The following is a 115,343-nucleotide window of genomic DNA, read 5'->3' as shown; positions in this document are numbered from 1 at the left end:
TGGGAAATCTGCCGGGTCTGACCATCGGCCTGCTTCACGTTCACCGCCAGCGTCTGCTTTTTCATCGGCAAGGACTTGCCATCCAGCAGGTAACGGGTCGGATCCTTGGGATCGAGTTGCAGACGATACAGCGTGAAATGCTTGGACGAATCCACGGTGTGGGTCCATGCCAGGTGCTGGTTGAAACCAATATTGATCATGGGCAGGCCGGGCAACGCGGCGCCCATGACGTCCAGTTTGCCGGGAATAGTCAGGTGCATCTGATAGAAACGCATCCCACCGACCCAAGGAAAGTGCGGATTGGCCAGCAGCATCCCGCGTCCGTTGAACGAGCGCTCGCTGCCGACCGCCACGGCGTTACTGCCGCGATCCAGAGCGAAACGTTGCATGCGTGAAGCCGCCAGCTGGAACGACACGGGTTCGCCTGCCATATGGGCAACGGCTTTCGGCGGGGTAGCGCCGGCCAATGCTTCGGCAAACTGCCCCACGCCGCCTTCGACCAGCAGACGTCGGGTCAGCTTGACCACATCCTGCGCAGTGATCGCGCGCACCCATTCGCCCTGGCATTGCTGCGGCAAACCCTGGACCTGGCGCTCTGTCAGCGAACGGTTGTAACCGGCCACATAACCGTCGATGAGCTCACGAACTTCAGGCGTTTGCGCCTGCCAGAAAGCGCCGACTGCCTGCGGGGTATTCAGCCAGTTGAAAAACAGATCGCTGGCCAGGTTCCCGCGCTCTTCGACGGTAAACTGGTCGGGGCCGAAATACCGGGAGCGCTCGCCATTGACGGTGACAATCTCATTGGCCAGCAAGCACAGATTGTCTTGAGCGTAGGCATAGCCAATGCCATAGCCGAGGCCGCGCTCGTTGTCGGCACGAACATGCGGCACGCCGAAACTGGTTCGACGAATCTCGGCTGTCGCCGGCTCTGGCTGGCTGCGCGCGTTTGCCGCAAGACTCAGCCCCAGAAACACACCCGCAAGGCTCAACCTGGTTAACTGCCTGGAAATAATCACGCTCGCTCCTGATCGAAAAGACGTATGACACGCAATGCGCCTCCCCTTAAAACGAAGCAAAACAGCAAAAATTTAAGCCTTTGAGGGTGCCCCCACGCCCGGCTCACGGGCCGCTGACGTACTGGCGACAAATTTTCTACATACGGGTCTTCATTATTTGCCTGGCTCGTTCGTCTTATTGATTGAGAGCACCCATCACATTTTTCCTGATCAGGCTCTGAAAAGGAGTTTTTGCATGTACAACCCGCAACTGCCAACGGACGGTAGCCATGCGCCAAAGGCCAGCACCCTGGGCTCCGGCGTTTTCAATCAACCAGCCGAACGCCACGGCAACGAACGGATCAGGTTTCTGCTCAAGAGCTTTGGCCTGCGAACCAGTCTGATTCGCCTGAAAGTGATCGACGCCTTGCTGACGGCCGCCCAAAGCGACCGCAGCCTGGGTGTGCGTGGCGTGCACAGTCACTTGCTGGACCTGGACATTCCCCTGTCCTTTCTCAGTGTCCGTGAAGTGTTGAAACGCTTGTGCGGTGAAGGCGTGATCACCCTCAATCCGGACAAAAGCTACAGCCTGCATCCACAGGCTGCCGCCGTCCTGTTCAGCGAGTAGTCCGGCCATGGGGCGTCGCTCAAGGCTTGACCTTGCGACGCATCACGCCATTGATCACCACCACGAGCACCGCCACGCCAATGGCGATGTACTGGAACAGCTGCTCTGTGATGATCCCTGCATTTTGCAGCCAGGAAAGGCCGAACATGATCCCCAGTACCACCAGGGAAATCAGTATCGAGTATTTCAAACGTTGCGACTGGGTCATTGCGGGTTCCTGAATCAAAAAATGTATCCGACTTGTATTCGATTGCATACCAAGCCACTACCGATCTGCGGGAATGAGGGGCTGCAAGCGAGGTCGTATGTTACAGCCGATGACGAAATTTGACTTCATTGCGGCGATAACCATGAGGATTTTGAAATGTTTCGGCGAATCACACTGCTGATTCCCTTGCTTGCTCTCCTGCCCCTGAGTGGCTGCATCGTTTTCCCCCCACGGCGGCTGACATGGCGATCGTCATTATGACCCTGGCGCACCGAGTTATGATCAGCCTCGATAACATTGGCTGGCCGGTTATATAACCGACTTATTCGCCAACACCAAAAACTTATCCATCAAACCTCCGTATAAATGTCTGCTTTATAGCGGGCTTTTTTCGTGCAGGGGATTTATTACGACCCCCCAGTCTCTTTTCCCTGAAAACCCCAGTCAGACACACAACGAAAAATACTGAAGCTTTTGGCCTCAAATAAGCACATGAAAATCCTCATGGGCCATGGTTATTCTTGTTCTGCCGTCTTATCAGACTTCCGGCATAAACAGGAACATCATGCACAAACCCTTAATAGATATAAGTTCGTCCAGACTTCTTGGCTTTTGCCTTGCAATCACTATTTTTGAACTTCTGACTTACATGGCCAGCGATATGATCATGCCGGCCATGTTGACCGTAACCCATCAATTGAATGCCAGTGCGAGTCATGTTCCCTACGCCTTCAATCTTTATTTGGCAGGGGGCATTCTTTTGCAATGGCTTATCGGTCCGCTGTCCGATCATTTCGGTCGTCGCAGAATGCTGCTCATCGGTTGTGCGGTATTCACTCTAGCCTGTGCTGCGGCGTTTTACGTGCAGAGCATCTTTGTCTTCAATGGTTTGCGCCTGATTCAGGGCATGGGATTGGGATTTGTCATCGCGGTCAGTTATCCAGCCCTGCAAGAAGTCTTCTGTGAAGCCGACGCAGTAAAGATCATGGCATTGCTGGGCAACGTGGCACTGCTCTCCCCGCTGCTGGGCCCCTTGCTCGGCAGCCTGATGCTGGAATGGCTCTCCTGGCGGGAGCTGTTTTTACTGTTAGGGGTCGGCGGTGCGATGGTCTGGTTGGGGCTTTATTGGTACATGCCGGAAACGGTGGGCACCTTGCGTCAGGACGGTCAACGACTGGCTGCCATACCCTTTGAATGGGGCGGCACGGTGCGCCGCTACGCCGCGTTACTCACCAACACGCAATTCCTGCGCGCCACCGTCGCCTTGGGACTGATGAGCCTGCCGTTGATTGCCTGGATCGGGCTGGCACCTCTCTTGCTGATCCAGAACCAGGGACTTTCCACCCTGCAGTACGGCCTGTGGCAGATCCCGGTATTTGCGGCAGTCATTCTCGGCAATCTGATACTCAACCGATTGATTGCCAACATTGAACTGCCCCAACTGATTCGATACGGGCTCTGGCCGTTTTGCGGTGGGCTCATCGCATTGGCCGCCATCACTTTCATCGGTGCCTCGACGCTCCTGTTGGTCAGTTGCCTGTCGCTTTACGCCATCGGTCTTGGCATGAGCAACGCCGCGCTGTACCGGCTCGCGCTGTTTTCCAGCGATGACAGTAAAGGGCTGGTCTCAGCCGCGATCGGCATGATCTCCATCGCTATCATGGGTGGTGGTGGCTCGATTATCGCGGCCCTGGGTGCCGGTGACAGCCTTGAGGCCTTCGCTCTGATGGCCTGTCTCATGGGGCTATTGTGCCTGGCGCCCTTGAGACTGTTTCTGCGTCGTTCTCACCTCCCGCTTGCGATCTGACACCAACCAGTAGGTCTTTTGATGATCCATCTACCCCATACCGATGCGCTTTGTGCGTTAACGCAACCCTATTGCCTGGATTCCGTGCCGGACGGTCTGTTCGACCGGGCCATGAGCGAAATCAGCCTGTTTCATTGTCATCACACACCCGGATACGAACGCTGGTTGAATGCTAATGATCTTGACGCCAACGCCCTGGAGACGCTGGATGACTGGTCAAGGTTGCCGCCGATTTTCGCCAATTACTTCAAACGTCAACTGGTGTTCGGTCCTACAGGCGAAGGCGCGCTGGAGCTGACATCATCCGGCACCAGCGGCCAGAAGAGTCGCATGCGTTACGACCAACGCAGCATGGCCGCGGCACAAGGCATGGTGAGCCACATTTTCCGGCATTACGGCTGGGACACACCGGCCAGCCCCTGCAACTATCTGCTCCTGAGCTATGAGCCCGAGGCAGCCATCACCCTGGGCACTGCCTATACCGATCAGTTTCTTTGCAGCTACGCCCCCGTCAACCGTGTCGCTTACGGCTTGCGCCTCACCGGCAAAGGTCATGAGTTCGATCTTTTTGGTGTGATTCGAGCCTTGCAAGAATTTGCCGAGGAAGGATTGCCCGTACGCATACTCGGTTTCCCGGCGTTCCTTTCCCATGCCCTTCAATGCATGGAAGACACCGGCGTGGCTGATTTGCAATTGCCCGCCCAATCATTGGTGTTTCTGGGGGGAGGCTGGAAAACCCAGGCGGCACAGGAGATTCCCCTGCATCAGTTGTATGCCCGAATCAATCGGCAATTGGGGATCGACCTGCCCCGCTGTCGGGACGGCTATGGCGCCGTAGAGCATGCAGTGCCTTATATCCAGTGTGCCCACCATCATTTTCATGTACCGATCTATTCGAAGGTTTTCGTGCGTAACCCATCCGATTTCACTGTCCAGCCATACGGCAAGCGCGGCTTGCTCGAATTCGTCTCGCCGTACATTTCGTCGAGCCCTGCCCATACCGTGGTCATGGGCGATCTGGCAACATTACATCCTGGCGCCAGTTGCGGATGCGGTCTGCCAACCGATTGGTTCGAGCTCCATGGCCGTGCCGGCACCTCCGCCAGTCGCAGTTGTGCCATGGCCGCTTCCGAACTGATCGGAGGCGCTTGATATGTACCTGATCAATGGCCAGTTGCGTGATGACGTCACCCCGGAAAGTGCCCTCGAACTCCTTAAGAAACCATTGCCCCGGCTGCTTTCTTCCCCGATCGATAGTGAGACCGTTATCGAGTCTGCTGTGCGCTTTGCCACGAAGTTGCAATCTCGTAGCCAGGATCTGTCCCTTGACGATGGGCAATATCAGGGGCTGATCGATTTCTGCCAGCGCAGCAACCTGAGCACAAAACTTGAGCGAGAGCTGGGCCTGCAACCGCGTTCGCTGCGACGTATCGACTATCGACAGCCATGTTTCGAAAGCTGGCATCCATTAGGCTTGGTGGTGCATATCACCCCAGGCAATGCGCCGTTACTGGCGTTCTGCGCAATACTCGAAAGCCTGCTGGCCGGCAATATCAACTGGTTGCGCCCCAGTGCCAGCGATCAGGGGTTGACCGCACAGTTGCTGGCCGCCCTTGTGCAATGCGACAGCAGCGGCAGGCTGGCCGAATTCGTAGCAGTTCTGCCGGTTGACACCTCACGGATAGCTCAACTGTGCGCCACGGCAGACGGAGTATCGGCCTGGGGTGGTGTCGCAGCGCTCAAGGCGATTCGTCAGCAGATTCCTGCGGGATGCCGCTGGATCGATTGGGGGCACAAGATCAGCTTCGCCTATCTGTCACCTGAAGCGGCAGAGCCCGCCGCGCTCGATGCCTTGGCAGATGAAGTCTGTCGACTGGACCAACAAGCGTGTTCCAGCCCTCAATGGGTGTTGGTGGACAGCAACGATCCGGCGGTCCTGCACGACCTCGGAGAGCGTCTGGCCGAAGCCTTCAAACGTCGCGCCCAACAGTGGCCGGCGCTAATGCCGACGGATCAGGAAGCTTCGGAAATCACCACACGCACTGCCATGGCGCAGCTTGATCAGTGCTTTACCCATCAGACCGGCCAGGTGTGGACCGGCTCCGGGTGGCGTGTCATCTGGGAGCATCATCAGACGCTCGCGCCATCGCCACTGTTTCGTACAGTGCTGCTCAAGCCAGTCCCACAGCACTTGCTTACCGAATCACTGTTGCCTTGGCGAAACGTCCTGCAAAGCTGCGCACTGATAGCCTCCCCGGCAGAGACTCCCGAGCTTGTTCGTACACTGGTCAACGCCGGCGTCACGCGCATTGCTCCTTGCCAGACGATTCATGATGGCTACGCCGGCGAGCCTCACGATGGTGTTTATGCGCTGTCGCGTCTGAGTCGCCGCCTCTCCGTGAGCCTGGCCGCTGATGTCTCGATTGGCCGCTCAACGCTCGACCCGGTGCCGCCTGCCCCTGACACAGCCCGTGGCCCGATCATGGACAAAGACACCTTCATGACCCAGCCGATCAGCCCCACGGCACAGCTGTATTTTCGCTCCGGCGGTAGCAGCGGCACTCCGGCCCTGGCAGGTTTCAGCTACCGAGACTTCCAACGACAAATGCGCGCCGCGGCTGATGGCATGTTCGCTGTCGGGCTCGATCCGTCACAGGACCGGGTGATGAACCTGTTCTATGGCGGGAACCTGTACGGTGGTTTTTTCAGCTTTTCAAGCATTCTTGAACAGATGGGCGTTGCACATTTGCCTATGGGAGCTCCCCAGGACGACGACTTCAGCGAAATCGCCCGACTGATCGTGGAGCAACGAGTCACCGTGCTGATTGGCATGCCCAGTACGCTGCATCGCCTGTTTTTCAAGGAGCAGGCCCGACTTCGCGACTATGCCGGTATTGGCAAAGTGCTCCTTGGCGGCGAGCATCCGGGCGAAGCCAGTCGACGCCTGATGGAAAGTTGCGCAGTGTCGACCATTCGTTCTGCTCTCTACGGATCCGTCGATGCAGGCCCACTGGGTCATGCCTGCCGGGCGACCGCAGACGGCGTGTTCCACTTGATGTGCGAAACCCAGTATCTGGAGATCGTTCAGTTCGAACAGGATGTGCCGGTGCAAGCCAATGAGATCGGCCGTCTGCTATTTACCTCCCGCGCCCGGCAAGGCCAGCGCGTTCACCGATATGACATCGGCGACACCGGCCGCTGGCTCCCCGGAGCCTGCCCTTGTGGACTGGAAACGCCGCGATTCGAACTGCTGCAGCGGCACGGCAAGCTGGTGCGGATTGGCACGGAGTTCATCTCGCCTTCGGCGCTGGAACACAGCGTAGGAGTCCCCATTCAAGTTGTGCTGGACTACACCGCCAGTGGCGTAGAACGAATGCAGGTTCGAACGGATGCCGATACCGCCTGGGTACGAGAAAAATTGCTGACCCATGAAGCATTGGCAAATGCCACAGCCGCGGCCCTGTTAATTGTCGAAGTTACCGCCTGCGCTGAACATGAATTCATACGAAACAAACACAGCGGAAAAGTCCCACTGATTGTCGATCGAAGAATATAAAAACAGAACGTTTCAACGACCGTGTTTTTCAAACCAAAACGCCTGATTAGAAAAGAGAATCCAGTGAAATCAATTCATTCGCTCGAACAACTCGTGTCTTTTGTACGACAACACTCAAACTACTACAGCGCGCATCTGAAACATTTACCCACCACAGGTATAACTTTAAAAGATTTACCGTTAACCAATGTGACCAACTATTGGACCGGCAGCAATGACTTGAATCATTGGTCGGTCTTGACGGGAAACGTTGATGATGCGTTGGTGTTTAAAACCGGAGGTTCGACCAGCCAGGGGAAACTTGCGGTTTACTCCTACGAGGAATGGCAAACACTGGTCAGTACCTTCGGAAACAGTCTCTCTTCTCAATTGAACAATGGCGACCGCGTCGCCAATCTGTTCTTTTCAGGGGATCTCTACGCCAGTTTTCTGTTTGTCCACGATTCCCTGGCCCATGTCGGACGATCCATCTGTGAGTTTCCGTTCACCGGAGACATCGAACCGGACGTACTGGCGGATGCGATCGCACGACATCGAATCAATGTTCTGGCCGGGGTGCCCGCACAGTTGCTTCGATTCGCGGCCTACCTGACGCAGCATCGGCGTGTGCTGTGCGGGGTCGAGACGCTGCTGTATGGCGGCGAAAGCCTGTTTGCCCCGCAGTTGGCAATCCTCGGTGAAGTATTCCCCAACGCCCGTATTGCCTCTATCGGCTACGCCAGCGTAGACGCCGGGCTCATAGGGGCCAGCACTCGCGACTGTGCATTGGGCGAGCATCGGGTATTCGAACAGCAAACCTTGCTGCAAATCATCGATGAACACACCGGTGAAGTGATTGAAGAATGCGATCGTATCGGAATGCTAGTGCAGACCAATCTGACACGCCGGCTCATGCCGCTGCTGCGTTACCCGGTGGGCGACCGTGCATGTTGGCGTGAACCGACCGCCACCCCGAGGCGTAAATTCGCCCTCAAGGGGCGTAGCGCCCACAGTCAGCGGGTACGAGTCGGCGTGCTGTCGCTGTTTACCGAAGAAATACACGAGATCATTCAGCGCGTATCGCACAGCGAGCAATGGCAATTGCTGATCGAGCAGACCGGCTCCAAGGATCTGTTGAGCGTGAAGTGGGTGCCCGAACCTCAGTCACAAGCCGTCGAGCCGGTACTCCGCGCATTGCGTGAAGCTTTGCTTGCCCACTACCCTGCCATCGACGACCTGAGCCACGAGGGTCTGCTGGAGTTTCGAGTACTCTGCTGCGCAGCCACAGACCTGCAGCTTCACCCTCGCTCAGGCAAACAATTGCGAGTGCGGGATTTGCGAGTGTATGACGTCTGCTCGCAGGAGCCCGCGCAATGACCCGGTTGATATTTCGCCCCTACCGTCCTTCCGACGCAGATGCCGTGAGCCGATTGTTTCGAGAGGTCTACGGCGATCTTTACGCTCAGCCGGATGTTTACCTGCCGAACATGATCAGTCAGCACAACGCCGAAGGCCGCTGGCAATCGATACTGGCCGTGGATGGCGCGCGGGTGCTCGGGCATGCGGCGCTGTGCCGCGACTTGCCTTCGAATACCGCGGAACTGGCGCTCACCGTGGTACATCCCATCGCCCAAGGGCAGAATCTCGCGACCCATCTGTGCCTGGAGCTACTGAGGCAGTCGCGTTTTCTGGGGCTCAAGAACCTCTCGATCAAGCAAGTGACCCATCATCCCTACACTCAACGCATGGCAGGCAAAATCGGCTTCCACAGTACCGGACTGCTTCCCGATTATGTCCCTTCGCCATTCGCTGAACCACTTCCGGAAACCATCGTGATGGGCTGTCACCTGATCGACGGACACACGCGCCCGCTCCCCGACATCCCTTGGCCCGCAAGCTGCCGGACGTTTATGCAGCATCTGTGTTCGGTGTTTGGAACCCGGCAAGACAAGGCATCACGGCCCGCGATGCCCTTGCAAATAAAGCAACATCAGCATCGGTTCGACATTGTCATTCAGCGTTTGAACAGACGTTTGCTTGAGCAGATCAGCCAATTACCCCAGCACTGGCTGATCTCGGCACGGCTGGAACTGTCCCGGCACTTTGCCCGGGACATGCACAGTTTTTCGGCTCTGGGCTTCGCCTTCACCGGCTTGATGCCCACGCCAGATGATAATGGCTGGTTCGCCCTGTTTCATCGAGGCGTCCAGTCTCGATCCCTCAACCTGCACTGCGCGCACATGCAACGATTGCATGACGACTTACAGCAAAACGCAAATGCCACGAGAACCCACCGGTACGTCGACGCCCGTATCGGTTCCCGCTCAGCCGCTTGAGTGTTTTCTATAAAAGTCACCGCTCGGCTGCGCGCAAAGTTCCACCAACCAATCGACAAACACCCTCACCCGTCGAGACAACTGGCGGTGCGGTGGATAGAGCGCCGTCAACGGAAACGCCGGTGGCGGCACTGCCTTTAGCACTTCACACAAACGGCCTTCGTCCAGTTGTCGGGCGACGTGATAATACGGGGTCTGGACCAGACCATAGCCCGCTTCGCAAGCAGCGAGATAGCCATCGGCGCTGTTGACCGAAACCTGTTTGGGCAGATCGATCGGCTGCACCTGGCCCTCCACCACAAACTCCAGCCCGTAACGCTTGCTGGTGCTGCTGGAGAAATACTCCACCATCTGGTGGCCGTCGAGATCGGCCAGACACTGAGGCGTTCCGTGACGTTGCAAATATTGCGGGCTCGCGCAGGTGACCTGGTCCATCATGACCAGTGGCCTTGCCACCAGTGAATCGTCCAGGGCCGAGCCACCCCGCAACACGCAATCGACACCTTCGCGGATCAGATCCACAGGCCGGTCATTCAACCCGATTTCCAGTTCGATCAAGGGATACCGGGCAGTGAATTGCGGCAATGCCGGAATCACAATCAAACGTCCCACTCCCGCCGGCATATCCACTCGCAGCAGACCTTTGGGGTTTTGGCGAGCAGCGGAAAACACCGCTTCGGTTTCCTCCAGATCCGCCAGCAGCCGCACGCAACGCGGGTAATAGGCGGCGCCATCGAGCGTCAGGCTGATCTGCCGGGTGGTGCGTTGCAGCAGTTGCACGCCCAGATGAGCCTCAAGTTGCTTGATCAGAATGGTCACCGAAGCCCGGGGCAATTGCAGGCTGTCCGCCGCTTTGGCGAAGCCGCCTAGTTCGACGATTCGGGTGAATACGCGCATGGCGTTGAAACGGTCCATTGCTTTGGCTTACCGACTGATTATTTAGAAATTACAAATAGTGATAGCAGTTTTAGCCGGTTTATCTTGTTTCTGTCGAGGTCAACAATGGGATTCAATTCACAGGGAGCTGATTTCATGCAAACACGTCAACTGGGCAAAAACGGTCCGCAGGTGAGCGCGATCGGTCTGGGCTGCATGGGCATGACCGATTTCTACACCACCGGCGTAAACACCCGCGAAGCCACGGCCACTTTGCACCGCGCGCTGGAACTGGGAATCAACCTGCTCGACACGGCAGACATGTACGGCCCACATACCAATGAAGATCTGATCGGCAAGGCCATTATCGGCAAGCGTGAGCAGGTGTTTCTGGCCAGCAAGTTCGGCATTGTCCGTGACCCATCCAACCCCGGTGCACGGGGCGTCAACGGTCGACCGGAATACATTCGCGACGCTATCGACGGCACCCTCAAACGCCTTGGCGTGGAAACCCTGGATTTGTATTACCAGCACCGCATTGATCCGCAGGTGGCCATCGAGGAAACCGTCGGCGCCATGGCAGAACTGGTGAAGGCCGGCAAGGTGCGTTACCTGGGATTGAGTGAAGCATCGGTCGCCACGCTGGAGCGAGCGAACAAGGTTCATCCTATCAGCGCACTGCAAAGTGAATACTCGCTATGGAGCCGCGACCAAGAGGAGAACGGCTGCCTGGCAGCTTGCCAGCGTCTGGGTGTTGCTTTTGTGCCTTACAGTCCGTTGGGCCGGGGCTTTTTGACCGGTGCTCTGAGAAGTCCGGATGATTTTTCGGCCGATGACTACCGTCGCTTCAGTCCACGTTTTCAAGGGGAAAACTTCGCAAAAAACCTGTTGCTGGTGCAGCAAGTGCAGGCCCTGGCCGCTGACAAGGGTGTGACGGCGGGCCAACTGGCGTTGGCATGGGTATTGGCCCAAGGGGATTACCTGATCCCGATTCCAGGCACCAAACAGCGTAAATACCTGGAAGAAAATGTGGCCGCGCTGGACGTGAAACTGAGCCGCGAAGAGTTGCAGGCCCTGGAAGCGATATTCCCGGCCAATGCCACGGCCGGCCTGCGTTATCCGGAAGAAGTCATGAAGTTGCTTGACCGATAACAGGTGCCCGGCCCGTTCGATGGTTCGAGCGGGCCAGCGCTGCCAAACATCACGCCTTGGCGTTAACGCCCTTGTCATCAGGAACCGTCGTACCGTTGCCCTGTGGCGAGGGGGCTTGCCCCCGTTCGGCTGCGCAGCAGTCGCAAAAAACCGACCATGCAATCTGATTGAAAGATACGGACCGCAGATTTGGGGCTGCTACGCAGCCCAACGGGGGCAAGCCCCCTCGCCACAGAGGTTTACCCAACGCTGTATCACTTCGAAACAATCCGCTGTCTCTTTGTTGGGTAAACGGGTCAAAATGCATCTTTTTGGCCACAACCCGAGACGAGATCCCCATGCGAACCCACCTGCGTCTGGCCGCCCTGAGCGCCCTTTTCATCTCTTCCCTGGCCCAGGCTGCCGAGCTGATTCCCATCGAAGTTCATCGCGATGCCAACTGCGGTTGCTGCAAAAAATGGGTCAGCCACCTGGAAGCCAACGGTTTTAAGGTCGCAGACCATGTTGAAGCCGACATGAGCCAATTCAAGCAACAACACGGTGTGCCACCTCGGCTCGCGTCGTGTCACACCGGCCTTATCAACGGCAAATTCGTCGAAGGCCACGTGCCGGCCGATCAAGTACTGGCCTTGAGCAAGCGTGACGATTTGTTGGGGGTTGCAGCCCCTGGCATGCCGATGGGCTCGCCCGGCATGGAAACGGACGGCATGAGCGATGCCTATCAAGTGATCGGTTTGAAAAAGGACGGCACTGACGTGGTAGTGGCGGACTACCCCGCCCATTGATGTTCGGTGCCTACATCGGGCTGTTTCTCGCGGCGTTCGGTGCCGCGACGCTGCTGCCACTGCAATCCGAAGCAGTGCTGGTGGGGTTGTTGCTCAGCAATCAGGATTGGCTCTGGTCGTTGTTGGCAGTCGCAACGCTGGGCAATGTGCTGGGCTCGCTGCTGAACTGGTGGCTGGGGCGCGGCATCGAGCGGTTTCGCGAGCGGCGCTGGTTTCCGGTCAGCCCTCGCCATCTCGAGCAAGCCCAAAAGCACTACCAGCGTTACGGTCATTGGTCGTTGTTGCTCAGTTGGGTACCCATCATCGGCGATCCATTGACGCTGGTGGCTGGCGTCATGCGCGAACCGCTGGGGCGTTTCCTGGTGATCGTGACACTCGCCAAGGGCGCCCGATATGGTGTGTTGGCCATGGCTACGCTGGGATGGATGGGTTGAATGATCAGGGCCATGGCGGCGCTCCCACATGGATTTCGCTCGGCACTACAGCCATGACCTAATGTTTAATGTCACCCTAATCATGCCAGTCCAGCATCGGCGGATTTCCTGTGGAGCTTACCCATGTCGCCCATCCTCTCCCGCTGGTTACCCGGCCTGCTGCTGACAGCGGCTCTGCCCGTTCTCGCTCACGCCCAGAACCAGAATCAGAACCAGGCCGAAACGCCGGAATACGGCCCGCAACTTCAGGGTTTCGAGTACCCCTACACGGTCAAGTACTTCGACTTTGAGTCCCAGGGCAAATCCCTGCAGATGGGTTACATGGACGTTGCCGCCCAAGGCAAGGTCAATGGACGCAGCGTGGTGCTGATGCACGGCAAAAACTTCTGCGGCGCGACCTGGGACAGCTCGATCAAGGCGCTGAGCGAGGCCGGTTACCGGGTCATCGCGCCGGACCAGATCGGCTTTTGCACCTCCAGCAAACCGGACCACTATCAATACACTTTTCAGCAACTGGCAGCCAACACCCAGCAACTGCTCAAAACCCTGGGCATCCAGAAGGCCACCCTGCTCGGCCACTCCACCGGCGGCATGCTAGCCACCCGCTATGCGTTGCAATACCCCGATCAAGTCGAACAGTTGGCCCTGGTCAATCCAATCGGCCTGGAAGACTGGAAAGCCCTTGGCGTGCCCTATCTCACGGTTGATCAATGGTATGAGCGCGAGCTGAAAGTCACGGCGCAAGGTATCCACGACTACCAACGCAACACCTATTACGATGGCCGCTGGAAGCCGGAGTTTGATCGTTGGGTGAACATGTACGCGGGCCTGGCCAAAGGGCCAGGCAAAACAGCGGTGGCTTGGAACTCGGCGCTGATTTACGACATGATTTTCACCCAACCGGTGTACTACGAGTTCAAGGACCTGAAAGTGCCGACCCTGCTGCTGATTGGCACCTCCGACACCACGGCCATCAACAAGAACATCGCACCGCCCGAGGTCAAGGCGAAAATCGGTCATTACGACGTACTCGGCAAGCAAGTGGCGAAATTGATTCCCCGGTCGACACTGATCGAGTTCCCCGGTATGGGCCACGCGCCGCAGATGGAGGAACCGGCGAAATTCCATCAGGCGTTGCTCGGCTGGCTGAACCAAACCAATCCCGTTCGTTAATGAGGCAAGCTGATGGCGGTGCAGATTGCGGTGATCGATGACTGGCAGGACGTGGCTCGCGACGTGGTGGACTGGTCGGTGCTGGACAGTATCGGCCAAGTGAGTTTTATCCATGACTACCCGGCCGACAACGAAACCCTGGCCGAACGCCTCGGTGCATTCGAGGTGATCTGCGTGATGCGCGAGCGCACCCGGTTCGACGAAGACCTGCTGCGCCGCTTGCCCGCACTCAAACTGCTAGTCACCGGCGGCATGCGCAACGCTGCCCTGGACCTGAAAGCCGCCGCCGCGCTGGGCATTCAGGTGTGCGGCACCGACAGCTACAAACACGCCGCCCCCGAACTGACCTGGTCGCTGATCATGGCCGCGACCCGCAACCTGGTAGCGGAAGCCAATGCCTTGCGCGCAGGTCAGTGGCAACAAGGGCTGGGCGGCGACCTGCAGGGCAAGACCTTGGCGATTCTCGGGCTGGGCAGCATTGGTCAACGGGTGGCCCGGTTCGGGCAGGTGTTCGGCATGCGGGTGATTGCCTGGAGCGAAAACCTGACCGCCGAACGGGCTGCCGAGGTCGACGTCACCTATGTCAGCAAGCAGGAACTGTTCGAGCAGGCCGATGTGCTGTCGGTCCATCTGGTGCTCAGCGAGCGCAGCCGAGGGCTGGTTGACGCTCAGGCACTGGACTGGATGAAACCCACGGCATGGTTGGTCAACACTGCCCGCGGGCCGATTGTCGATGAATCCGCATTGATCAAGGCCCTTCAGAAAAAACGCCTGGCGGGCGCGGCGCTGGATGTGTTCGAGCACGAACCGTTGCCCCGCCATCATCCTTTCAGAACGCTGGACAATGTGCTGGCCACGCCGCATGTAGGGTATGTCAGCCGGCAGAACTACCAACTGTTCTTTTCGCAAATGATCGAGGACATTCAAGCATGGGCGGCGGGAGCGCCGATCCGGCTGCTGGGCTGAAACCGGGTTATCGTTCATCGCGAGCAGGCTCGCTCCCACATTGGATCTCGGGTGTACACAGAATGTGTGACGAAGCAGATCCAAATGTGGGAGCGAGCCTGCTCGCGATGAGGCCCTCAAACCCACCACATCCCCTAAATCTCACGCACCACAACGGTGCAAACACCTACCCCTCCGTGCCCATCGCCGGAACTTCCCGGTCCCGATTTGACCCGCACCAGAAAATAAACCTGCCCTTCGTCGGTGCGTCTCCCCGCAAAGCTCTATGCCTGTACCCTCTTTTGACCGATTGTCGAACAATTTCACCCTATAGCCGCCCCCGCTCTAAGTTCTGGCCTAGACTGATTTTCGCGGAGTAAAACCGGCTGGTCATTCGGTGAAAATAATCGAAACTTTTGGTGCTGGCCTCGTGTCAGGTTAAAGGTAGGGCCACAGCGACTGGTGCATTCCTTGCAACAGCCACTTCACCCATTCTGCTTCAGCGCATGGGCAGCACTTGCTCACCGATGCGTAGCGCGTTTGCGCCCGGCCACAGGATTTGGCCACGAACACCGTTTGTGCCAGGCCTAGAATTAGATCAACAACACGGGAGATTCATATGATCAGTGCGGCTTTAGATATCCAGGGAGAACGTGCTCATCAGCAGGTCGGGGAAACGAGCACCGTCGGTATCCTCAATGCCAAATCGGTCAACATGCCGACCCCCAAGACACTGGCACCGGTAGTCAGTCAGAATCCCAACAAGAAAAGAGTCCTGTTCGTCACCTCGGAGATTGCCGACCTGGTAAAGACCGGAGGTCTTGGCGACGTTTCCGCCGCACTGCCCCGGGCCATGGCGCATCTGCACGATGTCCGTGTGCTGATCCCCGGTTATCCGCAAGTGATGAATAGCGAAAACCCGATTCATATCATCGGTGAACTGGGCGGGCACGCGGCGTTGCCGCCCTGCAAGATCGGGCGCATGGACATGCCCGATGGCCTGGTCATTTACGTGTTGATCTGCCCTGAATTGTACGAGCGCGAAGGTTCACCTTACGGCGCCAACAACGGCCGCGACTGGCCGGACAACCACATTCGTTTCGCCCGCCTGGGCCTCGCGGCAGCCGATATCGCCGCCAACCTCGCCCAGATTCACTGGTGCCCGGACCTGGTGCACGCCCACGACTGGCCCGCAGGCCTGGCGCCGGCCTATATGCACTGGCGTGGCCAACGCACCCCGACCCTTTTCACCATTCACAACCTGGCGTACCAAGGGGTCACCAGCCTCGGCTCGTGCCCGGAACTTGGTATCCCCATGCATGCCTTGCAACAGGAAGGCATGGAGTTTTACGGCAAGATGTCGTTCCTCAAGGCCGGCATGGCCTACTCGAGCCACATCACCACCGTCAGCGCGACTTATGCCCAGGAAATCACCACGCCGGCCTTCGGCTGCGGTCTCGACGGTTTTCTCGCCGCCAAGACCCAGCAAGGCTTGCTCAGCGGGATTCCCAACGGCATCGATGAAAGCTGGGATGCAGCGACCGATCCGCACCTGTTCCACCCGTTCGGCATCGGCGACTGGGACGGCAAAGCAGTCAACGCGGCGCATGTTCGCCGGCTGTTCGACCTCGAAGACTCCGAAGGACCGCTGTTCGCTGTGGTTTCGCGGCTGGTCTACCAGAAAGGCCTGGACCTGACCGAAGCGGTGGCTGAATACATTGTCGACAACGGCGGGCAAATCGCGATCATCGGCCGTGGCGAACCGGAAGAAGAACAAGCCATGCGTGAACTGGCGTTGCGCTTCCCCGGGCAAGTCGGCGTGCACATCGGCTTCAATGAAACCGACGCCCGCCGGATGTTTGCCGGCAGCGATTTCCTGCTGATGCCTTCGCGTTATGAACCCTGCGGCCTGAGCCAGATGTACGCCCAGCGCTTCGGTTCATTGCCGGTGGCCCGCAATACCGGTGGCCTGGCCGACACCATTGAAAACGGCGTGACCGGTTTCCTCTTCGACGAATCCACGGTGGAAAGTTATCGCGAAGCCCTGAGCCGCGCGTTCAAGGTGTTCGCCTTCCCCGGCCTGCTCAACGCGATGCGGTGCCGAGCCATGGCGGCGCCGTTCAACTGGTGCAAGGCAGTCGAACCCTACGCCGAACTCTACGAAAAACTGGTGGCTAAAGCGCTGGGAAAATCGGGCAAACAGTAAGAGGCTTTCAACGATGCCGTTACGGACCCTTGAGACCTGGCCCCACGGCGCAATCATGCTGGACGCAGAACACACGCGTTTTGCCTTGTGGGCGCCAGATGCGTTTTTCGTCAGTCTCGAACTGGAAGATGGACAATCCCTGCCACTGCTGCCTCAGGCCGATGGCTGGTTTGTGATCAACACCCGTTGCCCCGCGGGCACCCGCTACCGCTACAACATCGATGGCGAGCTTACGGTGCCGGACCCGGCCTCCCGCGCCCAGGCGGGCGATATCGACAGCCACAGCGTGGTGGTCGATCCCCTCGCCTATCGGTGGCAACACAGCGCCTGGCAAGGTCGACCGTGGAATGAGGCGGTGATCTACGAATTGCACGTTGGTGCACTCGGCGGCTTCAGCGAGGTTGAGCAGCATCTGGCGCACCTGGTCGAGCTGGGTATCACCGCCATCGAACTGATGCCACTGGCGCAGTTTCCCGGCGAACGTAACTGGGGCTATGACGGGGTTTTGCTTTACGCGCCTCAAGCCTCCTACGGTTCGCCCGAACAACTCAAACACCTGATCGACACGGCCCACGGCCATGGCCTGGCGGTGATTCTCGACGTGGTCTACAACCACTTCGGCCCCGACGGTAATTACCTGCATCGCTACGCCAAGGGCTTTTTCCGCGAAGACAAACACACCCCATGGGGCGCGGCGATCGACTTCCGGCGGCGCGAGGTGCGCGACTTCTTTATCGACAACGCGCTGATGTGGCTGCTGGAGTACCGCTTCGACGGCCTGCGTCTGGACGCGGTGCATGCCATCGAAGACCCGGACTTTCTTCAGGAGCTGGCGCAGCGGGTGCGGCGGCAAACCGATCCGGCGCGACACGTGTGGCTCATGGCGGAAAACGAACACAACCAGGCCAGCCTGCTGGAGCAAGGTTTCGATGCGCAGTGGAACGATGACGGCCATAACGCCCTGCACGTTCTGCTCACCGGTGAAACCGATGCCTATTACGCCGATTATGCCGAGCAGCCCACCGAACAGCTCGCCCGTTGCCTGAGCCAGGGCTTCGTGTTTCAGGGCCACATCACCCGCCACGGTACGGCGCGCGGTGAGCCGAGCGGTCACTTGCCGCCCACGGCCTTCGTGCTGTTCCTGCAGAACCACGACCAGATCGGCAATCGCGCCTTTGGCGAGCGCCTGCATCAGTTGGCACATCCTGATGCCCTTTATGCCGCCACCGCGTTGCTGCTGTTGTCGCCGATGATCCCGCTGATGTTCATGGGCGACGAATTCGCCGCCGAGCAACCGTTCCTGTTTTTCACCAGCCACCACGGTGAACTGGCGGAGTTGGTGCGCGAAGGACGACGCAATGAATTCGCGGCGTTCAGCGCCTTTGCCGATCCGCACAAACGCGAGCAGATTCCCGACCCGAACGCGACGCAGACCTTCGAAGCTTCACGGCCGAAACTGAGCGCCAGCCGCCAATCGCCGGTTTATGAGCTGTATCGCCAACTGCTGAAGATCCGCCATCAACACATCATCCCGCACCTGCCCGGCGCCCAGGCGCTGGGTGCGCAGGTACTGGCCGCGGGCGCGGTGACGGCGCGCTGGCGGTTGGGCGATGGCAGTCAGTTGCGCATTGACCTGAACCTCAGCGATGCACCCGTGGTCCACTCCCCACAGGCCGACGCGACATTGCTGTTCGAACACCCGCCACAATCGGCCGGTCTGTTGAATCAGGGCACACTTGCCCCGTATTGCGCGCTAGTCAGCCTCACGGCCGCAGCCCCTTTGCTACCCCCGGATGGAGAGCGCCCATGAGCAATGCGCAACTGGAAATACTGGCCAGCCGAGCAGGCCTGGCCGTCGACTGGATCGATGCCAATGGCCGTCCACAGAAAGTGACCCCGGCGGTGTTGCGCTCGGTGCTCAGCGGGCTTGGCCATCCCGCCAATACTGCCCAGGAGATCGACGCCAGCCTGCTGCAATTGCAGGAAGTGCAACAAACCCGGCACCTGCCACCGCTGTTGACGTGCGATGTGGGCGTCGGCCTGGACCTGGCCCACTACTTCGAACCGCAAACCCCATGTGAAATCCATCTCGAAGACGGCTCACGGATCAACTTGAAGCTCGATGACAAGGCTGTGTTGCCCGGGCTGGTGCCGGTGGGTTATCAGCACGTCAGCATCGATGATCAATCCTTCACCCTGGCGGTGGCCCCCCAGCGCTGCTACAGCGTCGGCGACGCGGTGGACAGTCAGAACCCGCGTGCCTGGGGCCTGAGCGTGCAGCTGTACTCGCTGCGCCGTCCCGGCGATGGCGGTTTCGGCGATACCCAGGCCCTCGAAGATCTGGCCCGGGTGGCCGGGGAACGAGGCGCCGAGGCGTTGGCGATCAGCCCGCTGCATGCGATGTTCAGCGGCGACACCCAGCGTTACAGCCCTTACTCGCCATCCAGCCGTTTGTTTCTCAATAGCCTGTACGCGGCGCCCGGTGCGATTCTCGGTGAGCGTGCCCTGCGCACCGCGATCGACGCCACCGGCCTTGCCGCTGAGCTCAAGCACCTTGAAGCACTGCCGCTGATCGACTGGCCCACCGCCGCCGAAGCCAAGCATCGCTTGCTTGAAGCCTTGTACGAAGGATTCACCCATGGCGAGCACCCCTTGCACCCGGATTTCAGCAGCTTCCGCCATGCCGGTGGCGAAGCGCTGGAAAATCATTGCCGCTTTGAAGCGATCCAGGAAGTCCGTGCGCGGGACGGTGAAAGCCTCGATTGGCGCGAGTGGCCCGAACAATGGCGTGACCCGCGCAGCACCGCTCTGGCGCATTTTGCCGAAGAAAACTCGACCCGCATCGGCTACTACGCGTTCTGCCAATGGCTGATTGCGCGCAGCCTGGAACGCGCCCAAGCCGCCGCCCGCGGTGCCGGCATGGGCATTGGCCTGATCGCGGATCTGGCCGTTGGCGCCGACGGCGGCGGCAGCCAGGCCTGGAGTCGTCAGGACGAATTGCTTACCTCGCTGACCGTGGGTGCGCCACCGGACATCCTCAATCGTTCCGGCCAGGGCTGGGGCATTTCCGCGTTCTCCCCCGAAGGTCTGGTGCGCAACGGCTTTCGCGCGTTCATCGAAATGCTGAGGGCCAACTTCGCCCATGCCGGCGGCCTGCGTATCGATCACGTCATGGGGCTGCAACGACTGTGGGTGATCCCCAACGACGCACACCCCAGCGACGGTGCCTACCTCTATTACCCGGTGGACGACCTGCTGCGCTTGCTGACCCTCGAATCCCATCGACATCAGGCCATCGTCCTCGGCGAAGACCTCGGCACCGTGCCCGAGGGTCTGCGCGAGAAACTCATCGCGCGCTCGATTCTCGGCATGCGCGTGCTGCTGTTCGAACAGGACAATACTCACTTCAAGCCGATTCTCGACTGGCCGGACAACGCCCTGGCAACCACCAGCACCCATGACCTGCCGACGCTCAATGGCTGGTGGCATGGCCGCGATATCGACTGGAGCGCGCGCTTGAATCTGGTCGACGCCCCGGGTGAAATCGAATGGCGCCAACACCGTGAGCGCGAGCGCGAAGGTTTGCGTCGGGTGCTGAGCGAGGACCCGCAGAATTTTCGCGAGGAGTCCCACGAAACCGATCAGGTGCTCGACGCCGCGATCCGCTTCCTCGGCCATACCCGCGCGCCGCTGGTATTGCTGCCAATGGAAGATGCCTTGGGGATCGAACAGCAGGCCAACCTGCCCGGCACCACCGACACCCACCCCAACTGGTCCCGCAGGCTGCCCGGCGACAGCGAAGCCCTGCTCGATGATCCGGACGCCGCCCGGCGCCTGGAACTGCTCGCCTGTGCGCGACTTCAGGCGGCCGAGCGTGACCAATGAATCAACCGTTCAACCAACCGCTGCGGGCGACTCTGCGGCTGCAATTTCATAAAGGTTTCACTCTGGACCAGGCGGTGCCGCTGGTGCCGTACTTCGCCAGCCTGGGCATCAGCCACGTCTATGCCTCGCCGCTGCTCGCCGCCCGCGCGGGGTCCATGCATGGCTACGACGTGGTGGACCCGACCACGGTCAACCCTGAGCTGGGTGGCGAAGCTGCGTTGCGCCGTTTAGTCGCTGCATTGCGCGAACAGGACATGGGACTGATCCTCGACATTGTCTCCAATCACATGGCCGTCGGCGGTGGCGATAACCCTTGGTGGCTCGACTTGCTCGAATGGGGGCGACTGAGCCCTTACGGCGAGTTCTTCGACATTCAATGGCACTCGCCCGACCCGTTGATGGAGGGCCAATTGCTGCTGCCTTTTTTGGGCAGCGATTACGGCATCGCCTTGCAGGACGGCACCCTTCCCTTGCGTTTCGATGCCCGGCGCGGCGCTTTTTATGTCGAGCACTACGAACATCACTTCCCGATTTGCCCCACCAACTATGGCGAATTGCTCAAGGCCGATGATCAATTGAATGCCGGGCAAGTCGAGCAGCTCAAATCCCTGGCAGACCGCTTCAGTACCTTGAGTTACCAGACCGACGCGTACAGCCTGGCAATTGCGCTGAAAACCGAGCTGCATGAACTCGCCAGCGATCCGGCGATTCTTCACGCCATCCTGCGCACGCTCGGCACCTACGACTCGCTCACCCCCGAGGGTTTCCAGCGCCTGCATAACTTGCTCGAACGCCAGAGTTATCGCCTGGCCAGTTGGCGCACCGCGGCGGACGACATCAACTGGCGGCGCTTTTTCGACATCAATGAACTGGGCGGCCTGCGCGTCGAACGTCCGGCGGTGTTCGAGGCGACTCATGCAAAAATCTTCGAGCTGGTGGCCGAAGGTCTTGTCGACGGGCTGCGCATCGATCACATCGATGGCCTCGCCGACCCGCGTGGTTACTGCCGAAAACTGCGGCGCAGAGTCGATCGCCTGGCACCGGATCGGCACCTGCCGATCTACGTCGAAAAGATCCTTGGCGAGGGCGAAACCCTGCGCCGCGACTGGTGCGTCGATGGCAGCACCGGTTACGAATTCATGAATCAGTTGTCGTTGCTGCAACACGACCCCGAAGGCGCCCAGACCTTGGGTGAACTCTGGAGCCGGCACAGCGAACGGCCCGCCGATTTCGGTCAGGAAGCGCAACTGGCGCGCCAGCAGATTCTCAACGGCTCCCTCGCCGGGGATTTTGAAAGTGTCGCCCACGCCCTGTTGCAAGTGGCCCGGGACGATCTGATGACCCGGGATCTGACCCTCGGCGCAATCCGTCGGGCCTTGCAGGAACTGATCGTGCACTTCCCGGTGTATCGCACTTACATCAGCCCGCTGGGCCGAAACTGCGCCCAGGACGAGGTGTTTTTCCAGCAGGCCATGGACGGTGCAAGGCAAACCCTTGGCGAGGCCGACTGGCCCGTACTCGATTGCCTGTCCGGCTGGCTCGGCGGTCAACCCTGGCGCAAACACCCGGTGGGCCGCCCACGCAAACTGCTCAAGCATGCCTGCGTGCGCTTCCAGCAACTGACCTCACCGGCGGCGGCCAAGGCAGTGGAAGACACCGCGCTTTATCGCTCGGCGGTGCTGCTGTCGCGCAACGATGTTGGCTACAACACCGAGCAGTTCAGTGCTCCGGTGGCTGACTTCCATGCTGCCTGCGTCAATCGCCTCGCCGAATTCCCCGACAACCTGCTGGCCACCGCCACCCACGACCACAAACGCGGCGAAGACACCCGCGCGCGTCTGGCGGTGTTGAGCGAGCGTAGCGTCTGGTATGCCGAACAGGTCGAACACTGGCGAACACTGGCCGACGAATTGCGCACTGAACCTGGCTCGCCCTCGGCGGGCGATGAGCTGATTCTTTATCAAGCGATCCTCGGCAGTTGGCCGCTGGAGCTGCGCAGCGATGATCAGGTGGCGCTCGAGAACTACGCCCAGCGCCTCTGGCAGTGGCAACAGAAAGCCCTGCGCGAAGCCAAGTTGCAAAGCAGCTGGAGCGCGCCAAACGAGGGGTATGAACAGGCCACTCATGGGTTTCTCGAACGCCTGCTGCTCAGCCCCGAAGGCCAGCCACTGCGCACGGCCATCGGTGCGGCGGCGCAGAGCATCGCCGCTCCGGGTGCATTGAATGGCTTGGCGCAAACCTTGCTGCGAATGACCGTGCCGGGGGTACCGGACCTCTATCAGGGCAACGAGTTCTGGGACTTCACGCTGGTCGATCCGGACAACCGCCGGCCGGTGGATTACGTTAGTCGTCAGCAGACCATGCACCTACGGTTGGACCTGCCCGATCTGTTGGTGAACTGGCGTGACGGGGGCATCAAGCAAACCCTGATCGCCCGGACGTTACATCAACGTGCCGAGCATGCCGGGCTGTTTCAAAAAGGGACGTATCAAGCCCTGGAAGTCCTCGGCAGCCAGGCTCACCGGGTACTGGCGTTTGCTCGTGAATGGCGGGGAAAACGGGCTATCGTGATAGTACCGATACGCTGTGCCGAACTGCTGGAAAACAGTGCCGTACCACAGATTGACGCGCCGCTCTGGGGCGATACACGCGTCACATTGCCGTTCGCTGTCCCTGAAGAAAATCTGAAGGGACTTTTTGCAAGCGTCACAGTCACAAAACACAGGGAGCTGATGGTCAGCGCCGCGCTGGGGGATTTCCCGGTCAATCTCTTTATCCAAATTACCCAAGCTTGAGTTCAGTTCAGGAGCATTGCGATGAGTACCGACGATAAACGCATCCGCGAATTTGCCTATCAAATCTGGGAATCCGAAGGAAAACCCGAGGGCCAGGAAGAGCGCCATTGGGAGATGGCCCGCAAACTGGCCGACGCTGAAGCCCAAGCCAAAGCGCTGGCGCCCGGCAAGTCATCGAAAACGACTGGCAGCAAAAGCCTCGGCGCCAAGTCCTCGACCGGCAAGCCCGACGGCAAGCTCAATGCCAAAGGCGTCGAACCCAAAACCAAGGCCAAAGCCAAACCCTCTGCTTCGACAGTGACCCCGCTTGGCGAAAAAAGCGTCGAGAAAAAGCCACGCGCTGCGCGCAAACCGCCAACGACCTGACGCGTTTATCGCCTTGCCTCGCTTGATTTGTGGCGTGTCTCTCGCCACCGAGGGCGCGCTCGCCCTCGAAAAAAACCAGAGCCACGGTTCATCGCAGTCGAGTACCGTCACCCCATGCAGGAGCAACTATGAGCAGTCCAAAGAAAACCGCGCCCGAACCTCGTGCCGAGGCTTCGCGAATCCGTGAAGGCTTGCCCTTCCCGCTAGGCGCGACCTGGGATGGCCTGGGGGTCAATTTCGCGCTGTTTTCGGCTAACGCGACCAAGGTCGAACTGTGCATCTTCGACGATTCCGGCGAGGTGGAACTGGAGCGTATCGAGTTACCGGAATACACCGACGAGATCTACCACGGCTACTTGCCTGACGCCCACCCGGGGTTGATCTACGGCTATCGCGTGTACGGTCCTTACGACCCGGCCAATGGTCATCGTTTCAACCCCAACAAGCTGCTGATCGATCCCTACGCCAAGCAATTGGTCGGTCGATTGAAATGGTCCGAAGCGTTGTTCGGCTACACCATCGGCCACCCTGACGCCGACCTCAGTTTCGATGAGCGGGACAGCGCGCCCTTCGTGCCCAAATGCAAAGTGATCGACCCGGCTCACACCTGGGGTCATGACCATCGCGTCAGCGTGCCGTGGGACAAAACGATCATTTATGAAACACACGTACGCGGTTTCAGCATGCGTCACCCCTCCGTCCCCGAGAACCTGCGTGGCACCTTCGCCGGGTTGATGGTCGATGACGTGCTCGAACACATCCGCAAGCTCGGCGTGTCGACCGTGGAATTGCTGCCGATTCATGCCTTCGTCAATGACCAGCATCTGCTGCACAAAGGCATGACCAACTACTGGGGTTACAACAGCATCGCATTCTTTGCCCCGGACCCGCGCTACCTGGCCAGCGGCAAGATCGCCGAGTTCAAGGAGATGGTCGCGCACCTGCACGAGGCCAATCTGGAAGTGATCCTCGACGTGGTCTACAACCACACCGCCGAGGGCAACGAACAAGGCCCGACCCTGTCGATGCGCGGCATCGACAACGCCTCTTACTACCGCTTGATGCCTGACGACAAGCGCTACTACATCAACGATTCGGGGACCGGCAACACTCTGGACCTGAGTCACCCGTGCGTGCTGCAAATGGTCACCGACTCCCTGCGTTACTGGGCCACGGAAATGCATGTGGACGGTTTCCGTTTCGACCTGGCGACCATCCTCGGCCGTTACCACGACGGTTTCGACGAGCGTCACAGCTTTCTCGTGGCCTGCCGCCAGGACCCGGTGCTGCGCCAGGTGAAGATGATTGCAGAAGCCTGGGATTGCGGCCCCGGGGGCTATCAAGTCGGGAACTTTCCGCCGGGTTGGGTTGAGTGGAATGACAAATTCCGCGACACCGTGCGCGCGTTCTGGAAAGGCGACGACGGCCAACTGGCGGACTTCGCCAGTCGCATGACCGCCTCCGGCGAGATGTTCAATCAGCGTGGCCGGCGACCGTATGCCTCGGTGAACTTCGTCACCGCCCACGACGGTTTCACCCTGAACGACCTGGTGTCGTACAACGACAAACACAACGAAGCCAACGACGAGAACAATCAGGACGGCACCAACAACAACCTGTCCTGGAACCACGGTGTCGAAGGCCCCACCGACGATCCCGAGATCAATGAGCTGCGCCAGCGGCAAATGCGCAACTTCTTCGCCACGTTGCTACTGTCCCAGGGCACGCCAATGCTGGTGGCTGGCGACGAATTCGCCCGCACCCAGGAAGGCAACAACAATGCTTACTGTCAGGACAGCGAGATCGGTTGGGTCAATTGGGACCTGAGCGAAGACGGCAAGTCCCTGCTCAAGTTCGTCAAACGCCTGATCAAATTGCGCCTGGCCTATCCGATTCTGCGTCGCGGGCGCTTCCTGGTGGGCAACTACAACGAAGACATCGGCGTCAAGGACGTGACCTGGCTGGCCCCGGACGGCAGCGAAATGTCCATCGAACAATGGGAAGAAGGCCACGGTCGTTGCCTGGGTATGTTGCTCGATGGCCGCGCCCAGGAAACCGGCATTCGCCGCAAGGGCGGCGACGCGACCCTGCTGCTGGTGGTTAACGCCCACCATGACATCGTCAACTTCCTGCTCCCGGAAGTGCCTGACGGCGGTTTCTGGACCTGCATGATCGATACCAATCAACCCTCGATTCGTGGCCAGGAACGCTTCGAGTTCGGTCACGAATATTCAGTCACCGGCCGCTCGCTGCTGCTGTTCGAATTGCAGCGCGAAGAAGAAGAGTGAACAGGGCTCTCGGGGGCAAGCCGTAATGAAATCCGTAGGGACGGTTTCGCTGTCTATTTGCGAAACCTGACACAGCCTGGGTTAAAAAAACCGCATCAGACCAAAGACTGAGGCGACGAATAGCGATCCATGAGCAATACTCTGCCCGCAGCAATCCAGGGTTCGGAGCGCTGCATATTGCTATCTACCCGCTCTCACGGGTCTGCCAGGCTTGCGCCCTCGCAAGCATTGCGCACGACTGAGGGCCAGACAGAACAAGGACGTAGCGCCTATGAAAACGGTTTCCATCAGCGAAAGTGGTCTGCCCGTGCAGATCTGGAACAGCGCCCAGCAACTGGACAACATCCCTGTCATCAATACCGAAACCCTGGTCCCGGCCGGCGCTCGCGCAGTGGTGATCGCGCCGCATCCTGGCGATGAAGTGGTGACCTGCGGCGGCCTCCTGCAACAGCTGTGCGCCCTTGGCCATCCTCTGCAATTGATCTCGATCACCGACGGTAGCTACAGTCATTTTGGTTCGCGACAGTGGTCACAGAAACGCCTGAGCGTATTCCGCCCCCAGGAAAGCGTCGAAGCCTTGCGCCGGCTCGGAGTGCCGATGCACAGCCTGAAGTGGATTCGTGCCGGCTTCACCGACAGCGGGCTGGCCGAACGGGAGTCTGAACTGACCCAATTCATCGTTCGCTACTTGCGCCCCGGCGATGTGGTGTTCACCACTTGGCGCGAAGACGGCAACCTCGACCACAACGCCGTCGGCCGCGCCAGCGCCAGGGCCGCAGCGCTGGTCGGTGCGACGCTCAACGAAATACCGGTTTGGGCCTGGCACTGGCCGACACGTGAGCATGGGCTGATCCCCTGGGATCGCGCGCGCAAGGTACGCCTCGACACCTGGACCGTCGCGCGTAAAAGCCATGCCACCTACGCCTACGCCAGCCAACTCGACGGTGAGCCGATGATCGGCGCCTCCCCGTCAGTGCCCCGGGTGCTTCTGGAGCGCATGCGTTTGCCGTATGAAATTGTGTTTGTCTAAGTCATTCGAGGAATGTTTTGGCGAGAGCGCCTTTGTGGCGAGGGAGCTTGCTCCCGCTGGGGCACGAAGCGGCCCCAAAAGCTTTGCGACTGCTTCGCAGCCGAACGGGAGCAAGCTCCCTCGCCACAAAAGCCTCGCCACAGTCGCCCGCTCCCACATTGGATTAGTGTCGCTCAAACTGAACTGCTCGCCCATGCACCAGTCGCATGCATACATCAGCCTGATTCAGAGGAGTGAACGTGACCAGCGATGCCGAACGACAGGCCGTCGAATCTATGCCACCGAACACGCCTGCGGCGGTTCATCGACTCAGAGTGCTGACGGTCAACACCCATAAAGGCTTCACTGCCCTCAACCGGCGTTTTATCCTCCCGGAGTTGCGTGAAGCGGTACGCAGCACGTCGGCAGACCTGGTGTTTCTGCAGGAAGTGGTCGGTGAGCACGACCGGCATTCTTCCCGCTACAACGACTGGCCACAGACCTCGCAATACGAGTTCCTGGCCGACAGCATGTGGAGCGATTTCGCTTACGGTCGCAACGCGGTCTACCCCGACGGCCACCACGGCAATGCCCTGCTGTCGAAATACCCGATCCGCGAATTTCGCAACCTCGACGTCTCGATCACCGGCCCCGAGCGGCGCGGGTTGTTGCATTGCGTACTGGATGTGCCAGGGCATGCCGAAGTGCATGCCATTTGCGTGCACCTGAGCCTGTTGGAAAGCCATCGACAACTGCAGCTGCAGTTGCTCTGCCTGTTGCTCGAATCGTTGCCCGATGACGCCCCGGTGATTATTGCCGGCGACTTCAACGACTGGCAGTTGCAAGGCAATGCCGCCCTCGCCCGGCGCGACTACCTGCATGAAGCCTTCGAACGCCATCATGGCCGACCGGCGAAAACTTACCCGGCACGTTTTCCCCTCCTGCGCCTGGACCGGATCTACCTGCGTAATGCCAGCAGTCATGAACCGCGAATACTTGGCCACAAACCCTGGACGCATCTGTCGGACCATTTGCCGCTGGCGGTGGAAGTGCGCCTGTAACACCGTCAAATGACAGTCGCCAAGGATGCCACCGCTGACAGAAAAAATGACAGCAATGGCGCGCCGACGCCGTTTGTTTATCCTGCACTGGATCATCCACCAAACAACCGATAGCCCCCTACCCAACGCGTCTGGCCCGCGCCTTTCTGGATGATTTTTCGCACAAACAACAACTTATATACGCGCCAAAAATCAGTCACTTACAACGCCTAAAATAGCCATACCGCTTATCGGCCACTTTCTTGACGCAGCGTCAGCAGTCTTCTTAGCTAGTGCTTACTACCCCCGGAAATCCATCAGGGGCAAGCCACCAGACTCCTGTAAAAAAAGGTGGGTCTGACCCTGCCCCAATCCATTCGGTCGCCCCTCATTCGGGGTAGGAGAGACGCCAAAGCGAGATACGCATGCCATTGCAAGGTAGACCTCCATGAAAACTTCATTCACCCCACAAGAGATCAAAATCACTTTTTGCACCGTCACGAGTTCACTCCTGCTGTGCTCATCCATGGAGGTGCAGGCCTCGTCTGCCGAGGATGAACCAACGCTTTGGTATAACCAGGCACTGCCGACCCTTACCTTGCCCACCGGCTCCGCCACGTATCCCGGCCGTTCACGCGTCAATCCAGACTTACAAAGCTCACGCCTGACGGTCGAAGACGCCGCGCCTTCGGCTTGGGACCACGTCTATGGAAAGACCTCGCGGCAGGCCCAAACCGACTATCTGGCCCAAGGCTCTTCCATCCCTGGCGCCAGCGAATTCAAAAGCCCGGCGCTGCTGACCGTCCAAAGCAACAGCGGCCATACCCAGCGGGTCGGACTGATCGGCGGCACCACCCAATTCCAGGGCAATGACAACGGTCTGCTGACCAGTCGCGCCCTCGCCGACCCCGGCCATGACACGCTTAACCTTCAAGGCCAGAGTCTCGGCGCCTACTGGAGCCTGACCGGCCCACAAGGCTGGCACGTAGACTTGAGCGCCAGCGGCGGCCGGGTCAACGGCTACAGCCGCAATGACCAAGGCGCGCGACAAGCCGCCGAAGGCAGCGCGGTGACGCTGTCGGTGGAAGGTGGTTTCCCGATTGGCCTGGGTAATAACTGGGTGATCGAACCCCAGGCGCAGTTGATCAACCAACGCATTACGCTGGATACGCCCTATGCCGGCTCCGGCAACGGCTCCTCCAGCGACATGTCATCCTGGAGCGGTCGGGTCGGTGCACGCTTGAAAGGCAGTTACGATATCAACGGCCTGCCCGTCGAACCCTATGTGCGAACCAACGTGTGGCACACGGTATACACCGGTAATACCGTGAGCCTGGATCAGGTCGACAAAATCAGCAGCAGCCGCAAATCCTCGACGGTGGATGTGGGTTTGGGGCTGGTCGCCAGAGTGACGCCTTTGGTCAGCCTGTACGTCAGCGCCGATTACAGCAGCGATGTGGATGACAATGATCTGAACGGGTTGATTGGTAGTTTGGGGGTGCGGATGCGGTGGTGAGTGGGACCGCAGGCAGGTGTTGTCAGTTCTGACGCCATCGCGAGCAGGCTCGCTCCCACATTGGTTTTATGTACGACGACAATCCAATGTGGGAGCGAGCCTGCTCGCGATAGGAGCGACGCGATTTTGGATCAACCCTCCGGGCGCAGAATCAACACCGCCAACGGTGGCAGGTTCAATTCCACGGAGAGCGCCTGTCCATGGCTCGGTTCTTCGTCGGTGAACACTCCGCCGCCGTTACCGTAATTGGAACCGGCGTAGGTGTCGGCATCGCTGTTGATCAACTCGACCCAACGCCCGGCAAACGGCACGCCGACACGGTAGGACTGTCGCGGCACCGGGGTAAAGTTCGCCACCACCAGCACTGGACGTCCGTCCTTGCTCCAGCGCAACCAGGCATAGACGCTGTTGACCGCATCGTCGCCGATCAACCACTGGAAGCCTTGCGGGGCATCGTCCTGATCGTGCAGCGCCGGTTCTTCGCGATACAACCGATTCAGGTCACCGACCAGTTTGCGCACCCCTTGGTGTTCCGGGTATTGCAGCAAATACCAGTCCAGTTGCTGATCGTGATTCCACTCGCGCCACTGGCCGAATTCGCAGCCCATGAACAACAATTTCTTGCCGGGATGCGTCCACATGAAACTCAGATAAGCCCGCAAATTGGCAAACTTCTGCCAGCGATCCCCCGGCATCTTGTCAATCAGCGAATGCTTGCCATGCACCACTTCATCGTGAGAAATCGGCAGGATGAAGCGTTCGGACCAGGCATACACCAGGCCGAAACTCAGCTCATTGTGATGATGGGCGCGGTACACCGGATCCTGCTGAATGTAATGCAGCGAGTCGTGCATCCAGCCCATGTTCCACTTATAGGCAAAACCCAGCCCACCCTGTTGCGTGCTCTGGCTGACACCCGGCCACGCCGTGGATTCTTCGGCAATCACCAGTGCCCCCGGTGCTTCCAGGGCCACCACATCGTTGAGATGGCGGACGAAATCAATGGCCTCCAGATTCTCCCGACCGCCGTGACGGTTGGGCACCCACTCGCCGGCCTTGCGCGAGTAATCGCGATACAGCATCGACGCCACTGCGTCCACGCGCAGGCCATCGACGTGGAAATGCTTGAGCCAGTGCAGCGCCGAGGCCAGCATGTAGCCGTGCACCTCGGTGCGACCCAGATTGTAGATCAGCGTGTCCCAGTCCTGGTGAAAACCTTCCTGCGGGTTGCCGTACTCGTACAACGCCGTGCCGTCGAACTGCGCCAGGCCGTGGGTATCGGTGGGGAAATGCGCCGGCACCCAATCGAGGATCACGCCAATCTCGGCCTGGTGACAGGCATTGACGAACGCTGCGAAGTCATCCGGCGTGCCGTAACGGGCGCTCGGGGCGAATTGCGACAGCAGTTGATAACCCCAGGAACCACCGAACGGATGCTCCATGATCGGCATCAGTTCGATGTGGGTGAAACCCAGCTCCTTTACATAAGGAATCAGCCGCTCGGCCAACTCGGGCCAGGTGTACTGACGGGCGACCTCGCCCAGGTCATCCAGCTCGCATTGCCAGGAACCGGCATGCAATTCGTAGATCGACAGCGGTGCGCTGGTTCGCTGCCGCTCGCCCCGCGACTGCATCCAGTCGTGGTCCTGCCAGTCGATTTTCAGCGGCGAGGCGACTTTCGATGCGGTGTCCGGTGGCAAAGCGGTGGCAAGGGCCATCGGGTCGGCTTTGAGCGGCAGAATGCCGTGGGCGCCGAGAATTTCGTATTTGTAGGCTTCCCCCGCTTGCAGGCGCGGAATGAACAACTCCCAGACACCGGTGGGATGGCGCAGACGCATCGGATGACGACGACCGTCCCAGACGTTGAAATCACCAACCACCGAGACCCTTTTGGCATTCGGCGCCCATACGGCGAAGCGCACACCCTCCACGCCATCGACCGTCTTCAGTTGCGCGCCGAGGCAACTGCTCAAGTCCCGGTGATTGCCCTCGGCGAACAGGTACAAATCCATCTCGCCGAGTAACGGGCCAAAGCTGTAAGGATCCTCGGCGAGTTGCTCGCCACCCGCCCAACGGGTTCGCAACAGATAGGGTCGGGCCCGCTCGAAGTGCCCGACGAACAGCCCCGGGGTTTGGGTGGTCTCAAGGCTGCCGAGCTCTTCCCCGGATTCCTTGTCCACCACCTGCACGCTCAAGGCGTCCGGTAGATAGGCGCGAATGAATTGCCCGCCAGCGCCATCGCCGTGCGGGCCGAGAATTGCGAAGGGATCCCGATGCTCAGCGCGTACCAACGCATCGATATCCCGTGCCCTGGGCAGCAGCGCCTGTTCCACGTGCCCCTGTTCCTTGTTCGAGATACTCATGACTACTCTCCACCAAGATCGGAAAAGGGTTTGAGCCCACTCAATAACCCGTACAGACCGTGCAACGGCACGGGCAGCCAGGTGGGGCGATTTTCAGCCTCATAGGCCACTTCATAAGCCGCCTTCTCCAGACCGAACAACGCCAGCGCGGCGTCCTCGCCTTCAGGATCTTGCCATGCATGAGCAAGACTAGCTGCCGCCAGCCGATAAGCGTCGACAAATGCTTGCCGCGCCTCTTTCAGATAACGATCGGCGACCCGTTGCCGCGCGGCCTGGGCGTCGGCGGTGTTATCGACGTTGTGCACGTTGATCGTCATGGCCGCGGCGTAATCGAAGGAGCGCAACACGCCGCTGACATCTTTATAAGGGCTGTGTTTGCCTCGGCGCTCATGCAGCGGCCGGGCCGGTTCTCCCTCGAAATCGATCAGGTAGGCATCGCCCTTGATCACCAGCACCTGCCCCAGGTGCAAGTCGCCATGGACGCGAATACGTAACCCGCCAGCAGCCTTTTTACCCAGTTCCTGGACATGGCTGAGGATGGCTTTTTTGTTGTCCAGCAAACGATTGACCAATGCCTGATCCGCGGTGTTCAGTTCAGTTTGATGCTGTTTGAGTAGCTTCAGGGCATGTTCCAGTTGCGCCGCCACGTCCTTGGCCGAGGCCAGGGCATCTTTCTGGGTGGTGATCTGTGGGGCGAAGTCCGGGTTAGCGCTCGGGGCCGCCAACACCTGATGCATTTCCCCCAGGCGCTGGCCGAGCATGCCGGCAAAATCCTTCAGCTCGCCGAGGGCGTTGTAGTGCTGCTCCTGCTCCGACACGGCATCAGCGAGTTCGTCGCGAAGTGCCCGTTCGAGGTTGTTCTGGGTCCACTCCCACGCGTCGCCCTGATTGCTCAAGTAGCCTTGGGCGATCATCAACAGCGTGTCCTCGCCCGCCGCATCGCGACGAATCACCGCGCCCAGCAGCGGCGAAATATTCTGGAAACCGGCATGGGTCAGGTACGCACTCATTTCCAGTTCCGGGTGCACGCCTGACGCGACCTTGCGGATCAATTTCAGCACCAGGCTGCTGCCAATCACCACCGAACTGTTGGATTGCTCGGCGGACAGGTACCGCACCTCCGACTCGGCCGTCAGGCCAAGCCTGGTCAGTTCGTCGGTCGGCTCGAAACGGATCTCGCCACCGTCTGACGGCAACACCATGCCGGCCTGCATGCTCTGCAACACGGCATGAACAAAGCTGTCGAGGCTGAAGGCATCGGTGATCAAGCCGACCTGACGACCGCGCCGGACCCGGGCCAGTGCCAATTGCTGCGGCAACGCCGCGCCGACCTGTTCCTCGGAGATAAAACCGAATGGCAACTGGTAACGGCTGGTCTGACCGCCGCTGGTGACGTCGATCTCACCCAGCAGCACGGGATGCTGCGGGTCGCCAAAACGCACGCCGTAAGCGAGGTTGACGTTGTCGATGACGCCGTCCTTACCGGCGTACCAGCGGCGGTTTTGCAACCAGCTTGGCAGGATGCCCTGTTCCAGGGTGTGGCGGGACGGCGCTTCGAGCAGCTCTTCCATGCGTTTCTTCAGCACCAGGGTGGTGAAGTCCGGCAGGCTTTGCGCCGGCTCCACGTGCCAGCTCGGCATTTGGTTTTCCGCCGCCAGCCCGAACCAATAAAAACCGTAAGGCGCCAGTGTCAGCAGGAAATTCAACTGGCCGATGGGCGGGAATGCATTGCCGCCGAGCATCTCCACCGGAACCATGCCGACATAAGCCGACAGATCCAGCTCTGCCGCCTGCGCGCTGCGGGACACGTTGGCCACGCACAAAATAATCTCGTGCTTGCCGTCCGGGCCGGTGAATTCGCGGGTGTAAGCCAGAATCCGTCGATTACTCGGTGAGAGCATCTTCAACGTCCCACGACCGAAGGCCTTGGACTGCTTGCGCACCGCGAGCAGGCGCCGGTTCCAGTTCAACAATGAATGAGGGTCACCGGCCTGGGTTTCGACGTTGACCGACAGGTAGCCATAGAGCGGGTCCATGATCGGCGGCAGCACCAGGCTGGCCGGGTCGGCGCGGGAGAAACCGCCATTACGGTCGATCGACCATTGCATCGGCGTGCGCACACCGTCGCGGTCGCCGAGGTAGATGTTATCGCCCATGCCGATTTCATCGCCGTAATACAGGGTCGGCGTGCCGGGCATCGACAGCAGCAAACTGTTGAGCAATTCCACGCGGCGACGATCACGTTCCATCAACGGCGCCAGACGCCGGCGAATCCCCAGATTGATTCGCGCCCGGCGGTCGGCGGCGTAGTAATTCCACAGGTAATCGCGCTCCCGATCGGTGACCATTTCCAGGGTCAGCTCATCGTGGTTGCGCAGGAAAATCGCCCACTGGCAGTTGGCGGGAATTTCCGGAGTCTGGCGCAAAATATCGGTGATCGGGAAACGATCTTCCTGGGCCAGCGCCATGTACATGCGCGGCATCAGCGGGAAGTGAAAGGCCATGTGGCATTCGTCGCCGTTCTGGCCGTCGGCAGAGGTGTTGCCAAAGTACAACTGAGTATCTTCCGGCCACTGATTGGCCTCGGCCAGCAGCATGCGATCAGGGTAATTGGCGTCGATCTCGGCACGGATCTGCTTGAGGACGTCGTGGGTCTCGGGCAGGTTTTCGTTGTTGGTGCCGTCGCGCTCGATCAGGTACGGGATCGCATCCAGCCGCAGACCGTCGATGCCCATGTCGAGCCAGTAACGCATCACCGACAGCACCGCTTTCATGACTTGCGGGTTGTCGAAGTTCAGGTCCGGCTGGTGGGAATAGAAACGGTGCCAGAAGTACTGACCGGCTACCGGGTCCCAGGTCCAGTTGGACTTTTCGGTGTCGAGAAAGATGATGCGGGTGCCATCGTATTTCTGATCGTTATCGGACCAGACATAGAAGTCGCGGGCCGCCGAACCGGGCTTGGCCTTGCGCGCGCGCTGGAACCACGCGTGCTGGTCCGAGGTGTGGTTGATGACCAGTTCGGTAATCACCCGCAGGCCGCGTTTATGGGCCTCGGCAATGAAGCGCTTGGCATCGGCCATGGTGCCGTAGTCAGGATGCACGCCACGGTATTCAGCGATGTCATAGCCATCGTCACGTCGTGGCGAGGGGTAGAACGGCAACAGCCAGATGGTGTTGACGCCCAGATCGGCAATGTAATCGAGTTTGGCGATAAGGCCGGGAAAGTCGCCGATCCCGTCGTTGTTGGAGTCGAAAAAAGACTTAACGTGAACCTGGTAGATCACCGCATCCTTGTACCAGAGCGGGTCCTTGATAAAGGTGGCTGACCTGGGTTTCTTCGCCATTTGTAACTCCTGTTCAATTCAATAAAGCCACTAAGGCGCACCACCTATACGGTATCTACACATCTCTCAAACCTGGCGACCTCTGTAGGAGCTGCCGAAGGCTGCGATCTTTTGATCTTGTGCCATTTGCGCTGCACCCAAAAATCAAAAGATCGCAGCCTTCGGCAGCTCCTACGGGGTCATTTCTCCGCCAGCAAAAGAGTGTCCTCACAGGGATGCGCGGCGCAGTCAAGAAGCGCTGATCCTCCAAATCCCGAACGGCAGATGCCACGGTTCGATCCGCATGAACTGGTACTTGCCGTGCCAGGTCCAGCGGTGGCCGTTCATCAAGTCTTCGCCCTGAGTGACGGCATCATCGGGCAGGCCCATTTCCCACAGCGGCAATTCGAAGTTTGCCTCCTGGGCGTGATGCGGATCGAGGCTGACCGCCACCAGAATGAAATTGCTGCCGTCGACGCTGCGTTTGCCGAAGTACAAAATATTGTCGTTCCACGCGTTGTAGACCTTCAGGCCCAAGTGCGTGTGCAGCGCCGGGTTCTGCCGGCGGATGCGGTTAAGCTGGGCGATTTCGGCAATTATGTTGCCCGGCGCATTGAAGTCTCGTGGGCGGATTTCGTACTTCTCGGAATTGAGGTATTCCTCCCGGCCCGGTACCGGTGCCGCTTCACATAGCTCAAACCCCGAATACATGCCCCACAGCCCGGAACCCATGGTCGCCAGCGCGGCACGGATGAGAAAACCGGCGCGCCCGGATTCATGCAGGAACGCCGGGTTGATGTCCGGCGTGTTGACGAAAAAATTCGGCCGGTAGCATTCACGCCACGGCGACTCATTGAGTTCGGTGAGATAGGTCGCCAGCTCGGTCTTGGTGTTGCGCCAGGTGAAATAGGTGTAGCTCTGGGAGTAACCGACCTTGCCCAAACGCGCCATCATCGCCGGGGTGGTAAAGGCTTCGGCCAGGAAGATCACCTCGGGGTACAGCGCCCGCACATCGGCGATCATCCATTGCCAGAACGGCAACGGCTTGGTGTGAGGGTTATCGACGCGAAACAGCTTCACGCCCTCCTCGACCCAACCCACCACAATGTCACGCAGCTCGATCCACAGGCCGGGAATCGCGTCCACGGCATAGAAATCGACGTTGACGATGTCCTGGTATTTCTTCGGCGGGTTCTCGGCGTATTTGATCGTGCCGTCCGGCCGCCAGTTGAACCAGCCCGGATGCTGTTTGAGCCACGGGTGGTCCTGGGAACACTGAATCGCGAAATCGAGGGCGACTTCCAGCCCGTGCTCGGCGGCGGCCGCGACGAGCCGGCGAAAATCTTCGCGAGTACCCAGTTCCGAGTGAATCGCCTCATGCCCACCCTCTTCGCTGCCAATAGCGTAAGGGCTACCCGGGTCGTCCGGGCCGGCGATCAACGAATTGTTCGGGCCTTTGCGGTAGCTGCGGCCGATCGGGTGGATCGGCGTGAAATACAGCACGTCGAAGCCCATGTCCTGGATCATCGCCAGCCGCGAATGCACGTCGTTGAAAGTGCCATGACGGGCCGGATCGTCGGTGATCGAACGCGGAAACAATTCATACCAGCTGGCGAACTGTGCCAGATCTCGCTCCACGTCTACCGGGTATTCAGGGCTCAGGCTCAGGAAGGGACGATGGTCAGCCTGGGCCATCAAGTCCGCGCTGCGCTGGTGCAGAAACAAAGCGACCTGCTCGGTTTCGAGCAGACCGGACAGTTCATGGTGCAACGCCGCCAGTTGTTCACTGAGCGGGCCTTCAGAGCGTTCGGCTGCCTGTTGGACGTGGGTGCGCCCTTCCTGCAACTCCAGGCTGACCGAGACGCCGGCGTCGTGCTTTTTTTTCAGCTCATAACAAAAGCTGGCGAACTGATCGATCCAGGCTTCGAGGCAGAACACATAACGCCCCTGCTTGTTGACACGAAACTGGCCCTGCCAGCCGTTATTGCCCAGCTCGGCCATCACCTCGCTCTGCCAGTCTTCGTCGCCGTCGGCACGCCAGCGGATGCGCACGGCCAGTTTGTCGTGACCGTCGGCAAACACTTTGCTGGTCACCACCACGTCCTGATCAATCACGGCTTTAACGGCGAATTGCCCGCCATCGAGGGTCGGCATGGTGTTTTCGATCACGATCCGCGGTAGCAGTAACGCCTGCGACAGCGGTATATGCGGGTTGTAGCTCAACTCTGTGGGTTTCTCAGCGGTCATCGAGCATCTCTCCTTAACGCCCCAAGGACGCTCTTGTGCCTGGTCGTCGTTCACACGAAGCGGTCTGCCCCGACATGAACTCACTTAAGTTCCGAACAGCAGGCGTCGGTAAAAGTTCAGAGGGATTTGCCAAGTCTTTCGGGGAATCAAATTCCCTGTGTACGGGTCAACCAACTTAAGCACGACTCACGCCATCTGCCACTGGAGACTGTATCGATGAGTATTCCAATCCCGGCCGAGACACCCGATCCGAACATTGATGAGCCGACGGTACCGCCGATACAGCCAACACCGCCGACCGAACCCGCCCCCGTCCCTGAACAGGAACCGCCGGGCACCAACCCGCCACCGCGCGAAGAGCCGCCATCGACTGTGCAGCCACCGGAAATCGTACATCCGTAAGCGCATGAAGGCTCAATGTAGGAGCTGCCGAAGGCTGCGATCTTTTGATCTTGTTCTTCAGCAATCTCCAAATCGGTATAAAGATAAAGATCAAAAGATCGCAGCCTGCGGCAGCTCCTACGGGGTTCGATCCTTTTCAATCTGGCGCACCACGACCGGCATCACACCGAGAATCACCAACGCCAGCAACGTACTGAGCACCGCCGTCGCCTCGCGGCCCATTCCGGCCGAAACACCAATGGCCGCCGTCATCCACAAACCGGCGGCGGTGGTCAGGCCTTTGACATGGCCCTCATCGCCATCAGTGTTTTTCAGGATAGTCCCGGCGCCCAGAAACCCGATGCCGGCGATTACGCCCTGCACCACCCGGCTCATGGCGTCGGCCTGGGATCCTGACATCTGCGGCACCAGCACAAACAATGCCGCGCCGAGCGCCACCAGCATGTGGGTGCGAACCCCGGCAGCCTTGCCCTTCTGTTCACGTTCGAAACCGAGAATGCCACCCAGCAAGGCCGCCATCAGCAAACGCACGGTAATGCGCGTCAGTTGTGAAGCATCGCCAATGTCGGCGAACTCCGCTTGCAGCGTCACCCAAACCTCGTGCCACCAAGCGTCCATGGCGCAGTCCTTGTGATGATTTAATGACTCGATAGAGGGTGGACCGTACCCACCATTAATCGGTTGCACAGAACGATGACCGGCGGATGCGTCCTAACACTTCAGAATCCGCCGAAAAAGGACGCCTCCATGACCGTGCGCATCGAAAACCAGACCTGCTTCTTCATCACCCAAAACGGCGAAGAAATCCGTCTTTGCCCCGACGTGACCATCATCACCGACGGGGAAAAATCCATGTCGGCGGTCGACCTCAACGGCCAGCGCATCTACATCACCGAAGCAGAAGCCGATGCATTGACCGTAGCAGGCGCAGTGGACAGTCGCCGACATTTGAAGGCCACGGACAGTGATTCGGTGATTTGACTGACCCGCATCAACTCACACCACAAGCAACTGGCATAGGCGTTTGTGGCCAACCATGGCGGGTGCATCAAGTTGTCGCAGGCGGGTGCGGACAACCCATCTGATCCGCTTTTTATTGCTTTAGCTGAGTCTGTTATGCAAACAGATCGCTGGTCATAGTGCTCAGGCCTGATGGAGGCTGATGAGCGAAAGACCATGAGCGATAGAATCCCCGTCCGAACCGTTGAAAATGCCTCATTCTTAAAAAGCAATGAACCTTTGCGTCCAACGATAAAGGCCAAATCCAGCGACAACCTGATCCACACCCGCAGCTTCACGGGTGTATTCCGCACCCTGCGCATGAGTGGCGCGGGGGTTCTGTTTCTGCTGTTCTTCGGCACCGTGTGGTTGAACTGGGGTGGCCGCCAGGCAGTGCTCTGGGACCTTTCCGAAAGCAAATTTCACATCTTCGGCGCGACCTTCTGGCCACAGGATTTCATTCTGCTTTCGGCGCTGCTGATCATCGCTGCGTTCGGCCTGTTTGCGATCACCGTGTTCGCCGGCAGGGTCTGGTGCGGTTACACCTGCCCGCAGAGTTCCTGGACCTGGATCTTCATGTGGTGCGAGAAAATCACCGAAGGCGAGCGCAACCAGCGAATCAAGCTGCAAGCCGCCCCCTGGGGCCTGAACAAACTGATCCGCCGCTCGGCCAAACACACCCTGTGGCTGGCGATCAGCCTGCTCACCGGCCTGACCTTTGTCGGCTACTTCACGCCGATCCGTCCGCTGGCCGAAGAATTGCTGACCTTGCAAATCGGCGGTGTCAGCCTGTTTTGGGTGCTGTTCTTTACCGGGGCTACTTACATCAATGCCGGTTGGTTGCGCGAAGCAGTGTGCATGCACATGTGTCCGTATGCGCGGTTTCAGAGCGTGATGTTCGACAAGGACACCCTGACCATTTCCTACGACGTGGCCCGCGGCGAAAACCGTGGCCCGCGCAAACGTGACGTCAAACCCACCGAGGTCGGACTGGGTGATTGCATCGATTGCCAATTGTGCGTGCAGGTCTGCCCGACCGGCATCGACATTCGCGACGGCTTGCAGATGGAATGCATCGGTTGCGCCGCGTGCATCGACGCCTGTGATTCGATCATGGACAAAATGGGCTACGCCCGTGGGCTGATCAGCTACACCTCGGAGCATGAACTGCAGGGCGGCAAAACCCACCTTCTGAGGCCGCGACTGATCGGTTATACCGCCGTGCTACTGGTAATGATCGGCGCCCTCGCCCTGGCGCTGGTGGAACGGCCGATGGTGTCGCTGGACGTGAGCAAGGACCGTGGCCTGTTCCGCGAGAACAGTGAAGGCCAGATCGAAAACATCTACAGCTTGAAGGTCATCAACAAGACCCAGCAACGTCAGGATTATCGATTGACGCTGGTCGATGGCGATGGCTTCCAGCTGCAAGGCAAGACCGAACTGAGCCTGGCACCGGGCGAGATTGTGGATGTGCCGGTGTCGGTGGCCATGACCACGGAGCGGCCGAGCAGCAGCTCGCAGACGATCAGTTTCAAGATTGTCGACAGTGATGAGCCGGACATCTACAGCGTGGCCAAGAGCCGGTTTGTTGCGCCGATGAACCGTTGAGCCATTAAGATGCAAAGCCAAAGATCGCAGCCTTCGGCAGCTCCTACAGGTGTACGCCGATCCATTGTAGGAGCTGCCGAAGGCTGCGATCTTGGCGACTTGACTGCCACCCATTTTTTAATGAATGACACCTATCCAGGCACCCGATGAAACGCTACGAAAAATTCGCCGACGATATCGCTGAACTGATCCGCTCCGGCGTCCTCGGTCCCGGCCAGCGGGTGCCGTCGGTGCGCTACGCCAGCCAGACTTACGGGGTCAGCCCGTCCACGGTGTTCCAGGCCTATTACCTGCTTGAGCGCCGTGGCCTGATCCGCGCCCGGCCGCGCTCCGGTTACTTCGTCAATACCCATGCACCGAGCCCGTTTTCGGAGCCGGTGATCAGCAGCCAGGTCAACGAGTCCACCGAAGTCGACGTCAGCGAACTGGTGTTCTCGGTGCTGGACTCAATCAAAGACCCGAACACCGTGCCCTTCGGCTCGGCCTTCCCCAGCCCCACGCTGTTCCCGCTGCAGCGGTTGTCCCGCTCACTGGCCAGTGCCGCCCGGGAGATGGACCCGCGCATGGTGGTCACCGACATGTCGCCGGGCAACCCGCAACTGCGTCGACAAATCGCCCTGCGCTACATGGTCGGCGGGCTGATGCTGCCCATGGAAGAGTTGCTGATCACCAACGGCGCTCTCGAAGCCCTGAACCTGTGCCTGCAAGCGGTCACCGAACCCGGCGATCTGGTGGCCATCGAAGCCCCGGCGTTCTACGCCAGCCTGCAAGTGCTGGAACGGCTGAAGCTCAAAGCAGTGGAAATTCCCGTGCACCCGCGCGATGGCATTGACCTTGGTGTGCTGGCCCAGACGCTGGAACGGCATCCGATCAAAGCCTGTTGGTGCATGACCAGTTTCCAAAACCCCATGGGCGCGACCATGCCCGAGGCGAAGAAGCAGGAACTCGTGGAGTTGTTGCGCAGCCATCAGGTGCCGCTGATCGAGGACGACGTCTACGCCGAGCTCTACTATGGGCAACAGGCGCCAAAACCGGCCAAGGCTTTCGACACTGAAGGGTTGGTGATGCACTGCGGTTCGTTCGCCAAGAGCCTGGCCCCCGGTTATCGCATCGGCTGGGTCGCGGCCGGGCGTTATGCGCAGAAGATCGAGCGCCTGAAACTGATGACCTCACTCTGCGCCTCGATGCCGGCCCAAGCCGCCATCGCCGATTACCTGCAACACGGCGGCTACGACCGGCACCTGCGCAAACTGCGCTACGCCCTGGAAGAACAGCAAAGCGCCATGCTCGCCGCCATCGCCCGCTACTTCCCGGCCCAGACGCGCGTTAGTCAGCCGGCGGGAGGGTACTTTTTGTGGCTGGAACTGCCGCCGCAGATGGATTCGTTGAAGTTGTTTCAGATGGCGCTGGCGCAAGGGATCAGCATCGCCCCCGGGCCGATCTTTTCACCGACCCAGCGGTTCAGGAATTGTATTCGGTTGAATTACGGCAGCCCGTGGACTGAGGATTCGGAGAAGGCGATGGAGACGTTGGGGCGGATTGTCAGATCCTTCTAAAATCAAAAGATCGCAGCCTTCGGCAGCTCCTACAGGGAATTAGCGTACACCTGTAGGAGCTGCCGAAGGCTGCGATCTTTTGGTCTTGCTCCTGATCCTTACCGCCCACCACCCAGGTCGACGAAAGTCCCTGTCGCATAAGAAGCCTTATCCGACAACAACCACACAATCGCCTCCGCCACTTCATCCGGCCGCCCACCCCGGGCCATCGGGATTGCCGACTCCAGCTTGCTGACCCGGTCCGGATCGCCGCTCAATGCATGGAAATCGGTGTAGATGTAACCCGGCCGCACGGCGTTGACGCGAATACCCTCGCCCGCCACTTCCTTGGACAGACCGATGGTGAAGGTGTCCAGCGCGCCTTTGGACGCAGCGTAGTCGACATATTCGCTGGGGGCGCCCAAGCGGGCAGCGACCGACGACACGTTGACGATGCTGCCGCCCTGCCCGCCATGTTTGGGTGACATGCGCAGGATCGCGTGTTTGGCGCAGAGGATCGGCGCCAGGACGTTGGTCTTGAGGATTTTCAGAATACGGAATTCGGACATTTCGTCGATCCGCGACTTTTGCCCGACAGTGCCGGCGTTGTTCACCAGCGCTGTGACCCGACCGAGTTCGGTATCTACGCGGTGGAACAGGCCGATCACCTCGTCTTCGATGCTGACATCGGCGCGTACCGCAATGGCTTGGGCGCCGAGTGCGCGGACTTGTTCCAGCACACTGTGCGCCGCCTGTTCGTCGGACTGATAGTTGACACAGATCCGATAGCCCTGCTCTGCAGCCAACAGGGCCGTGGCGGCGCCAATTCCGCGGCTGCCGCCGGTGATTACGATGACTTTGTCCATGCTGGCATTCCCCCGTTTCAAGCGTATGCAGTCGGGGCCAAGAATAACCGCCATCGGCGGGTTTTGCATGAACCTGCGTCAATGGCTGCACTGATGGCAATCTGAAGTGAACCTATTCCTGTGGCTGAAGATGCTTCTGTGGCGAGGGAGCTTGCTCCCGCTGGGGCGCGCAGCGGCCCCCTCATTTTTTCAGACCTGCCAGGCCGACTGGTTTTGCGACTGCTGCGCAGCCGAGCGGGAGCAAGCTCCCTCGCCACAGGTCTGCCCCCAATAAGCTGCCCGGTTTCAGCCAGCCGCCAATTGCTCCCCTCGGTGAATATCGGCCATGAAGCGATCGGCCGGCAGCGGATGCCCCAGCAGGTAACCCTGCAACGAGTCGCAGCCCAACTGGGTCAGGAAGTCTTGCTGGACACCGGTTTCAACCCCTTCGGCGACAATCCGCAAGCCCAGGGCCTGGCCGAGGGCGACGATGGCCGAGACGATGGCCGCGTCGTCGCTGTCGTGTTCCAGATCGCGGACGAAACCCCGGTCGATCTTCAGTTCATTGGCCGGCAGGCGCTTGAGGTACATCAAGCTCGAATAGCCGGTACCAAAGTCATCGATAGACAGGTCGACGCCCATCTCCGAGAGTTCCTGCAGCACCGTCATGCTCGCGTCGGCATCGCTCATGGCGGTGGTTTCGGTGATTTCCAGGGTCAGGCTGTTGGCCGGAAGATGATGAGTGGCCAGGGCCTTGGCGACGCTCTGGACCAACCCGGCGTGGCAGAACTGCAAGGCCGAGAGGTTCACCGCGATGCGCCAGTCGGTGTAACCGAGCACGTACCACTCGCGCATCTGACGGCAGGCTTCATTGAGCACCCACTCGCCGATCGGAATGATCAGCCCGGTCTTCTCCGCAAGATCGATGAAGCTGTCCGGCTGAAGCATGCCCTGGGTCGGGTGTTCCCAGCGCAGCAACGCCTCGGCACCCACCGGTCGGCCATGGCCGGCGTCGAACTTGGGCTGGTAATAGAGGCTGAATTGCTGCTGATCCAGGGCGTTGCGCAAGTCCTGAAGCAATTGCAGCTGTTTGCGCGCGTTGCTGTTCATCGAGGCGTCGAAGAAGCTGTGGCCGTTTTTCCCGGCGCCCTTGGCGTGGTACATCGCCGCGTCGGCGTTCATCAGCAACTCCTCGGCGGTCTGACCGTTGCCCGGATAGAGCGCGATGCCGACGCTGGCGGAAATCTGCAAGTCATGTTCCGCGACCCGGAACGAGCGCGCGATCAGCCCCACCTGTCGCGCCGCCAGGTTCAGCGCGTCATTGGGCTCGGCGAGTTGCACCAGCAACACAAACTCATCGCCGCCGATCCGCGCCAGGGTGTCCTGGCTACGCAAATCTTCACGCAAGCGCAGGCCGACCTCACGCAGCAACTGGTCGCCCATGTGGTGCCCAAAAGCATCGTTGACCGGTTTGAAACCATCCAGATCAATGAACATCAACGCAAAACAGCCACCCTGCTCCTGCACCCTCGACATCGCCTGATCGATACGGTCGGCCAGCAACACTCGGTTCGGCAGCCCGGTCAGGGTGTCGTGCAGCGCCAATTGGGTGAGTTCGCGATTGGCCTCGGTCAGCGAGTGAGCCAGATCCGCAGTGCGAGCCTCCAGGCGTGCATCGAGGATCGAGGTCAGCAAGGCAATGCTCAATACGGCAAGGGTGGTGATCAGAACAAGATTGTCCAGGCCCTCGCCGTTCAGGCCATCGGCCGCCGCGCCACAGAAACTGCCGTCGGCAAAGCGTGCCGCGGCCATGCCGGTGTAGTGCATGCCGACGATGGCGATGCCCATGATCACTGCAGCACCGCCGCGGATCAGGCGAACATAGGGCGCCTGCCGACGCAGGCGGAAAGCGATCCACAACGCCGCGCCCGACGCGACGACGGCGATCAGCAATGAGGCGCTAAACAGTGCAGGGTCGTAATCGATGCCCGGCTGCATGCGCATGGCGGCCATGCCGGTGTAATGCATCGCACTGATGCCAGCGCCCATCACCAGCGCGCCGAACGCCAGTTGCCAGGCCGGCAGTTGTGGCTGGCTGACCAGCCACAAGGCAAAACCGCAGGACAGGACCGCGATCAATAGCGACAGCGCCGTAAGGGTTGCGTCGTAGCCCAGGTCGATCGGCAATGTGAATGCGAGCATGCCGATGAAATGCATCGACCACACGCCAACCCCCATTGCAAAAGCGCCGCCCGCCGTCCACAGATGCACCGCCCGACCCTTGGCCGTGGCGATGCGACCGCTGAGGTCGAGCGCGGTATAAGAGGCAAGTATCGCCACACAAAGCGATATGAAAACCAGCGTAAGGGAATAACTACCAATGAGCATGGGACTTCTCGCGACCGCCCCCGCCGTGCTGCGTTCATTCTCGGGGAGCAAAGTCGGCGATTGTACTGATTCCGCGGACGAACGCACTCACAAAGTCATCAAAAGGCCATCAAGGTGATGAAACGTTTATGTGGTCGTTGCTCACGACTCGATGGCCAACAAATCATTGTGGCGAGGGAGCTTGCTCCCGCTCGGCTGCGTAGCAGTCGCAAACCGGAGATGCGTTTTGTCTGAACGTACGCGTCAGCACTTTTGGGACGGCTTCGCCGTCCAGCGGGAGCAAGCTCCCTCGCCACAACAGCCCTCACCACAAAAGCGCTCGCCACTGCTTCCCTCATCACAGAAAGCCCCCTCACCACAGGGGCTGTGCTATTGCTTGTCGCTCACCTGAAGCTGTCCGTCCCACCCGCCACCCAGTGCGGCGATCAATTGCACGCTGGCGATCAAGCGGCTCTGCAGCAAGCTCAGCACGTTGCGCTCGTTGCTCAACGCCGTGGCCTGAACCACCACCACATCCAGATAGGCAATCAGCCCGGCCCGGTACTGATTCCGGGTCAAACGCAAGGACTCGCGCGCCGCCTCCAGGGCTTCCTGACGCACCTTGGCTTCGTCTTCCAGCACCTTGAGCTGCACCAGATAGTTTTCCACTTCACGGAAGCCGTCGAGCACGGTCTGGCGGTATTTAGCGACGGTTTCGTCATAGGCCGCTTCGCTGCGATCGACTTCCGCCGAGCGCTGCCCACCGTCGAACAGGGTCATGGCCAGTTGCGGGCCGACTGACCAGAAGCGGTTCGGCACGCTGATCCAGTTGTTAGAGGTGCTGCTGCTATAACCGCCGTTCAGGCTCAGGGTCAGGTCTGGGTAGTAGGCGGCTTTGGCCACGCCGATATTGGCGTTGGCGGCCATCACCGAGCGCTCGGCGGAGGCGATGTCCGGGCGGCGTTCCAGCAACTGCGAAGGCAGGCTCAGCGGCACCTGCGGCAATGCCGGGATATCTTTGGTTTCAGCCAGCCTGAACTCGGCCGGCGGCAGGCCAATCAGTACAGCGATGGCGTTCTCGAACTGCGCGCGCTGCCAGATCAGGTCGACCATCTCTGCCTGAGTGCTTTTGAGCTGTGTGGTGGCCTGGGCCACTGCGTCCTTGCCGGAGACACCGGCGCGGTACTGGTTTTCGGTCATGGTCAGCGAGCGCTGATAAGCCTCGACCGTCGCTTCCAGCAGGCGTTTCTGTTCGTCGATCACCCGCAGTTGCAGGTAGTTCTGCACCAGCTCCGATTGCTGGCTCAGGCGCATCGCCGCCAGATCGGCAAAACTCGCCTCGGCGTTGGCCGTATCGGCCTCCAGGCCTCGGCGCAATTTGCCCCAGACGTCCGCTTCCCAACTGACCCCGGCCTGCGCGGTGTAAGTGTCGCGAATACCGCTGGAGGAACTGCTCAGGCTCGAGCTGCTGCTACCGGTGCCCTGGCTGGAACGGGTTTTCCCCACGGTCAGGTCCACCGTCGGGAAAAACGCCCCCCGGGCGCTGCGCACCAAGGCCTGGGCCTGGCGGTACTGGGCTTCGGACTGGGCGACGGTCTGGTTGGCGCTGTTGAGTTTTTCGATCAGGCCGTTGAGCTGCTGATCGCCATACAGCTCCCACCAGGCACCACGGGCCAGAGAATCGCTGGGATTGGCCTGACGCCAGCCAGCCGCTTCCTTGTACTGTGCTGGCGCGGCGGCTTGCGGGCGCTGGTAATCCGGGCCGATGGCGCAGGCACTGAGCATCGCCACGCACAGCGACAGGCCCAGCAAACGCGAGCGCTGCGCCGTGAACAGCGCCGAGATCAGCGGTGCAGCCAGGTTGATAAGCGAACGGTCAGTCATAGCGGAGTTTCCAGAGCAGCATCGGTACGCACTCCGCGCCAGCGATTGAACCGATGGCGCAGATTGTCGAGATAGAGGTAAACCACCGGGGTGGTGTAAAGCGTCAGCACCTGGCTGAAGACCAGCCCGCCGATGATGGTCAGGCCCAGCGGCTGACGCATTTCCGCCCCTTCGGCACGGCTCAGCAACAGCGGCAAGGCGCCGAGGATTGCCGCCAGAGTGGTCATCAGAATCGGTCGCAGCCGTTGCAGGCAAGCGCTGCGGATCGATTCCAGCGGCTCCAGGCCCTGGTGCCGTTCCAGTTGCAGCGCCAGATCGATCATCAGAATCGCATTCTTCTTCACCACGCCAATCAGCAGGAACAGCCCGAGCAAGGAGATCAGGCTGAACTCGCCGCCCAGCACATAGATCGACAGCAACGCTCCGACCCCGGCCGACGGCAAGGTCGAGAGAATGGTCAGCGGGTGGATGTAGCTTTCATACAGCACGCCCAGCACCAGATACACCGCCACCAGCGCGCCGAGAATCATCCACGGCTGGCTCTTCTGGGTCGCGGCGAACGCATCGGCGGTACCGGCCATTTTCGCGATGACGTCTTCCGGCAAACCAACCTTGGCAATCGCCCGCTCAATCGCCGCCGAGCCCTGCTCCACCGTCACGCCTTCGGCCATGTCGAACGCGATACTTTCCGAAGCGAACTGGCCTTCGTGGCTGACCCGGTCGTCTTCCAGGCTGTTTTCATAGTGCGCGATGGTGGACAGTGGAATCCGCGCACCATCGGCGGTGATCACCTGCACCTGCTTGAGCGTGACCGGGTCCTGGGCGTATTTCGGGTTGACCTCCATCACCACCTGATACTGGTTGAGGCTGTCGTAGATCGTCGAAATCTGCCGCTGGCTGTAGGCGTTGTTCAACACCGAAGTGACCATGTCCATGTCCACGCCCAGACGCTTGGCCTGATCGCGATCGACGATCAGGGTCACTTGCTGGGCGCCACGGCCTTCGCGTGCGTCGATTGCCGTCAGTTCCGGCAGCGCCTTGAGGGCGGTGACGACTTTCGGATACCACTCGCGCAACGCGCCGAGATCGCCGCTTTGCAGGATGTAGGAATATTGCGAGGAGGTTTGCTCGCGGCCGCCGCCGAATTGCAGGTCCTGATCCGCCATCAGCATCAATTGCGCACCCGGCACTTTGGGCATTTCCTTGCGCAGGCGTTCGATGACTTTCTGCGCGGACAGATTGCGTTCCTTGATCGGCTTCAGTCGCACCAGCATGAAGGCGTTGTTGGTGCCGTTGCTGCCACCGATGAAACCGGCGACACTTTGCACCGCCTCGTCCTTGAGCACGGCGCGGCGGAAGATTTCCATCTTCGGCTGCATCACGCTGAACGACAGCCCGTCATCGCCACGCACGAAACCGATCAACTGGCCGGTGTCTTGCTGAGGCAAGAAAGTTTTAGGAACAATGACATACAGCGCGATGTTCACGCCAATCGTCACGAGCAGGCTGAGCAGGGTCAGCCGACGGTGACGCAATACCCAGTCAAGGCTGGTGGCGTATTTGCCGACCATCCACTCGTTGGTCCGCTGGCTCCAGCGCTGCAGGCGGTTTTCCTGCCCCGGCGTGTGCGGCTTGAGCCAGCGCGCGCAGAGCATCGGCGTCAGCGTCAGCGACACCAGCAACGACACCACAATGGCCGCCGCCAGGGTGATGGAAAACTCGCGGAACAGGCTTTCGATGATCCCGCCCATGAACAGGATCGACAGGAACACCGCCACCAGCGAGACGTTCATCGACAGCAGCGTAAAGCCGACTTCCTGGGCCCCGAGGTAGGCCGCCTTCATCGGCGGCACGCCCTTGTCGATGTGCCGGGAAATGTTCTCCAGCACCACGATGGCGTCGTCCACCACCAGCCCGGTGGCCAGGATCAGCGCCATCAACGACAGGTTGTTCAGAGAGAACCCATAGAGGTACATCACCGCAAACGTGCCCACCAGCGATACCGGTACCGCCAGGGTCGGAATCAGCGAGGCGCGGAAGTTACCGAGGAACAGGAACACCACCAGAATCACCAGCGCCACGGCAATCAGCAGGGTCATTTCCGCTTCATGCAGGGTGGCCTTGATCACCGGCGAACGGTCCATCGCCAGGTTCAGCTTGACGCTGGCCGGCAGCACTGCCTGCAACGCCGGCAATTGCGCCTTGATCTCGTTGACCGTCTCGATGATGTTGGCGCCGGCCTGGCGGTTGATCACCAGCAACACCGCCGCGTCGTCGTTGAAGAACCCGCTGTTGTAGCGGTCCTCGACGCCGTCGCTGACCTTGGCCACATCCTTCAGGCGCAGGGCCGCGCCGTCCGCGTAGTGAATGATCAGCGACTCGTAATCCTTGGCCTTTTCCAGCTGATCGTTGGCCTGCACCTGCCACAGCCGCTGGCTGTCTTCGACCGAGCCCTTGGGCCGGCGCACGTTGGCGTTGGCGATGGTGTTGCGCACGTCGTCCAGCGCCACGCCGTATTGGTTCAGTGCCTGGGGTTCGAGTTCGATGCGCACCGCCGGCAGCGAACTGCCACCGATCTGCACTTCCCCCACGCCCTGCACCTGGGACAGGCTCTGGGACAGGATCGTCGAGGCGAGGTCGTAGAGCTGGCCTTTTTCCAGCACGTCCGAGGTCAGCGACAGCACCATGATCGGCGCCTGGGACGGGTTGACCTTCTTATAGGTCGGCATGCTGCGCATCCCACTCGGCAGCAAATTGCGCGAGGCGTTGATCGCCGCCTGCACTTCCCGCGCCGCGCCGTTGATGTCGCGGTCCAGGTCGAATTGCAGAATCACTCGCGTCGAACCCTGGCTGGAACGACTGCTCATGGTGTTGACCCCGGCGATGGCGCCGAAGGAACGCTCCAGTGGCGTGGCCACGGTCGAAGCCATGACCTCCGGGCTCGCACCGGGCAGGCTCGCCTGGACCACGATCACCGGGAAATCCATCTGCGGCAGCGGCGATACTGGCAACAGGCCGAAGCTCACGCCGCCCAGCAGCATGATCGCCAGGCTTAACAACATCGTTGCGACCGGGCGCTTGATAAAAGGTCCGGACAGGTTCATGGCTGTTCTACCGCTTCCACAGACTCGGACTTACTTCCCCAGCGCCGCCCGAGGCGATCGAAGTACAAGTAGATGACAGGCGTGGTAAACAGCGTCAGCACCTGACTCACCAGCAAGCCACCGACCATCACCAGACCCAAAGGCTGGCGCAGTTCCGCGCCGGAACCGGTGGCCAGCATCAGTGGCACCGCGCCGAACAACGCCGCCAGGGTGGTCATCAGAATCGGCCGGAAGCGCAGCAGCGCGGCCTGATAGATCGCCGTTTGCGGGTCCATGCCCTGATTGCGTTCCGCCTCGAGGGCGAAGTCGATCATCATGATCGCGTTCTTTTTCACGATACCGATCAGCAGGATGATGCCGATGATCGCGATCATCCCCAGGTCATTGCCGCTCAACAGCAACGCCAGCAAGGCGCCGACCGCCGCCGAGGGCAAGGTCGAGAGAATGGTGATCGGGTGAATGTAGCTCTCGTAGAGCACGCCAAGCACGATGTACATGGTGACCACCGCCGCCAGAATCAGCAGCAAGGTGCTCGACAGCGACGCCTGGAACGCTTCGGCCGCGCCCTGGAACTGGGTCTGCACGCCAATCGGCATGCCGATATCTTTCTGCACCTGATCGATGATCTCCACCGCATGCCCCAGTGCCACGCCCGGTGCCAGGTTGAAGGACATCATCACCGCCGGGAACTGGCCGATGTGAGTGATCGCCAGTTGCGCCTGACGTTCCTCGACATGCGCCAGACTGGACAGGCGCACCTGACCGCCATCGGTGGTCTTGACGTGAATCTGGTTCAGCGCATCCGGGCCGATTTTCTCGCCGGACTGCGACTGCAACACCACGCGGTATTGGCTGGCCTGGGTGTAAATGGTGGAAATCTGCCGCTGACCGAAGGCGTCGTACAGCGCGTCGGTGATGTTCGACACCGATACGCCGAGCCGCGATGCCGCATCACGGTCGATCACCAGAAAAACCTGCAAGCCCTTGTCCTGCAAATCGCTGGCGACGTCGGTCAGCTCCGGCCGTTGCGCCAGCGCTTCCACCAGACGCCCGCTCCACAGGCTGAGCAACTCGGAATCCGGCGAGGACATGCTGAATTGGTACTGCGTGCGGCTGACCCGATCTTCGATCGTCAGGTCCTGCACCGGCTGCATGAACAGGCGAATGCCGATCAGCTTGTCCAGCTCCGGTTGCAGACGCGCGATCACTTCGGTGGCGCTCAGGTCGCGATGGCTGTGGGATTTGAGGTTGATCAGCAGCCGGCCACTGTTCAGCGTCGAGTTATCGCCATCGACTCCGATGTAGGACGACAGGCTCTCGACCGCCGGATCGGCCAGAATCACCTTGGCCAGTTCCTGCTGGCGCTCGCTCATCGCCGCAAAGGAAATCGACTGCGGCGCCTCGGAAATACCCTGGATCACCCCGGTGTCCTGCACCGGGAAGAAACCCTTGGGCACCACCATGTACAGGAACACGGTCAACGCCAGCGTGCCGATGGCCACCATCAGTGTCAGCGGCTGGTGCTTGAGAACCCACTTTAACTTGCGCCCGTAAGCCGCGATCATCCAATCAATTGCGGCGCCACTGGAGCGGTAGAACCGGCCCTGTTCTGCTTCCTTGGGCTCACGCTTGAGCAGCCGCGCACACATCATTGGCGTCAGGGTCAGGGACACCACGAGTGAAATCAGGATCGCCACTGCCAACGTGATCGCGAACTCACGGAACAAGCGCCCCACCACGTCGGCCATGAACAGCAGCGGAATCAGCACCGCAATCAGCGACAGCGTCAGGGAAATCAGGGTAAAGCCAATCTGCTTGGCGCCCTTGAGCGCCGCTTGCAGCGGGCTGTCACCCTCTTCGATGTATCGTGAAATGTTCTCCAGCATGACGATCGCATCGTCCACCACAAAACCGGTGGCGATGGTCAACGCCATCAGGGTCAGGTTATTGACCGAAAAGCCTGCGAGGTACATCACGCCGAAGGTGCCGATCAATGACAGCGGCACCGCCACCGACGGAATGATCGTGGCGCTGGCCCGCCGCAAGAACAGGAACGTGACCATCACCACCAGTGCGATGGCGATCAGCAATTCGTGTTGAACGTCGGTGACCGAGGCGCGGATGGTCTGGGTGCGGTCGGTGAGCACGGTGACTTCGAGGCCGGCCGGCAGGTTGTCGGTGATACTCGGCAGCAAGGCCTTGATCCGGTCGACCACTTCGATGACGTTGGCGCCGGGCTGACGCTGGATGTTCAGCAGCACGGCCTGGTTTTCATTGGCCCACGCCGCCAGACGTTCGTTCTCGGCACCGTCGACGATCTCTGCCACGTCCTTGAGCCGCAATGGCGCGCCGTTGCTGTAGGCGAGGATCAGGTTGGCGTAGTCCTTGGGTGACGTCAGTTGGTCGTTGGCGTCGAGCATCGACACCCGGGTCGGGCCGTCGAAATTACCCTTGGGCTGATTGACGTTGGAGGCGCCGATCAACGTGCGCACGTCCGACAGGTTCAGGCCGTTGGCCGCTAGGGCCTCGGGGTTGACCTTGATGCGCACGGCCTGACGCTGGCCGCCGGCAATGCTGACCATGCCGACGCCGCTGATCTGGGCAATTTTCTGCGCCATGCGGGTGTCGACCAGATCATTGAGTTTGGGCAACAGCATGGTTTTTGAGGTGATGGCCAGGGTCAGCACCGGGGTGTCCGCCGGATTGACCTTGTTGTACACCGGCGGTGCCGGCAAATCCTTGGGCAGCAAGTTGGTCGCGGCGTTGATCGCGGCCTGCACCTGCTGCTCGGCGACGTCCATGTTGATGTCGAGGCTGAACCGCAGGGTCAGCACCGAGGCGCCGCCGGAACTGGTGGATGCCATCTGGGTCAGCCCGGGCATTTGCCCGAACTGACGCTCCAGCGGCGCCGTCACGGCGCTGGTCATGACATCCGGGCTGGCGCCGGGATAGAGCGTCATGACGCGAATGGTCGGGTAATCCACCTGGGGCAATGCCGACACCGGCAGCAGCCGATAAGCGATCACACCGGCCAGAATAATGGCCAGCATGCTCAGGGTCGTGGCGACCGGGCGAAGGATGAACAGCCGCGAGATGTTCATGCGCCGCCCTTTTTCGCCTTGTCGGTGGTCGCGGGTTCAGTCGCATCGGCCGCCGATTTGCCTTGCAGGTGCTCGGTCGGGGTGGTCGGCACATCCTTGCTATCGTTGACGACCTCCACTTCGCTGCCTTCTTTCAGGCGGTCGGTGCCTTCCAGCACCACCCGATCACCAGCGGCCAGGCCCTCGGTAATCACCGTGTTGTCACCGTCACTGGCGCCGACTTTCAACTGGCGGATGGTGACCTTCTTGTCGCCATCCATGGCATAGACGAACGTGCCGTTGGTGCCGAACTGGATCGCCGCCGAAGGCGCAAGCACCACGCCTTTGAGGGTGTCGGCCAGCAAGTGGACGTTGACGAACTGATTGGGGAACAGTGCTTGATCACGGTTCTCGTAACGGGCCTTGAATTTCAGGGTGCCGGTGGTGACGTCGATCTGGTTGTCCAGACTCTGCAACACGCCAGTGGCCTGCAATTGGGTATCACCACGGTCCCAGGCTTCGGCGGGCAGCTTGGCACCGGTGCGATAACGGGCCAGCACGGTGTCCAGGCTGTTTTCCGGCAAGGTGAATGCGACGCTGATCGGTTGAGTCTGGGTGATGATCACCAGCGCCGTGGTGTCATTGGCCGCGACGAGGTTACCGACATCCAGCTGACGCAAGCCCACACGCCCGGCGATCGGCGCGCGGATTTTGGTGAATTCCAGATTGAGTTTGGCGTCGTTGACCGCCGCCTGATTGGTCTTGACCGTGCCCAGGTACTGGCCGACCAAGGCTTCGGCAGTGTCCAGGGTTTGCTTGGCGATACTGTCTTCGCGGTACAGGCCGCGATAGCGCTCGACATCGACTTGGGCATTCTTCAGTTGCGCCTGATTCTGCAGCAAGGTGCCTTCAGCCTGGAGCAAGGCGTTCTGGTAAGGACGCGGATCGATCTCGGCCAGCAGGTCGCCCGCCTTGACCATCTGCCCTTCTTCGAACGAAATCTTGATCAGTTCGCCGCCCACCCGGCTGCGCACATTGATGGTGTTCAGCGCGGTCACGGTGCCCAGCGCCTTGTAATACAGCGGGAAATCGCCTTTGACCGCTGGCGCCACACGCACCGGGACCGGACCGGACGCCCCGCCGAACCCCGGACGCATCCCACCCGACCTGCCGGTGTGTCCGGCAACGGCTTTCTGCCCTGCGCCCTCCTTCGGGCTGCTGCCTGCGGGCCAGAACTTCCAGCACAGGCCAGCGATGACCAACAGGACAAGCAGGCCAAACAGCCAACGACGGGGATTACGGGAAGCGGAAGATTGCATTGAGTGATCAACCATTGGGCGCGTGGGCTTTTTTACATGAGGCTGAACGATAAGCACTGGCGGGTCTGAAGCAAAGCGCCTTTACCGGCAATTTACCTTCGGCTTACGTAACAGGAAGTTTGGTTAAGACACTGAAGCACAAATGAAAACGGCCTGGACAGAGGGGGCGTTCTCAATTAATTACCCCGCCGCGCCGGGTCTGCTGTTGTGCAGGGCAAGGCGCGAGAAGCGTGGTTTGGTCATTCCAAATAAGCTTTGAGCAACGCAGCCCTGCACAACAGCAGGCCCGGCCCTTCGGGTTGTGCCTTAAAGCGGGCCAGGCTGCGTTGCAGGCCTTGGAAAGGGAACACCATTCCCAGCGGCCTGCGCCTTGCCTGGCCCGCTTTAAGGCGACAACGCGGCGGGGAAATTAACTGAGAACGCCCCCTAGGCCGTTAACAATTGTAAAACTTCGCTTATTTCAGAACGGCGAGCGCTGCGTCGTAGTTCGGTTCTTGACCGATTTCGCTGACCAGTTCGCTATGCAGAACCTTGTCGTTCTCGTCCAGCACCACGACGGCACGGGCAGTCAGGCCTTTGAGTGGGCCATCGGCAATCGCCACGCCGTAGTTCTCGATGAACTCGGCACCGCGCAGGGTCGACAGGTTTTGCACGTTTTCCAGACCTTCGGCACCGCAGAAACGAGCCTGGGCGAACGGCAGGTCAGCGGAGATGCACAGCACCACGGTGTTGGCGACGTCGTTGGCCTGGGCGTTGAATTTGCGAACCGAAGTGGCGCAGGTCGGGGTGTCGATGCTTGGGAAAATGTTCAGCACTTTGCGCTTGCCGGCGAAGCTCGCCAAGGTCACGTCCGACAGATTGCCGGCAACCAGGGAAAAGGCTGGCGCCTTGGAACCGGCTTGTGGCAGTTGGCCGTTGACTTGAACCGGGTTGCCTTTAAGAGTGACTTGAGCCATGAACGGAGTCCTTCTGAACGTTGATGTAGAGAATTTTGACGAGGCCGAAGTTAACCACGAAATGGTCTGGCGACCTATGGTCAGATACAAATTGTGATGTTTCGTCACACAAACTGGATACACCCGTTTCCACAAAACTTACAAACAGCGCCCCCCCTGTGTGGGCTGGCGAAAGCGGTTCAACATTCAACAATGATGTTGGCTGAGAGTCCGTCTTCGCGAGCAAGCCCGCACACAGGACCGTATACAGGCTGCTTAACCGAGCAAGCGCAACATATTGCGGTGCCGCGCTTCGAAAATCCGCCGCATGCAGGCATTGACCACCAGCCACTCCAACGGCGCGCCACCAATGGCCGCATAGGTCACACGGTCGGTGTACAGCGTACCGCCCTCACCCGCCGCCACCCGATGTTCATGACGAAAGGCAGCCATGGGCCCCTTGAGCATTTCATCAATGAAATGGTGCTCCCCCACCTCCCGGATCACCACCGTCCAGTTCGACGGGATCAAGTTGAACATCCAGTGCCGAAAGCGAAATTGTCGACCGGCCTCGATGCGCAGGTTGGTAAGGTCGATATCACCCAGCGGTGTGACCCGTTCCGGGAAGATCTTCGGGAAGTTGACGCCTTCCAGGCAAAAGTCGAGCACTTGCTTGGGTGTGCGGTTGGGGATCAGGGTGGTGAGTTCCAGAACGGGCATGAATGATGGCATCCCATCGGCCAGGGGATTGGCAGACTACCATCACGCTAAAATCCTACCCATCCCCCGTAGGAGCTGCCGAAGGCTGCGATCTTTTGATCTTGTTCTTTTCAGGCACCGCAAAAGCAAAATCAAAAGATCACAGCCCTCGGCAGCTCCTACAAAGATAGGGGCAGAAGGTTTGTAGCGATTTTCCTTGGGCCGCATTGTCGATTTGGCCCATGGCCATTCGACTAGACAGTGGGTCACTCAAATCCAGCGGAGACAAAACCATGCGATTCATGATCATTGTGAAAGCCAGCCCGGATTCCGAGGCTGGTGTGATGCCCAGCGAAGAACTGATGACCGCGATGGGCAATTTCAACGAGGAACTGGCCAAGGCCGGCATCCTCATCGATTGCGACGGCCTGCAACCCAGCAGTAAAGGCGCCCGCGTACGTTTTTCGGGTGACGAGCGTACGGTGATCGACGGCCCGTTCGCCGAAACCAAGGAGCTGATCGCAGGCTATTGGTTGTGGCAGGTGAAGTCGAAAGAGGAAGCGATCGAGTGGGTCAAGCGCTGCCCCAACCCGATGCCGGGGACAGAGGCCGAGATCGAGATTCGCCAGGTGTACGAGGCCGAAGACTTCGGGGCCGAGTTCACACCGCAGTTGCGCGAGCAGGAAGAACGAGTACGTGCGCAGGCGAAGCAGCACTGAAGCAAAACTGATGCACCTGACACACCTGATGCACTTCTGATGCACCTGATGCCGCTTGATACGTCGTAGGAGCTGCCGAAGGCTGCGATCTTTTGATCTTGCTCTTTCCGAGGGCCGTAAAACAAGATCAAAAGATCGCAGCCTTCGGCAGCTCCTACGCGGGTATCGGGTTTGCGGGGAATTTAGTGGGAGACTGCTTTTCGCGAGCAGGCCCGCTCCCACACTTTGATCTCTGGTGTTCACAAATAAATTGCTCACAGCAGATCCAGTGTGGGAGCGAGCCTGCTCGCGATATAGGCCCTCAGCCCCGCCGCATTACTTGGACTTGGACTTGAGCTTCAGATACGACTGATGCAGGTCCGACGCCCAGCCATCGATCACGTTTTTCACGTCACCGGCCTTCATCACCTGATCTGAGTTTTCCAGCGGTTTGCCAATGCCCTTGCGCACCACTTGGGCCACGACTTTGTTGTTGCCGCCATCGAGAAATACCGCTTCGGTGGCCAGATTGGTTTCCTGGTCGCGAATGCCGCTGGCTGTACTGACTGCCGCCGCTACCAGGGCGATCGGGATCACTTCATAAGGCTGGAGGCTTTCGGTCTTGCTGGTAACAGAGGTGATCGCCGCACGCACCACCATAACGCCTGGGCCGGGACCATTGGCCAGTGGCAGGGATCTGCCTATTTCGCGTTTAAGTGCTTGATCGTAGTAACTGGTGATGCCGTTCAGTGTGGTCTGAGGGATTTTCACCGTCGGTTGCGGTTTGGGGTAGAGCTGCGTCGGCTCGATGTAGACACTGGTGAATTTGTTGATATCAAGCTTGGGGTCCATCCAGCGCATCACCACGGCGCCCGATGGCGACTTGGCCTCCTTCAGCTGACTGTAATCCTTGAGAAAGCCGGAATACTGGTCTGGCTCGACGACTTTGCTGGAGCAACCCACCACTCCGATAGAGGCGATGCACAGGGTGCTCATCATTAACGCAAGCTTCATGCTTGTAACTCCTGTCAGAAGGCCGGCAACAATATGGCATACGGGAATTAAAGGTATAGCCAATACTGGGCGCTTTGTTATCGAAACATACAATATTCATCTATTGCTGCGGCCGTTAAAGTGATTGCGGCACTCCTCCAGGATTCGGAAAAAACCTAATCACCACGAAGATCCGCTTTTCGCCGCCAATTCCCGCCGACTATTGGCGCGCATCGCCTTGATCAGCGATACCGTGCCCACCAGGATGATCACCGCCGCGAACAGGAAGTCGATGCTGTACAGCTGGAAGTCGTTCAACGGCCCCACCAGAAACACCCGGATCGCACCAATACTCACCAGCGTTGCGAGAAAATCGATGCCCGGCTCATCGCGATAAAACACGTGCAGCAGCGGCAGACACATCACCAGCAACAGCAGCAGCACAATCACCTTGAACGAGCCCTTGCGCTCGATGCTGAATGCGCATTCGTTGGCGCCATAGGGCTTGTAGTCTTCCTCGCGAATCAACGAGTTTTTCTCGTTGATGTATTCCACGCGGTTGTACTTCTGGATCGGCGTGAAGGTGTTCGACATCTCCATACCAGTGGTGATGTGCCTGAATTTCAGGTCAATGCGCTCATTGCCCTTGAGGATGTACAGCACCGGTTTGTAGCCGTAGCGATAGGTGTCGAACGGAAAGTCCGTCGACCGCCCCAAGACCCCGATGGGTCTGGACTCAAGTTCCGCGTAGGCACTTTTATCGGTCGAAGAAAGGTTGCGGCTCAGGGGCTTGATCCTGACCTGCTCCATGAGAATCGGCGCAATGCCGTAGGACCACTGCATGGGTTCCATGCGCAGCCGCAGTTCGTTGCGGCCCAGGTCATAGCGATCAAAGGTTCGCTCGGAGACGATCACCGCGCCCGAGAGCATGAACTCGCCATGAACGTTGTTGGTAATGTGCAGCGACAGTCGATCCCTGCCCGAGCCTGTGGCATCGCTGGCCGGTGGCGTGCCACACCAGGCGTAGCTGCTGAAGGTCTCCCCGAGCTGGCCGTTACGGTTCTCTTTGAACACATAAAAGTAACTGCCCCACAGGGCTGCCATCAGCAGCAACGCGAAAAGCCCTAAAATCTTCTTGCCCACGCTCAAACCAGACTCCTTTCTTTGCTGACTCCTTATGAGGCGCGGACTCTATCAAAATGCCATCAGTGGCCCAAGGAAAAGATCGCAGCCCTCGGCAGCTCCTACGGGATTGGACCTGGCGGGATTTTGTAGGAGCTGCCGAAGGCTGCGATCTTTTGCTGTTGACCTCCTACCGCCGCCGAAACAGCGGTCGCGGCTCAATCACCGAGCGTCCGTACAACACGCTCATCCCCGCCAATCCCTTCAGCGCATCTTCAGCGGATTTATCTTCACGCACGGCGAAACTGTCGAAACCGCATTGGCGCATGTGGCTGAGTTGATCGCGCAGCACATCACCAATCGCGCGCAATTCGCCTTGCCAACCGAAACGCGTACGCAGCAGATAGGCCTGGCTGTAGGCGCGGCCGTCGCGAAAACTCGGGAAGTCGAGGGCAATCAGCGGCAGGTCGGGAAACCACGGGGTCAGGTTTGTCACTTCCTCGTTGGGCCCCAGCCAGACGCCTTCGAGCGCTGATGTCCTGTCGGCATTAAGTGCCAGCCACTGGGGTAACGGCAGTATCAGCGGTCCGGCCGGCAACTCATCCGTTGCTTCACGAATCAACTGCCACGGATCATCGCGCACCCACTCGGCACCGCCCTCTTGCAAACGCAGCAGATTATTCATGCCGACACCTCCAGCATTTTCGGGTAAACCCGTTCCTTGAACGGCTCCAGACCGATGCGCGCCAAGGTATCGACGAACAGTTCCTCGCTCTCGCGGTAGCGGACAAATGTAGCGATGATCCGCTCGATCACCGCGGGCACTTCGGCGGCGCTGAAGGACGGGCCGATGACTTTGCCCAACGCGCTGCTCTTGCCCTGGGCGCCGCCAAGGGTGATCTGGTACCACTCGCTGCCGTTCTTATCGACGCCAAGAATGCCGATGTTGCCGATGTGGTGGTGGCCGCAGGCGTTCATGCAACCGGAGATATTCAGACTGATGTCGCCCAGGTCATGCAGGTAATCCAGGTCCTCGAATCGCGCCTGTATCGCTTGTGCGACGGGAATGGATTTGGCGTTGGCCAACGCGCAGAAGTCGCCGCCGGGGCAGGCGATGATGTCGGTCAACAAGCCGATGTTGGCGCATCCCAGGCCTTGCTCGCAGGCCAGGCACCACAGCGGGTAAAGGTCGGTCTTGGGCACGTCCGGCAGGACGACGTTCTGTTCATGGGCGATGCGAATTTCGCCGAAGCCGAACTGTTCGGACCACTGGGCCACCGCGTCCATTTGCTCGGCCGTGACATCACCCGGAGGTGCGGCGATGCCCGGTTTGGTCGACAGCACCACGCTGGCGTAACCCGGCACCTTGTGAGGCTGAACATTGCGCGCCACCCAACGGGCGAATGCCGGGTTCTCGGCCAGGCGTGTGCCGAAGTCCAGATCGGTGCCGGCCAGCGAACGGTAATCGGGCGGCACGAAGGCACTGGCGACACGCTCATACTCGACGTCGGTCAACTGCGCCGGACCGTCCTTGAGGTATTGCCACTCCTCCTCCACTTCCTTGGCGAACGCTTCGATACCCAAAGCCTTGACCAGAATCTTGATCCGCGCCTTGTATTTGTTATCGCGCCGCCCGTGGCGGTTATAGACCCGCAGCACCGATTCGACGTAGGACAGCAGGTGCTGCCACGGCAAGCCTTCGCGGATCTGCAAACCGAGAATCGGCGTACGCCCCAAGCCGCCACCCACGATCACCCGCAAGAGCATTTGCCCGCTGTCATCGCGATAAAGATAGAGGCCGATGTCATGCATCATGATCGCCGCGCGGTCCTGCTTCGCCGAGCAGATGGCGATCTTGAACTTGCGCGGCAGGAACAGGAATTCCGGGTTGATGGTCGACCATTGCCGCAGGATCTCTGCCAGTGGGCGCGGGTCCATCAACTCGTCCGCCGCGACGCCGACGAAGGCTTCGGTGGTGATGTTGCGCACGCAGTTGCCGGAGGTCTGGATCGCGTGCATTTCCACTTCGGCCAGACGTTCGAGAATGTCCGGCACCTGGGCCAGTTCGATCCAGTTGAACTGCATGTTCTGCCGGGTGGTGAAGTGGCCGTAGCCTCGATCGTAGTCCCGCGCAATGCTCGCCAGAATGCGCATTTGCTTGGCGCTCAGCGTGCCGTAAGGAATTGCCACGCGCAGCATGTAGGCATGTTTTTGCATGTACAGGCCGTTCTGCAGGCGCAGGGGCAGGAACTCTTCTTCACTCAACTCCCCGGCCATGAAACGTTCGACCTGATCGCGAAACTGCGCAACACGCTCGAACACCAGGGCCCGGTCATAGTCATCGTATTGATACATGTGGCTGCCACCTCATCAGGATTATCGGGCTCTGCGGCTGATGCCTGCTGCAATCCTTGTGGGAGCGAGCCTGCTCGCGATGACGGTTGCACAATCAACACATGTGCTGACTGTCAGTCCGCTATCGCGAGCAGGCTCGCTCCCACAAGGTCTGCTCCTTAACTGGTCGGCATCAGGCTCTGCGGCTCGTTCTTGAGGTGGCGACTATGCACCTGCAGCGCAGCACGTTACAGATTCAGCTAGACACTAAAAAACCGTATCAGGGCGCGGCCTATGGCCGCAGGCCCGCATCGCATCTGACCCGCATAAACTCGGTTTTTCTGAGTCTGTTTTGTTTGCGGCAGGGTTTCTACAGTTCATGGCATGCCAGACCGGGTGGCCTGGCAAGACTTTGCAACCGTGGAAGAATTGACCATGAGCACAGCAACAATCGGACAGGCCTATAACTACAAGGTCGTTCGCCAATTCGTCGTGGCAACCATCGTCTGGGGCATCGTCGGGATGGCGATGGGGGTGTGGATCGCCTCGCAACTGGTGTGGCCCGAGATGAACCTCGACCTGCCGTGGACCACCTTCGGCCGCTTGCGTCCGCTGCACACCAGCCTGGTGATTTTCGGCTTTGCCGGTAGCGCCCAATTCGCCGCCAGTTACTACGCGGTGCAACGCACCTGCCAGGTGCGGCTGTATTCCGACAAGCTCGCCGCCTTCACCTTCTGGGGCTGGCAATCGGTGATCGTGGTGATGCTGATCACCCTGCCGCTGGGCTACACCACCACCAAGGAATACGCCGAGATCGAATTCTCCGGCGCGGTGTGGATGACGGTGGTCTGGGTCGCTTACGCCATCGTGTTCTTCACCACTGTGGTGCAACGCAAGACCAAACACATCTACGTCGGCAACTGGTTTTTCGGCGCGTTCATTGTGGTGATCGCCATGCTGCACGTGGTCAATCACCTGTCGATTCCGGTGGACTGGTTCAAGTCGTATCCGGTGTATTCCGGGGCCACCGACGCCATGGTGCAATGGTGGTACGGGCACAACGCGGTGGGGTTCTTCCTGACTACCGGCTTCCTCGGAATGATGTATTACTTCGTGCCAAAACAGGTGGGTCGGCCGGTGTATTCCTATCGCTTGTCGATCGTGCATTTCTGGGCGCTGATCACCCTGTACATCTGGGCCGGCCCGCACCACTTGCACTACACCGCACTGCCAGACTGGGCGCAGTCACTGGGCATGGCGATGTCGCTGATTCTGCTGGCGCCGAGCTGGGGCGGGATGATCAATGGGATGATGACGTTGTCGGGCGCCTGGCATAAGTTGCGCACCGACCCGATCCTGCGTTTTCTGGTGCTGTCCCTGGCCTTCTACGGCATGTCGACGTTTGAAGGGCCGATGATGGCGATCAAGACGGTGAATGCCCTCTCCCACTACACCGACTGGACCATCGGCCACGTTCACGCCGGGGCCCTGGGCTGGGTGGCTATGATCACCTTCGGCGCCATCTACCACATGGTCCCGAAAGTCTTCGGCCGCCCACAGATGCACAGCATCGGCCTGATCAACGCACACTTCTGGCTGGCGACCATCGGCACCGTGCTGTACATCGCCTCGATGTGGGTCAACGGCATCACCCAGGGTTTGATGTGGCGCGCGATCAACGACGACGGCACGCTGACCTACTCCTTCGTCGAAGCCTTGCAGGCCAGTCATCCGGGGTTTGTGGTGCGCTTCGTCGGCGGGGTGTTCTTCCTTAGCGGCATGTTGCTGATGGCCTACAACACCTGGCGCACGGTGCGGGTGGCGGACGTGAGGATGGCTGAACTTGAAGCGCAGATTGCCTGAGGCAAGGAGCCTGACATGATCGAGATGGCGCTGAATCTATTGGGTGTTCTGGGGCTTTGGCTGGCGGTCGAATACTGCCTGAAACAGCAGACGGCCGAGAGCCTGGACGATGCCAGCCTGATTCCGTTCGCCGATGATCCCGAGGTGGCGCGGCGGGTGGAATTGGCGACGGGTAAGACTGTGAAAGCGGTGGCGCCTGAAGAGGTGAAGCCGGGTTGGGGTAACCTCGAAATCTGATACACCCATCTACTGAGGGAGCTGCAGTGAATCCATCGGTTGGGAACGCCGCAGATCAATGTGGGAGCGAGCCTGCTCGCGATAGCGGAGGGTCAGTCAACATACATGTTGATTGCTAAACCGCCATCGCGAGCAGGCTCGCTCCCACAGGGAATGCGTAATGCTCAGAGAATTCAGCCGCGCTCGCGGGGAATCAGGCTCTGCAGTTGCTGCGCCAGGAAGTTCGCATCGAAGGCAAAGGTATCCGGGTCTTTCAAACCATTGGTCTTGCGCCATTGCCAATTGCTGGAGGGCGGCAGGCACACCAGCGAAATGCTGCCATAACGCGCGGCGGTCAAGCCCATCACTGCCAGGGAAATCTGCCCACCCGCGCCCATCACGTCCGGCACGAACTCCACCGGTTTACCGGCAATCACAATAGACAGTTTCTCGGTCTTGAACGGCGACGTCTCGAGCGGCACGCTCGGCCCGGACGCGACATACGCCTCGCGGCTCACTTCCAACAGATTCGGCGTCAGGACCGGAGCCAGCCACTGCTGGATCTGATCGAACAACTCACCAATGCGCGTCGCCCACACGGCCGATTGCGACTCAAACAGTTGCTTCTTGTGCGCTTCGCTATCTGCATAGTGGCGAAGCATCTCGCCCAGTTGCTGTACATCGTCCATTGCGGTGTTCCTTTTGGTTGAAGCGATGTTGCGAATGTCGATCATGGCAGATGCCGACAGCTCGCGTACGGCAAAGGTGCGAACGGCTACAGAGCCTGGGCAGATGTACGCGACGAATGGTCGTGTTTTACCTGCTTTTCAGGGGAGCACCTGTCAGATCTGACAGTAGCCAACATCCATATCCGGGGTGTTTGATAACACTGCCCAACGCGAGAGGAAAACATTCAATCCGTACAGCCAGGAGCGCACATCATGAACAGTGGGAACGATCGCAACAAATGCCGGGTAACCAATTATGTGACCATCAAAAAAATGATCGTTTACGGATTGACTCCTCCGTTTACCCAGCCTGCGAATCTGATAGGCGGAATGAACAGTGCGAGCGTTGATAACAGTCTTTTCGCAATCGACAAAGTGATCATCCCCGGCTGGAAACAACCGGTTATCCATCCCGAAAACCCTGAAGGCGGCATCGGACTAGCGCTCATCGTAAATGGACTGATGCCCGTCTGGATCGACCCTTGGGTTAATTTTTCGGAAGGTGACAGGGCGGATTTACTGCTGAATGAATCAGAGACGGCGATAGACGGCAAAACCATTCAGCCGGATGAAGATGATGATCCGCAACGATTCATTCTGAACGTACCCGGCGGACTTCTGCGCAATGGCATTAACCGTCTGCGCCTGAGGGTGAAGCGGATCAGCCAGCCAGAAGAAACCTCTCTGCCACGCGTCGTACTCTTCAATACCCCGCGTCCTGGCGGCGAGGTGACAGGCTCGGGAGACAACCCCTATCTGCTGATGACGCTTCCGGCAGATGTCATCGCCAATGGAGTGGATGCCGCTCGCGCCGCGCAAGGGGTAGATGTCACGTTGACCTATAGCTACATGCGCGAACACGACGTCATTACCCTCGATTGTGACGGCCACGAAATCCCGCACACCATCACGGCAGCCCAGGCCACGGCCGGCATCGTACAGCTGAAGCTGTTCGCCGATGCGTTTCAGAAAGGTGACAATCCCCGATTTGCCATGCGCTTTCGAGTGAGAGACCAGATCGGCAACAACTCAGGCCCACTCGCAATCTGGTCAAAAACCACTTATATCGATGTGCACATCCAAAAACCCGTTCTGGATCTAAAAGCGCCCGAAGTGTTGGAAGCCTTGGAACTCAACGGCACTCGATTGAACTTTGAACGGGACTTTTATGAGGCCAAGTTCGCCACGGTCAAGGTCGCCTTCACCGGCTCCGCCCCCGGGCAAACGGTGAAAGTGTATTGGGAGGGTCGCAATAGCACCTATGGCAGCGAGATCCAGACGGTATCCTTCGCCGGGCAGACACTCAGCTTTTCAGTGCCTCGACTGGAGGTGGTCGACTGCATCGGTAGCGGGGCGAAAATCTGGTACACCGTCAGGCTGCCCAATACCATCCAAGACCTTCCCTCCAGGGGTCTGGACATCACCGTCACCCCGCAAAGTCTGCGCCTCGCAGAGCCGACCCTCAATGGCGACAAGAGCAATCTCAGAACACACTACCCCTCATTGGTCGGTCAATACACGGTGCGCATGGGTTTTATCGGCGTCACCCCGCACTACGGTCCGGAAGTCAGCATCACGAACCCCTCCTATACCGATCACCCCGTGCCACGGGCCTGGCTGGATGAAAACCGAGGGAAAACCGTGATGTTCAATTTCACCCTGAGAAAAACGGACACCGGCGAGCCGCTTATCTTTTCGTGGTACCTGAGGCTGATTGCGTAACCGTTTCAACGACACCTGACTGGCATTCAATGTCTCAAAGTGCCTTAACAGCGTGTATCTAAATGGACGAGGGATATGCCATGCGAAAAATAATCGGCGCTCTGTTAATCGGGGCTGGTAAAGACCAACTGAAATATTTGTGCTCATACCCCATGGATGCATGGGGCTGGCATCGGAGTAAAACGGATGCTCCGCGCATTCTCTTTCATTCGCTAACGGGGTCGGTTTGATGCTGAGTATCAACTCGCCCCTTTATGCGCAAACAGCAACAGAACCCCCTGACAGCTACATCCTTACCGTGGAACGTTGTGTGAAATATGTCGAAAGTGCGCAATGGGTGTATCGGGACTATCAGTGGTCGTTTTCCATCACGCCCACACCCTGTGCGCGGCGGACACAACCGGAAGGGACACCCTTCCTTTGGAACGAACTTTCCCGTGACTATTCCAATAGCAGCTACTGGCAAAATACCCATGGCCTGCGCCACCAACTGATTTGTCATCTGGCGATTGCGAGGGACAAACCGCAGTGGAACCTGGAACCGTGGCGGCCAGATGTGGGGTATACACAAACGTTTGCGGCCGGCTGCAATCATGTCGTCCCCTTGCCTCAAAAAGCACCATGACACTTCACCGAAACATGAGCATTACAGTTGATTTATCGCTGGTGTCCGCCATCGAACAAATGGAAACTCCCTTCAGGCTTGGCCCATCGACCCAGGCCATAGCCTGAGGAAATCCAATGCGCACCATCGGCCTTATCGGCGGCATGAGCTGGGAGTCCAGCGCCGAGTATTACCGTCTTATCAACCAGCAGGTACGTGATCGCCTCGGGCCGTTGCGTTCGGCGAAACTGTTGATGTACAGCGTCGACTTCGGCCCGGTCGAACAGGCCCAGCATGCCGGGCGCTGGGACGACGCCGCGGCGATTCTGGTGGATGCAGCCCAGCGTCTGCAGGCGGGTGGCGCCGAGTGCGTGGTGCTGTGTACCAACACCATGCACAAAGTGGCCGGGCAGATTCAGGCAGCGATCGATATTCCGTTCCTGCACATTGCCGATCCGGCGGGTCAAGCGGCATTGGACGTCGGTGCGCTGCGCGTGGGTTTGCTGGGGACTGCGTTCACCATGGAGCAAGACTTTATCAAGGCACGTCTGACGGCCAAGGGCCTGACGGTGTTGGTACCGGAGGCTGAGGAGCGCCAGGCCGTTCACCGGATCATCTATGACGAGTTGTGCGTTGGAAAGATCAGCGAGGCGTCACGCCAGGTCTATCAACGGGTGATCAAGTCGCTGACCGAACGCGGCGCCCAGGTAATCATCCTAGGCTGTACCGAAATCGGCCTGCTGATCAAACCCGAGCACAGCGCCCTGCCCTTGCTCGACACCACCGAACTGCATGCGCAGGCGGCGGTGGCGTTCGCGTTGGGCGACTGACTCGCGCAGAACCTGTAGGAGCGAGGCTTGCCCGCGAAGAACGATGGTGCGTAATACCTGAAAAACCGCGGTGCATTCTTCGCGGGCAAGCCACGCTCCCACAGGATGTTCATCGCTCACATTTCTTGACTTACCGGCGTTGGGCCTCGGGCGTGCGACGCAGGCGCGCCATGCTCAGGGTATCGACCAGCCGACCGTCACGCACGGCGTAATCGCGGAACAGGCCTTCGGTCTCGAAACCGAATTTCTGGTACAGGCCGATGGCCGCTTCGTTGTCGGCGTACACTGAAAGTTCTACCCGTTGCAGGTTCATCCAGTTGTCGGCGAGGTCTAGCGCTGCTGCCAGCAATTTCGAACCGACACCCTTGCCCTGCCAAGCCACGGCGACACCCATGCCGAAGCTGCCGGCGTGGCTGCGGCGGATCCGCGAAAATTGTTCCAGGCCAATGTTGCCGATGACCGATCCCTGGTGCAGCGCCACCAGTTTCACCGCCCGCTCGTTGTCTGCCATCAGACGTTGGCGCCAGACCTCGGTGGACTGAAACGGCATTTGCAGCACCTGCCGGGCCACGGCGGGGTCGTTGTAGAGCGCGGTGATGCCCTCGATGTGGGATTCGCTGAAGCGTTCGAGGTGAATGGCAGGGTCGTGGTCGGGCATGGCGGTGTTCTTCCTTGATCGGTGTGTGGCCGATCACTCTAAACCGCGATCCCCATGAGTGGCGAGATCAAAATGTGGGAGCGGCAGATTCGGGCGCGGGCCTGACGAAAGCAAAGTCAAAAGATCGCAGCCTTCGGCAGCTCCTGCATTGATCGTGTGTACCCGTCATTCAGCGGGTGTACCCAATCTCTGTAGGAGCTGCCGAAGGCTGCGATCTTTTGCTCTTGATGGCAGGCTGTGGCGGTGTTTTGTGTCCCTTGCCGGTTGCCGAGATGCGTGCTGCATGCAGAGCGGCATGGCTAGACCGTTGACGCGACAACCACCTGCTAGAGTAAAAAGCATACCCATCGACTATCCAGCACCGGAGTCGTGCACCGCCACCTGGACGTTCGACTTGAGAAACGACGTTATTCGCCGGACTGAATGTCACCTTCGGAAAATGAGGAAATTTCTATGAAAGGTTTGCTTCGCGCCGCAGGATTCAGCCTGATGGCGTTTTTCGCAAGTTGTGGTGTTGGTGCTCAGACAGTGCACAGTCATGCTGCGCCGCCTGCCTTCACCGCCACACCGGCCGATATCCAAGCGGATAGCCAAAGAAATTGATCGACATGGGTCGTGTATACCCGTCATTCAGCGGGTGTACCCAACCCCTGTAGGAGCTGCCGAAGGCTGCGATCTTTTGCTCTTGATGCCCGGCTAATCGAACCACTCCCGCCGCTCATTGAAGGTGTTGTGGATCAGCTCGACGATGCTCTGCACCTCACCTTCATCCCGGGAATCGGCATTGACCGCCATCCATACCTGACGCTGCATCGGTTGCTTGAAGAGCCCGGGTAACGCCACCAGCCCCCGGTCGAATTGGCTCATGTAGTGCGGCAATAAACCGATGCAGGCGCTACAGCGGATCATCTCTAGCATCAGCTCATAGGCATGCAGTTGCACCACTCCCGCCAGGCGCTGCTCCACCAGACTGTTCCACGGCCCAAAAGCGCTGACGTGGCGGTCGTGCTGCCATTGCACCAGCATGAAATCGGCCAGGTCACCCAGGCTGTCCGGCCGCGCCGCGACCCGTGAATAGCGTTTGGCGATGTGCGGCAGATAGTCCAGCCGTGCCAGTCGCTGGGGCTCGCTGATGGCAAAACTGGGGCCTGGCGACGGCGAATCTGTGCCCGCGAGCCATACCACCACATCGGCGCTGATCGCTCGCAGGGACAGTTCGCTGTCCAGGGAAATGATGTCCAGGCGCACACTGGCGTTGCGCCGCAGCAGCGAGACCAGATCACGACCGAGGATGTCGTGCAGGATCGACTCGGCGACGGCCAGGCGAATCAAGGGCTGTTCGATCACGGGCAAGTCGCGTTCACGGGCCAGGGCAATCAACTGCGCCTGAAGCTGCAAGCCGTCACGACTGAGTGCAAAGCCATTGCCGGAGTGGCTGAACAGCGAACGCCGCAGTTGCGCTTCAAGTTGTGCCAGTTGTTTACGCAATTGGGTCGATTTGATGTTGAGACTGCGGGCCGCTTGCATGAAACAACCGCAACGGGCACAGACCCGGAAAGACTGCACCAGCACCGGATCGATTCCGGCCAGTGAGTGTAAGGATTGGTTTTGTTCTACGGGCCAACGGTACGCGGTCACATCCTGACGATCAGTGGGTTCCATGAATGCCATTGATGACTCCCTGTCGATCTGTCCTTGAGCGTTTTATCCTGCTGACTGTTTATGAACTTGATGTGACGGCCGCACAAAAAGCGAATTAACCACCGGGCGTTTGCCGAAAGCTCACCGCCAGGCGATTCCAGCTGTTGATGGTGCTGACGGCCAGGGTCAGGTCGACCAGTTCGCCTTCGCTGAACTGCTCCCGGGCCAGGGCGTAAACGTCGTCCGGCACGTGGCTTTGCGAGAGCAGGGTCACCGCTTCGGTCCAGGCCAGGGCGGCTCGCTCCCGAGGGTTGAAGAAATTGCTGTCGCGCCAGACCACGATCGCATACAGCCGGCGATCGCTCTCACCGAAGCGGCGCGCGTCCACCGAGTGCATGTCGGTGCAGAAGGCGCAGCCATTGAGCTGCGAGGCGCGGATTTTGATCAGGTTCAACAAGGCCGGTTCGATGCTCAGATTGCTGGTCAAGGCCTCCATGGCAATCATGGCTTTCATCGCTTTGGGCGATGCGTTGTAGTAATCCAGGCGGGCGTTCATGGCGGTGCCTCAAGGCGCTGATCAGTGCCTCCACGGTAGGCGCCGATGCACGAGGGTTACAGACCCAATTTGGCGAAAAAACCATGGACCGCCTGGCAAAAGGCCAATCGCAGGTTTTTCGCCCACGCAACTTCTGCGCAGCCGTTCATGCGGGTAATCTGGCGCGACGCACAGTCGCCTCAACCGCCCCAGGAGCCCCGCCGGTATGGAACTTCATGTTGTCATCAACGGCCGCAAGGACCTGGCAGGCCAGTTGTACCGGCAACTGCGCGACGCCATTGAATCCGGTCGCCTGACAGCCGGGACGCAACTGCCGCCCAGCCGCTTGCTGGCCGAACAACTGGGGATCTCGCGCAAGACCATTTCCGACACGTATGCGCAACTGACCTATGAGAACTTCCTCACCGGGGTGATCGGCAAAGGCACTTACGTCAATGCCCGGGCGGCGAAAATCGTTCACAAGCAGAGCCATTCGGAGCTGGCCAGCTTTGATGTGATCGAACGCTGGCGCAGCCTGCCGACATTCTTGCGCCACCCGACGCTGGAAGGCTCGCTGCGTTACGAGTTCATCGGTGGCGCCACCAGCAAGGGCCAGTTTCCGCAGGACGATTGGCGCCGCTGCACTTCCCATGCCTTGCGCCAGATGGCCGGTTCCAAAGGTTTCTATAGCCTGCCCGAAGGCCTGCCGGCGCTGCGCAATGCCATCGCACGGCACATTGCGTTTTCGCGCGGGGTCAACTGCCAGGACGAAGACGTGGTGGTGTGCAATGGCGCCCAACAGGCGCTGGACCTGATTTCCCGGGTGTTGACCCAACCGGGCAGCCTCGTCGCCATGGAAGACCCCGGTTACCCGCCGGCGCGTCTGTTGTTCGGGAGCCATGGCGCAACGGTGGTCGGCGTGCCGGTGGATGCGCAAGGCATTCAGGTCGAGCACATTCCCGATGGCACCCGGCTGATTTACGTCACCCCGTCCCACCAGTTCCCCTTGGGCATGCCCATGAGCCAGGCCCGGCGCGAAGCCCTGCTCGCAAGGGCCTATGAGCTGGGGGCGATCATCATCGAAGACGATTACGACAGCGAATTCCGCTACGAAGGCCGGCCCACCGACTCGCTGCAAAGCCTGGATGAGCGCGGCATCGTCGCCTACGTCGGCACTTTTTCGAAGACCTTGCTGCCGGAACTGCGGCTCGGGTACGCGATATTGCCGCCGGCGATTCTCGAAGCGGTGATCCGCGCCAAGCAGCTCACCGACCTGCATACCTCCACCCTGCCCCAATGGGCGCTCGCCAAGTTCATCGCCGAGGGCTGTCTGCTCAAGCACATCAGGCGCTGCCATACGATTTACGCCGGGCGCCGTGAACGGATCCTGGCCCGCATGGCGGGCGACCTTTCGCCGTGGTTTGAAGCGGTGCCGACCACCGCCGGGTTCCACATGGCGGTGCTGTGCAAGGTGCCGGTCGATATGCCATTGGTGATCGAATTGGCAAAAAAAGTCGAAGTGGGGCTCTATGCCCTGGACAGCTTTTTTTACCAGCAAACGCCGCGGGCCGGGCTTTTCCTGGGGTTCGGCGCGATCGAAACCCTGGACATCGACATCGCCCTGGACCGGTTAAGGGATATTTTGCAGCAGCTCGGCTGAGGGATTGGTCTGCGGCTTTATCCGGTGATTGGCTATTGGCGGTCTGGAGGTGCAGGCCTATCCTGATTGGGCGTTATCCCTCAATGAGCAGGATTCGTCCGGCCTGATTCAGGAGTGTGAGCAATGTCCAACGAAGTGATTACCACCGTAAAGGTGCAGGCGGCCGCCGGCCGCTCGGACGAACTGGGTAAGCAACTGCAAAAGATTGTCGACACCCTGCGCGAACTTCCCGGCTGTGACTCCTATATGGTCGACCGCTGCCCCGAGGACGACACCCGCTGGACAGTCAGCGCCCGCTGGCAATCGGAAGCGGCCATGCAATCGCATTTCAACTGCCCCGAAGTGCAAGGCTTTATCGGCCTGATCGACAGCCGACTGGCCAACGCGGTCGACTTCAACAGCTTTCCGATCGTCTGAAACAAGATCAAAAGATCGCAGCGTTCCGCAGCGCCTACATTGGAATCGCGTCCACCCGTGAAACATCGGGCGGACGCATATTCTGTAGGAGCTGCCGAAGGCTGCGATCTTTTGATCTTAACGTTCTTGATTGGCCCCCTCACCTTCCCGAAAATTGGCCGTTTGGTTGCCCGATAGCGCGGCTTACTGTGGTCCCTGACGACTCACCACCTCAGGTAATCAACCATGAATGCGCTTCTTTTTTTTGCTGCCCCTCTCGCCGCCCTGACGCTGAGCCTTTCAGCCCCGGCCTTCGCCCATGAGACCGCCCCGTCAGAAAAAGTCACCGTCCTGCAGGACCAGATGCTGAAGAACGCACCAGACAAAAAAGCCTTGATGATCGAAGTCGATTATCAGCCGGGCCAATCGTCCATCGCCCATAAACACCAGGGCACGGCCATGGCCTACGTGCTTTCGGGGGAGATCATTTCTCAAGTCAAAGGCGAAAAAACGATCACCTACAAGGCGGGCGAGTACTGGTATGAACCGGCTGGCTCCGAACATCTGGTCTCGAAAAACGCCAGCGCCACCCAACCCGCCAAGCTGTTGGTGTTCATGGTGTTGGCACCGGAAGAGAAAGTGTTGATTCCTTTGGAAAACTGATCGCCTAGGTGAGGCTGATGGCCTCATCGCGGCATGGGTATCTACACATCTTTTGAGCTACAGCGATTCACTGCCGGGGATTGCTGTTTTTGGAGTACATATCCGTTTCTGCGGTCACGGCCGCTGGCGGTTTCGCTTTTACAGCGAGTCACTTGGAAAAGCCCCAAGTAACCAAGGGCTCTTGCCCCGCCATTCGGTGCCTCGCTTAGGCTCGGCATGCCCTCAACTCCGGCATCGCTCCGGGGGCCCGCCGCCATCGGCCATCCATGGCCGGGGGCGGCTACCGCGGCATCCCTGCCGCGGTGCCCCCTGCGCAATACCTGCGTTCGGCCTCTGGGAAAGGGGCGGCAGATCAAGATCAAAAGCCAAAGCAACGGCAACGGCAACGGCAACGGCAAGATAAACAACTTCGCGAGCAAGCCCGCTCACACAGGTGACCGGGTTATTGCACAAGCATACGATCCACTATGGGAGCGAGGCTTGCCCGCAAAGAGACCCGATTAGACACAACAAAACCTTCAGACAAAAAAAAGCCCCATCTCTTTCGAGACGGGGCCTTTTCATGCAACGCCTATCAGACAGCCGGTTCCAGCTCGGTGCTGACAGCGACAGCCGCAGCGGCAGGCACCACCGCTTGACCGCTCAACGCTAGGTCCAGCAGTTCGCGGTTGGCCACCGCGTACATGGCGTAGTCGGTGCCGCTGGCGGCACGGATTTCCACCAGCATGGCGCGCCAGCGTTCGATCATGCCTTCGTGCTCTTCCATCCACAGCGCCAGGCGTGTTTCCACGTCCTGGGTGCCGTCGCCCTGTTGCAGGACAGAGATGGTGATCGCACGTTGTTGCCAGTCGACGTCATCACGGAACGCTTCACGGGCCAGGGCCTGCCAGTTGTTTTCAACCGGCAGAGCGCTGATCTGTTGCAGGTACCAGGTGATGTCCAGCGCGCTGCCCACGGCGAAGTAGGCCTTGGCCACGTCCGCTGCGTTCTGGCCGGTCACATCCGAAGCTTCGATGATCGGCAGCAAGGTATACAGGTGAGTAGTGCCTGCAACCATGCGCGCCAGCAACTCAGGCACGCCAGCAGCGACGTAAGCCTGGTAGCGGGTCTGCCAGCCTTCGCGGGTCGGGCCTTCCAGCAGTTCGTCGAGCTTGAGGCCCAACGCCGCCAGGTGCGGACCGAAGTGCGCGACGTCACGGGCAGCGTTCTGCTCGTTGCGACGGCTGCGCAGGAACCAGCGCGTAGCGCGGCGACCCAGGCGCATCAGCTCGTCCATCAGCTCCAGTTGTACGTCGGCCGACACCTGATAATCCAGGGCTTCTATCTGCCGGAACCAGTGCGGGAGGTGGAAGATATCCCGAACTATTACATAGGCCCCCGCAACATTCGCCGGGCTCATGCCGGTCGACTCTTTGAGTCGTTGAACGAAGGTGATGCCCATGTGGTTCACCAGATCGTTGGCGATCTGGGTGCTGACGATTTCGCGCTTCAGACGGTGACGGCGCATGGCAGCGGAGAACTTGCTCACCAGCGTCGGTGGGAAAGCGGTTTCCATGTCGCGGGTCAGGTAGTCGTCGTCCGGCACCAAGGAGTTGAGCAGCGCTTCCTTGAGGTCGATCTTGCTGTAGGAGATCAGCACCGACAGCTCGGCACGGGTCAGGCCATGGCCTTCCGCGAGGCGTTCGTTGATCGCTTCTTCAGCCGGCAGGAACTCGATGGCGCGATCCAGCTTGCCGCGGCTTTCCAGATCGTTCATCAGACGTTTGTATTCGGCAATCCGCACGAAGGCACGACGTGCCGCCAGGGACAGGGCCTGAGTCTGCTTGTAATTGTTACCAAGCACAAGGTTGCCGACTTCGTCGGTCATGCTCGCCAGCAACTGGTTACGTTGCTTGTCGGTCATGTCGCCGGCGTGCACGACTTCGTTCAGCAGGATCTTGATGTTCACTTCGTGGTCGGAGCAGTCCACACCACCGGCGTTGTCGATGAAGTCGGTGTTGGAACCGCCGCCATTGAGGCCGAATTCGACACGACCCAGCTGAGTCATACCGAGGTTACCGCCCTCGCCCACGACTTTGCAGCGCAGTTCGTTGCCGTTCACGCGCAGTGCATCGTTGGCCTTGTCGCCGACATCGGCGTGGCTTTCGGTGCTGGCTTTCACGTAGGTACCGATACCACCGTTCCACAACAGGTCTACCGGTGCCTTGAGCAAGGCATTGAGCAGTTCGGTCGGGGTCAGCTTGTCAGCCTGAATGTCGAAGCGCTCTTTCATCTGCGGGGAAATCGCGATGCTTTTTGCGCTGCGCGAGAAGATCCCGCCGCCTTCGGACATGATGCTGGTGTCGTAGTCCGACCACGCCGAACGCGGCAAGTCGAACAGACGCTGACGCTCGGCGAAGCTGTTGGCAGGCTCCGGGTTCGGGTCGATAAAGATGTGCAAGTGGTTGAACGCAGCGACCAGTTGCAGCTTGTCGGACATCAGCAAGCCGTTACCGAACACGTCACCGGCCATGTCACCGACGCCCACCACAGTGATGCTGTCTTCCTGAACATTGATGCCGCGCTCGCGGAAATGGCGTTGTACGCCGACCCACGCGCCCTTGGCGGTAATGCCCATTTTCTTGTGGTCGTAACCGGCCGAGCCACCGGACGCAAAGGCGTCGCCGAGCCAGAAGCCGTAGTCGATGGCGATGCCGTTGGCGATGTCGGAGAAGGTCGCAGTGCCCTTGTCTGCCGCCACTACCAGGTACGGGTCATCGTCGTCATGACGCACGACGTTGGCCGGCGGTACCAGCGCGCCGTCTTTCAGGTTGTCGGTGATGTCCAACAGGCCCGAGATGAAGATGCGGTAGCAGGCGATGCCCTCGGCCGCGATCTCGTCACGGCTGCCGCCCAGTGGCAGGCGACGCGGCAGGAAGCCGCCCTTCGCACCCACCGGCACGATGACCGAGTTCTTCACTTGCTGGGCTTTTACCAGGCCCAGGACTTCGGTGCGGAAGTCTTCTTCACGGTCGGACCAGCGCAGACCACCGCGAGCAACGTTGCCGAAGCGCAGGTGCACACCTTCGAAGCGAGGCGAGTAAACGAAGATTTCGAACTTCGGAACCGGCTTGGGCAGCTCTGGAATCTGGTGCGGGTTGAACTTGAAGCTGAAGTAGGACTTGTTCTGACCGTGGGCATCGGTCTGGTAGAAGTTGGTCCGCAAGGTCGCTTTGATCAGGTCCAGGTAACGACGCAGGATGCGGTCTTCGTTCAGCACCTGAACATCGTCCAGTGCTGCCAGAATCGCGTGTTCCAGGCGTTGCTGCTTGTCTTCCAGATCGTCGCTGGCAAGCTTGCGCGCCAGGTAGAAACGGGTCTTGAACAACCGGGTCAACTCGCGAGCGATGTCGGTGTGGTTGTTCAGGGTGCTGGCGATGTAACCCAGGTCGAAGCCCAGGCGGATCTGCTTCATGTAACGAGCGTAGGCACGCAGCAGCGCCACATCGCGCCATGGCAGGCCGGCGGTCAGCACCAGGCGGTTGAAGGCATCGTTCTCGGCATCGCCACGCACGATGTGGACGAAAGCGTCCTGCAAGGTGTCGTTGAGTTGCTGGATGTCGAGTTCCAGGCCTTCGGCGGCGGTGAACGCGAAGTCGTGAATCCAGAATTCGCGGCCGCTGTTGTGGCGCAGGCGATAAGGGAACTCACCCAGCACGCGCAGGCCGAGGTTTTCCAGGATCGGCAACACGTCGGACAACGCCAGCGGGGTGTCGGCGTGATACAGCTTGCAGTGCAGCATGCGCTGACCGGAGACCTGGGCCAGCGGCTGATAGAAGCTCATGACCAGCGGATTTTTTTCGCTCAGGCTCAGCAGGTGCTGCATGTCGACCACAGCTGAGTGGGCGGCGAAACGCTCGCGGTAACCAGCCGGGAAGCCTTTCGGGAAGTCGGCCAGCACGTTGGTGCCCTGGGCTTCGCCGAAGCTCTCGACCACCAGGCTCGCGTAGTCGTCCTGCCAGCTGCGGCAGGCCTGTACCACTTCTTTTTCCAGCAGAACCGGGTCGATGTCCAGACGGTTCTTCGGATCGACCCGCAGAATCAGTTGCACACGGGCCAGCACGGACTCCGAGAAGAAGGTCCAGAACTCGCAATCCGAGGCTTTCAGGCGATCCATCAGCACTTGCTGGATCTTCTGGCGCACTTCGGTGGAGTAGATGTCGCGCGGCACGTAGGCCAGGCAGTAGCAGAAACGGCCGTACGGGTCTTTTCGCAGGAACACGCGGATCTTGTTGCGTTCCTGGATCTGCACGATCGACATCACGGTGGTGAACAGCTCGTCCACCGGGGTCTGGAACAAGTCATCGCGGGGCAGTACTTCGAGTACCTGGGCCAGTTCCTTGCCCAAGTGAGCCTTGGCCTGGAAACCCGAACGCTGTTCGATGATCTCGACCTTGCGACGGATGTAAGGAATGACCCGCACGCTTTCGCCGTACACCGACGAGGTGTACAGGCCCATGAAGCGGCACTCCTTGACGACCTTGCCATCGGCATCGATCTGGCGGATCGACACGTAATCCGGGTAAGCCGGACGGTGTACACGGCTTGGGTGTGCAGCCTTGGCGAACGACAACGGTGTCGGTTCGCGCAGGTAGTTCACGGCGTAGTCTTCGATGCGCAGGTCGTCGACGGTCAGGCCGGCGCGCAGCAGCTTGGTCAGGCCGAGGAACGAGTTCTGGTCATATTCGATGTGACCGCCGTTCTGATCCTCACCCACCACGAACTCTTCGTAGCCCAGGAAGGTGAAGTGGTTGCCCACCAGCCATTCCAGGAAGCTCTTGATTTCGGACTTTTCGTCGGCGTTGATGATGAACTGGCTGTTGTCGATGCCTTCGATCAGCTCCTGGACCTTGGCTTTCATCGGTTCGAAATCGGCGACCGCGACGCGGACTTCACCGAGAACCTGCTCCAGCTCTTTGGTCAGGACGTTCAGTTCGGCCGTGTTGGCGCAACGGTCGATTTCCAGGTACATCAGCGATTCTTGCAGAATGCCTTCGCCCTGGGTCCCTTTGGGCAGGATTTCCAGCAGCTCGCCCTTGCTGCCGCGACGCACGCTCAGCACAGTGGTTTGCAGGGTATGAATGCTGTAGCCGCGACGGTTCAGCTCGGTGCGCACCGAGTCCACCAGAAACGGCAGGTCGTGGTGCAGCACTTCGACCGCGGTGTGGGTCGACTGCCAGCCGTGGCGTTCGTAATCGGGGTTGTAGACGCGCACTTGCGGATGCGCGTGATCGAAGCGCTCAAGCAGGCGCCACGCAGAAAGGGTGCAGCCGGCGAGGTCGGACAACCGGCGTTGAGTCAGCTCGTCCAGGGAAATAATGCCGAAGAATTGTTCAGCGAACAGCGCCACTTGTGGCAGTGCCTGTTCACTGATGTGCTGCGCCAGTGCCGCTTGCAGTTGGTGCTGGAAGTCGGCTTTGCTGGCTGCGGTGAAGAACGCCATCTGTGGTACTCCGCTTGGGCTTGTTATTGATGGAAGCGTCGCGTGCAAACCCCTTTCGGGGCAATCCGTCACCCTGTTCCTGATTCTCGGGCAGAGGAAACAGGATGACAGGTGGATGAAGCTGGACGAGACACTCAGGTCACATTCACCTTCCAAGAATGGGCATCTGCAAAAACGACTGCCAAGGCAACAGGCAATGCCTTTACGGGTGCTCATCCGTTGCGCAGCTTAACGACTGCGGCAAGGGCCATGCTTGCAGCGCTGCGACATATTCGGTCAACGGTACGCAGCGCGCGGCAAGTGCCTCGAACAACATTAGCAGCCGTGTCGCAAAACGGGCGTTTTATGCCCGGTTTTACGGTGCATGCGTGCCAATAATGACCAGTAACACCCCGAATGTTCACGACACATCTTCTGACACTCAGCCGAGCAGAAATTCCCCAGGGCTGGCAGAATTGCTTTTTTGTAACGTTCACCATGCTCGCCGAGCCAGGATTTTCCCATGCAAATGACAACTGACCTCTTGATCGTCAACCCGTGCGACGAAGAAGAAGACAACTTGGCCATGCTCTGCTGCACCAGCGCTGACGGCGAAATGTTCCTGATGAGCCGCTTTCCGGACGAGGATGAACTGGAGATCATCTTCCATGACAAGCCTTCGGCCCTCAACGGCGTGAAAGTCACCCTCAGCCCTGACCGCCTGCTGATCGAAATCTCCGCCGCTGACGCCGATGTGCTGGGTGGCGAAGATTCGCTGGAAATCCTGCACAACACCGACGCGCAAGATCTGGCTGAAGTGGAAGAAACCTTGCAGAACATCCTCAAGGGGACTGGTACTTATATCAGCCAGTTGGCCTGATAGATCGCTAAAAGATCGCAGCCTTCGGCAGCTCCTACAGGGTTATGCGTACACCCGTAGGAGCTGCCGAAGGCTGCGATCTTTTGATCCTCCCTGATACCCCGCACATTTCTACAAAATGCCGTTAGTCGCCGCACCCCGCGATGGATTAAAGTAACGCCCCCAGCCCTGGCGTTATTCGAACGTCTTCGGTCACCCTTTCCAGGAACAGTCATCGATGGAACATCGTGAAGCGCTGCTCGCGCTGCGAACCTTTCTTTCAACGCAGATTCTCGGCCAGGAAAAACTCATCGAGCGCTTGCTCATCGCCCTGCTCGCCGACGGCCACATGCTGGTCGAGGGCGCCCCGGGCCTGGCCAAGACCAAGGCCATCAAAGAACTCGCCGAAGGCATCGAAGCACAGTTCCATCGCATCCAGTTCACCCCCGACCTGCTGCCAGCCGACATCACTGGCACGGAAATCTATCGCCCGGAAACCGGCAGTTTCGTATTCCAGCAAGGCCCGATCTTCCACAATCTGGTGTTGGCGGACGAAATCAACCGTGCCCCGGCCAAGGTTCAGTCGGCCCTGCTTGAAGCCATGGGCGAACGCCAGGTCAGCGTCGGGCGCAGCACCTACGACCTGTCGCCGCTGTTTCTGGTCATGGCCACGCAAAACCCCATCGAGCAGGAAGGCACCTACCCGCTGCCCGAAGCCCAGCTCGACCGTTTCCTGATGCACGTAAAAATCGGCTTCCCTGATGCCGCCGTCGAGCGCCGGATTCTGCAACAGGCCCGCGGTGAAGCGCTGCATGGCGAAACCAAGCCCGAGCGCCGGGTCAGCCAGCAGGCGATTTTCGCCGCGCGCAAAGAAATCCTCGGGTTGTACATGGCCGACGCCGTGGAGGAATACCTGGTGCAACTGGTCATGGCCACGCGCATCCCCGCCAAGTTCGACCCGGAAATGGCCGAATGGATCGCCTATGGCGCCAGTCCGCGCGGCTCCATCGCCCTGGACCGTTGCGCCCGGGCCCATGCCTGGCTGGCCGGTCGCGATTTCGTCAGCCCGGAAGACATTCAGGCGGTGCTGTTCGATGTGTTGCGCCACCGCATCATTCTTTCCTTTGAAGCCGAAGCCGCTGGCATCGACCAGGACCGGGTGGTCCAGCGGATTCTCGACGTCGTAGCCGTCGCTTGACCCCGATGAACGCCCTCCTGCCGCCCGAGCCGGGCATCCGTGTCAGCCTTTCCGAGCTGATCCAGATGCGTCATCGCGTGCGCGAAGTGCAGTTGTTTTCCACGCCGAGCCAGCGCAGCCCGCTGATCGGCCTGCACCATTCCAAACTGCGCGGGCGCGGGGTGGACTTCGATCAGGTGCGGGTGTATCAGGCCGGCGATGACGTGCGAAGCATCGACTGGCGCGTCACCGCCCGGACCCAGGAGCCCCACACCAAGCTGTTCCATGAAGAACGCGAGCGACCGATTTTCATCATGGTCGAACAGAGCCGCCGGCTGTTTTTCGGCTCCGGACTGATGTTCAAATCAGTGCTGGCCGCCCAGGCGGCGAGCCTGATTGGCTGGGCCGCGCTGGGCCATAACGACCGGGTTGGCGGGCTGGTGTTCGGCGATGACGAGCACTACGAGATCAAACCGCGACGCAGCAAACAGAGCCTGCTGCAATTGCTCAACCGACTGGTGCGGGTCAATCAGTCGCTGCACACTGAACGCGAGCCCGACCGCGACGCCTTCGGCATTGCCCTGCGCCGCGCCCGGGAAGTATTGCGCCCCGGGAGCCTGGTGATCGTGATCTGCGATGAACGCGCCTTGTCCGACGGTGCCGAGCAACAGTTGAGTCTGTTGTCACGCCATTGCGACCTGTTGCTGCTGCCCGTGTCCGATCCGCTGGATCACGCCCTGCCCGCTGCCGGGCTTTTACGCTTCGCGGAACGGGGCGCACAGCTGGAACTCGACACGTTGAATTTCGACTTGCGCCAGGCTTATCGCGCACAGGCTGAAGCGCGCATCGCCCGCTGGGAGCTGCTGGCGCAGAAACTGCGGGTATTGCTGATGCCTTTGAGCACCCAGAGCGAAATGGTCGAGCAACTGCGCGAATACCTGAACCCGCAGCGTCCGGGAAAAAGTCGATGAGCAGCCTCGACCAACTGCAACCGCTGATTTCCCCGCCACCGATCGGCTTCTGGCCACCGGCACCAGGCTGGTGGCTGCTGCTGTTATTGCTGCCATTGATCGGTTTCGGCCTGTGGCAGTTGCGCCGTTTCATTGTGAACAAACGTCCTGTCGTCCGCGCCGAACAATCGCTGGACCCGGTGCGTCTCGCGGCCTTGGCCGAACTCGCCCTGATGCCCAAACCTTACGACGGCGCCCCGGCCGGCGCCTGGCTGCAGCAACTCAATGGCTTGCTCAAACGCCTGTGTCGCAACCATTACCCCTACAGCCAGAGCCACACCCTTAACGGGCGCAAATGGCTGGCGTTCCTTGACAACCGCTGCCCGGCCGCCGGCCTTACGCGCTGGATGGTGCTGGTGGAAGGCGCCTACAAACCCGAATGCAAACTCGACGACAAGGCCATCGCCGGCCTGACTCAAGCGGTCGACACCTGGATTCGCAAACATGTTTGAGTTCGCCTGGCCGTGGATCTTCGCCCTGCTGCCACTGCCCTGGCTGATGCGGGTGCTGCTGCCGGTGGCCGACAGTGGCGAACCGGCGCTCAAGGTCAGCTTCCTCAGCGAACTGGAAGGCCTCGCTCGCCGCCGCGCCCGGGCGAATCTGCCGGCGTGGCGCCAGCAAGCCCCATTCATTCTGCTATGGCTGTTATTGCTGATCGCTGCCGCACGCCCGCAATGGCTCGGCGAGCCCCTGCCGATTGCCGCCAGCGGCCGCGACTTGCTGGTGGCGGTGGACGTGTCCGGCTCCATGGATTTCCCCGACATGCAGTGGCAGAACGAAGACGTCAGCCGACTGACACTCGTGCAACATCTGCTCGGTGATTTTCTTGAAAGCCGCGACGGCGACCGGGTCGGCTTGATCCTGTTCGGCAGTCAGGCCTACCTTCAAGCGCCATTGACTTTCGACCGGCACACCGTGCGCGTGTGGCTCGACGAAGCGCGGATCGGCATCGCCGGCAAGAACACCGCCATCGGCGATGCCATCGGCCTGGCCCTCAAACGTCTGCGCCAACGCCCGGCACAAAGCCGCGTGCTGATTCTGGTCACCGACGGCGCCAACAACGGTGGCGAAATCGACCCGTTGACCGCCGCCCGACTGGCAGCCAACGAAGGGGTGAAAATCTACCCGATCGGTATCGGCGCCGACCCGGAACAAAGCGGCACCCTAGGATTCCTGGGCATCAACCCGAGCCTGGACCTCGACGAACCGGCCTTGAAAGCCATCGCCCAAGCCACCGGCGGCCAGTACTTCCGCGCCCACGACGGCGAGGAATTGCAGGCGATCAAGCGCACCCTCGACAAACTGGAACCGGTGACCCAGCAACCCACTCAGGCCCGTCCGGCTCAAGCGTTGTATCACTGGCCTTTGGCGATGGCGCTGCTGTTGAGCATGCTGCTGGTGATCCGCGAGCGCTGGCCGGACAATCCGTTGCAACGGCTGTTTACCAAGAAGCTGTTTACCAAAGAGCGGTTTCTACAAGCGCAACTGCCCGACTGGCGTCAGCGGCTTAAACGCCTGCGTCTGCGGAGGCGCCGATGATTGCGCTCTGGCCGCACTGGTTCCGCCCTTGGTGGCTGCTGTTGTTGCCGTTGCTGGGCTGGTTGCTCTGGCAACTCTGGCACCGGCAAAAACGCGCCGGGCGCTGGCAAATGATTCTGCCACCGGCCTTCCATGCCGCGTTGCTCAGCGGTGGCAGCGGTCGCGAAAGCAAACTGCCATGGGTCGCCCTGGGCTTGGCCTGGGTGCTGACCGTGCTGGCCCTGCTCGGGCCGAGCTGGCAGCGCGTCGAACAAACCAGTCAAAAACCAGCCGACCCGCTGGTGGTGTTGCTTGAGCTGACTCCGGAAATGCTCGCCACCGACAGTGCGCCGAACAGGCTGGAACATGCCCGGCGCAAACTGTTCGACCTGCTGCAAAACCGCAGCGACGCGCAGACAGCAATCATCGTCTACGCCGGCAGCGCCCACACCTTGGTACCGCTGTCGGATGACCTGTCGACCAGCCGCAACCTGGTGGATGCACTCAAGCCGTCGCTGATGCCCCTGGCCGGTCATCGTGCCGATCTGGCGGTGGCCAAGGCCCTTGCGCTGCTGGATCAGGGCGCCCTCGGCCAGGGTCGGATCCTGCTGATCGGTTCGTCGCTGACGGAACAGGAGCGCCAAGGGATTCGTCAGGCGCTGGACGACAGGTCCACGCAATTTCTGATGCTCGGTATCGGCACCGCCGAAGGTGCGCCGGTTGCGCAGGACGACGGCAGTTTCCTCAAGGATGACCTGGGCGCCATTCTGGTGCCCCGCCTGGACGGCCCCAGCCTCAAAGCCTTTGCCAACGGCCTGGGCGGACGTTATCGCCAGGCGCGTCTGGACGATGCCGACCTGCGCGGCCTTCGCCTGCTTGATGGCCCAAGGGATCTGCGCAACGAAGGCCAGACATTGCGCCTCGATACTTGGGCCGATCAGGGCTATTGGCTGCTGCTGCCGCTGTTATTACTGGCCGCCTGTGCCGGGCGCCGCGGTTGGCTGTTCTGCCTGCCGCTGCTGTTCCTGCTGCCGCAACCGAGCTACGCCTTCGATTTCGAAGACTTGTGGCTGCGTCCCGATCAGCAGGGCCTGCATTTGCTCAAACAAAAGCGCCCGGCCGAGGCCGCGCAGCATTTCGAAGATCCACAGTGGCAAGGCGTGGCGCTCTATGAGGCCGGCGACTACAGTGGCGCCGCCCAGCGGTTTACCCAAGGCACCGACGCCCACGCCCACTACAATCGGGGTAACGCCCTGGCCAAAAGCGGTGAGCTGGAAGCGGCGCTGGATGCTTACGATCAAGCGCTTGAACGTCAACCGGATCTGCGCCCGGCCCTGACCAACAAGGCATTGGTGGAAAGCCTGCTGAAACAGAAAACCCCAGCGCCGCCCGTCGAGCCGGACAAAACCGCCGATGGCAAAACCGAAACCATCACCCAGGAACCGCCGCCGGGCAGCGCCACCCAACCCAGCAATGGCGAGCCGAAATCCGACGCCGAGCAGAGCACGCCGGACGCCGGGCAGCCGCCCACGACGCCACCGCAACCGGGCGCCAATGAAGTCCCGGGCAGCGAGTTGGGCGATGAGCAAAGCACCACGCCACCGCGACGCCCGGCCAGCGACATGATTGAAGGCGAACAGCGCCAGGCGCTGGAGCAATGGCTGCGCAAGATCCCGGATGACCCCGGCGAATTGCTCAGACGCAAATTCTGGTACGAACAGCAACAACATCAGGATCAGGAAAAAACTCGATGACCCGCTTCACCGCCTTCTTGCTCGCATTGTTGCCCGCCCTGTTGCTCTGCACCGTTCAGGCCCAGGCTGTGGAGCTGGTCGCCAGCGTCGATCGCAGTCGCCTGAATTCCGGCGAGACGGTCGAACTGACCCTGGAGACCAGCGACGTGACCCAGTTCGGCAAACCCGACCTGTCCCCGCTGGAGCCGCTGTTCGAAGTGCGCGGCACCCGCCAGGTCAACCAACTGAACACCCTCAACGGCGACACTCAGGCGACCACCCGCTGGATCATCACCCTGCTGCCCCGGCAAAACGGCAGCGTGGTGATTCCATCGCTGCAACTGGGCGACGTTCAGAGCCAGCCGATTACCGTGCAGGTGATCGAGAGCGAAGCCCAGGACAGCAGCAACACACTGGCACCGGTGTTCATCGAGGCCAGCCTCGACCAGAACAGCGTCTATGTGCAGGCCCAGGCGATCCTGACCTTACGCATCTACCATTCGGTTTCGCTGTACGACGACAGCAGCCTGACCCCGTTGCAGATTCCCGATGCACGCATCGAACAGCTGGGCGAGTCGCGCACCTACGAAAAAGTCATCAACGGATTGCGCCATGGCGTGATCGAAATGCGCTACGCGATCTACCCGCAGCACAGCGGTGAATTGACCATTCCGGCACAAATGTTCAGTGCCACGCCGGTCGATATCCGGCCGTCCCAGGATGCAACACCTCAAGGGCCGAAACCGGGCAAGCAGATGCGCGTCAAATCTGCCGAGATCCCGCTGACGGTCAAGGCCAAACCCGGCACGTATCCGGCCGATGCTCCCTGGCTGCCGGCCCGCAGCCTGAGCCTGAGCGAAAGCTGGAGCCCCGAACCGGATCATTTGCAGGTCGGCGACTCGCTGACCCGCAGCTTGACCCTGAACGCCGAAGGCCTCGCCAGTTCGCAACTGCCACCGCTGCCCGCCACCGAGATCAACGGCCTGCGGCGCTACCCGGATCAACCGGTGCTGGGCAACCAGAGCAGCGAGCGTGGCTTGATCGGCAGTCGCGAGGACCGTGAAGCCCTGGTGCCGACCCGCACCGGCAACATTGACTTGCCCAGCGTTGAAGTGGTCTGGTGGAACACCTTCGAGGATCACCTGGAACACAGCAGCCTGCCGGCCCGTACGCTGCAAGTGGCGAGCAATCCAAGCCTGATCGTCGATACTCCGGCGGGCAGCCCGCAGGTGATGGCCGGTGCCAACAACGAAGCCCTCTGGTGGAAACTCAGCACCGTGATCCTGGCCTGCACCACCCTGCTGGGCTTCGGCCTGTGGTGGCGCGCCCGCTGGCAACCGGCGATCCTGCGGGCGGCGCAGACCGGCCCAAGCCCACGCACCCTGCTCGACGACCTCAAGCGCGCCTGCCAGGCCAACGACTCCCACGCCACTCGCCAGGCCCTCGACGCCTGGGCACGACAACAACCGGAAACCCTGGCCGACATGGCGGCGCGTTTTGTACCCTTGTCCGACGCCCTGGATGGCCTGAACGGCGCGCTGTACAGCGAAACCGGGCAATATTGGCAAGGCGAAGATCTGTGGCGCGCGATTCGCGCGATCCCGACGGCCGAAGGGGTTCAGGATCTGGTTGGCGATACCGGGTTGCCGCCGCTTTATCCGAAATAAAATCAAAAGATCGCAGCCTTCGGCAGCTCCTACGGGTGCGTGTTCATCCGCAAAAATCGCGGCGAATACGACCAATGTAGGAGCTGCCGAAGGCTGCGATCTTTTCTGCCCTTCTGCATTCCCGACCTTTTGCCAGTAAACTCTCCCCTCTTTAGCCGCCACCCTTTTCCTCGCGGCCATCACCTTATTTTGTTGCGGAGTACGCCTTGCGTCTGTTTCACACCTCCGACTGGCACCTTGGGCAGAACCTGCACGGCCAGGAGCGCGATTTCGAGCATGCCTGCTTTCTCGACTGGCTGCTGCGTCAGCTGAAGCTGGATCAGCCTGATGTGCTGCTGATCGCCGGCGATATCTTTGACACGGTCAACCCGCCGGTCAAAGCCCAGGAACGCCTCTACGATTTCATCGTCAGCGCCCACGAACAGCAGCCGTTGCTGACCATCGTGATGATCGCCGGCAACCACGACTCCGGCTCGCGCATCGAGCTGCCTGCGCCGTTGATGCGGCGCTTGCGCACTCACGCCCTCGGTCGCGTGCTGTGGCTCGATGACGGTCAACTGGATGCCGAACGCCTGTTGCTGCCGTTGCCGGATGCCAGCGGCGAAATTGTCGCCTGGTGCCTGGCGTTGCCGTTCTTGCGCCCCGCTGAAGTGACCGGCGCGCATTTGGGTGATAACTACTTGCGCGGCATCGGCCAGGTTCATGAATGGCTGATCGAAGCGGCCAACGCCAAGCGCAAGCCGGGCCAGGCGCTGATCGCCATCAGCCATGCGCACATGGCTGGCGGTTCGGTCTCGGAAGACTCCGAACGCAGTTTGATCATTGGCAACGCCGAAGCCCTGCCCGCCAGTCTGTTCGGGCCGAGCATCAGTTATGTCGCCCTCGGGCATTTGCACAAGCCGCAGAAGGTCAACGGTGAAGAGCGCATCCGCTACTGCGGCTCGCCGATTCCGTTGTCGTTCTCCGAGATCAATTACCCGCATCAGATCCTCGACATTCAGCTCGATGGCGAAACATTGGTCAGCGTCGAACCGCGCCTGATTCCGCGCTCTGTCCACTTGCAACGCCTCGGCGCCGCGCCGTTGGCGGAAATCCTGCTGCAACTGGCCGACCTGCCCAACATCGACCTGCTCGCCGATATCCAGCGCCAGCCTTGGCTGGAAGTGCGGGTCCGTCTCGACGAACCGCAACCGGACCTGCGCCATCAAGTGGAAACCGCCCTGCAAGGCAAAGCCGTACGGCTGGTGCGGATTGCCGCCGAATACGCCGGCAACGGCAGCCGCGACGGCGTCGATGACGGCGCAACCTTGATCGAACTGGATCAGCTTTCGCCCCAGGAACTGTTCAGCCGCGCGTGGCAGGACAACTACGGCAGCGAGGTCGACGAGCAAACGCTCAAGGACTTCGCCGAGCTGTTGCAAGACGTGCAGATGGAGAGCGAACAGCCATGAAAATTCTCGCGATCCGCCTGAAAAACCTCGCCTCCCTGGCCGGGCCGTTTGAAATCGACTTCACTGCGGAGCCCTTGGCCAGTGCCGGTCTGTTCGCGATTACCGGGCCGACCGGTGCCGGCAAAAGCACGCTGCTCGACGCCCTGTGCCTGGCGCTGTTTGGCGCCGTGCCACGCCTGAACAACACCGGTCGCGATGCCAAGGTCCCGGACGCCGATGGCGAAATCGGCACCGGCGACCCGCGCACCCTGCTGCGTCGCGGCACCGGCGAAGGGTATGCAGAAGTGGATTTCGTCGGCATCGACGGTCGCCGCTATCGCGCTCGCTGGGAGGCCAATCGCGCCCGGGAAAAGGCCGGCGGCAAACTGCAAGCCAGTCGCCAGAGCCTGCGTGACATCGATCAGGATCAACTGCTGGCCAGCCAGAAAGGCGAATACAAAGCACAGCTCGAAGCCGCGCTGGGCCTGAACTTCGAACAGTTCACCCGCGCTGTAATGCTGGCTCAGAGCGAGTTCAGCGCCTTCCTCAAGGCTGACGACAACGACCGCAGCGAGCTGCTGGAAAAGCTCACCGACACCGCGCTCTACACCCGTCTCGGTCGCCGCGCCTTCGACAAGACCAAAGAAGCCCGCGAAGCCCACAAGTTATTGCAGGATCAGGCCACCGGGGTCACGCCGCTGTCGCCAGAAGCCCGGGCCGAACTCGATGAGCGCTTCAACGAGGCTCAGCAGCAACTCAAGACCCAGCAGGCACAGCTCAAACAGTTGGAGTTGCAACACACCTGGCTCAAGGACCTGCGCCAGTTGCAAGACTCGCAACAGAGCGCCACCGAGCAACTGCAAACTGCCCAGCAACACTGGAACAGCCTGGCCGGCGAGCGCTTGAAGCTGACTCGCCTGGAGCAACTGGCCCCGCAACGGCATCAGTTCGCCCGCAAGACCGAACTTACCACCCAGCTCACGCCGTTGGCAGCGCAGATTCAGCAACACACGCAACAGCAAAGCGAGCTGAGCGCGCGACAGACTCAACTCGAACAGAGTCTGAGCGCTGCGCAAACGGCGCTGACCCAAGCGCAAAGCCAACACACCTCCAGCGCGCCCCTGCTGCGTCAGGCCTTCGAGGAGCAAAGCACCCTCGCCCGCCTGGTCAAGGACGCCAGTCTCAGTGCCGACCTCAAGCAGCAGGCGGAACTGGCCTGTGCTCAGGGTCAGGGCACGATTCAGGGTTTGCTCGAGCAACAGAAACAGGTCGCCGAACGGTTGCAACGGATTGCCGGGGAGCTTGAGCAGAGCACCCATCTGGCGCCATTGAGCGATGCCTGGAACGCCTACCGCGATCGCCTGCAACAACTGATGCTGATCGGCAATCGCCTGAACAAGGGCCAGGCCGAACTGGCCGCCCTCGAGCAAAGCGCCGCCCGCGCCGCCGAGGAACTGGCCACCCAGCGCCAGAGCCTTGAGGTGCTGTACAAAGAGGCCGGCGCCGAGCCTGAAGCGGTGGCCGAGCAGATTCAGATCCTCGGCAGTTTGCTGCAGGACAACCGCAAGCAACTGCGGGCCTTTGAAGAGCTGACGCGGCTTTGGGCCAGCCAGCAGGAACTGGACAAACGCGGCGCCGAGCTTCAGCAGCGGCAACTCGCCGCTCAACAAGACCGCGATCGTCTGACCCAGGACGGGGTGAAGACCAAGGCAGAACTGAGCGTCGCCGAACAGACCCTCACCGTCACCCGCGAACTGCTGGAGCGTCAACGTCTGGCGCGCAGTGCCAGTGTCGAAGAACTGCGTGCGCAGTTGCAGGACGATCAGCCGTGCCCGGTTTGTGGCAGCCCGGACCATCCTTATCATCAGCCTGAAGCCTTGCTGCAAAGCCTCGGCCGGCATGATGAAAGCGAACAGGCCAACGCTCAGAAAGCCGTCGATCTGCTCAAGGAAAAACTCACCGATCTGCGTGCCGAAGTCGGCGGTTTGATTGCTCAGCAAAAGGAATTGCTGCAACAGCAGGATCAGCTCGCGACTCAGCAACAAGGCCTGACGCCGAGCCTGGAGGCGCACCCACTGTCCGCGCAACTGTTGGCCCAGGACGCAAGTAAACGCGATGCCTGGCTAACGCAACAAAGCAGCCAGTTGAACCAGAGCATCACGCAGGATGAACAACGGCAAACCGCCCTGCTCACCCTGCAACAGGATGCCGCGCGCCTTGCGCAACAACTGCGCAGCGCGGAAGCGGCGAGTCAGCAAGCCACACAACACCTGATCAACCAACAACGTGAATTGAGCAGTGATCGCCATCGTCTGGACGAAGAACTGAAGGCGTTCAGCACCCTGCTCCCGGCCGACACACTGGAGGCCTTGCGCAACGAACCCGCCGCGACCTTCATGCAGCTCGACCGGCAGATCGCCCAGCGTCTGCAACAACTTGACCAGCAGCGCGAAGAACTCGGCGAACAGCAACAGCGCCAGCAGACGCTGGAGAAAGAACAGTACCAACAGCAGACCCGCATCCAGCAACAGGAAGCTGCGCAGCAGCAGTTCACGGCGCTGACCGGGCAGCAACAGGCTTGCCAGGAAAAACTGACGCAACTGCTGGGCGAACATGCCAGCGCCGAACAGTGGCAGCAGCAACTGGATCACGCCGTCGAGCAGGCGCGCACTGCCGAAGCGACGGCCAATCAGGAACTGCAAACCGTGCGCACGCGGCTTGTGCAACTGGCCGCTGAGCTGAAGGCTCAGCAAGAACGACTGCTAGCGCTGGAAACCGAAGACCGCGAGCTGAGCGCCAAGATCGCCGACTGGCGCGCACAACATCCAGAACTGGACGACGGAGGACTGGAAGATTTGCTCGGCATCGACGACCAACAGGTCAGCGAACTGCGTCAACGTTTGCAGCAGAGCGAAAAAGCCATCGAGCAAGCCAAAGTGCTGCTGCAGGAGCGGGATAAGCGCCTGCTCGATCATCAGGCGCAGCACAACGGCAATCTCGCCGCCGAACAACTGGCCACGACGCTGGTCGAGCTGCAAAACCTGTTCGCTGCCAGCGAGCACCGATGCGCCGAATTGCGCGCCGAACAGGCCGAGGATCAGCGTCGACAGAATGCCAATCAGGCGCTGGCGCAGCAGATTGCCGACGCCTACGCCGAGTACCAGCGTTGGGCACGTTTGAGTGCGCTGATCGGTTCCGCCACCGGCGACACCTTCCGCAAGATCGCCCAGGCCTACAACCTCGATTTGCTGGTGCATCACGCCAACGTCCAGTTGCGGCAACTGGTGCGGCGCTATCGCCTGAAACGTGGCGGCAGCATGCTCGGGTTATTGGTGATGGACACCGAGATGGGCGACGAACTGCGCTCGGTGCATTCGCTGTCCGGCGGCGAGACGTTCCTGGTGTCACTGGCCCTGGCGCTCGGTTTGGCGTCGATGGCTTCGAGCACGCTGAAAATCGAATCGCTGTTCATCGACGAAGGCTTCGGCAGTCTCGACCCGGAATCCCTGCAACTGGCCATGGACGCTCTCGACGGTTTGCAGGCGCAAGGACGCAAGGTCGCGGTGATTTCCCACGTGCAGGAAATGCATGAGCGGATTCCGGTGCAGATTCAGGTCCACCGCCAAGGCAACGGCCTGAGTACGCTGGAGGTGAAATGAATACGCTGTATTCGTTCCGCCGCTGTCCCTACGCCATGCGCGCCCGCATGGCCCTGCGCTATTCGGGGGTTGCGGTGCAGATCGTCGAGGTCAGCCTCAAGGCCAAACCGGCCGAAATGCTCGCACTGTCGGGCAAAGGCACGGTGCCGGTGCTGAGTGTGGATGGGCGGGTGATCGATGAGAGCCTGGACATCATGCGCTGGGCACTGGCGCAGAACGATCCGCAAGACTGGTTACTCAAGGATGATCCGCAAGCACAGCAACACAGCGCCGCACTGATCGAAGAGAACGATCAAGTGTTCAAGGTGCACCTGAATCACTACAAGTACGCCGAGCGTTATCCCGAGCAGCCGATGGCTGTTTATCGCGCCGAGGGCGAGGTGTTCTTGGGCAAGCTGGATGAATTGCTGGAGGGGCGCGACTACTTGCTGGCCGATCACCCGAGCCTGGCGGATATCGCCCTGATGCCGTTCGTGCGGCAGTTCGCCCACGTGGATCGCGAGTGGTTCGGGCAGACGCCTTATGTGCGGTTGCAGGCGTGGTTGCAGCGCTTCATCGACTCAGATCTGTTCACATCAGTCATGGCGAAAACTCGGTCCCTGTAGGAGCTGCCGAAGGCTGCGATCTTTTGATTTTGATTTTTAAGGTCAAAAGATCGCAGCCTTCGGCAGCTCCTACAGGGGATTCAGGCCAACACCGCGCACATCCCCAACACCGAGCAATCCACCTGGAATGGCCCGAAGAATTCGCCATTGGGTTTGATCGGCGGATTGCCCACCAACAGCTCCAGAGCCTTGGCGGTCTGAATGTTGTGGGCGATGTTGTGGTTGCATTCGATAGCCCGCGCCACCGACCCCGCCGAGCCCTGCCCGATCCCAAGCAAAGAAGCGCCATTGGTCATGAACGCCAGGAAGGCGATGACCCAGAGCTTGCGTCCTTTCATGCCCCCACCACTCCCGCCACGTCGGCATGATCGAGCAATACATTTGGCGCGCGGTGTTCGAATTGAATGGCGGGATAAGCGACCTGGATCGGTGCTTGAACGGTTTGTTGCGATTGAGCCGAAAGGCTGACGAGCAACACCATGGCCACGTAAAGACCGATGGCCAGGTAAGCGCCGTATTTGGCAGAAGTAATGATTGCGCTGGCCATGGTGTTCTCCGTGGGCATGTTTCAGTGCCCACAGAATCGATCAAAAAACAGAAGTTAACTAGCGACCTTTATGCATAGTCGCTATCAGTTTTATTGATCATGAACCCAGCATGTTTCAGTCTTCGATAAAACTCATCAAGCGCTCGCGGGCCGCTTCAGGCTCGTTGGGAACGGGCTGGGCAGCCGACAGAATCGGGGTGGAGTAGAGAAACAGGAGAACCACTGCCAGACGCATCGCCATGCTGTCGATCCTTTTAGGGAAGGAGTCAAAAAATCAGCGTCAAATTTAAACTCATGGCCATGTGATATCAAGCAATACATTGATAGCAATATGATGCTGTCGTAAACGCGTTATGCAGGAGCGACATCACTTCAACGCTCTTCGATGCTTACAGCACGATCGGCAAGTGACTTCGCTCCTGCATAAAAGGTGCAGGGTTTACATTTCAGTGTTGGGATTTGTGATCCAGTGCGGCGTAGAAGTTGGCGCTCTGTTGCAGGTATTTCTGGGTATAGCTTTGGGCGTGGGATTTTCTGTCGCTGATTTCAACGTTGGCGCTGGCAGGCAGTGCAACAGTGGCAGAGATAGCGGAAGCGGCGATGACGGAGAAGACATTGAAGTTCATGGCGGTATTCCTCGGGTTCAGTTGGCTTGCTTGCCCGGTGGGGCCGTGAAGCAAACTTAACGCCCGAGGGTCGGCGCCTTGAAATGCTTTGTAGCATTAGCCGATATCAGTCTCATTAATAGAAGGTTGCAGGCCCCATCAACCGGGGCCTGCGGTCTATTGACGCACCAGGAACTTGAGATCGCTGGGGGCATCCATCGGCAGTTTCTGCACGGTTTTACCCAACAGCCCAGTCTTGGCATCGCGCTCGACGACGACAATCTGGTTGCTCTTCTGGTTGGCAATCAGCACGAACTTGCCACTCGGGTCGAGGCTGAACTCGCGCGGGTGATCACCGTCTACCGAGCGGCGCTGAAGCTCCTTGAGATGCCCGGTCGCCGGGTCGATGGCGAACACCAGCAACTGATTGGTGGTGCCACGGTTGCTGACGTAAAGGAACTTGCCGTCGGCCGAGGCGTGAAGCGCAGCCGCAGCCTTACCCGATGTCGGCAGACCCGCCGCCAGATCGACCAACTGCGTTTGCTCAAGCTTGCCGTCGCGGTAATCGAACACTGCGACTTGCGCGCTCATTTCCATGGTCAGCCAAGCGTGCTTGCCATCGGCGCTGAACAGCAAGTGTCGCGGCCCGCTACCAGGTGGCAACTGGACGGACGCGGGTTTGGCGGCGGTCAATGGTCGTTCCGGATTGGCCTTGGGATCGAAGCGATAGACGAAGATCTTGTCCGCTCCCAAGTCGTTGGAAAACACGTATTGGCCATCCGGCGATGAAACCACCGAATGCACGTGCGCCGACTTCTGCCGCTCGGGGTTGACCCGGCTGGACGGATGACTGCTCATCTGCACCACGGCTTTTAGCTTGCCGTCGGTGCCCACCGGTAACACCGCCAGGGTGCCGCCCGGGTCTTCAGCCACCGAGTAGTTGCTGACAAACACGTGGCTGGCATCACCGCTGACGCTCGAGTGCGTCGGCTCGTTGCCCAGGGTTTGCACCCGACTGATCAGGTTCAACTCATTGGTCTTCGGGTCAATTGCATAACTGCTGATACGCCCTACCGGATCCGCCTGTCCCGGGCCGTTTTCGTTGACCGCGAACAGGCGCTGTTGATCCTTGGACACGGCCAGCCAGGACGGATTGGCGCTCTTCACCACCTGCAGGGGTGTGGCGTCGATCTGCCCGGTGCGGCTGTCGAAGTTCAGACGATAAATCCCTTGGCTCTGGCCGGCGGTGTAAGAGCCCACCAGCAATTCGTAACTGTCGACCGGGGCCGCTTGCACGCCCATTGCGCCGACGCTGCCAGCCATCAACAGTGGCCAGAAGTTACGCATCCTCATTCGTTTCGTCCTCATCGTCACCACCGCCGAACGCTTCCATAGGCACCAGCCGGTGCTCGCCGGAATCGCCGGTAATGATCCAGCTCTTCAAGTCGGGATCGAACGTCGCCGCCGCGATCTGGGCCATGCTGAACTCCCAGCGCTTGAGCGCCCGACCGTCCATGCATTCGATGTGCAGGTTATCGTCTTCATCGAGGGAGAAGTCGAACGCGTGCAGCCCGTCGATTTCAAGCATGTCGCAGTGTTCGAGGGCGCTGAGCAAGGTGTTGGTTACGGCAGTCATGGCAGTCAATCTTTGAATGGGAAAGAGGCAATGATAGCGCACTGCGCCGCTCTCCCCCGTAGGAGCTGCCGAAGGCTGCGATCTTTTGATCTTGATTTTTTCGGAGCCGCTGAAAATCAGAATCAAAAGATCGCAGCCTTCGGCAGCTCCTACGGGTTGCGCTCAACCGTTAGAGCGCATCGCGCGATGGCTTGCCGTCGACCAGGCGCTGGATGCGCAGCGGATTACCATTTTTCAGCGCTTCCGGCAGCAGGCTGTCGGGGTAGTTCTGGAAGCACACCGGGCGCAGGAAACGGTCGATGGCCAGGGTGCCCACCGAGGTGCCGCGCGCATCGGATGTCGCCGGATACGGCCCGCCATGAACCATCGAATCACAGACTTCCACGCCGGTCGGATAGCCGTTAAGCAGGATTCGTCCGACCTTCTGCTCCAGCAATGCCGTCAGCTCACCGAATTGTTCGAAGTCCGCCGGCTCACCGATGATCGTTGCCGTCAGCTGCCCATGCAGACCGTTCAAAGCGGCATTGAGTTGCGCCTGATCCGCCACTTCGACGAACACCGTGGTCGGGCCGAATACTTCCTCTTGCAGCACTTCATCGCCATCGAGCAACAGGCTCACATCGGCCTTGAACAGTTGCGGTTGCGCCTGATTGCCTTGTTGCGGACTGCCCGCCAAATGCTCGATCTTCGGATGCGCGAGAAGCTTCTGCAGGCCCTTGCCATAGCTGCTCAAGGTGCCGGCATTGAGCATGGTTTGCGCCGGTTGATCGCCAATCAGCCCCGCCACCTGCTGCACGAACGCGCTGAACTGCGGCGAACGAATACCGATCACCAACCCCGGATTGGTACAGAACTGCCCACAACCCTGCACCACCGACGCCGTGAGGTCTCGGGCGACGCTTTCAGCACGAGCTTCCAGCGCTTGAGGCAGCACGATCACCGGGTTGATGCTCGACATCTCGGCGAACACCGGAATCGGCTGCGCACGTGCCGCGGCCATGTCGCACAGCGCACGGCCACCTTTGAGCGAACCGGTAAAACCGACCGCCTGAATGGCCGGGTGCTTGACCAGCGCTTCACCCACCCCGCCGCCGTAGATCATGTTGAACACACCGGCAGGCATCGACGTTTTCTCGGCAGCGCGGATCACGGCCTCGGCCACCCACTCAGCAGTTGCCATGTGGCCGCTGTGGGCCTTGAACACTACCGGACAGCCAGCGGCCAATACCGAAGCGGTATCGCCGCCCGCCGTGGAAAACGCCAGCGGAAAGTTGCTCGCACCAAACACGGCGACCGGCCCGAGGCCGATGCGGTACTGACGCAAATCCGGTCGCGGCAATGGTGTGCGCTCAGGCAGCGCCCGATCAATACGCGCCCCATAGAAATCACCACGCCGCAGCACCTTAGCGAACAGACGCATCTGGCCGCTGGTGCGACCACGCTCTCCTTGAATACGACCGGCCGGCAACGCAGTTTCGCTACAGACCACGGCGACAAAGTCATCACCCAACGCGTCCAGTTCATCGGCAATCGCATCGAGAAATTGCGCACGTCGTTCGGCGCTCAGGATGCGATAGGCCGGGTAAGCGGCGGCGGCAGCCTTTGCGGCGGCGTCGACCTCTTCAAGGGTGGCCTGATAGAAGTCGTGAGGCAAAGCCTCGCCAGTGCTGGCGTCGATGCTCTGGAGTTTGACGGTGCCGGTAGCGCTGCGCTGACCGCCAATGTAGTTGTGACCAAGAATCCGGGTCATGGGTGTCTCCTTAAAGTGTGCCGACGGTGCCGGGTTCGAACGCCGCTTCAACGGGTTCAATGCCGTTGATCAAGGGTGCGCCGAACTCGGCCTGACTGATCTCGAACACGTCACCCGGCTGGGTGCGGATGCCATCGGCGAAGGACAAGGTCGCAGTGCCGAAGAAGTGAATGTGTACGTCGCCGGGGCGCAGGAACTGGCTGTACTTGAAATGGTGGTACTCGAGGTTTTCCACGCTGTGGCACATGTTCGCTTCGCCACTGAGGAACTCGTTCTGCCACAGCACTTCACCATTGCGCAGGATGCGGCTGGTGCCGGCCAGATGCGGGGGCAATTCGCCGACCCGAAGCTCCGGGCCATAACTGCAACTGCGCAGTTTCGAATGGGCCAGGTAGAGGTAATTCTTGCGCTCCATCACGTGATCGGAGAACTCGTTGCCCACCGCGAAACCGAGGCGATAGGGTTTGCCGTCGTGGCCGATCACATAGAGGCCGCTGAGCTCGGGCTCCTCCCCGGCATCTTCGGCAAACGGCGGCAGCGGGAACGGCTTGCCCGGTCGCACAACGATGCTGCCGTCGCCCTTATAGAACCACTCCGGTTGCACGCCGGCCTGGCCGGTCGCGGGTTTACCGCCCTCCACGCCCCACTTGAAGATGCGCATGGTGTCGGTCATGGCGGTTTCGTCGCCGGCCTGCTGATGCATTTTGTCCCGGGCCGAAGCGCTGCCCAGATGGGTCAGGCCGGTGCCGCTGACCAGCATGTGCGCCGGGTCCGGGTGATCCAGCGGCGGCAGGATTTGCAGATTGGCGAGCAGCGCTGAATAGTCATGGCTGATGCCCAACCCCAGGGTTTGAATCTGTTGCTCAAGATTGATGCCTGCCTCGATCGACGCCAACGCCAGATCCCGCACTGAGCGCGCATCCTGTACTTCGCGCACCAGGCCGTCCTCGACCACGCCGACACGGCGTTCGCCGTGACTCAATTCGAACTGAACTAAACGCATGATTTTCTCCTGTAAACAAACTCGAAAACGCCACAAAACCAATGTGGGAGCGAGCCTGCTCGCGATGAGGCCATTCAGTCCGACATCAATGTTGATTATCAGGCCGTCATCGCGAGCAGGCTCGCTCCCACAGTTGATGGGTGTTGATCCTCAGATTCAGGTGCGGGTAGCACCACGCGCACTGGCCGCAAATTCATCGGCCGGCAATACATGCTTACGCTCCAGCAACCGATAAACCACACCCGTCAGGACCAGGCCGAACACCATCACGCAGGACAGGAAATACAACCCCGACGCCAGATTGCCCGTGTATTCCTTCAACGCACCGATCACGAACGGACCGATGTAGCCGCCGAGGTTGCCCACCGAGTTGATCAACGCGATCCCCGCCGCCGCACTGGCGCCGGCAAAGAAGCGCCCCGGCAAGGTCCAGAACACCGCCGTGCAGGAAAACAGCGCGAACGCCACCAGGCACAGCGCCGCCAATTGCAGCACCGGCACGGTCAGCCAGGCGCTGAGGAACAGGCCGATGGCGCCCAATACATACAGCACCGCCAGATGGCCGTAGCGATCATTCAAGCGATCGGAACTGCGCGGAATGATCAGCAAACCGATGATCCCGAAGATGTACGGTACCGACGACACGAACCCGGTCATCAGGTCAGTGCCACCGAACTGCTTGATCAACGTCGGCAGCCACAAACCGAGACCGTAGATGCTCAGGGTCACCGGCAGATAGAACAGCGCCAGCAGCAACACGCGTTTGTCCTTCAGTGCATGCAGCGGATTGCCGTGGCGGGTCTGGCCGTACACCTCCAGGTCCTTTTTCAGCTCACCGGTCAGCCAGTCTTTCTCAGACTGGTCCATCCATTTCACCTGTTGCGGACCGTCCGGCAGGTAACGCAGCACCGGCCAGGTCAGCAGGATCGCGGGTGTGCCGATGACGATGAACAGCCACTGCCAGCCGTGCAGGCCAAGGATGCCGTCCATGCCCAGCAAGCCGCCGGACACTGGGCCGGTGATCATCATCGCGATGGGTTGGGAAAGGATGAACAACCCGAGAATCTTGCCGCGATGGCGAATCGGGAACCATTGGGTGATGTAGTACAGAACGCCCGGGAAGAACCCGGCTTCGGCCGCGCCGAGCAGAAAGCGCATCACATAGAAGCTGTTCGGTCCCTGGACGAACGCCATGCCGATGGTGATGGCACCCCAGGTGACCATGATCCGCGCAAACCAGCGCCTTGCGCCGAAGCGGTCGAGCATCAGGTTGCTGGGGATTTCCAGCAGGAAGTAGCCAATGAAGAACAGCCCGGCACCCAGGCCATAAGCCGCGTCACCCAGACCGATGTCGGCGCCCATGTGCAGCTTGGCGAAACCTACCGCGGAGCGATCCACATAGGCGATCAGGTACAGCAGGATCAGGAAGGGAATCAGTTTCAGCGTGATGCGACGGATAAGCCGCAGTTCCTGGCTCATGAGTTCGGTCTCCGATTGTTGTTGTTATAGAACCTCGGGGGACGCCTCTCGCAGAAAACTGCCAGGGCCATCCCTCCGTTGAAAATGACTATATAGTAATACTATTTAACCAACAACCCTTCCAAACAGGCGAAATTGCGCTTATGTTACGCCATAGCTCGAACAATATAGTCATACAATAAGAGAACCGATCATGTCTGATAAGAAACCCACCCTGCGCTCCGCCCAATGGTTTGGCACCGCCGACAAGAACGGCTTCATGTACCGCAGCTGGATGAAGAATCAGGGCATCGCCGACCACCAGTTCCACGGCAAGCCGATCATCGGCATCTGCAACACCTGGTCGGAACTGACCCCGTGCAACGCGCATTTCCGGCAGATCGCCGAGCACGTCAAACGCGGGGTGATCGAAGCCGGCGGCTTTCCAGTGGAATTCCCGGTGTTCTCCAATGGCGAATCGAACCTGCGCCCCACTGCCATGCTGACTCGCAACCTGGCGAGCATGGACGTTGAGGAAGCGATTCGCGGTAACCCGATCGATGGCGTGGTGCTGCTCACCGGCTGCGACAAAACCACCCCGGCGCTGCTGATGGGCGCGGCCAGTTGCGACGTGCCGGCGATCGTTGTCACCGGTGGGCCGATGCTCAACGGCAAGCACAAGGGCCAGGACATCGGCTCGGGCACGGTGGTCTGGCAGCTCAGCGAACAGGTCAAGGCTGGCACCATCACCCTTGACGATTTCCTCGCGGCCGAGGGCGGCATGTCACGCTCGGCCGGTACCTGCAACACCATGGGCACGGCCTCGACCATGGCTTGCATGGCCGAAGCACTTGGCACTTCCCTGCCCCACAACGCGGCGATTCCGGCGGTCGATGCACGCCGTTATGTGTTGGCGCACATGTCGGGCATGCGCGCGGTGGAGATGGTCCGCGAAGATTTGAAACTGTCGAAAATCCTGACCAAGGAAGCCTTCGAAAACGCCATCCGGGTGAACGCCGCCATCGGCGGTTCGACCAACGCGGTGATCCACTTGAAAGCCATCGCCGGGCGCATCGGCGTCGAACTGGACCTGGATGACTGGACCCGCATCGGTCGCGGCATGCCGACCATCGTCGACCTGCAACCGTCCGGGCGCTTCCTGATGGAAGAGTTCTACTACGCCGGCGGCTTGCCCGCGGTGCTGCGTCGCCTCGGCGAAGCGAACCTGATTCCGAACCCGAATGCCCTCACCGTCAACGGCAAAACCATCGGTGAAAACACCAAGGACGCGCCGATCTACGGCCAGGACGAAGTGATTCGCACCCTCGACAACCCGATCCGCGCCGATGGCGGCATCTGCGTGTTGCGCGGCAATCTGGCCCCGCTGGGTGCGGTGCTCAAGCCATCCGCCGCGAGCGCCGAATTGATGCAACATCGCGGGCGTGCGGTGGTGTTCGAGAACTTCGACATGTACAAGGCACGGATCAACGACCCGGAACTGGACGTGGATGCCAACTCGATTCTGGTGATGAAGAACTGCGGACCGAAGGGTTATCCGGGCATGGCCGAAGTCGGCAACATGGGATTACCGGCCAAGCTGCTGGCCCAGGGCGTGACCGACATGGTGCGGATTTCCGACGCACGCATGAGCGGCACCGCTTACGGCACCGTTGTTCTGCATGTGGCACCGGAAGCGGCGGCTGGTGGGCCTTTGGCGACCGTGAAGGAAGGCGACTGGATCGAGCTTGATTGCGCCAACGGGCGTTTGCACCTGGACATTCCGGATGCGGAGCTGGCAGCGCGCATGGCGGATCTGCAACCACCGCAACAGTTGATCGTGGGCGGTTATCGTCAGCTGTACATCGACCATGTGCTGCAGGCGGATCAGGGTTGCGACTTCGATTTCCTCGTCGGTTGCCGCGGAGCCGAGGTGCCGCGTCACTCTCACTGACAGCAAACATCCTTTGTGGGAGCTAGCCTGCTAGCGATTACGGTCTGTCAGTTGACGTTCATATTGACTGGCACACCGCAATCGCTAGCAGGCTAGCTCCCACATTTGCTTTGTATCAGCCTCAAGTCTGCGCCGCGCCTGCTATCATGCGCGGCACCCCATCGCACAGGATCGCGCCGTTCCCCATGGATTACCGCAAACCCTCCGACCGCAAAAGCATGCACTCGCGCATCGTCCAGGAATTGGGCATGCAGATCGTCTCGGGACGGTTCAAGCCGGACGACAAACTGCCCGCCGAAGCCCTGCTGTGCGAGGAATACGCGGTCAGCCGACCGGTGCTGCGCGAAGCCACTCGCGTATTGGTGGCCAAGGGCCTGGTGTATTCCCGTCCGCGGGTCGGCACGGTGGTCAAGCCGCGCAAGGAATGGCACATGCTCGACCCGGACGTGCTGCACTGGCTGATGCAAAGCAGTCCGCAAAATGAATTTTTTGATCTGCTGACCAGCGTGCGCAGCATCATTGAGCCGGCCGCCGCCGCGTTGGCCGCGCAGTTCGCCACCGACGAAGACATCGCCTCCATCGGTGAAGCCTACCAGCGCATGGAAGCGGCACCGACGCCTGAAGCCTTGCTGCAACCGGACCTGGATTTCCACAGCCGGATCGCCGACGCAACCCATAACGACTTGCTGGCGAACCTGTGCAACATGTTGTCGGTGGCCATTGCCGAAGCCTTGAAGCATTCCAACCAACGGCCGAATCTGCATGAACTGGCACTGCCACGGCACAAGGCGATCCTGACCGCTATCGAAAACCGTGACGCCCTCGGTGCCCGGCATGCAACGCTGGTGCAACTGGATGATGCGCGCAGTGCGCTAAGCACGGTACTCGGTCAAGTCTTGTAACCACACGCCATAACCCATTCCGCACAGGCGGTGACAGAATGAAATTTCCTGCTCAGGGCCGATGATCCGGCCCAGAGGCACGGACGCTATGACAGCGCCGACCTATAACACGAAAAGGATTTCGTCATGCTCACCCCTGTTGCACCGGTATCTCCTCCATTCAGCCAACTGCCCGCCCGGGCGGTTCAGCAGCGATTCGCCAGTCGACCGACACTGCTTTCTGCGATTATCAATGCATTACGCGACAGGTTGCTGGAGCATTACCCCACACTGGATTTCGATCCGATAAAGATCAAGCTGGCCAGCCCCGCTGTCGGTGGCCATTGGGATCTGAAGCCGTTGAGCCAAGTGGTTATCGACCATCTGGTCAACCCGCAGATGCTGGACTTCACCCCACAGGACTCAAGGGCGTTTTTCCTCACGCAAGTACCACCCAAACGCCTGGACACCGCAGCCAGGCCACACGTGGACATGCAAATCATTGCCAGCATCATTGCCGAGCTGCCATCGACGCTTTACCTCGATTATCAGCAGGTATTGGCTGACTACTGGAGCCTGACCGACGACAGCGGCATCAGTCGCTGGCAATGGTTCAGCGAGTTCCTCCATGACCAGTTGAAAGGCGCAGCCTTATACGCCTCGAATCTGAGTGACGAACAGCGAGACATGGTGCGGCAGGTCACGGACTGGCCCGACAGAGTCGAGCGCTCGCCCAAGACCAGCAAAACCGTTTACGCCTGCTTTCTGGAAACGACACTCGGCAACGACGATAACGAAATACTTCTGCTCGGGCCTGAAATTCTGTTGATGCGTGAGAAACAAGTGTTGCAGTGCAGCGTTGACGGCCACGTCCAACCTTTCGATTCCCTGGATGACTTCGGCAGCGCCTGGGGGAAGAAGATGCACAGCGAGTTTTTGATCGACCGTCTGACCTGGAAACGCTATGAGCCCAATGGCAACCTGTTCGAGCTCCAGGCGGGCCTGATCCTTAATCGGCAGCTCGAAAACCTGGCCGCATTGTCATTTTCCAGTTACCCGAGCGAGCAGGACCTGGCGCAACGTCTGGACACCCTCACGGATCCGGCAACGCTGTTCATCCGGCAATCGACAGCGCCACCAACGATGCTGGCACAGTTGCACTCGCAACTCCCCGACTGGTTGAAACAGGCTTCGGCCACTGATCGCTTCGCCTATCGACAGCACCTGCTCGACCTCGCAAACGTCACCGCTCAAAGCCATGGACAGTCATTTAATGAAGGCATCGAAGATATCCGAAGCTTCAGCCGCGAGGCGCTGCGAGCGCAGATAAAGCAGGATCACGACGTCGACTACAACCCCGACGATCTGGTGCTGGACTTCGCCGTCGCTGCTGGCTATCCGGGAGGTGCCGGTTTTATCGAACATGTGCGCATGTCCCTGACTGATCTGGCCCTGAAGAATCTCGCCGGCAAGCCCCGTGGCCGCCTGCGGGTTTTGCGCAAGGACGGACAGACTCCCGAAGACTGGTTGAACGAGGACTATATACTCGGCAGCAAAGGCCTTATCCAGCGCGTCGACATCAGTACGGTCTATCCGCAAAGGATCAAGACGTTATTACTATCGGACACCGTGGATGCCCGGCGCCGAGAAGCCCTGTTTACCCGCGAACTGCGAGTCCAGTTACCGATGCGCGCGCTGGAGTACAAGGTCAGAAAACAATGTGGCTTGACCGACAAGGGTTATCGCTACGTCAAGGCGCTGATGGGGCAGACACCTTCTGAGCGCAAAGTCGACGAACAGGACATCGTCATCCGCCCGCTGGCGTTTCACAGAAAATCCGGTGCCAAACCCGATACGGTGGACAACATGTTCCTGATCGAACCCCTTGATCCGAACGTTGGCCCACATCTTCTTTATCGTCCGTTGTACGCCGAAGCCCTGCTGGAGTACCCGTCGCGCCAGGCCGTCCTCGATGCCATCGCCGAATCCGGCGCGTTGCAAACCAGCGTGCTTACATGGATGGCGGACAACGTACGAGGCATTTACGACAATGACGGGTTCAAGGAACCGCACATTGTTCGCTTTCACTTGGGCGACGAATTCGAACGTCCACGAAAACCTGCCCCCACAACCTTGGCCAGCAATGAGGGTGCAGAAGTATCGCGCCAGTCGCTGCACGACGCTCGACTGCTCAACGACCTATTCACCAGCACCGCTCGCACCTTGGTCGATCTGGCCGAACGTGAGTCAGTGTCCAACAGTGAAAGCCGTTGGGCCGTTCTCATGGAGGGTGCATGGTTACTCTTCAATACGCTGCTGCTACCGCTGACGCGAGGGCCGCTGATGCTTGCCGGATGGATGACGGTACTGATCACCAGCCTCAAACAGGACCTGCCCGCCCTCGACAGCGACGATCCAAAAGCCAAAGAGTTAGCGCTGATTGATCTGCTACTCAATACCGCGATGGTGCTGTTGCACCTGGGAGCCAGCTCGGAGAGCGCCCATCAGCCATTGCCATCGAAAAATCCTGAACAAACCGCCCCGCGCCTGAAACCCTGGCGCAGACTGGCAAATCACGCAGAACCGATGCCTGCCGCCCTCGTTCATCAAGGTTCGCCGGGCCTCCCACAGGAACCGGTAGGGGGCAGTCATACGGTGCTGGATTTCACCAACTCCATTGCCACCTCTAAAGCGGCCGACAAGTTGCTCAATGCCTTGTTGGACTTTCACGTGCCATGGCCGCAGAAGTTGCCACCGGCCGAGAAAAACGGGTCTCTGAAGGGACTTTTCCGGATCGACGATACCTGGCACGCCAGCATTGGCGGACTTTTTTTCCAGGTCAGCGTCGTGCCGGGCTTCGCAGAGGTCTACCTGGCAGATCCGGCCCATTCCGATCGCCCCGGTTTCAAACTCGCCAGCGACGGCAAGGGGAACTGGCGACTGGATCGGGGATTGAAGCTTGAAGGCGGCATGAGGGGGCGACTCCAGGCGGTGCGCGATGAAAACCGGCTCCGGCTACATGAACTGACCACTCATAAGGATCGTCTGAAGCAGGCCCTCGCGCCATTGGTACTCTCTCAATCAGAGGCCAGGAAATCATTGTTTTCCGCGAGGGAAATGCTCGATGCACAAAAGAAAAAGCTCAGGATCGTATGGGAGTTGCTCGACAAGGCTACACCAGAGCAGAAGGTCCAGCTGACCTCGCGTCATAGCCAGGAAGTGCTCAAGACAGCAGAGGCCGCAGCTATACACGACAGAGAACTCAATATTTACAAGGAGCGCATCGACACGTTGAACGCCGAGATGCCGAAATTGACCGACGCGTACAACGCCTTGATCGAAGTCGACAGAACCAGGCCTTACGAGAGCGAACGTGATAATGGGCTTTTACTCATCTGGGACGCTCTGGATATCGTTCATGAGCAAATAAAGCTGTTGGGGCGCGATCTCCTTCAGACCAGGAACGGGGAATACCTCAGTGAACTCGTCGCCCGTTTTCCTGAAGAATTGGGTCAGGAAATAACGACAGCCTATTTCGAATTTGTCGACAACCGGCGGGCAGAAATCGAGATAACCAACAGGCTCATCGAGTCCGCCAAAACACTTGAAACGACTCAGGAACAGGCAGGTGAAAAACTGCGCAGTCGAAAAATAGTGAAGCACTTGTTCAATGCCGAAAACTACCTCCCTGCTTCCATCAAGCTACACCAATTGCTGGCGCTTAAAGAATTGGTTCTGGAACGCAGTTGCAGCTCCAGAGACCCGGCAGAGTATCCCTTTGTAATGCGACTCGTCGGCTCTTCAATGGACAGCACAGTGCTGTCCCACATGGAGATCTGCAGCAGCTCCGGCTACGCAACCGCCGAGCAGATAGCCGTCCTTGAAAACATCCTCAAGCACTACGAGGAAATCGACAATGCTGTCCGTTCGTTGAATGAAATGGCATCCGGCTTTGTGCGCACTGAATATCAAACACCGTTTCTGAGCCAACTCAATGAAGCGCACGTCAGCGCCGAAGAGCAACTGGCTGCATTGATTCGAGAAAACGAAGGGGTCGCGCCCCAGTCCGCACATATCAAACCGATCAGGGCCAAGCCGTCCACCAAAAGGGTATTCAAGTCCCGCAACAAAGGCACCCTGATCGGCGACATCAGACCCTCCCGGGAAAACAATCAAGGTCGTTTCATCGATGTTCAAGATCCGATTACCGAACAGAAGATTGCCAGCTACATGGAACACCCCGAGGAAGGTGTCTGGGTTGAAGTCGTGCAGGGCACGCCCACTCAACCAACATTACCGCCAGGGTCGCGACCTTTATCGGCAATAAAAAAGGAAATGCATGCGCTGATTGGCCAACGGGCGGGAATCGAAAACTCGATACGCTTCCAACAGAAAAAGCTACAAGACCCTGGTCGGCTCGAAAGCCTCAACCCCTTGGACTGGAATGACATGCTGGTCCAGTACGCCGACAAGCTCAACGCCTTGGCCCATGAAATTGATAACACCCATCCTGCTGCGCCGCAGGCCCCCCCAACTGAGTGAAACCCTTCGTAACGAGGCACTCGAAGCAACTCACCAGGCACGTCTGTATTGCAGCGAGGGCTACAAAAAACAGCTGCCCAAGGCAGAAAACATCCACTACTTATGGAAGAACGGTTTCGTTGACATCAATCTGGTGGGGCGTTTGATACCGACGGCTGCCGGAGACTATCTTACCGAATATGCGGTACGCGAAAAGAACACATTTAACGTTTTATGGTATGCGCACTTTCATTACGCCAGCCTTGATATGCCTCGACCGGACTACAGCATTGGCCATTTAAAACTACCGGAGCAGCGCTTTCTGACACGCAAGGATCTTATCCGGCAAGCCGCCGCCGATAACCGTGCCGTGGCCAATCTGGAGAAATCGCTGATCAAACCGCCACTGGATGAAATACTGTTCTTAAAACTCTGAATCCAGTTTCCAGCCCTGAACAACACGCGATAAAAAAAGCCGCAACCCATGATTGCGGCTTTTCTGTTTCAGCCAGGGATCAGTGAGCAAACAGCGAGTTGCCCTTCTGCCCTGCCAGTTTCTCCGGTTTGATCAGGAACCGCGCCAGCGCTGGCAACAGCCACAACGCGCCGAACATGTTCCAGAGCAACATGAAGGTCAGCATCAGGCCCATGTCGGCCTGGAACTTGATCGCCGAGAAGATCCAGGTGCATACACCGATCGCCAGGCACAGGCCGGTGAACAGCACGGCTTTACCGGTGGACTTCAGCGTCTGGTAGTACGCCTCTTGCAACGGCAGGCCGGCACGCAGGAAGCTTTCCAGACGGCTGTAGATGTAGATCCCGTAGTCCACGCCAATCCCCACCCCGAGCGCCACTACCGGCAAGGTCGCCACTTTCACGCCGATGCCCATGAACGCCATCAATGCGTTGCCGAGGACCGAGGTCAGTACCAGCGGCAGCACGATGCACAAGGTCGCCGCCCAGGAACGGAAGGTGATCATGCACATGGTTGCGACGCAGATGTACACCAGGACCAGAATGGTCAATTCGGAGCGTTTGATCACCTCGTTGGTGGCCGCCTCGATCCCGGCGTTACCGGCGGCAAGGATGAATTCCAGGCCTTCCTTGTTGTTCTCTTTGGCGAAGTCCTGCACCGCATGCACGGCGCGGTCCAGGGTTTCGGCCTTGTGGTCGTTGAGGAACACCAGCACCGGCGCCAGGGAGCAATTGTTGTTGTACAGGCCATCGGCGCGGGCGATGGAGTTGTTCAGCACGTCCGGGTTGCGCGACAGGGTTTCCCATTTCAGGTTGCCCTCGTTCATGCCCTTGATCATCTGCTTGGACACGGTCACCAGGGAAATGGCCGACTGCACGCCCTCGGTGTTCTGCATCTTCCACATCAGCTCGTCGATCGGCGCCATGGCCTCGTAGCGCGAGCAACCTTCAGACTTGGTCTTGACCATCACCACCAACACGTCGGAACTGGTGGAGTAGTTATTGATGATGAAGCTGTTGTCCTTGTTGTAGCGCGAGTCCGGACGCAGTTCCGGCGCGCCCTGGTCGAGGTCACCGATTTTCAGGTTCTGGCTGTACCAGAGGCCGCCACCGAAAGCGATCAGCGCCAGGGCAATAGAGATCGGGGCGACTTTGGGGCTGGCAAAATTCGACAGCAGGCGCCAGAAAGGATGCTCGCGGTGCGCATCTTTCTTGCTGCGTTCGACGGCGCGCTTGCTGATACCGACGTAGGAAATCGCCACCGGCAGCAGGATCAGGTTGGTGAACACGATCACCGCCACGCCGATGGACGCGCCGATGGCCAGCTCACGAATCACCCCGATGTCGATGATCAATAGCGTGATGAAGCCCACCGCATCCGCAAGGATCGCGATCATCCCCGGCAGAAACAGCTGACGGAATGTGCGCCGCGCTGCGGTCAGAGCATTCTCCGCCTCGCTGGACTGCAAGGCGATACCGTTGATTTTCTGCACGCCGTGGGAAATCCCGATGGCGAAAATCAGAAACGGCACCAGCATCGAGTACGGATCAAGCCCGAAGCCGAAGAAGTGCATCAAGCCCAGCTGCCAGACCACCGCCACCAGCGTCGTGCTCAATACCGCAATGGTGCTGCGCATGCAGTTAGTGAACCAGTACAGCAGGATCAGGGTAATGACGAAGGCTACGCCGAAGAACATCACCACCATGACCAGCCCATCGATCAGGTCGCCGACTTTCTTGGCGAACCCGACAATGTGGATCTTCACGTTGGGGTTTTGGGCTTCGAACTTGTTGCGGATCTTGTCTTCAAGTTCGTGGGAGAACTTGCGGTAGTCCAGCGCCAGCAACTTGCCCTGATCCTGCGGGTCCGGGTAGGACTCCAGCAGCGGGATGTCGACGATGCTCGACTTGAAGTCGTTGGCCACCAGGCGCCCGACTTGCCCGGACTTGAGCACGTTATTACGCAGCAGGTCGAGGCTTTGCTGGGAGCCGTTATAGCTCTGGGGAATCACTTCACCACCGGCGAAGCCCTCCTCCGTCACCTCGGTCCAGCGCACGCTCGGGCTCCACAGCGACTTGAGGCCGGAACGGTCGACGCCGGAAATGTAGAACACCTCGTCGTTGATCTGACGCAGGGTCTCCATGTATTCCTTGGAGAAGATGTCGCCGTCGGTGGCTTCCACGGAAATCCGCACCGTGTTGCCCAGGTTCGCCAGATCGTTACGGTGCTCCATCATTTTTTCAATGAACGGATGCTCGAGCGGGATCATTTTTTCGAAACTGGTGGACGGCCGGATCAACGTCGCCTGCCAGAACAGGAAAACACTGACCAGCAGGCAGATGACGATGACTGCCGGGCGGTTGTTGAAAATCAGGCGCTCAAGAAACGTCGCCTTATCCTGATGAGGAGTGCTTAAGGATGTCATAGACCCGCCTTCTTGTTATTTGCCCGGCTCATTTGGACGACCCGTTTTTTCCATTCTCTGCGCCGGTGGGCGAAGTGACGCGAACGCCACCCTGTCCTGCCAGAATCAGATTGCCGTTGCCTGCCGCAGTCACCGCCGAGACGGAAATGCGATCCGGACGGTTGAACACGCTAAAGGTTTCGCCGTCGTCGGTGCTGCGAATCACGCTGCCGCCATTGCCGACGATCACGATGGAACCGTCATCGAGCAGCGTGGCGCCAGACAGGCCGAATTCCAGTGTGCCACGTGCCGCCTTGAGCTCGACCTGCTCCCACGTGCTGCCGAAATCCGTGGAACGGTAAAGATTGCCGCGCAACCCGTAGGCCAGCAGCGTGGCCGGTTGCGCGGTGCCAATCACACCGAACAGCGAGCCTTCATAGGGGCCCTCAAGCTTTTCCCAGGTCTGCCCATCATCGGCGGAGCGGAACATGCTGCCCTGTTCACCGACGATGAAAATGCCGGAATCCTTGACCGCGGCAATCGCGTTGAGGTGGAACTGGTCTTCGTTGTCGAGGCGATCGCTGACGTTTTCCCAGTTTTTACCGCCGTCGGTGGTTTCCAGCAAGGCACCGTAAGCGCCCACGGCAAAGCCGCTGTTAACGTCCTTGAACCAGACGTCGAGCAACGGCGATTCGCGTGTCAGGTCTTCGAATTGTTTGCTCCAGGTGACGCCGCCGTCTTCGCTGGCGAGGATCTGCGCGTCATGGCCTACGGCCCAGCCGTGTTTGTCATCGACAAAAAACACCGCCGTCAGCAGTTGCCGGGTCGGCACCTTGGCCTGGATCCAAGTCGCGCCCTGGTCGTCGGAATACAGAATGTGCCCGCGATCGCCGACCGCCACCAGGCGTTTACCGGCGTGAACGACATCGAGCATCAGGCCTTTGCTGGCCTTGGCGGATTCAACGGAATAAACCACATCGGTGGCCGACGCGGCAGCAGCCAGCGCAGGCGCCGACAGCACGGTACAGCCCAACAGCGAGAGCGCTGTAGCCAGCAACGCGAACCGGCGTAACGCTGGCGGGCGGCAAATACTCACACCCATGACAGGCTCACTCATAGACCTTCCCCCACATTATTATTGTTAGGTCGTTCAACCCTTCAGGGCGCCGTAAGGGATGCGCATCGGGATTGACCTATTCAGGAGCATAGTCCTGAAACCCGCAATCCAGAGCCCCTTCGGAAGCTGGCTTATCCTATCGGGGTTTGGAAAGGTCTGACAATCGACGCCACGTTATGTTTTGTTAACTGGAGGGGATATGGCTTGTGGGTGAATGAGGAGGTATTCGGAGGGGTGATTGGGGTTTGGGGTTTGGGGTTTGGTGTACATATCCGTTTCTGCGGTAGCGCAGAAACGGATATGTACACCATCAAAAATCCCGGTCGGCTATCAGGCCGCCATCGCAGGCAAGCCAGCTCCCACAATTGAACGACGTCGATTACCCCGCCGCCAACCCCTTCCCCGCCCGCTCCAGATTGCGCCACAACCAAACGGGCAACACATCAGGATCCAGACTGTCGATCAGATTCTTCAACGCCAGCCCAAGTTCGGTATCACCCTCAATCACCAAACGCCGGCGAAAGAACAGCGTATCTGGATCCTCCTGACGACTCGCCAACAGTAAAAATTCCCGCCAGTTGCCACTGATCGTCACATGCGCCATGGCATGCTCTGCAATCCGCAACCCTTTACCACTGAGCGTCAGATACCAGGACAACCCCAGATCGGGAATCCGCAAGCACAACCAACGCCCACGTAAAACTTCAAACTCACCATCGCGCAACGGCCCGGCGAGGCACCGATTCAGCGCCTGTTGCAACGCCAGACGCTGCACGGCAAAAGGCACCCGGCGCACCAGCGGCAGTAACCGGTCGGCACCTTTCAATAACCACTTTTTTCGATTCAACACAGGCCGACCTCCTCGACGCGCAGCATGCCGGCCTGGCCATGCCAGTAACCATTGCACCCTTCGACAAACAGCGGCGGTGTCTCGCCCAGACGAACCCGTTGATAGGCGGCAATCACTTCGGCCATGCCCTGAGCGCGAGGGCTCAAGCGCAACAGATCGGCACCGCAGGCCACCAGCCCGGAGTAATCGGCCAGCAGATTGGTCACCTCGGCCGACATTGTCTGAATACCGTTGATGGTGAACAGCGCCTGCCCTTCCTGGCTGGTCAGCGCCAGGCCGTCAGGGTAGTTGATGCAACAAAACTGGCAGTCGTCCTTGGGCCGGTTTTCCGCTCGGGCCGTAAAGCAGCGGGCGGAATAGGCCAACGGCAAATGCCCATACGCAAAGATTTCAACTTCTGGCACTGCACGGCCCAGTTCGCGTACCTGTTCGATCACATCACCAATCAGCGCCGCCGAACATTCCACGGGCGGCACCCAGCGGGTCATGCCGCTGTCGAGCAGTTGCGTCAACGCATGACCGTTGTACAGATTGAGGGCCGGGCCGCCCACGAACGGCAACTTGCGTTCGGCCAAAAACTGCACCGCGCCCATGTCGTTGGCTTCCACCAGCAATTGGCCGTTGTCGCACAGCCGACGCAGGCTGGAGAGTTCGGACGCCGCTTCGATCAGCGTCAGGCTGGAAAGCACCAACTGCGCCTGACTGCATTCCTGCAACTCGCGTCCCAGCCCCAGCCATTGATCCAGCGAAAATGCCCGGCGTTTCGAGCACACGGTTTCCCCCAGGTAAATCACATCCAGGGGCAAGGCCGACATCTCGGCGTAAAAGTTGCTGAGTTGCTCTTTGTCCCAATAAAACAGGACCGGTCCCAGGCTGAGTTTCATGTCGAATCCCTCATTGCCATGATCGATGATAAGCACCCAGGGTGGTCTGGCTGCCTTCGGACAAACCGGCCAACACCTGACGCCATTCCTCCTTGACCCGAAAACTGCCCGGTGCGCCACGATGGGCGTCCAGTGCCGCGCGCCAGACACGGGTGACTTGTTCGACATAGGCCGGGCTGCGTTGGCGGCCCTCGATCTTCACGGCTTCGACGCCGATGGCCGTCAGTTCCGGCAGCAAGTCCAGGGTGTCGAGGCTGGTGGGCTCCTCCAGCGCATGAAAGCGTTTGCCGCCGACCAGGAAACGGCCCTTGCACAAGGTCGGGTAACCGGCCGGTTCGTCAGAGGTATAGCGATCGATCAGTACTTCGCTGAGACGCGCGCTCAAGCCTTCGGCGTCCTCGCTCCAGCGCACCGCCTTGGCTGGCGAACAGACACCGCACAGGTTCGGCGACTCGCCGGTAATGTAGGAAGACAGATGGCAACGCCCTTCGGCCATGATGCACAAGCTGCCGAAGCCAAAGACTTCGATGGGTACCGGGCTGCTGGCGGCGACCTGGCGTACTTGCGCCAACGACAACACCCGCGGCAGCACCGCGCGCCGAATGCCGTAGCGCTGCGCATAAAACTCCAGCGCGGCGGCATGGGTCGCCGAGCCCTGGACCGACAGGTGCAACGCCAGTTTCGGGTGGCGCTGACTGGCGTAGTTGAGCACTCCGGGGTCGGCGGCGATCAGCGCATCGACGCCGAAATCGGCGGCACGATCCACCGCCCGCTGCCAGCGCTCCCAGCCCTTGGGTTGCGGGTATGTGTTGACCGCGACGTAGAGTTTGCGTTGATGCTGACGGATATGGGCGACCGCGGCGTCGAACTGTTTGTCGTCCATGTTCAGCCCCGCGAAATGCCGGGCATTGGTGTCATCGCGAAAGCCGACATAGACGGCATCGGCGCCTTGGCGCACCGCCGCTTTAAGCGCAGGCAGATTCCCTGCCGGGCAGACCAGTTGCATGGGTAATCCTCATGAAAAAACGCAGTCCGAGGCCTAATCAGTCATGGTTGGAATGCGCTTGTGGCGAGCGAGCTTGCTCCGGGCGGCGTTCCGACGCTGGACTGCGCAGCCGGCCTAAATAACAGGGCCGCTTCGCGACCCAGCGGGAGCAAGCTCCCTCGCCACACAGTCTAGCGAGACCGGCAGGCACGGCCTTGACGGCAATCAATTGCCATCAATGCATCAGGTCTGCAAAGGACAGGAACATCACGTTGTCGTGCTTGAGCACTTGCTGCTCGCACTCGATCACCGCCAGCCCATCGGCCCAGCACGCGGCGGTCAACATCGCCGAGCTTTGCTGAGGGTGCAGTTCCACACTCAACTGGCCATCGGCGCCGGGCGTCAATCGGGCCCGCAGGTACTGCCGACGCTTGTTACGCTGCAACCAGTCGAACCCGGCGGGCACGGCCACGGGCACCGGCAGTACGTCAGTCACGCCTTGGGCCCTGAGCAGGAACGGACGCACCACCACCAACGCAGTGATCAACGCCGCCGAAGGATTTCCCGGCATGCCGATCCAGGGTTTACCGGCCACTTCACCAAAGGCCAGTGGCTTGCCCGGCTGAATGGCCAGCCGCCAAAAATCGACGTTACCCAGTTCCTCGATCGCCTGTTTGAGGTGATCTTCCTCGCCCACCGATACGCCACCGGAACTCAACAGCAAGTCGCATTCCGAAGACGCCAGGCTCAAGGCATGCCGGCTGGCCGCCAATTCATCGACCATGACGCCATAGTCGTGCACCTCGACGCCCCAGCCGCGCAACAACGCGGCGAGGCAATACCGGTTGCTGTTGTAAATCTGTCCCGGCGCCAAGGGATCGCCCGGCTCACGCAGTTCATTACCGCTGCTGAGCAGGCACACCTGCAACGGCCGATAGACCTCGACCCGCGCGATACCAGCGCCAGCCAGCAACCCCAGTTCTTGGGCGCGCAGGCGTTTGCCGGCCTTGAACAACAGATCCCCGCGACGAACTTCCTCACCCTCCTTGCGCACGTGATCGCCCACGGACACGGACGGGAACCAGACGCGCTCGCCCTCGACCCGGCAGCGCTCTTGCGGCACCACGGTATCGGCGCCCGGTGGCAATGGCGCGCCGGTAAAGATCTGCACCGCCTGCTGCGCGAGCAAGGGTGAACTTGCTTGATCCCCCGCCGCAATGCGCCCGCCAATCGATAAACAGCCACCCGCCTGAGGCAGGTCAGCCGCCCTGAGGGCATAGCCGTCCATGGCACTGTTGTCCCAGGCCGGCAGGTTCACCGGGGAATGAATGTCCGTCGCCAGAACCCGCCCCATGGCTTGATCCAGAGGAATCATGTGCGACAAGGGCGGCGGCGGTGCCTGATCCAGCAGACGGCTGATGGCCTCGTCCACGGGCATCAGGTGGCCAAGGTCACACACCCGGCCAGTCATGAGCGAGTCCCGCAGGCGTCGATGACCCGCTGCGCTTGCGGTTTCAAATGCGGGGCGAAATTGCATGGGCCGGTGCGACTGTCCAGTTGTTCGAGCAGGATCTTGTTCCAGGCCGTCCGGCAGGCACCCGGCGAGCCTGGAACGCAGCACACCAGTACGCCGTTACTCATACCGGCCAGTGCCCGGGACTGCAGGCTGGACATGCCGATTTCCTCCAGAGACACCTGGCGGAACAATTCGCCGAAGCCTTCCACATGCTTGTCCAGCAATGGCAAGACTGCTTGCGGTGTGTTGTCGCGAGCGGTGAAACCGGTGCCGCCGGTCATTAACACCA

Annotated in this window: 88 protein-coding genes (2 of these 88 running past the window's edge); 48 read left to right on the top strand and 40 right to left on the bottom strand. The window is 59.9% G+C overall.

The window, feature by feature from the left end:
* Positions 1-1,016 carry the start of a bifunctional acylase PvdQ gene (gene pvdQ / locus ACZ89R_RS01005; protein WP_429547048.1) on the bottom strand. 1,330 nt of this gene lie to the left of the window's left edge, so only the first 1,016 of its 2,346 coding nucleotides appear in the window; the start codon lies at positions 1,014-1,016; its stop codon lies off the left edge, out of view.
* 235 nt (positions 1,017-1,251) lie between these two features.
* On the opposite strand from pvdQ, the gene ACZ89R_RS01000 reads away from it, so the two are divergent.
* A complete protein-coding gene (locus ACZ89R_RS01000; RefSeq protein WP_192342916.1) occupies positions 1,252-1,623 on the top strand; it encodes a fe2+ zn2+ uptake regulation protein in 372 nt (123 codons plus the stop codon).
* Between the two features lie 19 nt (positions 1,624-1,642).
* Here ACZ89R_RS01000 and ACZ89R_RS00995 read toward each other — a convergent pair whose 3' ends face one another.
* Positions 1,643-1,831 carry a hypothetical protein gene (locus tag ACZ89R_RS00995; protein WP_007901365.1) on the bottom strand — a complete coding sequence of 63 codons (189 nt, stop codon included), beginning with the start codon at positions 1,829-1,831 and terminating at the stop codon, positions 1,643-1,645.
* 565 nt (positions 1,832-2,396) lie between these two features.
* Between ACZ89R_RS00995 and ACZ89R_RS00990 the strand changes: the two genes are divergently transcribed.
* The 5 genes from ACZ89R_RS00990 to ACZ89R_RS00970 all read left to right on the top strand — a co-directional run bounded on the left by ACZ89R_RS00990 (position 2,397) and on the right by ACZ89R_RS00970 (position 9,509).
* Positions 2,397-3,638 (top strand): MFS transporter, encoded by a 1,242-nt coding sequence (locus tag ACZ89R_RS00990; protein ID WP_429547049.1) that lies wholly within the window; start codon positions 2,397-2,399, stop codon positions 3,636-3,638.
* 21 nt (positions 3,639-3,659) lie between these two features.
* Positions 3,660-4,790 (top strand): LuxE/PaaK family acyltransferase, encoded by a 1,131-nt coding sequence (locus tag ACZ89R_RS00985; protein ID WP_429547050.1) that lies wholly within the window; start codon positions 3,660-3,662, stop codon positions 4,788-4,790.
* 1 nt (position 4,791) lies between these two features.
* Complete coding sequence (locus ACZ89R_RS00980) at positions 4,792-7,194, top strand: aldehyde dehydrogenase family protein (RefSeq protein ID WP_429547051.1); 2,403 nt, start codon at positions 4,792-4,794, stop codon at positions 7,192-7,194.
* A gap of 63 nt (positions 7,195-7,257) precedes the next feature.
* Positions 7,258-8,550 carry a phenylacetate--CoA ligase family protein gene (locus ACZ89R_RS00975; protein WP_429547924.1) on the top strand — a complete coding sequence of 431 codons (1,293 nt, stop codon included), beginning with the start codon at positions 7,258-7,260 and terminating at the stop codon, positions 8,548-8,550.
* Positions 8,547-9,509 carry a GNAT family N-acetyltransferase gene (locus ACZ89R_RS00970; RefSeq protein ID WP_429547052.1) on the top strand — a complete coding sequence of 321 codons (963 nt, stop codon included), beginning with the start codon at positions 8,547-8,549 and terminating at the stop codon, positions 9,507-9,509. The genes ACZ89R_RS00975 and ACZ89R_RS00970 overlap by 4 nt, the downstream gene beginning before the upstream one ends.
* On the opposite strand, the gene ACZ89R_RS00965 is transcribed toward ACZ89R_RS00970, so the two are convergent.
* Positions 9,498-10,424 carry a LysR family transcriptional regulator gene (locus tag ACZ89R_RS00965; RefSeq protein ID WP_429547053.1) on the bottom strand — a complete coding sequence of 309 codons (927 nt, stop codon included), beginning with the start codon at positions 10,422-10,424 and terminating at the stop codon, positions 9,498-9,500. The two genes, ACZ89R_RS00970 and ACZ89R_RS00965, sit on opposite strands and share 12 nt — an antisense overlap.
* A 117-nt stretch (positions 10,425-10,541) precedes the next feature.
* On the opposite strand from ACZ89R_RS00965, the gene ACZ89R_RS00960 reads away from it, so the two are divergent.
* The 14 genes from ACZ89R_RS00960 to ACZ89R_RS00895 all read left to right on the top strand — a co-directional run bounded on the left by ACZ89R_RS00960 (position 10,542) and on the right by ACZ89R_RS00895 (position 29,979).
* Positions 10,542-11,537: an aldo/keto reductase gene (locus ACZ89R_RS00960; RefSeq protein WP_429547054.1), complete on the top strand. Its 996-nt coding sequence runs from the start codon at positions 10,542-10,544 to the stop codon at positions 11,535-11,537.
* Positions 11,538-11,875: 338 nt separating this feature from the next.
* Positions 11,876-12,322 (top strand): DUF411 domain-containing protein, encoded by a 447-nt coding sequence (locus ACZ89R_RS00955; RefSeq protein WP_192342907.1) that lies wholly within the window; start codon positions 11,876-11,878, stop codon positions 12,320-12,322.
* On the top strand, positions 12,322-12,756 hold the full coding sequence (locus tag ACZ89R_RS00950; RefSeq protein WP_429376711.1) for a YqaA family protein: 435 nt from the start codon (positions 12,322-12,324) through the stop codon (positions 12,754-12,756). The genes ACZ89R_RS00955 and ACZ89R_RS00950 overlap by 1 nt, the downstream gene beginning before the upstream one ends.
* A 123-nt stretch (positions 12,757-12,879) precedes the next feature.
* Positions 12,880-13,929: an alpha/beta fold hydrolase gene (locus tag ACZ89R_RS00945; protein ID WP_429376713.1), complete on the top strand. Its 1,050-nt coding sequence runs from the start codon at positions 12,880-12,882 to the stop codon at positions 13,927-13,929.
* Positions 13,930-13,941: 12 nt separating this feature from the next.
* A complete protein-coding gene (locus ACZ89R_RS00940) occupies positions 13,942-14,895 on the top strand; it encodes a D-2-hydroxyacid dehydrogenase family protein (protein WP_429547055.1) in 954 nt (317 codons plus the stop codon).
* Between the two features lie 598 nt (positions 14,896-15,493).
* Positions 15,494-17,080: a glycogen synthase GlgA gene (gene glgA, locus ACZ89R_RS00935; RefSeq protein WP_401174642.1), complete on the top strand. Its 1,587-nt coding sequence runs from the start codon at positions 15,494-15,496 to the stop codon at positions 17,078-17,080.
* Between the two features lie 13 nt (positions 17,081-17,093).
* Positions 17,094-18,890 carry a malto-oligosyltrehalose trehalohydrolase gene (treZ, locus tag ACZ89R_RS00930; RefSeq protein WP_429547056.1) on the top strand — a complete coding sequence of 599 codons (1,797 nt, stop codon included), beginning with the start codon at positions 17,094-17,096 and terminating at the stop codon, positions 18,888-18,890.
* The gene (gene malQ / locus ACZ89R_RS00925; RefSeq protein WP_429547057.1) at positions 18,887-20,965 is read left to right on the top strand and encodes a 4-alpha-glucanotransferase; all 2,079 of its coding nucleotides are present in this window, start codon (positions 18,887-18,889) and stop codon (positions 20,963-20,965) included. The genes treZ and malQ overlap by 4 nt, the downstream gene beginning before the upstream one ends.
* A complete protein-coding gene (locus ACZ89R_RS00920; RefSeq protein WP_429547058.1) occupies positions 20,962-23,760 on the top strand; it encodes a malto-oligosyltrehalose synthase in 2,799 nt (932 codons plus the stop codon). The genes malQ and ACZ89R_RS00920 overlap by 4 nt, the downstream gene beginning before the upstream one ends.
* A 21-nt stretch (positions 23,761-23,781) precedes the next feature.
* Positions 23,782-24,126 carry a DUF2934 domain-containing protein gene (locus ACZ89R_RS00915; RefSeq protein WP_429547059.1) on the top strand — a complete coding sequence of 115 codons (345 nt, stop codon included), beginning with the start codon at positions 23,782-23,784 and terminating at the stop codon, positions 24,124-24,126.
* A 128-nt stretch (positions 24,127-24,254) separates the two neighbouring features.
* The gene (gene glgX, locus ACZ89R_RS00910; RefSeq protein ID WP_429547060.1) at positions 24,255-26,414 is read left to right on the top strand and encodes a glycogen debranching protein GlgX; all 2,160 of its coding nucleotides are present in this window, start codon (positions 24,255-24,257) and stop codon (positions 26,412-26,414) included.
* Positions 26,415-26,685: 271 nt separating this feature from the next.
* Positions 26,686-27,444 (top strand): PIG-L deacetylase family protein, encoded by a 759-nt coding sequence (locus ACZ89R_RS00905; RefSeq protein ID WP_429547061.1) that lies wholly within the window; start codon positions 26,686-26,688, stop codon positions 27,442-27,444.
* A 239-nt stretch (positions 27,445-27,683) separates the two neighbouring features.
* Positions 27,684-28,484, top strand: coding sequence for an endonuclease/exonuclease/phosphatase family protein (locus ACZ89R_RS00900; RefSeq protein ID WP_192342896.1), 801 nt, complete (start codon positions 27,684-27,686; stop codon positions 28,482-28,484).
* A gap of 427 nt (positions 28,485-28,911) precedes the next feature.
* On the top strand, positions 28,912-29,979 hold the full coding sequence (locus tag ACZ89R_RS00895; RefSeq protein WP_429547062.1) for an autotransporter domain-containing protein: 1,068 nt from the start codon (positions 28,912-28,914) through the stop codon (positions 29,977-29,979).
* A gap of 131 nt (positions 29,980-30,110) precedes the next feature.
* On the opposite strand, the gene glgB is transcribed toward ACZ89R_RS00895, so the two are convergent.
* The 3 genes from glgB to ACZ89R_RS00880 all read right to left on the bottom strand — a co-directional run bounded on the left by glgB (position 30,111) and on the right by ACZ89R_RS00880 (position 37,912).
* Positions 30,111-32,342 (bottom strand): 1,4-alpha-glucan branching protein GlgB, encoded by a 2,232-nt coding sequence (glgB, locus tag ACZ89R_RS00890; protein WP_429547063.1) that lies wholly within the window; start codon positions 32,340-32,342, stop codon positions 30,111-30,113.
* 2 nt (positions 32,343-32,344) lie between these two features.
* Positions 32,345-35,686: a maltose alpha-D-glucosyltransferase gene (treS, locus tag ACZ89R_RS00885; protein ID WP_429547064.1), complete on the bottom strand. Its 3,342-nt coding sequence runs from the start codon at positions 35,684-35,686 to the stop codon at positions 32,345-32,347.
* Between the two features lie 228 nt (positions 35,687-35,914).
* Positions 35,915-37,912 (bottom strand): alpha-1,4-glucan--maltose-1-phosphate maltosyltransferase, encoded by a 1,998-nt coding sequence (locus ACZ89R_RS00880; RefSeq protein WP_429547065.1) that lies wholly within the window; start codon positions 37,910-37,912, stop codon positions 35,915-35,917.
* Between the two features lie 216 nt (positions 37,913-38,128).
* Between ACZ89R_RS00880 and ACZ89R_RS00875 the strand changes: the two genes are divergently transcribed.
* Positions 38,129-38,314 (top strand): hypothetical protein, encoded by a 186-nt coding sequence (locus ACZ89R_RS00875; RefSeq protein WP_429547066.1) that lies wholly within the window; start codon positions 38,129-38,131, stop codon positions 38,312-38,314.
* Positions 38,315-38,431: 117 nt separating this feature from the next.
* Here ACZ89R_RS00875 and ACZ89R_RS00870 read toward each other — a convergent pair whose 3' ends face one another.
* Complete coding sequence (locus tag ACZ89R_RS00870; RefSeq protein WP_429547067.1) at positions 38,432-38,932, bottom strand: MgtC/SapB family protein; 501 nt, start codon at positions 38,930-38,932, stop codon at positions 38,432-38,434.
* A gap of 129 nt (positions 38,933-39,061) precedes the next feature.
* Here ACZ89R_RS00870 and ACZ89R_RS00865 point away from each other — a divergent pair, with 129 nt between their 5' ends.
* The 3 genes from ACZ89R_RS00865 (at position 39,062) to mapR (ending at position 42,477) form a co-directional block, all read left to right on the top strand.
* A complete protein-coding gene (locus ACZ89R_RS00865; protein ID WP_429386318.1) occupies positions 39,062-39,295 on the top strand; it encodes a DUF3203 family protein in 234 nt (77 codons plus the stop codon).
* A gap of 195 nt (positions 39,296-39,490) precedes the next feature.
* Positions 39,491-40,921 carry a cytochrome c oxidase accessory protein CcoG gene (gene ccoG / locus ACZ89R_RS00860; RefSeq protein WP_429547068.1) on the top strand — a complete coding sequence of 477 codons (1,431 nt, stop codon included), beginning with the start codon at positions 39,491-39,493 and terminating at the stop codon, positions 40,919-40,921.
* A 146-nt stretch (positions 40,922-41,067) separates the two neighbouring features.
* Complete coding sequence (gene mapR, locus ACZ89R_RS00855; RefSeq protein ID WP_008069156.1) at positions 41,068-42,477, top strand: GntR family transcriptional regulator MpaR; 1,410 nt, start codon at positions 41,068-41,070, stop codon at positions 42,475-42,477.
* 98 nt (positions 42,478-42,575) lie between these two features.
* Here the strand turns inward: mapR and ACZ89R_RS00850 are convergent, their stop codons facing one another.
* The 8 genes from ACZ89R_RS00850 to ACZ89R_RS00815 form a co-directional block, all read right to left on the bottom strand.
* Positions 42,576-43,322 (bottom strand): SDR family oxidoreductase, encoded by a 747-nt coding sequence (locus tag ACZ89R_RS00850; RefSeq protein WP_429547069.1) that lies wholly within the window; start codon positions 43,320-43,322, stop codon positions 42,576-42,578.
* Between the two features lie 285 nt (positions 43,323-43,607).
* On the bottom strand, positions 43,608-45,689 hold the full coding sequence (locus ACZ89R_RS00845) for a putative bifunctional diguanylate cyclase/phosphodiesterase (protein ID WP_429547070.1): 2,082 nt from the start codon (positions 45,687-45,689) through the stop codon (positions 43,608-43,610).
* Positions 45,690-46,058: 369 nt separating this feature from the next.
* On the bottom strand, positions 46,059-47,552 hold the full coding sequence (locus ACZ89R_RS00840) for an efflux transporter outer membrane subunit (RefSeq protein ID WP_429547071.1): 1,494 nt from the start codon (positions 47,550-47,552) through the stop codon (positions 46,059-46,061).
* Positions 47,549-50,656 (bottom strand): efflux RND transporter permease subunit, encoded by a 3,108-nt coding sequence (locus ACZ89R_RS00835; RefSeq protein WP_429547072.1) that lies wholly within the window; start codon positions 50,654-50,656, stop codon positions 47,549-47,551. The genes ACZ89R_RS00840 and ACZ89R_RS00835 overlap by 4 nt, the downstream gene beginning before the upstream one ends.
* Complete coding sequence (locus tag ACZ89R_RS00830; RefSeq protein ID WP_429547073.1) at positions 50,653-53,757, bottom strand: MdtB/MuxB family multidrug efflux RND transporter permease subunit; 3,105 nt, start codon at positions 53,755-53,757, stop codon at positions 50,653-50,655. Before ACZ89R_RS00830 ends, ACZ89R_RS00835 begins: the two co-directional genes overlap by 4 nt.
* On the bottom strand, positions 53,754-55,070 hold the full coding sequence (locus tag ACZ89R_RS00825) for an MdtA/MuxA family multidrug efflux RND transporter periplasmic adaptor subunit (RefSeq protein ID WP_429547074.1): 1,317 nt from the start codon (positions 55,068-55,070) through the stop codon (positions 53,754-53,756). The genes ACZ89R_RS00830 and ACZ89R_RS00825 overlap by 4 nt, the downstream gene beginning before the upstream one ends.
* Positions 55,071-55,510: 440 nt before the next feature.
* Positions 55,511-56,011 carry a thiol peroxidase gene (gene tpx, locus ACZ89R_RS00820; RefSeq protein WP_429547075.1) on the bottom strand — a complete coding sequence of 167 codons (501 nt, stop codon included), beginning with the start codon at positions 56,009-56,011 and terminating at the stop codon, positions 55,511-55,513.
* Between the two features lie 255 nt (positions 56,012-56,266).
* A complete protein-coding gene (locus tag ACZ89R_RS00815) occupies positions 56,267-56,710 on the bottom strand; it encodes an SRPBCC family protein (RefSeq protein WP_429547076.1) in 444 nt (147 codons plus the stop codon).
* Between the two features lie 272 nt (positions 56,711-56,982).
* Here ACZ89R_RS00815 and ACZ89R_RS00810 point away from each other — a divergent pair, with 272 nt between their 5' ends.
* Complete coding sequence (locus tag ACZ89R_RS00810) at positions 56,983-57,408, top strand: YciI family protein (RefSeq protein WP_429547077.1); 426 nt, start codon at positions 56,983-56,985, stop codon at positions 57,406-57,408.
* A gap of 315 nt (positions 57,409-57,723) precedes the next feature.
* Here ACZ89R_RS00810 and ACZ89R_RS00805 read toward each other — a convergent pair whose 3' ends face one another.
* From ACZ89R_RS00805 to ACZ89R_RS00790, 4 genes are all read right to left on the bottom strand, one after another.
* Entirely contained in the window at positions 57,724-58,401 is a 678-nt protein-coding gene (locus tag ACZ89R_RS00805; RefSeq protein WP_429547078.1) for a DUF3313 domain-containing protein, read from the bottom strand.
* A 159-nt stretch (positions 58,402-58,560) separates the two neighbouring features.
* On the bottom strand, positions 58,561-59,529 hold the full coding sequence (locus ACZ89R_RS00800) for a hypothetical protein (RefSeq protein WP_429547079.1): 969 nt from the start codon (positions 59,527-59,529) through the stop codon (positions 58,561-58,563).
* A gap of 163 nt (positions 59,530-59,692) precedes the next feature.
* On the bottom strand, positions 59,693-60,187 hold the full coding sequence (locus tag ACZ89R_RS00795; protein WP_123494355.1) for a DUF934 domain-containing protein: 495 nt from the start codon (positions 60,185-60,187) through the stop codon (positions 59,693-59,695).
* Positions 60,184-61,857: a nitrite/sulfite reductase gene (locus tag ACZ89R_RS00790; RefSeq protein ID WP_429547080.1), complete on the bottom strand. Its 1,674-nt coding sequence runs from the start codon at positions 61,855-61,857 to the stop codon at positions 60,184-60,186. Before ACZ89R_RS00790 ends, ACZ89R_RS00795 begins: the two co-directional genes overlap by 4 nt.
* Positions 61,858-62,271: 414 nt before the next feature.
* Between ACZ89R_RS00790 and ccoN the strand changes: the two genes are divergently transcribed.
* Positions 62,272-63,699, top strand: a complete 1,428-nt coding sequence (gene ccoN, locus ACZ89R_RS00785) for a cytochrome-c oxidase, cbb3-type subunit I (protein WP_429547081.1) — start codon at positions 62,272-62,274, stop codon at positions 63,697-63,699.
* 15 nt (positions 63,700-63,714) lie between these two features.
* On the top strand, positions 63,715-63,936 hold the full coding sequence (locus ACZ89R_RS00780) for a cbb3-type cytochrome c oxidase subunit 3 (protein WP_192342874.1): 222 nt from the start codon (positions 63,715-63,717) through the stop codon (positions 63,934-63,936).
* Positions 63,937-64,109: 173 nt separating this feature from the next.
* Here ACZ89R_RS00780 and ACZ89R_RS00775 read toward each other — a convergent pair whose 3' ends face one another.
* Positions 64,110-64,604, bottom strand: a complete 495-nt coding sequence (locus tag ACZ89R_RS00775; RefSeq protein ID WP_401171711.1) for a hypothetical protein — start codon at positions 64,602-64,604, stop codon at positions 64,110-64,112.
* A 252-nt stretch (positions 64,605-64,856) separates the two neighbouring features.
* Between ACZ89R_RS00775 and ACZ89R_RS00770 the strand changes: the two genes are divergently transcribed.
* The 3 genes from ACZ89R_RS00770 (at position 64,857) to ACZ89R_RS00760 (ending at position 67,799) form a co-directional block, all read left to right on the top strand.
* Entirely contained in the window at positions 64,857-66,365 is a 1,509-nt protein-coding gene (locus tag ACZ89R_RS00770; RefSeq protein ID WP_429547082.1) for a hypothetical protein, read from the top strand.
* 229 nt (positions 66,366-66,594) lie between these two features.
* A complete protein-coding gene (locus ACZ89R_RS00765; protein WP_429547083.1) occupies positions 66,595-66,990 on the top strand; it encodes a DUF2599 domain-containing protein in 396 nt (131 codons plus the stop codon).
* A 116-nt stretch (positions 66,991-67,106) separates the two neighbouring features.
* Complete coding sequence (locus ACZ89R_RS00760) at positions 67,107-67,799, top strand: aspartate/glutamate racemase family protein (RefSeq protein WP_429547084.1); 693 nt, start codon at positions 67,107-67,109, stop codon at positions 67,797-67,799.
* Between the two features lie 130 nt (positions 67,800-67,929).
* On the opposite strand, the gene ACZ89R_RS00755 is transcribed toward ACZ89R_RS00760, so the two are convergent.
* Complete coding sequence (locus ACZ89R_RS00755; RefSeq protein WP_429547085.1) at positions 67,930-68,457, bottom strand: GNAT family N-acetyltransferase; 528 nt, start codon at positions 68,455-68,457, stop codon at positions 67,930-67,932.
* Between the two features lie 453 nt (positions 68,458-68,910).
* Here ACZ89R_RS00755 and ACZ89R_RS00750 point away from each other — a divergent pair, with 453 nt between their 5' ends.
* Positions 68,911-69,060 (top strand): hypothetical protein, encoded by a 150-nt coding sequence (locus ACZ89R_RS00750; protein ID WP_185022035.1) that lies wholly within the window; start codon positions 68,911-68,913, stop codon positions 69,058-69,060.
* A gap of 93 nt (positions 69,061-69,153) precedes the next feature.
* On the opposite strand, the gene ACZ89R_RS00745 is transcribed toward ACZ89R_RS00750, so the two are convergent.
* The gene (locus ACZ89R_RS00745; RefSeq protein WP_429547086.1) at positions 69,154-70,128 is read right to left on the bottom strand and encodes a LysR family transcriptional regulator; all 975 of its coding nucleotides are present in this window, start codon (positions 70,126-70,128) and stop codon (positions 69,154-69,156) included.
* 85 nt (positions 70,129-70,213) lie between these two features.
* A complete protein-coding gene (locus ACZ89R_RS00740; protein ID WP_429547087.1) occupies positions 70,214-70,654 on the bottom strand; it encodes a carboxymuconolactone decarboxylase family protein in 441 nt (146 codons plus the stop codon).
* 205 nt (positions 70,655-70,859) lie between these two features.
* On the opposite strand from ACZ89R_RS00740, the gene pdxR reads away from it, so the two are divergent.
* The 3 genes from pdxR (at position 70,860) to ACZ89R_RS00725 (ending at position 73,352) form a co-directional block, all read left to right on the top strand.
* Entirely contained in the window at positions 70,860-72,293 is a 1,434-nt protein-coding gene (gene pdxR / locus ACZ89R_RS00735; RefSeq protein WP_429547088.1) for a MocR-like pyridoxine biosynthesis transcription factor PdxR, read from the top strand.
* Positions 72,294-72,416: 123 nt separating this feature from the next.
* The gene (locus ACZ89R_RS00730) at positions 72,417-72,710 is read left to right on the top strand and encodes a putative quinol monooxygenase (RefSeq protein WP_063343499.1); all 294 of its coding nucleotides are present in this window, start codon (positions 72,417-72,419) and stop codon (positions 72,708-72,710) included.
* A 225-nt stretch (positions 72,711-72,935) separates the two neighbouring features.
* Entirely contained in the window at positions 72,936-73,352 is a 417-nt protein-coding gene (locus ACZ89R_RS00725; RefSeq protein ID WP_429547089.1) for a cupin domain-containing protein, read from the top strand.
* Positions 73,353-73,926: 574 nt separating this feature from the next.
* Here ACZ89R_RS00725 and ACZ89R_RS00720 read toward each other — a convergent pair.
* On the bottom strand, positions 73,927-78,834 hold the full coding sequence (locus ACZ89R_RS00720) for an NAD-glutamate dehydrogenase (protein WP_429547090.1): 4,908 nt from the start codon (positions 78,832-78,834) through the stop codon (positions 73,927-73,929).
* A gap of 502 nt (positions 78,835-79,336) precedes the next feature.
* On the opposite strand from ACZ89R_RS00720, the gene ACZ89R_RS00715 reads away from it, so the two are divergent.
* The 10 genes from ACZ89R_RS00715 to ACZ89R_RS00670 all read left to right on the top strand — a co-directional run bounded on the left by ACZ89R_RS00715 (position 79,337) and on the right by ACZ89R_RS00670 (position 92,471).
* Positions 79,337-79,693, top strand: coding sequence for a hypothetical protein (locus ACZ89R_RS00715; RefSeq protein WP_429547091.1), 357 nt, complete (start codon positions 79,337-79,339; stop codon positions 79,691-79,693).
* Between the two features lie 217 nt (positions 79,694-79,910).
* Positions 79,911-80,870 (top strand): AAA family ATPase, encoded by a 960-nt coding sequence (locus tag ACZ89R_RS00710; RefSeq protein ID WP_095053787.1) that lies wholly within the window; start codon positions 79,911-79,913, stop codon positions 80,868-80,870.
* Between the two features lie 5 nt (positions 80,871-80,875).
* Complete coding sequence (locus ACZ89R_RS00705) at positions 80,876-81,820, top strand: DUF58 domain-containing protein (protein ID WP_123494332.1); 945 nt, start codon at positions 80,876-80,878, stop codon at positions 81,818-81,820.
* A complete protein-coding gene (locus ACZ89R_RS00700; protein WP_429547092.1) occupies positions 81,817-82,311 on the top strand; it encodes a DUF4381 domain-containing protein in 495 nt (164 codons plus the stop codon). The genes ACZ89R_RS00705 and ACZ89R_RS00700 overlap by 4 nt, the downstream gene beginning before the upstream one ends.
* Positions 82,304-83,398, top strand: coding sequence for a vWA domain-containing protein (locus ACZ89R_RS00695; RefSeq protein WP_429547093.1), 1,095 nt, complete (start codon positions 82,304-82,306; stop codon positions 83,396-83,398). The genes ACZ89R_RS00700 and ACZ89R_RS00695 overlap by 8 nt, the downstream gene beginning before the upstream one ends.
* Positions 83,395-85,131, top strand: a complete 1,737-nt coding sequence (locus ACZ89R_RS00690) for a tetratricopeptide repeat protein (RefSeq protein ID WP_429547094.1) — start codon at positions 83,395-83,397, stop codon at positions 85,129-85,131. Before ACZ89R_RS00695 ends, ACZ89R_RS00690 begins: the two co-directional genes overlap by 4 nt.
* The gene (locus ACZ89R_RS00685) at positions 85,128-86,777 is read left to right on the top strand and encodes a BatD family protein (protein ID WP_429547095.1); all 1,650 of its coding nucleotides are present in this window, start codon (positions 85,128-85,130) and stop codon (positions 86,775-86,777) included. The genes ACZ89R_RS00690 and ACZ89R_RS00685 overlap by 4 nt, the downstream gene beginning before the upstream one ends.
* 206 nt (positions 86,778-86,983) lie before the next feature.
* Positions 86,984-88,228 (top strand): exonuclease SbcCD subunit D C-terminal domain-containing protein, encoded by a 1,245-nt coding sequence (locus ACZ89R_RS00680; RefSeq protein ID WP_429547096.1) that lies wholly within the window; start codon positions 86,984-86,986, stop codon positions 88,226-88,228.
* Entirely contained in the window at positions 88,225-91,866 is a 3,642-nt protein-coding gene (locus ACZ89R_RS00675; RefSeq protein WP_429547097.1) for an AAA family ATPase, read from the top strand. The genes ACZ89R_RS00680 and ACZ89R_RS00675 overlap by 4 nt, the downstream gene beginning before the upstream one ends.
* Positions 91,863-92,471 (top strand): glutathione S-transferase, encoded by a 609-nt coding sequence (locus ACZ89R_RS00670; RefSeq protein ID WP_429547098.1) that lies wholly within the window; start codon positions 91,863-91,865, stop codon positions 92,469-92,471. Before ACZ89R_RS00675 ends, ACZ89R_RS00670 begins: the two co-directional genes overlap by 4 nt.
* 80 nt (positions 92,472-92,551) lie before the next feature.
* Here the strand turns inward: ACZ89R_RS00670 and ACZ89R_RS00665 are convergent, their stop codons facing one another.
* From ACZ89R_RS00665 to ACZ89R_RS00625, 9 genes are all read right to left on the bottom strand, one after another.
* Positions 92,552-92,809: a hypothetical protein gene (locus tag ACZ89R_RS00665; protein ID WP_008067953.1), complete on the bottom strand. Its 258-nt coding sequence runs from the start codon at positions 92,807-92,809 to the stop codon at positions 92,552-92,554.
* Positions 92,806-93,018: a hypothetical protein gene (locus ACZ89R_RS00660; RefSeq protein WP_429547099.1), complete on the bottom strand. Its 213-nt coding sequence runs from the start codon at positions 93,016-93,018 to the stop codon at positions 92,806-92,808. Before ACZ89R_RS00660 ends, ACZ89R_RS00665 begins: the two co-directional genes overlap by 4 nt.
* A gap of 115 nt (positions 93,019-93,133) precedes the next feature.
* On the bottom strand, positions 93,134-93,259 hold the full coding sequence (locus tag ACZ89R_RS00655; RefSeq protein ID WP_019579306.1) for a hypothetical protein: 126 nt from the start codon (positions 93,257-93,259) through the stop codon (positions 93,134-93,136).
* 205 nt (positions 93,260-93,464) lie between these two features.
* Positions 93,465-93,644 (bottom strand): hypothetical protein, encoded by a 180-nt coding sequence (locus ACZ89R_RS00650; RefSeq protein ID WP_123494314.1) that lies wholly within the window; start codon positions 93,642-93,644, stop codon positions 93,465-93,467.
* 156 nt (positions 93,645-93,800) lie between these two features.
* Complete coding sequence (locus tag ACZ89R_RS00645; RefSeq protein WP_429547925.1) at positions 93,801-94,970, bottom strand: lactonase family protein; 1,170 nt, start codon at positions 94,968-94,970, stop codon at positions 93,801-93,803.
* Positions 94,963-95,259 carry a DUF5629 family protein gene (locus tag ACZ89R_RS00640; protein WP_429547100.1) on the bottom strand — a complete coding sequence of 99 codons (297 nt, stop codon included), beginning with the start codon at positions 95,257-95,259 and terminating at the stop codon, positions 94,963-94,965. Before ACZ89R_RS00640 ends, ACZ89R_RS00645 begins: the two co-directional genes overlap by 8 nt.
* A gap of 169 nt (positions 95,260-95,428) precedes the next feature.
* Positions 95,429-97,009: an aldehyde dehydrogenase (NADP(+)) gene (locus ACZ89R_RS00635; RefSeq protein WP_429547101.1), complete on the bottom strand. Its 1,581-nt coding sequence runs from the start codon at positions 97,007-97,009 to the stop codon at positions 95,429-95,431.
* A gap of 10 nt (positions 97,010-97,019) precedes the next feature.
* Complete coding sequence (gene araD1 / locus ACZ89R_RS00630) at positions 97,020-98,012, bottom strand: AraD1 family protein (RefSeq protein WP_429547102.1); 993 nt, start codon at positions 98,010-98,012, stop codon at positions 97,020-97,022.
* A 156-nt stretch (positions 98,013-98,168) separates the two neighbouring features.
* The gene (locus ACZ89R_RS00625) at positions 98,169-99,491 is read right to left on the bottom strand and encodes an MFS transporter (RefSeq protein WP_429547103.1); all 1,323 of its coding nucleotides are present in this window, start codon (positions 99,489-99,491) and stop codon (positions 98,169-98,171) included.
* 193 nt (positions 99,492-99,684) lie between these two features.
* Here ACZ89R_RS00625 and ACZ89R_RS00620 point away from each other — a divergent pair, with 193 nt between their 5' ends.
* The 4 genes from ACZ89R_RS00620 (at position 99,685) to ACZ89R_RS00605 (ending at position 107,259) form a co-directional block, all read left to right on the top strand.
* Positions 99,685-101,421, top strand: a complete 1,737-nt coding sequence (locus ACZ89R_RS00620; protein ID WP_007901147.1) for an IlvD/Edd family dehydratase — start codon at positions 99,685-99,687, stop codon at positions 101,419-101,421.
* A 185-nt stretch (positions 101,422-101,606) separates the two neighbouring features.
* Positions 101,607-102,323 carry a FadR/GntR family transcriptional regulator gene (locus ACZ89R_RS00615; protein ID WP_032830095.1) on the top strand — a complete coding sequence of 239 codons (717 nt, stop codon included), beginning with the start codon at positions 101,607-101,609 and terminating at the stop codon, positions 102,321-102,323.
* 471 nt (positions 102,324-102,794) lie between these two features.
* Entirely contained in the window at positions 102,795-106,844 is a 4,050-nt protein-coding gene (locus ACZ89R_RS00610) for a dermonecrotic toxin domain-containing protein (protein WP_476241461.1), read from the top strand.
* Positions 106,792-107,259 (top strand): hypothetical protein, encoded by a 468-nt coding sequence (locus tag ACZ89R_RS00605; RefSeq protein WP_429547106.1) that lies wholly within the window; start codon positions 106,792-106,794, stop codon positions 107,257-107,259. Before ACZ89R_RS00610 ends, ACZ89R_RS00605 begins: the two co-directional genes overlap by 53 nt.
* A gap of 79 nt (positions 107,260-107,338) precedes the next feature.
* Here the strand turns inward: ACZ89R_RS00605 and ACZ89R_RS00600 are convergent, their stop codons facing one another.
* The 7 genes from ACZ89R_RS00600 to moaB all read right to left on the bottom strand — a co-directional run.
* Positions 107,339-109,723 carry an efflux RND transporter permease subunit gene (locus ACZ89R_RS00600; protein WP_123494299.1) on the bottom strand — a complete coding sequence of 795 codons (2,385 nt, stop codon included), beginning with the start codon at positions 109,721-109,723 and terminating at the stop codon, positions 107,339-107,341.
* A 28-nt stretch (positions 109,724-109,751) separates the two neighbouring features.
* Positions 109,752-110,819: a WD40/YVTN/BNR-like repeat-containing protein gene (locus tag ACZ89R_RS00595; protein WP_123494297.1), complete on the bottom strand. Its 1,068-nt coding sequence runs from the start codon at positions 110,817-110,819 to the stop codon at positions 109,752-109,754.
* Between the two features lie 379 nt (positions 110,820-111,198).
* Complete coding sequence (gene ubiT / locus ACZ89R_RS00590) at positions 111,199-111,669, bottom strand: ubiquinone anaerobic biosynthesis accessory factor UbiT (RefSeq protein WP_429547107.1); 471 nt, start codon at positions 111,667-111,669, stop codon at positions 111,199-111,201.
* Complete coding sequence (locus tag ACZ89R_RS00585; RefSeq protein ID WP_218394682.1) at positions 111,663-112,553, bottom strand: U32 family peptidase; 891 nt, start codon at positions 112,551-112,553, stop codon at positions 111,663-111,665. The genes ubiT and ACZ89R_RS00585 overlap by 7 nt, the downstream gene beginning before the upstream one ends.
* Positions 112,554-112,563: 10 nt before the next feature.
* Positions 112,564-113,559 (bottom strand): ubiquinone anaerobic biosynthesis protein UbiU, encoded by a 996-nt coding sequence (gene ubiU / locus ACZ89R_RS00580; RefSeq protein WP_429547108.1) that lies wholly within the window; start codon positions 113,557-113,559, stop codon positions 112,564-112,566.
* A 214-nt stretch (positions 113,560-113,773) separates the two neighbouring features.
* A complete protein-coding gene (locus tag ACZ89R_RS00575) occupies positions 113,774-115,009 on the bottom strand; it encodes a molybdopterin molybdotransferase MoeA (protein ID WP_429547109.1) in 1,236 nt (411 codons plus the stop codon).
* A protein-coding gene (gene moaB / locus ACZ89R_RS00570) for a molybdenum cofactor biosynthesis protein B (RefSeq protein WP_038982823.1) crosses the window boundary here: on the bottom strand, positions 115,006-115,343 show its 3' portion. 217 nt of this gene lie beyond the right edge of the window; 338 of the gene's 555 nt are visible here — the last part of the coding sequence; the start codon falls outside the window, past its right edge — the gene reads right to left on this strand; its stop codon occupies positions 115,006-115,008. The genes ACZ89R_RS00575 and moaB overlap by 4 nt, the downstream gene beginning before the upstream one ends.

The organism is Pseudomonas sp. TE3728 (assembly GCF_056279145.1).
Note: the sequence above shows the minus strand (reverse complement) of the source record. Positions and strands in the feature narration are given on the sequence as shown.

Bases quoted from the DNA above. Each gene is read 5' to 3' on its own strand.
- ACZ89R_RS01000 (WP_192342916.1), top strand. From the start codon at position 1,252: ATGTACAACCCGCAACTGCCAACGGACGGTAGCCATGCGCCAAAGGCC.
- ACZ89R_RS00995 (WP_007901365.1), bottom strand. From the start codon at position 1,831: ATGACCCAGTCGCAACGTTTGAAATACTCGATACTGATTTCCCTGGTG.
- ACZ89R_RS00990 (WP_429547049.1), top strand. From the start codon at position 2,397: ATGCACAAACCCTTAATAGATATAAGTTCGTCCAGACTTCTTGGCTTT.
- ACZ89R_RS00985 (WP_429547050.1), top strand. From the start codon at position 3,660: ATGATCCATCTACCCCATACCGATGCGCTTTGTGCGTTAACGCAACCC.
- ACZ89R_RS00980 (WP_429547051.1), top strand. From the start codon at position 4,792: ATGTACCTGATCAATGGCCAGTTGCGTGATGACGTCACCCCGGAAAGT.
- ACZ89R_RS00970 (WP_429547052.1), top strand. From the start codon at position 8,547: ATGACCCGGTTGATATTTCGCCCCTACCGTCCTTCCGACGCAGATGCC.
- ACZ89R_RS00965 (WP_429547053.1), bottom strand. From the start codon at position 10,424: ATGGACCGTTTCAACGCCATGCGCGTATTCACCCGAATCGTCGAACTA.
- ACZ89R_RS00960 (WP_429547054.1), top strand. From the start codon at position 10,542: ATGCAAACACGTCAACTGGGCAAAAACGGTCCGCAGGTGAGCGCGATC.
- ACZ89R_RS00955 (WP_192342907.1), top strand. From the start codon at position 11,876: ATGCGAACCCACCTGCGTCTGGCCGCCCTGAGCGCCCTTTTCATCTCT.
- ACZ89R_RS00950 (WP_429376711.1), top strand. From the start codon at position 12,322: ATGTTCGGTGCCTACATCGGGCTGTTTCTCGCGGCGTTCGGTGCCGCG.
- ACZ89R_RS00945 (WP_429376713.1), top strand. From the start codon at position 12,880: ATGTCGCCCATCCTCTCCCGCTGGTTACCCGGCCTGCTGCTGACAGCG.
- ACZ89R_RS00940 (WP_429547055.1), top strand. From the start codon at position 13,942: ATGGCGGTGCAGATTGCGGTGATCGATGACTGGCAGGACGTGGCTCGC.
- glgA (WP_401174642.1), top strand. From the start codon at position 15,494: ATGATCAGTGCGGCTTTAGATATCCAGGGAGAACGTGCTCATCAGCAG.
- treZ (WP_429547056.1), top strand. From the start codon at position 17,094: ATGCCGTTACGGACCCTTGAGACCTGGCCCCACGGCGCAATCATGCTG.
- malQ (WP_429547057.1), top strand. From the start codon at position 18,887: ATGAGCAATGCGCAACTGGAAATACTGGCCAGCCGAGCAGGCCTGGCC.
- ACZ89R_RS00920 (WP_429547058.1), top strand. From the start codon at position 20,962: ATGAATCAACCGTTCAACCAACCGCTGCGGGCGACTCTGCGGCTGCAA.
- ACZ89R_RS00915 (WP_429547059.1), top strand. From the start codon at position 23,782: ATGAGTACCGACGATAAACGCATCCGCGAATTTGCCTATCAAATCTGG.
- glgX (WP_429547060.1), top strand. From the start codon at position 24,255: ATGAGCAGTCCAAAGAAAACCGCGCCCGAACCTCGTGCCGAGGCTTCG.
- ACZ89R_RS00905 (WP_429547061.1), top strand. From the start codon at position 26,686: ATGAAAACGGTTTCCATCAGCGAAAGTGGTCTGCCCGTGCAGATCTGG.
- ACZ89R_RS00895 (WP_429547062.1), top strand. From the start codon at position 28,912: ATGAAAACTTCATTCACCCCACAAGAGATCAAAATCACTTTTTGCACC.
- glgB (WP_429547063.1), bottom strand. From the start codon at position 32,342: ATGAGTATCTCGAACAAGGAACAGGGGCACGTGGAACAGGCGCTGCTG.
- treS (WP_429547064.1), bottom strand. From the start codon at position 35,686: ATGGCGAAGAAACCCAGGTCAGCCACCTTTATCAAGGACCCGCTCTGG.
- ACZ89R_RS00880 (WP_429547065.1), bottom strand. From the start codon at position 37,912: ATGACCGCTGAGAAACCCACAGAGTTGAGCTACAACCCGCATATACCG.
- ACZ89R_RS00875 (WP_429547066.1), top strand. From the start codon at position 38,129: ATGAGTATTCCAATCCCGGCCGAGACACCCGATCCGAACATTGATGAG.
- ACZ89R_RS00870 (WP_429547067.1), bottom strand. From the start codon at position 38,932: ATGGACGCTTGGTGGCACGAGGTTTGGGTGACGCTGCAAGCGGAGTTC.
- ACZ89R_RS00865 (WP_429386318.1), top strand. From the start codon at position 39,062: ATGACCGTGCGCATCGAAAACCAGACCTGCTTCTTCATCACCCAAAAC.
- ccoG (WP_429547068.1), top strand. From the start codon at position 39,491: ATGAGCGATAGAATCCCCGTCCGAACCGTTGAAAATGCCTCATTCTTA.
- mapR (WP_008069156.1), top strand. From the start codon at position 41,068: ATGAAACGCTACGAAAAATTCGCCGACGATATCGCTGAACTGATCCGC.
- ACZ89R_RS00850 (WP_429547069.1), bottom strand. From the start codon at position 43,322: ATGGACAAAGTCATCGTAATCACCGGCGGCAGCCGCGGAATTGGCGCC.
- ACZ89R_RS00845 (WP_429547070.1), bottom strand. From the start codon at position 45,689: ATGCTCATTGGTAGTTATTCCCTTACGCTGGTTTTCATATCGCTTTGT.
- ACZ89R_RS00840 (WP_429547071.1), bottom strand. From the start codon at position 47,552: ATGACTGACCGTTCGCTTATCAACCTGGCTGCACCGCTGATCTCGGCG.
- ACZ89R_RS00835 (WP_429547072.1), bottom strand. From the start codon at position 50,656: ATGAACCTGTCCGGACCTTTTATCAAGCGCCCGGTCGCAACGATGTTG.
- ACZ89R_RS00830 (WP_429547073.1), bottom strand. From the start codon at position 53,757: ATGAACATCTCGCGGCTGTTCATCCTTCGCCCGGTCGCCACGACCCTG.
- ACZ89R_RS00825 (WP_429547074.1), bottom strand. From the start codon at position 55,070: ATGGTTGATCACTCAATGCAATCTTCCGCTTCCCGTAATCCCCGTCGT.
- tpx (WP_429547075.1), bottom strand. From the start codon at position 56,011: ATGGCTCAAGTCACTCTTAAAGGCAACCCGGTTCAAGTCAACGGCCAA.
- ACZ89R_RS00815 (WP_429547076.1), bottom strand. From the start codon at position 56,710: ATGCCCGTTCTGGAACTCACCACCCTGATCCCCAACCGCACACCCAAG.
- ACZ89R_RS00810 (WP_429547077.1), top strand. From the start codon at position 56,983: ATGCGATTCATGATCATTGTGAAAGCCAGCCCGGATTCCGAGGCTGGT.
- ACZ89R_RS00805 (WP_429547078.1), bottom strand. From the start codon at position 58,401: ATGAAGCTTGCGTTAATGATGAGCACCCTGTGCATCGCCTCTATCGGA.
- ACZ89R_RS00795 (WP_123494355.1), bottom strand. From the start codon at position 60,187: ATGAATAATCTGCTGCGTTTGCAAGAGGGCGGTGCCGAGTGGGTGCGC.
- ACZ89R_RS00790 (WP_429547080.1), bottom strand. From the start codon at position 61,857: ATGTATCAATACGATGACTATGACCGGGCCCTGGTGTTCGAGCGTGTT.
- ccoN (WP_429547081.1), top strand. From the start codon at position 62,272: ATGAGCACAGCAACAATCGGACAGGCCTATAACTACAAGGTCGTTCGC.
- ACZ89R_RS00780 (WP_192342874.1), top strand. From the start codon at position 63,715: ATGATCGAGATGGCGCTGAATCTATTGGGTGTTCTGGGGCTTTGGCTG.
- ACZ89R_RS00775 (WP_401171711.1), bottom strand. From the start codon at position 64,604: ATGGACGATGTACAGCAACTGGGCGAGATGCTTCGCCACTATGCAGAT.
- ACZ89R_RS00770 (WP_429547082.1), top strand. From the start codon at position 64,857: ATGAACAGTGGGAACGATCGCAACAAATGCCGGGTAACCAATTATGTG.
- ACZ89R_RS00765 (WP_429547083.1), top strand. From the start codon at position 66,595: ATGCTGAGTATCAACTCGCCCCTTTATGCGCAAACAGCAACAGAACCC.
- ACZ89R_RS00760 (WP_429547084.1), top strand. From the start codon at position 67,107: ATGCGCACCATCGGCCTTATCGGCGGCATGAGCTGGGAGTCCAGCGCC.
- ACZ89R_RS00755 (WP_429547085.1), bottom strand. From the start codon at position 68,457: ATGCCCGACCACGACCCTGCCATTCACCTCGAACGCTTCAGCGAATCC.
- ACZ89R_RS00750 (WP_185022035.1), top strand. From the start codon at position 68,911: ATGAAAGGTTTGCTTCGCGCCGCAGGATTCAGCCTGATGGCGTTTTTC.
- ACZ89R_RS00745 (WP_429547086.1), bottom strand. From the start codon at position 70,128: ATGGCATTCATGGAACCCACTGATCGTCAGGATGTGACCGCGTACCGT.
- ACZ89R_RS00740 (WP_429547087.1), bottom strand. From the start codon at position 70,654: ATGAACGCCCGCCTGGATTACTACAACGCATCGCCCAAAGCGATGAAA.
- pdxR (WP_429547088.1), top strand. From the start codon at position 70,860: ATGGAACTTCATGTTGTCATCAACGGCCGCAAGGACCTGGCAGGCCAG.
- ACZ89R_RS00730 (WP_063343499.1), top strand. From the start codon at position 72,417: ATGTCCAACGAAGTGATTACCACCGTAAAGGTGCAGGCGGCCGCCGGC.
- ACZ89R_RS00725 (WP_429547089.1), top strand. From the start codon at position 72,936: ATGAATGCGCTTCTTTTTTTTGCTGCCCCTCTCGCCGCCCTGACGCTG.
- ACZ89R_RS00720 (WP_429547090.1), bottom strand. From the start codon at position 78,834: ATGGCGTTCTTCACCGCAGCCAGCAAAGCCGACTTCCAGCACCAACTG.
- ACZ89R_RS00715 (WP_429547091.1), top strand. From the start codon at position 79,337: ATGCAAATGACAACTGACCTCTTGATCGTCAACCCGTGCGACGAAGAA.
- ACZ89R_RS00710 (WP_095053787.1), top strand. From the start codon at position 79,911: ATGGAACATCGTGAAGCGCTGCTCGCGCTGCGAACCTTTCTTTCAACG.
- ACZ89R_RS00705 (WP_123494332.1), top strand. From the start codon at position 80,876: ATGAACGCCCTCCTGCCGCCCGAGCCGGGCATCCGTGTCAGCCTTTCC.
- ACZ89R_RS00700 (WP_429547092.1), top strand. From the start codon at position 81,817: ATGAGCAGCCTCGACCAACTGCAACCGCTGATTTCCCCGCCACCGATC.
- ACZ89R_RS00695 (WP_429547093.1), top strand. From the start codon at position 82,304: ATGTTTGAGTTCGCCTGGCCGTGGATCTTCGCCCTGCTGCCACTGCCC.
- ACZ89R_RS00690 (WP_429547094.1), top strand. From the start codon at position 83,395: ATGATTGCGCTCTGGCCGCACTGGTTCCGCCCTTGGTGGCTGCTGTTG.
- ACZ89R_RS00685 (WP_429547095.1), top strand. From the start codon at position 85,128: ATGACCCGCTTCACCGCCTTCTTGCTCGCATTGTTGCCCGCCCTGTTG.
- ACZ89R_RS00675 (WP_429547097.1), top strand. From the start codon at position 88,225: ATGAAAATTCTCGCGATCCGCCTGAAAAACCTCGCCTCCCTGGCCGGG.
- ACZ89R_RS00670 (WP_429547098.1), top strand. From the start codon at position 91,863: ATGAATACGCTGTATTCGTTCCGCCGCTGTCCCTACGCCATGCGCGCC.
- ACZ89R_RS00665 (WP_008067953.1), bottom strand. From the start codon at position 92,809: ATGAAAGGACGCAAGCTCTGGGTCATCGCCTTCCTGGCGTTCATGACC.
- ACZ89R_RS00660 (WP_429547099.1), bottom strand. From the start codon at position 93,018: ATGGCCAGCGCAATCATTACTTCTGCCAAATACGGCGCTTACCTGGCC.
- ACZ89R_RS00655 (WP_019579306.1), bottom strand. From the start codon at position 93,259: ATGGCGATGCGTCTGGCAGTGGTTCTCCTGTTTCTCTACTCCACCCCG.
- ACZ89R_RS00650 (WP_123494314.1), bottom strand. From the start codon at position 93,644: ATGAACTTCAATGTCTTCTCCGTCATCGCCGCTTCCGCTATCTCTGCC.
- ACZ89R_RS00645 (WP_429547925.1), bottom strand. From the start codon at position 94,970: ATGCGTAACTTCTGGCCACTGTTGATGGCTGGCAGCGTCGGCGCAATG.
- ACZ89R_RS00640 (WP_429547100.1), bottom strand. From the start codon at position 95,259: ATGACTGCCGTAACCAACACCTTGCTCAGCGCCCTCGAACACTGCGAC.
- ACZ89R_RS00635 (WP_429547101.1), bottom strand. From the start codon at position 97,009: ATGACCCGGATTCTTGGTCACAACTACATTGGCGGTCAGCGCAGCGCT.
- araD1 (WP_429547102.1), bottom strand. From the start codon at position 98,012: ATGCGTTTAGTTCAGTTCGAATTGAGTCACGGCGAACGCCGTGTCGGC.
- ACZ89R_RS00625 (WP_429547103.1), bottom strand. From the start codon at position 99,491: ATGAGCCAGGAACTGCGGCTTATCCGTCGCATCACGCTGAAACTGATT.
- ACZ89R_RS00620 (WP_007901147.1), top strand. From the start codon at position 99,685: ATGTCTGATAAGAAACCCACCCTGCGCTCCGCCCAATGGTTTGGCACC.
- ACZ89R_RS00615 (WP_032830095.1), top strand. From the start codon at position 101,607: ATGGATTACCGCAAACCCTCCGACCGCAAAAGCATGCACTCGCGCATC.
- ACZ89R_RS00610 (WP_476241461.1), top strand. From the start codon at position 102,795: ATGCAAATCATTGCCAGCATCATTGCCGAGCTGCCATCGACGCTTTAC.
- ACZ89R_RS00605 (WP_429547106.1), top strand. From the start codon at position 106,792: ATGAAATTGATAACACCCATCCTGCTGCGCCGCAGGCCCCCCCAACTG.
- ACZ89R_RS00600 (WP_123494299.1), bottom strand. From the start codon at position 109,723: ATGACATCCTTAAGCACTCCTCATCAGGATAAGGCGACGTTTCTTGAG.
- ACZ89R_RS00595 (WP_123494297.1), bottom strand. From the start codon at position 110,819: ATGAGTGAGCCTGTCATGGGTGTGAGTATTTGCCGCCCGCCAGCGTTA.
- ACZ89R_RS00585 (WP_218394682.1), bottom strand. From the start codon at position 112,553: ATGAAACTCAGCCTGGGACCGGTCCTGTTTTATTGGGACAAAGAGCAA.
- ubiU (WP_429547108.1), bottom strand. From the start codon at position 113,559: ATGCAACTGGTCTGCCCGGCAGGGAATCTGCCTGCGCTTAAAGCGGCG.
- ACZ89R_RS00575 (WP_429547109.1), bottom strand. From the start codon at position 115,009: ATGACTGGCCGGGTGTGTGACCTTGGCCACCTGATGCCCGTGGACGAG.